Consider the following 115,343-nt stretch of genomic DNA (forward strand, 5'->3'; position numbering starts at 1 on the left):
TGAAATCCTATATGTGGGTTTATTGCTCTGGTGCGGATGGGCCGAGTATCGAACCTCGATATCAGGATTTAGACAGCATTGTTCTGTACGACTATCAAGACGGTAGCCGCGCGAGCACTTGCGTGAGTCATTTTCTTGCCACTGAACATACCGTGTTTAATGGTTATTTACAGGTCGATGGCTACGCGGCTTACCAACGGGCAAATGACAAACTAGTGGGCTGTTGGGCGCATGCGCGGCGTAAATTCAAAGAAGCGATAGTGGCACAAGGAAAAACAAAAACAGGCAAAGTTAGCAAGGCGGATATGGCACTGGGCATGATAGCTAAGCTGTACCGAATTGAAACGAAAATTCAATCACTCAGTCTTGAGGAGCGACTGTATTTTAGACGTACTCACTCAAGCGCACAGCTCGCCCTGTTTAAGCAGTGGCTAGATAAATCAGTTCAACAAGTGTCAAAGCAAAGTGCCCTCGGTCAAGCCATACATTACAGCCTCAACCAATGGTCAAAGCTGAGCCGTTACACTGACGACAGTGGACTCAATATCGACAACAACCGTGCTGAACGCGCCGTAAAACCGTTTGTGATAGGACGTAAAAACTGGCTGTTCAATCACAATCATCGCGGGGCTGAGGCCAGTGCCATTTTGTACAGCATCATAGAAACCGCCAAAGCGAATGGACTAACACCGTTCGATTACATCGAACACTGCTTAGAGCAGCTATCTTCACCTCACTGCGATCTCAGCAGGCTCTTACCCTGGCACGTCAATCTAAGCAAGGCGTAGTTCGTCGGACGCTCACGAGGTAATGAGGGAACATTAAGTTTAAAAGCTATGCTTAGTCTCCTGAAAGGCAAACAGCGCTTGATAATTGACGATGCCGTTATTGATATGGAAAGTTCTATATAAGGCATGAATCATGGTCGTCAGTGATACTAATGACACACTTCACTGCAGCGTATAACCCTATCTTAAACTGTCGGAACTATCAGGTAATTAATGCGCTTGTGATAAAGTAAAGCCACCATTGACGGTGGCTTTAAATAGATGAAGTGACCTTCTTCGATCATGACTCGTTGGTTAACTAGTCTACGCCCAAGAAACCACCCGTTTGATGAGCCCATAGCTGAGCGTAGATCCCATCGGAATGAATAAGCTCTTGATGGGTGCCTTGTTCAACTATTTTCCCTTTATCGATTACGATCAATCTATCCATTGCAGCAATAGTCGATAAGCGGTGTGCAATCGCAATAACCGTTTTACCTTCCATAAGTTGGTATAGGCTTTCTTGAATTGCAGCCTCTACTTCAGAATCTAACGCTGATGTCGCCTCATCGAGTAATAAAATCGGTGCATTTTTTAGCAGTACACGTGCAATTGCAACTCGCTGACGTTGACCACCAGACAGTTTTACGCCGCGTTCGCCGACTTGAGCGTCTAACCCTATGTTGCCTTCAGGATCGCTTAGGCCTTGAATAAACTCATATGCTTGCGAATGTTTGATTGCACTGGTTAATTCGTCTTCAGAGGCATCAGGGTTACCGTAGAGAATGTTTTCTCTAATGGATCGGTGGAGCAGGGAGGTATCTTGGGTGACCATACCAATATGTGCGCGTAGCGAATCTTGAGTCACTTGGGTTATATCTTGTTTATCAATAAGGATTTTTCCCGCTTCAACATCATGAAAACGCATTAACAAGTTAACTAAAGTTGACTTACCTGCACCAGAGCGACCAACTAAGCCGACCTTTTCTCCTGCTTTGATATTGAGATTTAAATTGTCTATAACACCGGTATTTTCACCGTAATGAAAACTCACGTCGTTAAAATCAATACAGCCTCTATCAACCGTTAGATCAGGCGCATTATCAATATCGGTGATTTCAGTCGGCTTAGATATTGTATTCATCCCGTCCGCTACGGTACCAATATTTTCAAATAGGGAGCTTATTTCCCACATTATCCATTGAGACATGCCGTTAAGACGCAATGATAAGCTAATGGCTATTGCAATGGACCCAACAGTAATAGCACTGTCACTCCATAGCCAAATTGATACCGCTGCAATACTAAACGCCAACATGTAATTAATGATTTGCACGCTAACATTTATCCAAGTCACTAGACGCATTTGACGATAAACGGTATGCAGGAAGGTCTTCATGCTGCCTTTTGCGTATTCAGCTTCTTTCTGGGTGTGAGAGAACAGTTTTACCGTGGTAATGTTGGTATAACTATCGACAATACGCCCCATCATGGTTGAGCGTGCATCTGCCTGTTCTGTCGATACTTTTTTAAGCTTAGGTAAGAACTTTACTTGTAAAGCAATGTAAACCAACAGCCACACAAGCATGGGTAGCATCAATCTTAAGTCGGCTTTTGCAATCATCACTACCATAGAAGTAAAATACACCAAGATATAAACCAATACATCGAGTAATTTAGTGACGGTTTCTCGTACTGCAAGTGAAGTTTGCATCACTTTAGTGGCAATACGACCGGCAAAATCATTTTGATAAAAAGACACACTTTGTTTGAGCAAGTAGCGATGAGCAAGCCAGCGAATGGACATGGGATAATTTCCCAGCAGCCCTTGGTAAACAATCAATGCGTGCAATAAGACCAGTGTTGGAATAACGACTAAGACAAGAATCGTCATCCCAAGTAACTTCATGCCCTCTTTTTCAAATAGAGTTTCAGGGTCATTATTGATTAGAAGATCGACCAGGTCGCCCATAAAACCGAATAAAGACACCTCTAAGATAGCTAGCAGCGCCGTTAAAATAGACATAATAACTAACGGTACTTCAAACCCTTTGGTGTAATGGCGACAAAAGGCATAGATCCCTTTAGGGGGTTGTTCTGGTTCTTCCGGGGGTAGAGCATTTACCCAAGATTCAAATCTCTTAAACATGTAATGTCTCAGTTGTTATTAATTGATTGTCAAAATGTTTCTTAATAGGGCTAGCATACTCGGAATTGAAGACCTAAGGGTAAGATTTTATCCAGTTCCGTTTTCCGCTAGTGGTAAAGACATTGATTGGGTAATATCCATTTAACGCTTCGACTCATACGGAAAAATAATGATCGATCATGATTGTACTATCGCCAGTGAGATTTGCCGAAAAGCGAGGCTTGCGCGAGATGCTAGGTTTGATGGTCAGTTTTTTACTGGTGTGATTACTACCGGAATTTATTGTCGCAGCATTTGCCCCGCAGTGAGTCCTAAAGAGGAGAACGTGCGTTACTTTGACTCTCCATTTAAAGCTGCCAATGCGGGCTTAAGGCCTTGTTTACGTTGTCGTCCCGACAGTGCGCCGGGTTCATTTGCGTGGAAAGGTGTGGCAACCACGTTAGAGAGGGCGGTCTCATTAATTGATATGGGGGTGCTTACCGGAGTTGACGCCATCAGTATCGAGCAACTATCAGCACGTTTGGGGGTAAGTAGTCGCTATCTGCGTAAACTCTTTACTGAAGGGGTTGGCACTTCGGTAAAACAATACGCGCAGTACCGACAGTTGATGCTTGCTAAACAGTTATTGCATCAAACAGAACTAAGCATCACTCAAGTTGGGCTTGCTGCTGGATTTAATAGCATCCGCCGTTTCAACGAGGTGTTTAAACAAATATTGAAATTAACCCCATCGAGCTTTAGGAAACAGGCTGTGCCTGTCAATACCAACACCCAAGTTAGTTGTCACTCAACAGTTATTGAGCCGGTGATCTGTGCTGCAGAACCGCTAAAACTGAGTGTCGAGTTGTTTTATCGTCCGCCATTTGCATGGCAACAACAACATGATTTTTATCAAATAAGGGCCGTCCATAATATGGAGTGGCTAGAGAGTGACAACAATTATGGTCGCAGTTTTACCACCAATGGCGTGAGTGGTTACTTCGATGCTAAGCATAATAAAATACGGAATAGTTTTAACATTGATATTGTATTAGAAAACGAGCAAGGTCTTGTAGAACTTAGCGCTATCATCGCCAATATTAAAAGGGTGTTAGATCTAGATGCCAATATGCAGGCGATAGAACAAGTGTTGCACTTGTTAGCGCCATTGCAGCAAAAAATCATCCCAGGGTTGAGATTACTTGGCACCTGGTCCTCTTTTGAAGCAGGATGCAGAGCAGTACTAGGCCAGCAAGTTAGTATCATTCAGGCTTCAAAATTGTTGAATCAGTTAGTACTTGCTTATGGTGAACGGCGTATCATTGCTAACAAGGAGGTCGTTTTATTTCCTACTGCAGAGGTTATAGCGAACGCCAGCCTAGAGGAATTGAAGATGCCGGGTGCCAGAAAATTAGCCCTTAATGCACTAGGCAAGTTTGTAACACAATACCCCGCTGCAGAACTTAATGATTGGCTATCAATTAAAGGCATTGGCCCTTGGACTATCGCTTACGCACAAATGCGGGGGGCGAGCAGCCCCGACGTGCTGTTGTGTGGAGATTTGGTTGTTAAAAAGCGAGTGCTAGCGCTTTATCAGCAGTACAGTGAAACCCCTAACCAGGCATTAGAAATAGATTACAGCGCTCTGACAAAAGATATCGCCACTACCGTCAGCCCTTGGGGAAGTTATTTAACCTTTCAGTTATGGAATTTGTCATGAAGCCGTTAATACCAATAGCAAAACTTAATTTTGATACTAGCGCAGGTGTTATCTCGCTTTGTGCCAACGCATTAGGGCTGTCTCATCTCAATTTCATCCCACAATCAACAGATGGTTGGCAGACGCGAGAATTGACCTTGGACAGCAGCGCAAACAGTGAGGCTATCTCGCTGGCTAATATGCACTTAAGCCAAGCAAAGAATGAACTGCTTGAGTATTTAGCGGGTGAACGACAACAATTTAATGTGTCTATTGCGCCGCAGGGGACCGAGTTTCAACAGCAAGTTTGGCAAGCGCTTAGCAAGTTAGGTTACGGTGAAACATGCAGTTATGCCGATATCGCAACCAAAATTGGTCGTCCTAAAGCGGTGAGGGCGGTAGGCACTGCTAATGGCGCTAATCCCATTGCCATTATTGTGCCTTGCCATAGAGTGATCGGTAAAAATGGCACGTTAACGGGCTATGCCTACGGTATTGCACTAAAGCAAAAGTTGTTAGAAATGGAAGGGATCTGTCTATTTAAGTAGTGGCTAACGCTCATGTTGGTTAAAACTCAGTGCTTGTTAACGGTATTTACCATCAAGTAAAAGCTTTTGGGGCTAGATTAGCGTAGAATAACGCCCTTATTTTTGATTAGGCAACGCCCGTAAATATGACTCAGCCAGACCTGACAACTAAAGCCACTCCAACCTCTGTGGATAATGCCGCTAATCACCGTTCATTTGCGGAGTTAGGCTTGATCCCCGAACTGTTAGCAACGCTTACAGCGTTGGATTATCAGTCTCCAACCGCGATTCAGCAAAGCACTATTCCAGCCGTTATTGCCGGTCAAGATGTGTTAGGTGGCGCGATCACGGGTTCTGGCAAAACAGCGGCTTTTGCACTGCCCATCATCCAGCTACTTGCTACATCGTCAAGGCAAAGTAAGCAGGGTAATGTTGTTTCTAGTTTAGTCCTGGTGCCAACACGAGAATTGGCGCAGCAAGTGGCAGATAGTTTTATGCGTTATGCACAAAACATTAAGCCTAATCTAAAAGTACTCGCCGTTTACGGTGGTGTGTCAACCAATACTCAAATGCTGAGTTTACGTGGCGGTGCAGACATTCTGGTGGCAACGCCTGGTCGACTACTCGACTTGATCGCAAGCAATGCCGTCAAGTTAAACAAGGTCAGCACTTTAGTGCTCGATGAAGCAGATCGTATGTTGAGCTTAGGCTTTACAGAAGAGATCACCGCATTACTAGCGCAAATGCCTGCTAAAAAGCAAACGTTGCTATTCTCAGCGACTTTCCCTGAAGAAGTGACGTCGCTAACTGAATCATTGCTTAACAAGCCAGTGGACGTTCAGCTGCAAAGCCAAGAAGAAAATACCTTGCTACAGCGGGTGATCACGGTTAATCGTAACCGTAAAACACCCTTGTTAGTACAGCTTATTAAAGAGAATGATTGGCAACAAATTTTGATCTTTGCCAGCGCAAAATATACCTGTAATCGTTTAGCCCATAAACTTGATAATGCTGGAATAACCGCCGAGATCTTCCACAGTGATAAAGCCCAAGGCGCAAGAACTCGCGTTCTAGATGGTTTTAAACGAGGCGAGATCCGAGTGCTTATTGCAACTGATATCGCCGCCCGCGGTATTGATATTGAAAAGCTGCCGATTGTGATTAACTATGAGTTACCACGCAGCCCTGCTGATTACATGCACCGTATTGGTCGAAGTGGCCGCGCTGGCGAGGCGGGTATAGCGCTATCATTGATTTCTCACGATGAATATCAGCATTTCGCCGTGATTGAGAAAAAGAACAAATTAAAGCTTGAACGTGAACAACATCCAGGTTTTGAAGCCGATAAAGAAGCGCCAGAAGACTGTCCATCACGGGTAGAAAAACCGATGGCAAAACCGGCGGGTAGCGGTAAGAAACACCGTAATAAAATGCCACAGGCAAACACTGACCTTTGGTCAAAAAAGTAACTCACCATTGTAAATTTTACTTCGTTTAACACTAAGGTTATTTAGGAATAAATATGCAGCACCTATTTTGGTTAGTAGAAGGACAAATTGCAGGACGCAGTGGCCCCAATAAAGACCCGTGGAATTTGTCTGAATTGAAAGAGGAGGGCATAGATGCCATTCTTTCTGTTAATAATGGCGAGTCCTGTGAGGGTGCTGATTTTTCATCAGCGGGTATTGAATACAAGTGCATCCCTTTTTCGCGTAATGCCCCACCGGAAACCGGAGATCTTGAGTATTGTGTCGAACAAGTTCCAAAAGCACTGGCTTATATTCGTGAGTGCGAAGCACAAGGCAAAACGGTGCTAATCCATTGCCGATCAGGTAAAGATAGAACAGGGCTGATTATGGCTTACTATTTAATGGACAACGGCGCCGCGCCATTGCATGCTGTAAGCCAAATAAGAGCGATACGTGATATTGCTTTTAGCGCTGATGGTTGGGATCAATTTGCATTTGATGTGCTTTATGCGTTACAAGAATAGGTATTAGTTAACAACTGAAGTTACCCAATGAAAGCAATCGGATTGCTGACAAGCTTATTCATTAAATCTATGTTTATCTGGGCAGCCATAACGCTATTGGTTGGCTGCCAGACTGCTCCCCAATACCCTGATAAAACATCTACATTCAAGCTCTCTAAACAAACACTATCAGTACTTTCTCAGTATGTGGCAGCTGATCTTCAAGCTAATCCTAGTTTAACGGGCGTAGTGCCATTGAGTGACGGGGTTGATGCTTTCATTGCCAGGTTGGCCTTAGTTAATGCAGCAACGACAAGTATTGATCTGCAATACTATATTTATCGTGCTGATGAGTCTGGCAGATTGCTGTTATGGCATTTATTAGATGCAGCTGATCGTGGAGTCAGAGTTAGAATACTGCTCGACGACATGGCAAGCAAGGATGCTGACAATACGTTATTGATGTTGGCAATGAACAAAAATATTGATGTTCGGTTATATAATCCATCATTTGAACGATATTTCAGAAATCTCGCCTTTATCAGTAGCTTTTCTCGTTTAAACCATCGTATGCACAATAAATCACTCACGGTAGATAACACCATTACCGTAGTTGGTGGTCGCAATATTGGTAATGAGTATTTCTCTAATAATACCGATGTCGATTTTGGTGATTTTGACTTGATGGCCATTGGTGAGGCCGTCGATGAGGTGTCGGATCAATTTGATCTGTATTGGAATGCGCCTTTAACCGTTGAAATCAATGCGCTTGCTGAGGTTGAAGTGACAGAGCAAGAGTTAACGCAAGCTCTGGAGTTAGTTGAGACCAGTAAAGCTAATTATCAAGATAACCCCTATATAAAGCGTTTGCTGAGCAGCCAGTTAATGCAGAGGATGGAAAGCCACTCATTATCTTGGTATTGGGGAGAGGCGAGACTTATTTATGACCAACCCGATAAACAGAACCATCAATCAGACTCAGACAGTATTTTGGCCAACTTGGGTAGATTTTTATCACAGGCTAAGCAAGAAGTGTTCATTGTATCGCCGTATTTCGTGCCCACCAGAGCAGGTGCGAACAGTTTAATCGATGCGGTTGAAAACGGTATTGAAGTTACAATAATCACCAACAGCCTTGCAGCAACCGATGTATTGGCGGTACATGCAGGATATCGAACGTATCGGCAACGCTTATTAGAGGCTGGGGTGAGAATATTTGAAGTTAAGGCCAGCCTCGATCAGAAACAAAGCAGTAGTTGGACAGGGAGTTCAAAGAGTAGCTTGCATGCTAAAACATTTATCATCGATAGATCGTCGATCTTTGTTGGCTCTTTTAATTTTGACCCTCGCTCTGCTTGGTTAAACACTGAAATGGGCCTCATTATTGACAACAGTGAGCTTGCCAGTGGCGTGGCTAATAGCATCGAGGGCAGCTTAGCTGAAAATAGCTATCGCTTATCAACGAGAGATGAGCAAATTGTCTGGCATGATGATTCAAAACAGCGAGAGATCTATACCGAGCCTGATGCAGGCCTTTGGATTAAGTTTTTAGTGGATTGCATCGCATTACTTCCCATTGAGTCACAGCTTTAATTGAGAGTTTGATGTGATTGGAGTAAAATTTGCTAGCGTTAGTCTGGGATCCGCCAACAAGATAAATTTAAAAAAAGAGACGGCAATATGATGAAAAGTAAGGCAAAGCAGTCCCAAGGATTATTACTATTTCAGCTGTCATATACTCAGTTGTTTGCGCTGGGAACATTGAAGGTACGTGAATTGGTGCCGTATAGCCCTTTAAGTGTTATACCTCATTCTCACCCGACTATATTAGGGGCCGCAACAATACGTGGCACGACTATTCCTGTTGTTGATATGGCCGCTGCCGTGGGTTACCGGCCTATATCGGCAGAGGAGCGTAAGGGTAGCTACATTATCATTACTGACTGTCAGCGGATGGTGATAGGTTTTCTAGTACGGGCTATCGATAAGATCATTGAATGTAATTGGCGAGATATAGAATCACCTCCCAATAACTTGGGCAAGAATGCTTTTCTGACGGGGGTGACTCGTATTGACGATAAGTTAGTGCAATTGCTAGACGTAGAGCTATTGCTGTCAAAAGTTTTTCCACCCAGTCCTGAAACAACACGAGCGATATTGACCGACGTACAGCGAGAACAGCTAAAGCCTCTGCACATTTTGCTTGTTGATGACTCAATGGTTGCACGTAAACAATTGTCTGATGCACTTGATAGTATCAACATCCCCTATCAGGTTACCGCTGATGGCCAGCATGCACTCGCTATTATGAAAGAAGCTGAAAAAAATGGTCAGGCGATTGATCTCTTAGTTAGCGATATTGAAATGCCAGGCTTAGATGGTTATGAATTGGCATTTGAAGTTAAGAATAATCCGGCAATTGCCGACGCCTATATCATCTTGCATACGTCGTTATCGAGTGAGATTAGTGTGAGTCAGGCGCATCAAGTTGGCGCCAACGAAGCGCTTACCAAATTTGATGCCCATGAGCTTATTGACGCTATGTTACGCGGCGCTAATAAAGTAAAAGCCATCGCTAATATTTAGGATCTTGTTAGTAAGATGCTACCTGAGGGTAATATCCAAGCCTAAATGCCTACCAAAGGTAGACAACAATGGTCACATCCGATACAAACAGTGTGGAAGGAAGATGAATTTTATTTAAGGTTTACTATTTTGCTGATAACCCTTAAATCAAATTGATACATACTAAAAATTATAATGACAGGTTAAGTAATGAATCAAAAAACATCACTGTTTGCCAAGTTAGTCCATGGCAGTCTCGTGCTACAAATTCTGGCCGGTATCATTGCCGGTGTCGTGTTAGCGACAGTATCAAAAAGTGGCGCAGAAAATGTCGCTTTTCTTGGTGAACTTTTCGTTGGTGCGCTGAAAGCTATCGCCCCTATTCTGGTGTTCGTTCTTGTTGCGGCTTCAATCGCGAATCAAAAAAAGAACGCCAAAACAAATATGCGTCCAATCGTGGTGCTCTACTTGTTTGGTACTTTTTGTGCGGCCTTAACGGCTGTTCTAATGAGTTTTGCGTTTCCTACAACATTGGTATTAGTGACCGGTGCTGAAGGTGCTACGCCGCCAGATGGGATTGGTGAAGTTATCAATACCTTGTTATTTAAATTGGTTGATAACCCAGTTAACGCATTAATGACCGGTAACTATATTGGTATTCTTGCTTGGGGTGTCGGACTTGGTTTAGCCTTGCATCACGCCAGTGATTCAACCAAGCAAGTATTTGCAGATGTAAGCCATGGTGTTTCACAAATGGTGCGCTTCATTATCCGCTTAGCCCCTATCGGGATCTTCGGTTTGGTATCAGCAACATTTGCAGCGACAGGCTTTGCAGCTATTGCCGGTTATGCACAACTACTTGCTGTATTACTCGGTTCAATGGCAATCATTGCATTAGTGGTTAACCCTGCGATTGTTTACTACAAAATCCGCCGTAATCCATATCCACTGGTCTTTACCTGTTTGCGTGAAAGTGGCGTTACTGCGTTCTTTACTCGCTCAAGCGCTGCGAATATTCCGGTTAACATGGCACTGTGTGAAAAGTTAAAGCTACATGAAGATACTTACTCGGTATCTATTCCTTTAGGGGCGACCATTAACATGGGCGGTGCGGCGATTACCATTACCATTTTAACGCTTGCAGCAGTGAATACTATGGGCGTTCAAGTTGATATCTTAACGGCCATATTGCTCAGTGTCGTTGCAGCAGTCTCTGCTTGCGGCGCATCAGGTGTTGCCGGTGGTTCACTGTTACTCATTCCATTAGCATGCAGCTTATTTGGGATCTCAAATGATGTTGCGATGCAGGTTGTGGCGGTAGGCTTTATTATTGGTGTGATTCAAGATTCTGCTGAAACAGGTTTGAACAGCTCAACTGATGTTATCTTTACTGCGGCGGCATGCGAAGCTGCTGAAAGAAAACAGAGCTAGCACATTGAGTATGACTTAGTCGTGATAAAACTAGACTTGGTATAAAGAAAGCCCCGCAGCATGACTGACGGGGCTTTTTTATTGTTCGAACGGGCTCTTGAGTCAGTTGTTGGCTAGCCTACTTGATAATTTTGCGAAGCAACTAGGCGCCGATAATCCCCAGTGGCTTTGCTGTTTTCCAAGCGCCGCGGGTAAAGTCGGGGAAGTTAACCGAGTTGCTACGGTTATTGACTGACTCTTCACTGAGGATACTGACCACCGACCATGCTGCACCGTCATAGACATCTTGATCTAGCGCTTCTCCATTTCTCAGACAATAAACCATTCTCCACAGCATCAAAAAATCCATACCACCATGGCCGCCATTTTTTTCGGCTTCTTGCCCCATTCGCTGCCAAAGAGGGTGATCGTATTTGGCATACCATTTAGTCATGTCCATATCCCATTGATGGAAGTTGCCATTACCGCCTTGTTCAATCGCAATGCGGTTTGGAAAGCCAGCGAAAACACCGTTAGTGCCTTGGATGAGATTATGGCGACTATAAGGCCTTGGTGTCGTCGTATCATGCTGGACCATAATGGTACGGCCTTTGGCTGTTTTAATTAGACTGGTGTTGATGTCGCCGTTGATAAAGTTGAGCTTGTTTCGTTCATGGTCTTCGGGAAACTCCCGTTGCGCATATAAGGCTCGACCTAGCGCTGGAGAACTCATTGAGGTTAAGTAATCGAAACGGTCACCACGGTTAATGTTCATATACTGCGATACAGGACCTAAGCCATGGGTTGGGTAGAGATTGCCGTTGCGTTTGGTGTGCCAGTAGGTGCGCCATGAACCTGTCTTATGGTTTATCTGTTTCATTTGCCAGCGCAGCTCATGGATATAAGCCGCTTCACCATGAAGCAGTTCGCCAAATACGCCCTGACGAACCATATTGAGTACCATTAGCTCATCACGACCATAGTTTACATTTTCCATCATCATGCAGTTCTTTTGGGTCTTCTCAGCAGTGTTGACGATTTGCCAGCACTCTTCGACGGTCAATGCTAATGGTACTTCGACGAAGGCATGTTTTCCGCTCTCCATCGTATTGATAGCCATGGGAGCATGCCATTCCCAAGGCGTTGATATAATAACAATGTCGATGTCTTTGCGGCTAAGTAGGTCGAGGTATGCTCGTTCACTGCCGGTATAGCGTGCGGGTACCTTAAGGCCTTGGCGTTTAACAAATTCGATTGATTTGTCCAGTACTTCGAGATCTGTATCGCAAATCGCTATTATTTCCACACCTTCAAGATGACAGAAATGTTTTACGTGTCCTGAACCGCGTTGCCCTACGCCAATAAACCCCACTCTTACCGTTTCCATTTTAGGAACCACCAACCCCATGACGCTTCGTCCTAGGGCCGGAGGCCTAGGTACAGTGCTTGCCGTGGCTGGAAAAGAAGATGTAGCCAGGCTAGCGGCAGCAAGGCTCGCTGTTTTCAAAAAATGTCTGCGATTGAGTTTCATTATCTGTCCTATATAGCCATCCCGCTGAATCCTGCGTCTTCAGGTAGGATAGGTATAAATAGAGTGGTGACCCGGAAGTCCATTTTTGTTTTTGTAATCAAACGAAGTTATATCAAATCTATTGGGATAACGACCAAAAAAGTTGTTTCGCTTTGTTGCACTTGTATTTTTATTCATGTTTACTAAAGTTATGCATATAAAGTGACTTATATCGCGTTTTTATTTCTATTGCTCGATACAATTTCATTGCAGAGATAATGGGCATTATTGTGGTACACATAATTTTAACAATTGATTCTAATAATATTATTTTTACAAGTTAACTATTTGGGGTAGTGAAGTCGATGGCTGTTGTGCGTAATGGGACAAAAGAAGTTATTCAAATTGAGAATAGAGCCAAACTCAAGGAGATTGAAATGTCGGTAGTCGAAAAGCGTAGACGTTTATGTTGGCAAGATACAGATCTTGAAACTAGAGAAGTGATTGGCCGCTGGGTTGATGAGAGACCGCTACTGGGTGATAACATCACCATTTACAAGCAAGCGGATACTTATTATCTAGAGACCTGGTACAACGATGGCTGTCACAGCTTAGATGAGATGATCTCAAATGAGTCTGCTGCAGGCGTAAAACTAGAAGATAAGGGCGGCAATATTTTCGGTGAGTATTTTATGCTGACGGCAAGTAATGATCTGATGTTCTGTAATTCTAGCTTATGTTATTACACGGCCACAAAGACTGAAGTGGCAGCAGCGTAATCTGTTGATTGTTGATTTTTAAAGGGGCTTTGCCCCTTTCTAGTCTGTGCTTTATCTTCTAAAAAGAACAATGGCTTTTAAACTGCATGTTTTTACCCGTATAGGGGTGAACAAAGCTGAGCTCTTGAGCATGTAGTTTTAGCCTTGGCGCAGCATCTATTACCTGCTTATCACCATAAAAATCATCACCCAGAATGGCGTTACCAATAGCAAGCATATGCACCCGAAGTTGATGGGTACGGCCTGTCACCGGTTTTAGCAATAACAGAGTACTACTCGCCCTAACTTCAATTGTTTGATAATGGGTTATTGCAACCTTGCCAATATCACTCACCTGTTGCATTGGCGGACTGGTTTTATCAGCTGCTAATGAGAGTTCGATGACGCCTTGAGCGTCTCTGAGATGTCCGCTCACTTCGGCAATATAGGTTTTCTTGGTTTTCCTGTCTTGAAATTGTGTTTTTAGGTTTGATTCTGCCTTTTTATTACGAGCAAACACCATGATGCCAGATGTTGCGCAATCTAAACGATGTACCAAAATCGCGTCTTTGAATCGTTGTTGAATGCGGCTGAGCGCACAGTCATGGGTATTGTTTGCGATCCCAGGATTAGACAGTAATCCTGATGGCTTATTAATGATAATAATGTCTCGATCGACATAACGAACATCTATCCAAGGAATACTAGGGGGTTGATAGGTAAATATTTGCATGAATTCTCCTGTTGCGAGGCAATTCTAGCAAAATAATCTCCGGCGACAAGTGGCAATTACCCTCTAGATGAATCTAAGTGGGAGAAGAGCCCTATTTTTGAGGATGAAATCGAGATTAGCATTCGGGTCAGCTCGATATATATCCCCATCCTACCTGAAGAAGCAGGATTCAGTGGGAGTTTAATGGGCTTTAATCAAGGCGGTAGTTAAGAATATAAAAGAGAGCGCTGTGTGCACTTCGAAAATGATGATGTTCACTCACTCATCATTTTCAACTGCGTGTTTGCTAACTTATAGGTATTCGGCAGGGGTATTACGAGTCCAAAGACGGCTGTATGCCATCAGCTGCGGATAAAAAGTGCGAAAAGCGATCTCTATTTCGATATCAAGTTTCTCTGCACAATCTTGAGCACCTTTAAATATTTCTGGTTTTGAAACCCGTTGTGCAACTGATGCGAGGGTTTGATTAAGACCCTTTCGGCTTCGATAACTGACTAACCAATTTTCTTGACGCATTCTAGGCGCAATACTTTTTAGCTGTTCAGGCAACTGCTCACAAGTATCGATTTCATTGTATGCATGACTGGCAAATTCACTCAAACTTTGATGATGATACTCATCCCAATACTTTGCTAGCATGTGGTCAAAGCAAATATCAACAATAATTGGGGCTGCGCGCGTCAACGACTTTGGAAATTTCGCGTGCAGTTCTTTGGTGAGTTCGTGGGTATCTGTCAGTTTATCTATTTGTCGGTGTAGCCAGATCCCTTGTTGTAGATGTTTTGGAAAACGTTCGATATTACCTTTTGCAAAGTCGCCAGCTAAGTTTGCGGCTAAAGAGGTGTGGCTAACATCTGCTAAATGTAAGTGAGCAAGAAAGTTCATATTTTATACTTGGTGATATGAGTACTTTCACGGTAACATGCAGTGCGATGCGAAGGAAATTCTTTATTTCAATTATTATGCTAAAGAGTTGGCTTCATGGATGTGCATCGTTTTATTGCAATTTCTCCCTTATATTAACGGTTTGAGGATCAAGGATGATGTGGAACTGGTTATCAAAAAAACTTGCTCGCACAGAGCAGCCCCAGCGCAGAAAAGTAGAAATCGATATTCCTTATGAGCAGCATAGTTATCGTATAGAAGATCTCGACATTGAAGCTGAAGTGCGCACAGAAGAAACTGAACATGAAAAAGCATAATTTCGCGTAAAATACCCGAGTTATATTTGATTAGTTTTATTTTAAAATGAATAAAGCGACTTAATTGTCCTACAATTGTTGATCTTATTTTGCTCTAGTCATAGACTAGCGGCCGATTTAAAGACAGTAGAGACTTTCCATGCGCGTTGCAGACTTTTCTTTTGAACTTCCTGATGAGCTTATAGCTCGTTATCCAACTCCTGAGCGCACTGCTTCTAGATTATTATCGTTAGACGGTAATAGCGGTGCATTGGCTGATCTGCAATTTACTGCCATTCTTGACAAAGTGCAGCCGGGTGATTTGATGGTATTTAACAATACCCGTGTCATACCAGCGCGCTTATTTGGCAAGAAACAGTCCGGTGGTAAGTTAGAACTCTTAGTCGAGCGTATGCTTGATGATAAGCGAATACTTGCTCATGTTCGTAGCTCAAAGTCCCCTAAAGTGGATGCTATTATCTGCTTGGATGGCGGTTATGAGATGAAAATGTGTGCTCGTCATGACGCACTATTTGAATTAGAACTGCAGTCTGATAAAACGATACTTGAGGTGTTAGAAGAGGTTGGACATATGCCGCTGCCACCGTATATCGACAGACCGGACGAAGATGCCGATAAAGAGCGTTATCAAACCGTTTATAACCAAACCCCTGGTGCTGTTGCAGCGCCCACTGCTGGTTTGCATTTTGATAATGCTATGTTGGCAGCACTCAAAGAAAAAGGGGTTAATACTGCATTTGTAACTCTGCATGTTGGTGCTGGCACATTCCAGCCAGTGCGTGTTGATAACATTCTAGAGCATAAAATGCATTCAGAGTGGGCTGAAGTGCCACAAAATGTGGTTGACTTAATTGCCACGACTAAAGCCAAAGGCCATCGGGTTATTGCCGTCGGAACCACCTCTGTACGATCTTTAGAGAGTGCCGCGAAAGCATCTTTAACTGAGCTCGAATCATTTTGTGGTGACACAGATATCTTTATTTACCCCGGATATCAATTCCAAGTTGTCGATGCAATGGTGACTAATTTTCATCTGCCAGAATCGACGTTAATTATGTTACTCAGTGCATTTGCAGGCTTTGATGAAGTAAAAAACGCCTATCAGCACGCGATTGCTCAAAAATACCGCTTCTTTAGCTATGGCGACGCCATGTTTGTGACTAAAAAAGCGAACTAATAGTAAAATATGCTTTAAAATACCCACCCACATAAAATGAGGTGGGTATTTTTTTGTCCTCATTTTAGTGCTTAATTTAATGCTAAGGGTTGATACTCAATTGTTTGCCCTTATCTCTAGTCTTAATCTACAACTCGATTGTCGAGTTAACTCAGGTCAGACTGTTTCTCTGGCGAGGTGAACAATGAAATTTGAATTAGATACAACCCAAGGTCGTGCACGTCGCGGTCGTTTAGTGTTTGAACGCGGTACGGTTGAAACGCCAGCGTTTATGCCAGTAGGTACCTACGGTACGGTAAAAGGTATGACACCTGAAGAGGTGCGTGAAACTGGTGCTGATATCTTGCTCGGTAACACTTTTCACTTGTGGCTGCGCCCAGGTGAAGAGATCATGCGTAAGCATGGTGACCTGCATGACTTTATGAACTGGCAGCGTCCAATTTTAACTGACTCAGGTGGATTCCAAGTCTTTAGCTTGGGCGACATCCGTAAGATCACTGAAGCGGGTGTGCATTTCCGCTCACCTATTAACGGTGAAAAGATTTTCTTGGATCCTGAAAAGTCGATGCAGATCCAAGACTCTTTGGGCAGCGATGTGGTGATGATTTTTGATGAGTGCACGCCATACCCAGCAACAGAGGACGAAGCGCGTAAATCGATGCAGATGTCTCTACGTTGGGCGCAGCGTTCACGTGATGAATTCGACAAGCTTGAAAATCCGAACTCGCTGTTCGGTATTATTCAAGGTGGTGTTTATGAAGACCTGCGCGATGAAAGCCTTAATGGTTTAGTTGACATAGGTTTTGATGGATATGCAGTCGGTGGCTTGGCTGTTGGTGAGCCGAAGGAAGACATGCACAGAATTCTTGAGCATGTATGCCCTAAAATCCCAGCGGATAAACCACGCTACTTGATGGGGGTCGGTAAACCAGAAGATTTAGTTGAAGGCGTACGTCGCGGCGTAGATATGTTTGATTGTGTTATGCCAACACGTAATGCTCGAAACGGTCATCTTTTTACCAGTGAAGGTGTTATCAAGATCCGTAATGCACGTCATCGCGATGATACTGCAACACTCGATGATAAGTGTGATTGTTATACCTGTAAGAACTATTCTCGGGCATACCTTTACCACTTAGATCGTTGTAACGAGATTCTAGGCGCTCGATTAAACACCATTCATAACCTTCGCTATTATCAAAGATTGATGGAAGGTTTGCGTGGTGCGATTGAGACAGGTACATTAGACGACTTTGTTACAGAATTCTATACTGGCCTAGGCCGGGAAGTACCAGAAGTTCCTGAATTAACCGATTAATTTTTACTCAGACAATAAGAAGAGACAACTATGTTTATATCAAATGCACATGCAGCAGATGCACCTATAGGCGGCGCTGGCGGCACTATGGAACTTATTTTCATGTTGGTCATTTTTGGCCTTATTTTCTACTTTATGATTTTCCGCCCACAATCTAAGCGCGTTAAAGAGCACAAAAACCTGATGGGTTCTTTGAGCAAAGGCGATGAAGTGCTTACCAGCGGTGGCATTTTGGGCAAGATTGCCAAGATAAGTGATGAGAATGACTATGTATTGTTGACTATCAACGAGACTAGCGAAATCACGATTAAAAAGGATTACATTGCGGCGGTATTGCCAAAAGGCTCTATTAAGTCACTTTAAGCCAAGAGGGCGATGGCGTGTTAAATAAATACCCAATGTGGAAAAACCTAATGGTGATGATTTTCATCGCCGTAGGTGCATTCTATGCGATACCAAACCTTTTCGGTGAGGACCACGCTGTACAGGTGGTTGCAACCCGCGGAGCTGAGGTGACAGCGTCGACTCAGTCGGCAGTAAATGATCTATTAGTAAACCAAGGCATCGCGGTTAAGCGCTCTGAGCTTGAAGACGGTCAATTATTAGTTCGTGTTAATAATGGTGAAGATCAGTTATTAGCTAAAGAGGTTATTGCTGATGCACTTGGCGATAAGTTCACCGTAGCGCTTAACTTAGCGCCGGCAACACCTGAGTGGCTCGAGTCTATGGGCGGTTCGCCTATGAAGCTGGGTCTGGATCTACGTGGTGGTGTTCACTTCTTAATGGAAGTTGACATGGGTGAAGCCGTTCGCAAGATGACCGAAGCCAAAGTTGCTGACTACAGAACTGATTTACGAGCTGAGAAAATTCGCTATGCGGGTATTCGTAATGGCGCCAAAGGTATCGAGATCAAGTTTCGTGATGCTGAGACCCTAGCGAATGCAGAACGCTTCCTTAAGTCTCGTAGTAACGACATGGTCTTTACTGACCGCTCAACTGGCAGTGATTATTTCCTTATCGCTAATCCAAGTGACGTTTATTTAAAACAGATCAAGGAAGATGCGTTACAGCAGAACATTACCACCTTGCGTAATCGTGTCAACGAGCTTGGTGTGGCTGAGCCTGTGGTACAACGCCAAGGCGCCGAGCGTATCATTGTTGAACTGCCCGGTGTTCAAGACACGGCTCGTGCAAAAGAGATTTTGAGTGCGACGGCGTCAATTGAATTCCACATGGTTGATCAAAATGCAGACGTTCAAGCGGCAGCAAGTGGTCGTGTACCAGCGGGTTCTAAGGTTTATCAGCGCCGTGAAGGCGGCCCTGTAGTCCTTAAAAAAGCGGTTATGCTCACGGGGACTCATATCCAGGGTGCACAACCAAGCTTTGATGAGTTCAGTCGTCCACAAGTATCGATTAACCTTGATTCAAAAGGTGGCTCTATATTCTCAAACGTGACTAAAGACAACATAGGCAAGCCTATGGCGACTTTATTCATTGAGTATAAAGATACTGGTGATAAGAACGATGATGGCAGCGTGAAGATGAAGAAGATTGAAGAAGTTATTTCAGTCGCCACGATTCAAGCTCGTCTTGGTCGTAACTTTGTCATCACCGGCCTCGGCCATGCTGAATCACAAAACTTAGCATTGTTATTGCGTGCTGGTGCGTTGATTGCGCCTGTCTATATCGTTGAAGAGCGTACCATTGGTCCGAGCCTTGGTCAGGAAAATATCGAAAACGGTATGCAAGCGATGATCTGGGGCATGGCGGTTGTCTTGCTCTTTATGTTGGTTTACTACCGTGGTTTTGGTCTTATCGCAAACCTTGCGTTAACGGCTAACCTAGTCATGGTTGTTGGTGTTATGTCGATGATCCCAGGCGCTGTGCTTACGCTTCCTGGTATTGCCGGTATGGTATTGACCGTGGGTATGGCGGTTGATGGTAACGTACTTATTTATGAACGTATTCGTGAAGAGCTACGTAACGGTCGTAGTGTTCAGCAAGCGATTCATGAAGGGTATGGCAATGCATTCTCAACCATTGCCGATGCAAACATTACTACCTTTATGACAGCGCTGATCCTATTTGCTGTTGGTACGGGTGCTGTCAAAGGCTTCGCGGTAACCTTAATGATTGGTATCGCTACTTCTATGTTTACCGCTATTGTCGGAACTCGTTCAATTGTGAACGCGATCTGGGGTGGTAAGCGCGTGAAGAAACTGTCTATCTAAGGGGAAGTTGAAATGTTTCAGATTTTAAATATCAAAGGCTCCGTCAACTTTCTGCGTCATGCTGTACCTATTAGTATCCTTTCTGCGATATTAGTGCTGGGCTCGTTAGGGTCTTTAGCAACAAAGGGTATTAATTGGGGGTTGGATTTTACCGGTGGTACTGTTGTTGAACTCGAGTTTTCGAATCCAGCAAATCTGTCCGCAATACGTGATGGGCTTACATTAGAAGCAACTGATGGTGCGATAGTACAAAACTTTGGCTCAAGCCGAGACATTCTTATTCGTCTTCCTGTTAAAGAAGAGTTTAAGAGTGATATTCAGGTTGCTCAAGTCATGGGCGCCGTGACTCAGCTAGATCCTGCTGTCATCCAAAAACGCGTTGAGTTTGTTGGACCACAGGTCGGTAAAGAGTTGGCTGAACAAGGTGGTTTAGCGGTATTGGTTGCCTTGATATGTATTCTTATATACGTATCTTTCCGTTTCGAATGGCGCTTAGCCATGGGGGCGGTTACGGCATTAGGCCATGACGTTATTATCACCTTAGGTGTCTTTTCTCTATTCCAAATAGAGTTTGACCTCACCGTATTAGCAGGTGTACTCACCGTTGTGGGTTACTCGCTAAACGATACGATTGTGGTATTTGACCGTATACGTGAGAATTTCCTTAAGTTGCGTAAAGGGACTCCTGTAGAAGTCGTCAATACATCGATTACTCAAACAATGAGTCGTACGATTATTACAACGGGCACTACGTTGGTCGTGGTTGTGGCCTTGTTCCTAAAAGGCGGCACCATGATCCATGGTTTTGCTACGGCTTTGCTAATGGGAATTTTCGTCGGTACATTCTCTTCAATCTACGTCGCTAGTTTCTTAGCGATTAAACTTGGGATCAATCGTGAACACATGATGCCAGTAGAGATTGAAAAAGAGGGTGCAGATCAAGATACATTAATGCATTAGTCATTATGTTGATGTTTAAAAGCCACCTTTAAGGTGGCTTTTTTGTTTTAATCACTATGCTATTACCCAACGGTAGGGTATCTGACTAAGATTCATTTCTCTATAGGGTATTTATATTGAACGATAAAACAGCGCTCGACAGTATAGATGCTTTAGCAGTAGCATATAGGCCTATTCCAATGCGAATTAATATAAACAAGACTGGTTAATAATGTCTTATCCACGTTTATTGTTAGTCGTATCGGCTTATAAAATATTGCCATTAGTGCAATTGCAGTAGGAAATAACATGGACGATAAAATGCGGTTACTTGCAGCTGGAAACTTGTTAGAAGCACATACTTGGAAAGGTATGCTTGAATCTAGCGGTATTTCCGTAGAACTCAAAGGTGAAGCGCTATTAGGAGGGGTGGGTGAGTTACCGACAGGGATACAAAATGTAGAGCTTTGGGTATATCAGAGTGATTACCAGAGCGCAAAAAAACAGATGGCCTCGTTAAATGCGGAACGTCCGCAATGGAAGTGTGTCAACTGCCATGAAGTTAATGAGTCAAGTTTTGAGCTGTGCTGGAATTGCAGCGCTGAAAGAAGTGAGCAATACAGCTGATGAAACATAATCCTGCATTTTTGGCCCTAGTAGAAACTATTCTTCCCCACATTACTGAAATCACCATTGAGCAATACCAGTCACAACAAGACTGGGTTTTACTTGATGTGAGAGAAGACCATGAGTGGAATATTAATCATCTGCCTGCAGCGCATCATTTAGGCAAAGGGATCATTGAACGAGATATCGAGACCCGCTTTCCTGATAAAACGACACCTTTAGCCTTGTATTGCGGTGGTGGTTACCGCTCGGCGATGGCCGCCTTTAACTTACAAGTTATGGGTTATTCTAAAGTTGTCTCACTCGCAGGTGGTTATAAAGCATGGCTTGAGAGACAATTGCCGCTTGTTGAAGGTTAGTTCTTTTTGTTAGCTGTAGAGGTCGATTCGCTTAATGCAATATTTTCCGTTGTTTGTAGATACCCAGTCTTTGAAAGTATTAGTCGTCGGCGCCGGCGATGTTGCCAGCCGTAAACTGGATCTGCTTTGCCGCACAGAAGCTGAGGTGCATGTTATTGCATTAGAGATAAGCGCTGAAGTCACGGCTTATCAGCAACAAGGACGCATTACACTTGAACAACGACCCGTAAGGGAACTCGATATTGAATCCTGGGATCTAGTCTATTTGGCAACAGCAGATAAATTGCTAAATGAGACGTTAGCGACTGTCGCCAAGCAGCGTAATATATGGGTTAATGTGGTGGATAATCCAAGCTTTTGTCGATTTATAACTCCCTCTATTGTAGACCGAGGTCGATTACAAATTGCAATAAGCACAGCGGGGGCTGCGCCTGTTTATGCACGGGAGCTTAGAGCAAGACTCGAATCATGGTTACCACAGTCGATTACGCCACTGTTTGATTTTATTGCAGAACGCCGACAAGATGTTCAAGTAAAACTGCCTATTTTTAAAGAAAGACGATTATTTTGGCAACGTTTCTTCAAGCTTAATCAATCTCGGTTTGACGAACAAACAATGTCTCACTATCAAGCGAGTTTTTCACAGCAAGATGGACAAGGGGAGCTGTTACTGCTTGATATAACCATTGATGCCGAACTTCTGCCAATCGCCGCGATGCCTTATCTGCAAAAGTTAGATATTGTCTTTAGTAAACAATCGATGCCACACTCTCTCAATGAATTACTGCGGCGAGACGCCGCGCGTGACAGCAATTGGAGTGATAGCAGCCTCAAGCAAGCACTGAAAGAGGGGGCGCACTGCTTAGTCTGTGCTGATGTTGACGAGATCATGCGACTAGCCACACTGTTTCCGCAAGCCAAGCGCTTCAAATTAGGGGCGATCTAACCTGAAAAATTCATACTTAATTTTGTTATCAATAACGATAGCAGCCTTATGCTTAGCCCTTTTTTGGGGGAATATAATACTTAATGCAACGGGTATAAGGTACACTTAGCCGCAAATCTCTTGTCGAAAAAACTCATGGCCTTAAAAGCAACAGTATATAAAGTATCTATCCAAATCGCCGATATGGACCGCGCTTACTACAATGATCATCAATTGATGTTAGCTCAACATCCTTCTGAAACCGATGAACGTATGATGGTAAGACTGCTCGCCTTCGCGATGAATGCCAGCGAATCTTTAGCGTTTAGCAAGGGCATGAACGTTGATGACGAACCCGAGCTGTGGGATAAAACCTTATCAGGTGAAATTGACCTCTGGATTGAGTTTGGTCAAAGTGATGAGAAATGGATCCGTAAAGCCTGTGGGCGAGCAAAGGCGGTGCAACTTATTACCTACGCTGGCCGTAGTGTACCTATTTGGTGGAAACAGAATGAAGCTGCGCTTGCACGTTACAAAAACCTGACGGTCATCAACATCCCTGAAGATGCGGTAAAAGCCATGGGGCAGCTGGTTGGCAAAAATATGGCTTTGCAAATTAACATTTGTGAAGGTCAGATCTGGATCTCAGATGAGAATGACAGTGTGTTAATTGAGCCAGAGTTATTAAAGGGCGAATAACAGACTCACTTCATGGGGATATACTCAGATTAAAAAGCCAGTCATATGACTGGCTTTTTTGTTTTACTGTATGCCAAAGTTAAAGATTGCCGCTTAGATCAAAGTTTAACAGCTGAACTTACAGTATAAAGTGTTTAATAAATACAGCTTTAATTTTGAGGGTATATGTCAGATTCAATCCACGGTCATCAAGTTATGGAACTCATGCTGCAGCATGGTCAGTCGTTGTCACAAGAGGCGCTTAAAGCGTTAATGCATAAGACGTTTGGCGCAGATGCTCATTATCATACTTGCTCTGCGCAAGAGATGAATGCAGAAGAACTGATTGCTTTTTTAGAGAAGAAAGGTAAGTTCATTCATTCAGAAGCTGGCATTGCGACTGCGGCAGATCGAATTTGTAATCATTAATCACTGTAAATTGTGTAAAACCATAAAAAATGCTCAAAGTGTTAGCTTTGAGCATTCTTGTTTTCAGCAATCTTAGATTGTGATCAATCAATGTCCTTCGGGCGAGGATAGGGCAATTTAAGCTGACCCCAGCGAATAACTATCACGGTAGCCGCTAAAATTAATGTGGACAATGAGATCGCCATAATACGCCAGTCGTCCATTGCTTTCATATCTAAAATTAGATAACGCGCTAACGCTACAATGGCAATGTAGAGTGGCATTCTAATCGGTAGTTTTCCAGATTCCGCATAATGCGAGACCATAGCTAATACTTCAAGATAAATAAATAGCAGTAGTAAGTCCGCTAAAGTAACCATTCCCGCGTTTAAAATATGCACTATCTCTTGCCCAATCGCAATAATAGTGGCGATAGCAATAATGATTAATACTAAATGCTCAACGGCTTTGATACTTGAAATACCGTATTTTCGAAACATTTTATCCATGTTACTCCCTAATGCAGTCGTTTCATAAAGAGTACCAGTAAATTGTATAAATGCGATGTCAGCTATGTGATGTTTTTCACAGTTGTGTGTTTTATATGGAGATATCAGTATTTTTAGCTGGTTTGGGTATAAGACAATAAGCCACAAAAAAACCGCCTAATTAGGCGGTTTTTAAAAATGTCCAAATAATTTATAACCAGCTTATCATTAACGCTTAAGCGCTTCGCTCAATAATGGGCGGAATGATTTAACAAGTGCAGTTGTTGTTTTTGGGTTACCTGCAACGATATTTCCTGATGTTAGGTAGTTATGGTTGCCAGTAAAGTCAGTGACTGTGCCGCCAGCTTCACGAACAATCAAATCACCTGCAGCGATATCCCAAGGCTTAAGGCCTATTTCAAAGAAACCATCAACACGGCCCGCAGCAAGGTAAGCTAAATCTAACGCAGCAGAACCTGCACGACGTAAATCAGCACATTCAGTGAATGTTAAAGCAAAAAGCTTCATGTACGTTTCAGTATGCTGTTTTGCTTTGAATGGAAAGCCAGTTGCAATGATATTGTCGCTGAGGTTATTTCTTGGCTTAACACGAATACGGAATTCATTTAGCTTGGCAAATTTCCCGCGTACAGCTGAGAAAAGCTCATCACGAATCGGGTCATAAATAACAGCAACTTCTGTTTTACCTTTGAACTGCATCGCAATTGATACAGCAAAGTGAGGAATACCTCTGACGAAATTATTAGTGCCATCCAGCGGGTCTACGATCCAAACGTAATCTTTATTAGCGCCTTTGTTCTCACCTGACTCTTCACCAATGATAGTGTGATCAGGGTAAGCCTTACGGATCTGGTAGGTAATTGCAGCTTCAGCTTCTTTATCTACGTTAGTTACGAAGTCATTAGCCCCTTTTGAAGTGACTTCTATACGGTCTAATTCCCCGTAAGCGCGAACGATTAATTGGCCGGCAGCGCGAGCAGCGCGCACAGCAATGGTATGCATTGGAAGCATTGCAAATCCCCTGGATGTAAAAGAACAGATATAAATTATCGGAGCCGAATTATACGTGTTTTTTCGATGATATCAAATGCTGATTTTTGTATAAGTAAAAATAGCAGGCTTGTGTTAACATATTTTCAAGTGTTCTCTCATTTAAATTAAGACATTTCATGCTCAGTAATATTCGCGTCGTTCTTGTCGGTACATCCCACCCTGGCAATATAGGTTCAACAGCCCGTGCTATGAAAACCATGGGGTTATCCACTTTATATCTAGCTGAACCTAGGGTTGCACCTGATGGTCATTCCGTGGCGTTAGCCGCCGGGGCTTCAGATATTTTAAAACATGCAATTACAGTAGCTTCTGTTGAAGAGGCTATTGCTGATTGTAGTTTAGTCATAGCGACCAGCGCGCGAAGCCGCACACTGGATTGGCCTATGCTAGAACCAAGAGAGGCTGGCGAAAAACTGGTTGCATCGGCACTTGCAGGCCCCGTTGCTATCGTATTCGGACGTGAAAATAACGGCCTTTCCAACGAAGAGTTGCAGCGCTGCGATTATCATGTCGCGATACCTGCTAATCCTGAATACACCTCGCTGAACTTAGCGCAAGCTGTTCAAATAATCTGTTATGAGGCGCGAGTAGCGCATCTTGCTCAGGTTCAGAAGGAGTTTGATAGCAATAAGCCTGACGGATTTGTTGAGCCTGAAATTGAATATCCATTTTCAAAAGAGCGCGAAAACTTTTTTGAACACATGGAAAACACGCTCTTATCGACCCAATTTATTGTGAAACAACATCCAGGTCAGGTGATGACAAAACTACGTAGGTTATTTAGCCGCGCTAGAATCGAACGTCAAGAGATGAATATCTTGCGCGGGATTTTGACGTCTGTAGATAAAATCGTCGCTAAGAAAGAAACCAACGATAAGTAAAAGGAATGAGTTAGCATGGGTGTTATCGCAAGACTTAAAGATGATATAGCGTCTATCTACCATAGAGACCCTGCTGCGAACGGGACAATTGAAATACTGTTCAACTACCCTGGCATGCAAGCAATATGGATCCATCGGATCAGTCATAAGCTATGGGTTCGAAAATGGCGTTTGCTAGCACGCTGTCTATCTACGTTTTCACGTTGGTTAACCGGTGTTGAGATCCACCCTGGTGCAACCATCGGCGACCGCTTCTTTATTGACCATGGCATGGGCGTTGTCATTGGTGAAACTGCTGAAATTGGTAATGATTGTACGCTTTATCACGGTGTTACACTCGGTGGAACAACTTGGCAATCTGGCAAGCGACATCCGACGCTTGGCAATAATGTGGTTATTGGTGCGGGGGCAAAAATCCTTGGACCTATAACCATGAATGACGGCGCTCGCGTTGGTTCCAATTCAGTTGTTGTCAAAGATGTCCCGATGGACACCACTGTCGTTGGCATTCCTGGTCGCGCGGTTGCTAGCCCTACTGAGCAGTCTAAAGAGCAATCAGACCGACGCACTGAAATGGCCAAAAAATATGGTTTCGATGCCTATGCCGTCGCGCCCGATAATCCAGATCCCGTTGCAAATGCCATCGGCCAAATGCTAGATCATATGCATTTGATGGATTCAAAAGTACAGGAAGTGTGCCAAGCCGTACAAACTTTGGGTGGTAGTGTGTGCACTGAGAAACTTCCTGAACTTGAAGTTGATGATTTTAGTGAAGCTGAATTAGCGGCTGCGCAAAAACGGCAGAAGTCATTAGATGAGTTTGATCCCATTATCTAGATTTATGTGCGCCATTTTTACTAAATGCCATTGAATCTTGCCTAATAAACAGGTTAAATACCCCAGTAAAATGACGGGGTATTTAGTCCCAGCCATGCTCTTTATAATACTTGACCAATTCACTAGGTTTTATACTTGACTAAATTACTCGGGTATGATGAAATTACCCTATGCTTTTTTGGGAGACGTAGTAGCAATGAAACTTACATCTAAAGGTCGATATGCTGTCACTGCAATGTTAGATGTTGCAATGCACTCTACCGATGGTCCAGTACCATTAGCGGACATTTCAGAGCGTCAAGGGATCTCTCTATCTTACCTAGAACAACTTTTCGCAAAACTAAGAAAAAATGGGCTTGTATCTAGCGTCCGTGGCCCTGGTGGCGGATATCGCTTAGGGACCGACGCCAGCGAAATTTCTGTGGGTATGGTGGTACGAGCGGTTGATGAATCTGTCGATGCCACTCGTTGTCAAGGGAAGGGTAACTGTCAAAGCGGAACCCAATGCTTAACTCACTCTTTATGGGGAGATTTAAGTTCACAGATTTCAGACTTTTTGAATGGCATTTCGCTTGCCGGATTAATGCAAAAAAGAGATGTGCAATTTATCTCGGTGAAACAGGATAATTTGCAGCAGGAGCAGAGAGTCAGCGTTTAGCGGTCTCTGTTATTAATATAAAAATAATTTTTGTACGTTGTAAGTGGTAGCACAATGGCTGCCACAAAGTACGGAGTGTGTGATGAAGCTACCTATCTATTTAGATTATGCTGCGACGACGCCGGTTGACCCTCGCGTTGCAGAGAAAATGATGCAATGTATGACTATGGACGGCATTTTTGGGAATCCAGCGTCTCGCTCTCACCGTTACGGTTGGCAAGCAGAAGAAGCTGTTGATATTGCTCGTAACCAGGTTGCTGACCTTATCAATGCCGATCCGCGTGAAATTGTATTTACCTCTGGTGCGACAGAGTCTGACAACCTAGCGATTAAAGGCGTTGCTCACTTCTACCAGAAGAAGGGCAAGCACATCATCACCAGTAAAACAGAACATAAAGCGGTGTTAGATACCTGTCGTCAGCTTGAGCGTGAAGGTTATGAGGTCACTTATCTTCAGCCTGAAGCGAGCGGTCTTATCCCTGTTGCTATGATTGAAGCGGCGATGCGTGACGACACGCTACTGGTTAGTATCATGCAAGTTAACAATGAGATTGGTGTCATTCAAGACATCGATGCTATCGGTGAACTTTGTCGTTCACGTAAAATTGTCTTCCATGTTGATGCTGCACAAAGTGTTGGCAAATTGCCAATTGATGTTCGAAAGACAAAAGTCGATCTGATGTCTATCTCTGCTCATAAGATGTATGGCCCAAAAGGTATCGGCGCATTGTATGTTAGCCGTAAGCCTCGCATTCGTTTAGAAGCGGCTATGCACGGTGGTGGGCATGAACGTGGTATGCGAAGTGGCACCTTAGCGACACACCAGATTGTGGGTTTCGGTGAAGCTGCTGCCATCGCAAAAACCGACATGGAGTCAGATAACCAGCGCATCCGTCGTCTACGTGACAAGTTATGGAATGGTATTAATCACATTGAAGAGACCTATATCAATGGCGATAAAGATCAAAGACATTGCGGTAGCTTAAATGTCAGCTTTAACTTCGTCGAAGGTGAGTCTTTGATGATGGCACTTAAAGATCTTGCTGTCTCGTCAGGTTCTGCGTGTACCTCCGCTAGCTTAGAGCCAAGCTACGTGCTTCGTGCTCTTGGTTTGAATGACGAAATGGCACATAGCTCAATTCGATTCTCACTGGGTCGCTTTACGACTGATGAAGAGATCGACCATGCAATAGAAACAATTAAAGAATCTATTGGTAACTTAAGGGAGATGTCTCCGCTTTGGGAAATGTTCAAAGACGGAATTGACCTGGACTCAGTCCAGTGGGCACACCACTAACCTTAACGATATTAACGAATAGATAAACTGGAGCAGTATCATGGCTTATAGCGAAAAAGTAATAGATCATTATGAGAATCCACGCAACGTTGGTTCGTTTGATAAAAACGATTCATCAGTTGTCACTGGAATGGTTGGCGCACCTGCCTGTGGTGATGTAATGAAGCTACAACTGCGCATTAATGATAAAGGTATTATCGAAGATGCTAAGTTTAAGACATACGGTTGCGGTAGCGCGATTGCGTCTAGCTCATTAGTCACAGAATGGGTCAAAGGTAAAACAGTAGCAGAAGCAGGTGCTATTAAGAACACCGACATTGCTGAAGAACTTGCATTACCCCCTGTTAAAATTCATTGTTCGATTTTGGCTGAAGATGCCATTAGAGCTGCTCTGGATGAGTATAAATCAAAGCAATCGAAGTAATACCTGGAGTTAAGATGGCAATTAGTATCACTCCCGCAGCGGCAGATCGAGTTAAAAGCTTTTTGGCTAGTCGCGGCAAAGGTCTAGGCTTACGTTTAGGGCTAAAAACATCAGGCTGTTCTGGTATGGCGTACATACTGGAGTTTGTTGATGACTTGAACGATGATGATGAGCTATATGATGTCGATGGTGTGAAAATCATTATCGATGCAAAAAGTTTTATCTATCTTCAAGGGATTGAGTTGGACTTCATTAAAGAAGGCCTTAACGAAGGTTTCCAATTTAACAACCCTAACGCTAAAGGTGAATGTGGTTGCGGTGAGAGTTTCACCGTATAAGCTTTAAAAGTTAAACTATGAATTATTTTGAGCTGTTTAGTTTATCTCCTTCCTTTGATGTCGACACCGCCATCCTTGCAGAGCGCTACCGCGATCTGCAAAGGGCGGTTCATCCCGACAAATTTGCTAACGCAAGTGAACAAGATAAACGCTTGTCAGTACAACGTACTGCACAAATCAATGATGCCTTTCAAACATTGAAAAATCCAATCCAACGCGCTGAGCACTTATTGGCCCTTAAAGGGCTAGAGTTAAGTCACGAGTCTACTACGCTTAAAGATACTCAATTTTTAATGCAGCAGATGGAGTGGCGAGAATCTCTTGAAGAGGTTAGCGATAGTGATGATCCTGAAGCCGAAATAGAAGCGCTTTATGCGTCTTTTGAAGCATTTGCAAAGCCGATCACAGCAGCACTAAAAGTGCTATTGTTGAGTGATTTAGTCGCTGAGCATTTGCAGGCAGCGGAGCAAATTCGTAAACTTAAGTTTATGGCAAAATTACAAGATGAGTTGGCAAGAGTGGAAGATGCGCTCTTTGATTAGTCAGCTGGTTTTAATTTTATAATTCTGTTGGCTCAATAATCTTGGGCCAACATTTTTTTAAGTTGGATATATATGGCACTTTTTCAGATCGCAGAGCCTGGACAGACTGCTGCTCCCCACCAACATCGTCTTGCCGTGGGCATCGATTTAGGTACAACCAACTCCTTAGTTGCCGCCGTTCGTAGCGGTGAAGCAAACACCTTAGCTGATGAGAGCAGTCTGCATTCATTGCCGTCAGTGGTTCGATATACCCAGGATGCAGTCTTTGTTGGACGTGAGGCTGAAGCCTTTTCAGCGCAAGATCCACAAAACACCATTGTGTCGGTTAAGCGCTTTATGGGCCGTAGCCTTGAAGATATTCAATCAGGTAGCCAAACATTTCCTTATGCTTTCGAAGCGAGTGAAAATGGACTGCCTATTTTTGTGACGCCTCAAGGTAGAGTTAATCCAGTACAAATCTCAGCAGAGATCTTAAAGCCGTTAGTACAACGTGCTGAAGCGACACTCGGCGGTACCTTAGAAGGCGTCGTTATCACTGTGCCAGCCTATTTTGATGACGCGCAGCGTCAAGGCACCAAAGATGCGGCAGCATTAATTGGCGTTAAAGTGCTGCGTTTACTTAATGAGCCGACAGCGGCAGCAATCGCTTATGGGTTAGACTCAGGTAAAGAAGGGGTCATTGCTGTTTATGATCTTGGCGGCGGGACGTTCGATATCTCTATTCTTCGCTTGAATAAAGGGGTATTTGAAGTCTTAGCAACCGGCGGCGACTCTGCTCTCGGTGGTGATGATTTCGACTATATGCTACAAGCTTATTTCCAACAAGAGTGGTCACTGCAACAGTTAAGCGCGAGTTTAAGTCGTAAGTTGCTTATAGAAGCTCGTCGCGTTAAAGAAGCATTGACCGACAATGAGAGCACGACAGCAAACGTTGTTGATGACAAGGGTACTGAGCTGTCGTTAGCCGTTTCTCGGGTAACTTTTGACAGCATGATCAGCAAATTAGTTAAGAAAACCGTTTCAAGCTGTCGCCGTGCGCTACGCGATGCAGGTGTGAGCACTGAAGAGATCCTTGAAATAGTCATGGTCGGTGGATCCACACGGGTACCATTGGTGCGAGAAAATGTGAGCCATTTCTTTGGTAAAACGCCTTTGACATCGATAGACCCTGATCGTGTCGTTGCAATTGGTGCTGGGATCCAAGCTGATATTCTAGTGGGTAACAAGCCTGAATCAGATCTGCTGTTATTAGACGTTATTCCGTTGTCATTAGGCGTTGAAACCATGGGCGGGCTGGTTGAGAAAGTGGTTTCACGTAATACCACTATCCCCGTTGCTCGTGCGCAAGAGTTTACAACGTTTAAAGATGGTCAAACAGCAATGGCATTTCATGTGGTTCAAGGCGAGCGTGAGCTCGTTGCTGATTGTCGCTCACTAGCTAAGTTTACGCTTAAAGGGATCCCGCCGTTAGCCGCAGGAGCCGCACATATACGAGTGACATTCCAAGTGGATGCTGATGGATTACTCAGCGTAACGGCAATGGAGAAGTCAACGGGGGTTAAAACCAGCATTCAAGTTAAACCATCATTCGGTTTATCAGATACTGAAATCGGCACCATGCTAAAAGATTCAATGGCCAATGCGAAAGAAGATATTACTCGTCGTATGCTCGCCGAAAAACAGGTCGAAGCTGCGAGAGTATTAGAGTCGCTTAATGCCGCTTTAAGTAAGGATAGTCAGCTGCTAACGGCAGAAGAGCTTTCTTCTATTCAGAGCTTTATGGCCTCACTAGCACAACTTGCTAGCGAACAAGACACCGATGCTATTGAAAAAGCAATCGAAGCATTAGATAGCGTAACGCAGGACTTTGCTGCTAAGCGTATGGATAATTCAATAAAACTGGCACTCAAAGGCCAGTCAGTTGACAATATATAGGTCCCAACATGCCACAAATAGTATTTTTACCACACGAAGAATTATGCCCAGAGGGTGCAGTTGTCGAAGCCAATGAAGGTGAAACCATATTAGACGTTGCTTTGCGTAACGGTATCCATATCGAGCATGCTTGTGAGAAGTCTTGTGCATGTACGACTTGTCACTGCATCGTGCGTGAAGGGTTTGATGAGCTGGAAGAGAGCGATGAGCTTGAAGATGATATGCTTGATAAAGCTTGGGGTTTAGAGCCCGAAAGCCGCCTTTCTTGCCAAGCAAAAGTACCCAGTAGTGATTTGGTCATTGAGATCCCTAAGTACACCATTAATATGGTCAGTGAAAGCCAGTAGTCTTGCACTACAATATCGAAACCAGTAGCTTGGCTACTGGTTTTTTTTGCCAAAAAACGCTATTCCAAGTACAACCACCTTCACCCTACCGAGATTGGTTTATACTCAAATCATGTAGATTCGATGGAGCTGGGTATGGAACTTAAATGGATTGACTCGCAAGATATTGCATTAGAACTTTTGGAAAATTATCCAGATGTTAACCCCGAGTCTATTCGGTTTACCGATCTGTGTGATTGGGTGATAAAGCTTGAAGCATTCGATGATGATCCCAACCATTGTAATGAGCGTATTCTGGAAGCAATCCAAGCTCACTGGATTGATGAGAAGTGAGACTAATTGTCATCACTTGCTTGAGCTGTTGTGATCTAAATCATGTAAGTCGATATCTAATATGTGAAAGAAACGTAGGATTGATCAACATCAAGTTCACCTTCAGTGTTTGATTTTAGGCTAGCGTCACGGTTATGACTTTACTATGCACAGTAGTAAAAGTGATAAGTTTCAGCCATTAATCAAAGGAACGTTAATATGAGCAAGTTTCTAATTCTAGCCTTAACATTACTCACTCCAACCTTAGCTTTTGCCCATGAAGGTCATGGTGGTCTTGGGCTATTTCATCACTTTATGGATCTCGCACCCGCACTGGCATTATTAGTGGTGATTGCAGCTGGCGTAATGTGGGTTAAAAACCGGAAGTAACTCAGTCAATAGCGGCAGAGTACATTCCCTTAGCGGTAAATCCAGAAGCCAAGTTTGGCCACATTCATTGTTGAACTGTGATCTGATTGGCTTTTATGCATTTCTAAATCCGACATATCTCTATTTGATAGCACTATAAGGGTAGGCAATTAGGCATTAATTTCGTATAATCCGCGCGAAATTAAAACCCGTTTATTTAAGAAGGAAGCTTTTCATGGCTATCGAACGTACTTTTTCTATCATTAAGCCTGATGCTGTTGCAAAAAACCACATTGGCGCTATCTACAACCGTTTTGAAACTGCTGGCCTGAAAATCATCGCTTCTAAAATGGTTCACCTAAGCCAAGAACAAGCTGAAGGCTTTTACGCTGAGCACAGCGAACGTCCTTTCTTTGGTGCACTAGTTGCATTTATGACATCTGGCCCTATCATGGTTCAGACGCTTGAAGGCGAAAATGCTGTTCTTGCACACCGTGAAATCTTAGGTGCTACTAACCCAGCTGATGCTGCGGAAGGTACTATCCGTGCAGATTTCGCTGAAAGCATCGATGAGAACGCTGCACACGGTTCTGATTCAGTTGCTTCTGCTGAGCGTGAAGTAGCATACTTCTTCAGCACTGAAGAGCTTTGCCCACGTACTCGTTAATTTGAGACGTCGCTAAGATTTAAGAAAAGGAGCCTCATGGCTCCTTTTTTATGCTTTTTTATTGATTATTTCCTAGAGGCATCGAAGCTTTACACTTAGGCACATTTCGAATTTTTCTTTAGTCACTACTCCTTATTCCCCCCTCTTTTATTGTGGCTGTCACAATGTTTGATTTCGGCCCTCCTAGCTAGATTAATGGCTCAATGCAAACTATGTAGCAGCAGTCAGCGTTATATTTTTAACACTGTTAATTAGATCTGAATACTAATTGACCGCTAATTTTTATTTAATAACGTGGTATTACAAATTTATTTGTTAACAGATAGGTTAGTTTGGTTATTGGTAATGTAGCATTGACTAATTACTAGGCTGTTATTAATTTATTTGCCGATAAGCATCACTATGGTTGTTGCAAATTTGTATCTTCTTATATAGCTATATAACCCATTATTAAGTGATATCTAAATTGTATTGCTCTTCCTTACTGCGTTGTATTTTAGATGCTATTCTCAATTATGGTATATTTTGCATTTTGCATTTTGTATTCTGTATTTATTATATGTATAAATGATGTATCGGTAATGTTGCAAAGGTTAACACTTGCAACTTGCGTGATTCATTTGTTATTTCGATACTAGCCCTTGGCGGGGTTTTACTATGTTGTTGTTAATTAAGAATTTTGTATTTATTTCGTTGGACTTGTAAATGTGACCTGTATCAATTTATGTCTTTTGGGTTATTTTAATGTAATTGCTATTGACACTTTTGGTTATATTTAACAGTATTAACCCCGAAGAATTAACTTCTATATGAATATTAAAAACAAAAATATAACAATTTCGACGTGTAACGTAGAAAATTGAAGGGGAAATATATGAGCTCGATGACCTTAACAGCAAGTGCAATTCGCAAAAGCTTTATTGCAGTTGCAGCGAGTAGTGTGGCTTTATCTGGATTTTCTTTTGCAGAAGATGCAGCAGAAGGAAATACGGCAGAAGAGAAAGTTGAACGCATTCAAGTTACCGGTTCACGTATTAAACGTGCCGATATGGAAACATCTAGCCCAGTAAGCATTATTGATGCATCTGCTATTATGGCAGGTGGCTCAACTTCTATTGACGACGTTTTGCAGAAAATGACGTCAACGGGTGGAGCAATGGTGAATGCGGCAGTCAACAACGGCTCTGGGGGTGATGCAAGTATCAACCTACGTGGTCTGGGTTCAAACCGAACGCTAGTATTGGTTAATGGTCGTCGTATGATCGCTTCAGGGACAGGAGCTGCATCTACTGTCGATTTAAACACTATCCCAGTTGCAATGATCCAACGTATTGAAGTGTTAAAAGATGGTGCTTCTGCCGTTTATGGTACCGATGCAATCGCTGGTGTGGTTAACATTATTTTGAAGCGTGATTTCGAAGGTTTCGAAATGAACGTTCAAACAGGTATCTCTGGCCAAGGCGATGCAGACGAGAGCAGTATTGACTTTGTCATGGGTAACTCATTCGATAAAGGTAATATTGTTATCGGTGGCCAGTACACAAAACGTGGCGAAGCGAGTCAGGCCGATCGTGATTTCTCTAATTGCCCAATATCTGAAGGGGCTGATGGTCTATATTGTGGCGGCAGCTCATATTCTCAAGGCGGTCATATCTGGGGTGATTCGCAGCATCTGATGACAATGAGTGGCGTCGATGAAGAGGGTAATGCAATTGTTATCAATGGTGACTCTGGTTACTACGGTAAATACGTTCAAAGACTTAATGATGATGGCACTGTTTGGTTAGATGATGACGGCATGTCAAATGATGCATTCTACAACAGTTGGACTGCAATAACGGATACAGCCTCAGTTTACTATGACGCAACCGTTGATCCTACATTTGGCGACAGAAGTGTTCCAGACATCAGTGGTCGTGGTGGTGAATACCATGATTTCACTAATGACGATAAATACAACTATTCAAAAGATAGCTATCTATCAACGCCAATGGAGCGTTTGAACCTATCTTTCTCTGGTACTTATGAGCTTTCAGATTCAATCACGTTCTTCACTGAAGCAATGTACTCTAAGCGTTGGTCTGAGCAGCAAATGGCACCACAGCCAATTTGGAACAGCGCAGCTTGGGCTTATGATTCATCTTGGATGAACAAAGAACTCGTGGGTTTGGTTCAAGAGGGTGAAAAGTTAGATTATGGTCGTCGAGTCGTTGAATCTGGCACTCGTGACTTCACTCAAGTTGTTGATACTGTGCGTATTGTTGTTGGCTTAGAAGGCGAGTTCGACAATGGTTGGACATGGGATGCATCATACAATAAGGGTAAGAACGATTCAGTTGACACTCTTGCTAACCTGCATAACATAGGTTCAATTAATGATGCTGTTTTAGACAAAACCTTTGATCCATTTACTCAGTCTTCTTGGGAAGGCGAAAGCATCGCTCCTTATATCTATACTGAAATAAATAGTGGTGGTAGTGAGTTAGATATTGTTGCAGCGACACTTTCTGGAGAGGTTTTTGAGTTACCTGCTGGTATCGTAGGTTTCGCTGCTGGTTATGAGTTCCGCAAAGAATCTGCACATTTCACGCCTGATTCTTTGACTGCACAAGGGCTAGCGAATGACCCTCGTGTTGAACCAACATCGGGTGAATTTGATGTTAATGAAATTTATGCCGAATTGGCAATTCCGTTATTAAGCGATTTACCATTAGCACAGCAAGTTGAATTGAGCGCTGCAATGCGTTATTTCGATTACAGTACATTTGGTTCAGACAACACGTGGAAACTTGGCTTAACTTGGCGCATGACTGATGACTTAATGGTTCGTGGTGGTCTGTCTACTGCATTCCGCGCTCCAACAGTTGATGAGTTATATGGTGGTAAATCACCCTCATTTGAACAAATTGTTCACCCAGCGTCAGAGCAATCTCAAGCGGAAGTCACGGTGGGCGGTAACCCACTACTAACACCTGAAGAAGCAGATATTACTACACTTGGTTTAGTTTATTCTCCGAGCTTTGTTGAAGGTTTATCGTTCACATTTGATTACTTTGATATCCAAATCAGTAATACCATCACATCAGTCGATAATAACTACATTGCTAATCAGTGTTTGGATGAGACTGGTAATCAGATTAACTCGGGCACCGCATTATGTCAGTCGGCTAACATCGCTATTGACGGTACAGGTAGAATCACTTTCGATAATGGTCTACAAAATATTGGTGAAACCAATACATCGGGTTTCGATATCAACGTAGCTTATGCGTTTGAAGGCTTCGGACTAGATTGGAAAGCCGGTCTTGATTCTTCAATTTTAAGTGATTATGAAGAGTTTGATCAAGACGGTAATGCGGTTGACTATCGTGGCTACATCACCGGTGGAGCAGGCGCATTTGCTGAGATCAAAACTAACTTCAACTTAAGAGCATCAGGTGATAACTGGAGTGCTACCTACGAAGCTCGTTACATTGACGGAATGGATTCATTTGCTTGTAAAGATGATCCAGCTGATTGTTATGCACCAAGTGTAGATAGTATTGTTTATCACGATCTATCAGCAACCTATGATGTGAATAATACACTTCGTCTATCGGGCGGTGTAAACAACATTCTTGATGAAGAGCCACCGTACTACTCAGGCAACAATGACTCAAACACAGATCCGTACACTTATGATGTACTAGGTCGCTACTTCTTCGTAAGAGCAAGTGTTAAGTTCTAAAATACTTTTTAGATAATAAAAAACCTCCTTGAACGGAGGTTTTTTTATGTTTGCTAGCATCAAAATAAAGTATAGAAACAACTTATCACTATTAGTGGTTTAATCTAAGTTCTTGACGATGTTCCCGTTTGAATTGGCTATTACAATTTAAACAGCGCTGTTCAAGTGGATCCGCTGCTAATAGTTCTGCTTCGATATCTGATTCACAATCAGAGCACACGCCATACAAACCAATGTCCAGTTGGCAACAAGCTGCATCGAGTTGCATTAACTTAATAAATAATGGGTTATCGCATAAATGTGCTTGGGTCATTATTTCAATGAGCTCACACAGGGAATAATTATGCTGGTCCTTTAGCTTGGCCCGGATCTCTGGGAGCGCACCAATCTTCTGTCTTAACTCCGATTCAATACCGGATAACATCTGTTTGATTTGGTTCGTACTCACGGTTTTGCCTACAATTATTGACTTTCGACTTATCAGTCTAAACATGTCACGGCAACGGGTAATGACGAAGATCAAATCAGCGAGCATTATTACTAATAATAACCAATTATTCTGTTAATTAGCCTTTTGCTGGTACAAATTGGTATTTGCCGCCTGCAGTGCATTGATAATCTCTGCTGCTGTTTTGTAGATCCTAAGCTCGCGAAATAAAGTATCGGCTTCGGGATATTGACGATTGAGATAATTAAACCATTGTTTAATTCTGGCAGGATAATAGGTGCTTTTACGGCCAGCAAGTTCTCGGTCGGTATACTCCAGCATCAGCGCCAGTGATTGTTGCCATGTATAGGGTGTCTCACCTTTAATACTGGCAGCAAGATTAGGTAACGAAATAGCGCCGCGTCCCACCATTATGCTGTCACACCCCGTCACTTGCATACAGCGCTGTGCATCTTGTTGGCTCCAAATCTCGCCGTTAGCAATAACAGGAATAGGCAGTTTGGCATTAATGTCGGTAATGTATTCCCAATATGCAGGTGGCTTGTAGCCATCAACTTTACTTCTGGCATGTACCGCAAGCTCACTGGCTCCCGCTTCGTAAATAGCCAGTGCATTCTCCATATAGAGAGACTTATCATTAAAACCGAGGCGAATTTTTGCGGTTACCGGTTGATCATCTGGCACTGCATCTCGCATGGCTTTGACGACATTATATAGCTGCTCAGGATATTGCAGCATCACTGCGCCGCCGTTACTGCGGTTAACCATTTTAGCAGGGCAACCAAAATTAACGTCGACTCCTTTGGAGCCTAGCTCGATTGCTCTCAGCGCATTTTCAGCCATCCAACCAGGCTCTTGTCCCAAAAGTTGCACCCTAACGGGTGTGCCTGAAGCTGTTTTCCCATCGGTTTTCAGTTCAGGACAGATACGGTAGAACACTTTTTCTGGTAATAACTGATCAACGACACGTACAAATTCCGTCACCATTAAATCATAGGGATTGATTGCCGAAAGAATTTCACGCATTAAATCATCAACAACACCTTCCATAGGCGCCAAAATTATTCGCACAGAACAGTCACTCATCAGTTTTAAAAGGCGCTGCATTCTACATCATGCACCGTGTGGCACCAAACGAAAGCGAGTAATAGAGTGATCTCGTGGCGGTAGCATTTAGTATTGTTACTGGGTTGTTGTTTTTTCAGTCAACCTCTATTGGGTGTTAGCTAAGTACTATTTTGTGGCAATTTTTTATGTCAAATATCGTGAAAACAGGTACTAAACAGTAGTGAATAGATATAAACAATGTTTGCACTATCAGCTTTTTTGCGCCATAAATGTGATGATTGTAGGATAAATGAAATTTATTTGTAGCTGCACAGGTCTCTTTAAGCAAGCCAGCAAAATACATTGTTGGTAACCGAAATACTGTAGATTAAATCAAGAAGGAAGATATTATGAAACTCGTTAATAAGACTGCTATTACTGTTGCCGTTGGCGCTGTTGTGCTTGGAAGCTCTTTGGCTGCATCTGTTCAAGCAAGCCCATTTGGTTATAGTGAAATGCAAGCCGGTTACCAGCTAGTCGAAGGCGAAGGCAAGTGTGGAGAAGGTAAATGCGGTGCAGATAAGAAAAAAGCCAAAGAAGGTAAGTGTGGTGAAGGTAAGTGCGGCGAAGACAAGATGAAAGCCAAAGAAGGTAAATGTGGCGAAGGTAAGTGCGGCGGCGACAAGATGAAAGCCAAAGAAGGTAAATGTGGCGAAGGCAAATGCGGCGGCGACAAGATGAAAGCCAAAGAAGGTAAGTGTGGCGGCGACAAGATGAAAGCTAAAGAAGGTAAATGTGGCGGCGACAAGATGAAAGCTAAAGAAGGTAAATGTGGCGGCGATAAGAAAGCTGAGGCAGAAGGTAAGTGCGGTGGTTCAAAATAAGCTTTCTGCTGAGTAAGACAGGGTCAGCGTTTGCTGGCCTTATTTGTTGATAAACCCCTAAATTGACGGACGTGCAGTATGACAAATAAAGGACAGGTGGGTCTTGGGCTAAGGCGTGAAATGTTGGCTGAGTTCTGCCAAGGAGTTCCGAAAGCTATCGGTTTTTTCGAAGTCGCCCCCGAAAATTGGATGACACTGGGTGGCAAGTTTGGCCGTCAGTTTAGGGAATTAACAGAAAAACATCAGTTTTATTGCCATGGTCTATCATTATCGATCGGTAGCCCCGCGCCACTGGATATTCAGTTTGTCAAAAACATCAAAGATTTTCTCAATCTACACCAGATAAAAAGCTATTCTGAGCATTTGAGCTATTGTTCTGGCTCTGGCCATATGTACGACTTGATGCCAATTCCTTTTACCGGTGAAGCCGTTCGTCATGTGGCTAAGCGGGTTAAACAAGTTGAAGATATTATTGAACGTCCATTAATATTAGAGAATGTGTCATTCTATGCCGCGCCTGGCGCTGAAATGTCTGAGCTGGAGTTTGTTACCGCCGTAATGGAAGAAGCAGATTGTAAGATGCTGCTTGACGTCAATAACATCTATGTGAACTCGATTAACCATCAATATGATGCGCTTGAATACCTAAAAGCGATGCCGACAGAAAGAATTGAATACTTACATATCGCGGGTCATTATGAAGAAGCTGAAGATTTAGTCGTTGATACCCACGGCGCTGATATTGTTGATCCTGTTTGGAAGCTCTTGGAGGCATGCCATCAGTATCATGGTGTTTTCCCGACATTGCTCGAGCGAGATTTTAATATTCCAGCAACCAGTGAACTGTTGTTAGAAATTAATCAGATCCATGACTATCAAAACCGTCATATCGCCAGCTTAAAAAGGAGCGCTTGATGAGTTTTATTGACACACAACAAAACTTCATGGAATACATTAAAGATCCATCTAAGCCGCTGCCTGAGGGGATTGAAGCTCGGCGGATGAATATTTACCGCGAACTTTTTTTCAACAATATTGATGGCTTTGTCTCTAATGCCTTTCCAGTATTAAAGACGTTATACAGCGAACAAGACTGGCAGCAACGTGTGCAGCAGTTTTTTGCTATTCATGACTGCCAAACGCCTATTTTTATTGAGATAGCACAAGAGTTTCTGTTGTTTTTGCAGACTGAATATACGGCAACAGAGATCGATCCTCCCTTTATGCTGGAACTGGCCCATTATGAATGGCTAGAGCTTGTGGTGGCAGTTGCACAAGAGAACCCAAAGCAAAGAGTTCTCGATATGGCGGCAATGGATGCCGACGTTATCTCAACAATGACCTTGAGTGTCTCTGCTACATCGCAAATAGCGCAATACACATTTGATGTACAGCATATTAGTGAAGATTATCGGCCACAACAACCCACAGTAAATCCACAGTTTTTTTGCATCTATTCTGACTTCGAAGATGAGGTAAGCTTTTTACAGCTAAATCCGCTCACTGCGCAGGTTTTGGCTTATATGTCGCAATTTGAATCTGTCCAATGTGTCGATCTGATTGATTGGTTATTAGCGACTTTTACTGATATTGAACCTGCAGTATTACAACAAGGCTGTGTTGAGCTATTACTGCAGTTGAGCGCTAAAGGGATAATTAGAGAATTTATTGCTTAATAGACTTTCTATCGCTGTGACGAAACCCTATAATGGCGGCAAAAATTGATCTAGATCAATAATTGCCGTTAACAACAGTCGTCGAGGAAGTCATGAGTCAGCCGTTTAAAGACCCATTTAACATTGTTTATTTTATTGGTTTTATCCTGGTAATGTTGTTGCCGACATTGCCAGCAAGCCTATCTTGGTTAAAGGTAATGGGGCTGATTTAAGCTGCCTTTAACTTTCGCTCAGGTATACCCATCCAACTTGAAAATGCTCGTTTCAGAGGCGTTGTGCCAGTTCAATTTTAGGCGCATTAACGTAGAAATGGTTATTCCCTTTTAAGTGAGTGCAACAACGAAGTGAGCTTGCACAACGCCTTCTACGATGGGTTTTAATGGGCTTTACTCTGTGTTATTGATTTTACCAAGGGAGCGACCATTAGTGGCAATCAATGCCTTGATTAAAGCCCATTAAATTCCCACTGAATCCTGCTTCTTCAGGTAGGATGGGTATATACTAGCCACTCTTTTGAGTGGCTTTTTGTTTTTTTAGGCGGTACTGATGGCGTTAAAACGTGGTTTCTTTCTTCTAGCAGGTCTTTGTAGCCTCGCATTAGGCTTATTGGGTATTTTATTGCCTATACTGCCAACGGTGCCGTTTATCTTATTGGCTGCTTATTGTTTTGCTCGTTCAAGTGACAGGCTATATCAATGGTTGATGTTGCACCCGTGGTTTGCTGATGCGCTGCAAAATTGGCAGGCAAAAGGCGCTATTCGTAAGGGGCTGAAGAGGAAGGCGTATATTGTCAGCAGCTTTAGTTTTATCGCCAGTATCACAATCGTGCCGCTAATTTGGGTCAAGGTGATGTTGGTCTGCACCGGAACAGCGCTAATAGTTTACCTGAGAAGCATTCCTGAAATTGATGAATAGCGATATCACTGTATTGTTGCATCATGCTGAATTAAAAACTTAAATTAAGCTGCCGCTAAAGGCTCTTTTTGCTGGTGAACAATAGTAACTATATTTAGCGTGATATGACGCAGCAGATCTTACTATCCAATGTTGCAACTGATCATAAAGCGGCTTAAGCTTTACGGCCATTTTTACACTTCGATGACATTTGCTTTGGCGATGTAGCCTGCAGGGTGTCAGAAAATTAAACTCAATAAAGTAAATAATTATGGTTATGAACACTGACAGCTTGGCACTAATAAAGAACAGCATTAAAACCATCCCTAACTACCCTAAAGAGGGGATTTTGTTTAGAGATGTGACTAGCTTATTAGAAGATCCACAAGCGTATAAACTTACAATTGATCTTTTAGTGGAACACTACAAGGAGCAAGGTTTTACCAAAGTTGTCGGCACTGAAGCTCGTGGTTTCCTATTTGGCGCACCTTTAGCATTAGAGCTGGGTATTGGTTTCGTACCAGTACGTAAGCCAGGTAAATTACCAAGAGAGACTATTTCCGAAAGCTACGAGCTTGAGTATGGTCATGACGCTCTTGAAATTCACGTTGATGCCATCACTAGCGAAGATAAAGTCTTAGTTGTTGATGACCTACTGGCGACTGGCGGTACCATTGAAGCAACGGTTAAGTTAATCCGTAATCTAGGCGGCCAAGTTAATCACGCTGCATTTGTTATCTCTCTGCCAGATCTAGGTGGTGAAAAGCGTCTAGGGACAATGGATCTCGAATTACTTAGCTTATGTGAATTCGAAGGCGAATAATCAGCCTAAAACATCTGTTTAAGGTGATTTAATCACCGCCAAACCGCTCCTTGAACGCTTGATATAGCATGTCAAACCTTGGCATGCTATTGTTCAAATAAGTCGAGGAGCGTGCTCCCGTAATCATATTCATGACACGTTGGGGAGTTCCATGTCATATCAGGTGTTAGCCAGAAAATGGCGCCCTGCCAAATTTGAGCAAATGGTTGGCCAGTCTCATGTTTTACATGCATTAACCAATGCGCTCACTCAGCAAAGATTGCATCATGCTTATCTGTTTTCCGGCACTCGAGGAGTGGGGAAAACCAGTCTTGCACGTCTTTTCGCTAAAGGCTTAAATTGTGAACAAGGGGTTACCGCCACGCCATGTGGTGAGTGTTCAGCTTGTGTTGAAATCGCAGAAGGGCGTTTTGTTGATCTCATCGAGGTCGATGCTGCTTCGCGCACAAAAGTTGATGATACCCGCGAACTACTCGATAACGTTCAATATCGCCCCAGTCGTGGTCGCTATAAAGTGTATCTTATCGATGAAGTGCATATGCTGTCTCGCAGTAGCTTCAATGCGTTACTCAAAACTCTTGAAGAGCCGCCAGAGCATGTAAAGTTTCTACTCGCTACGACGGATCCACAACGCTTACCTGTCACTGTATTATCACGCTGCTTACAGTTTAATCTCAAGAGCCTGACCCAAGATGAGATTGCTAATCAGCTAGCCAATGTCTTGACTCAAGAAACATTGCATTTTGAATCTTCAGCGTTAACCCTGCTTGCAAAAGCGGCTAACGGCAGTATGCGTGATGCGTTAAGCCTGACCGATCAAGCCATCGCTTTTGGTGCTGGACAAGTCAAACTTGAACTTGTGCAAACCATGCTGGGTAGCATTGATGACAAACAGGTCATTGCCTTATTGGAAGCATTAGCCAAAGCAGATGTGATGGCGTTGATGCAGGTCAGTGCCAGTGTATTGTCATTTGGCGCTGAGCCGGAAGAGGTACTGCGTAGTTTACTGGAACTATTGCACCAAATTACCTTAACTCAATTTGCTCCCGCTGCAGCGCAGATGTCGCTATACAGCGAGCAAATAAAAGCGTTTGCCGAGCAGTTATCGCCTGAGCAAGTACAGCTATATTACCAGCTGCTGTTGACCGGCCGTAAAGACTTACCTTATGCGCCTGATCCCAAATCGGGGCTTGAAATGGCACTCCTGCGTGCAGTGACCTTTGTGCCTGAACAACCCGTAACCAAATGGGTGACAGACACGCCAGCAAAGCTCGTAATACCTGAGTTAAAGACTGGATCACAATTGGCATCAGTCGATACAACAGCAGAAAAAAAAACGCTGATAGAGGCTAGCGACGGAGTTACCAGTCCACTTAGCGATAAAACGATAGAGCTTTCAGACTCAGACCTAGAGTCAAACCTAGACCTAGGTTCAGACGCTACAGCTAAGCCTCAAGATAATATTACTCAAGCTGCGCCGCCAGTATTGGATAATCTGGAGAGCATGAACAGTGAAATGGCCGTCATACTCAGTCAAGCTGAGAGCCAAGGGTATGCAAAGATTGATGAAACAGCTGCTAATAAGCCGTTAACTGCGTCAGTGCAGAGTACTTTAGTTGAAGAGGGCACAGATACAGTAGCCTCTAATAAACCGGCGACTGTCGAAGATGCAGTGGTTGTCGCTACAGCCGACATCAGTGCTGTAGCCCGCCCAAGTTCCAACACTCATATCACTACCGAAGCCACGCGGGATTCAACATCTAGCGCAAGTGATAACAATCGTGAAAATGTTGCTGAAACAGTCGGTGTTAAAACCAATGCTAGCACCGATACAGAAACCAACATGGGAGAGGTCACCTCCTCCGTCGTTACTGACTATGCCGCTGAAGACGACCTGTCTGCTTATTCGCAATATGCTGGCGCGCAGGATATCGATTTTGACGGCAACGATTTTGACTTTGATGCTCCCGACTCGGCGCCGTTACCACAAGACTCGTTATCTCCAGTTACGGTCGAACAAAATACTGTGGTTGCTAAAAGTGAAACTGAAAATTCAGCAAATACGATAACTAGCACGACAACAGAAGTCGACTTAAGTGACGATATTTTGGATGCTGTATTAGCCGCAAGGGATTCTCTACTGGATGGATTAGGCGAAGATGAGCCTAAGGAGAGTTCCACAAAAAAGTCCGTTAAGGAACGGAAGGCTTTTGCGCCGCCAGTACGTAAACCTAAGCCAGAGCCTGAAGCTGAAAAACCATCACAGCCAATCAATGCGTTCGAGCAAGCTGATAACAGTAGCGATATTATCGACAGACCGCCATGGGAAGAGCCACATGAGCAAGATCCCACCTCGCGATTTAAAGATGAAAGCGCCGCTCATGCAGCTGAGTCGCCAGCCAATGCTGCTGTTAAACCTGTTGCAGCACCAAGTCAACAGAAGAACAAAACCGCTAAGGCTAGTGATAAACCCACTGCTATGCAGCTTGATTCAACTTCAGTTCAGGATGTTGCGTTAAACTTACCCGCACTACCTAGCGGCGAGTTAAGCGGGAATGACATAGATTTAAAGTGGTACCGCTTTATGGCTGAACTTGAAGTCGGTGGGCGCGTTAGGCAACTCGCAGTCAATTCAGTGTGTCATCAGTTTGAACAACCGTTGTCGCTGTTATTGAAACCGGATCAAAAGCATCTTGCTGCTGATGTTGCGATTAAGCAGTTTGAAGAGGCCATGAGTGAAGCGCTTGGCGAGCCAAGTGAAGTGCGAGTTTCTGTCGGTGTCGACAGTACTCGGGAGACCCCTCTAGAAGTTAGGCGTCGTTTTCATAAAGAGATCCTCGTACAAGCGCATCATGGGTTGATGACTGACGACAATGTACGTTGGTTAGCGCAACACATGGGCGCACAGCTAACGCCTGATACACTCACTTATGCACCAGAATTGTTGGTTAATAAAGGTAAATTGATAGAATTGGTCGATATGTCGAACTTTAAGCGGTTACCTGAGTCATAATTTTACAATTGAAATTTCAGCTTTCATTGCTAATCAGTCTATATTTAGTAAGATTAGCCCACTTTATTTGTAGTGATAAATAATAGAAGAGAATTAGAGTATGTTTGGAAAAGGCGGTATGGGCAACTTGATGAAGCAAGCCCAACAGATGCAAGACAAAATGGCTAAAGTGCAGGAAGAGATTGCACGTATGGAAGTGACTGGCGAAGCCGGCGCTGGCCTTGTTAAAGTCACCATGACGGGCTCTCACAGTGTGCGCAAAGTCGACATTGACGCTAGCTTGCTTGAAGATGATAAAGAGATGCTAGAAGACCTGATTGCAGCAGCATGTAATGATGCCGCACGTCGAGTTGAAGAGAATCAAAAAGAGAGAATGGCTGAAGTCACCGGCGGCATGCAGTTGCCACCCGGCATGAAGATGCCTTTCTAAGACTGCAGATACCTGCTGTATTTGCGCCTAGCGTTTGCAGTATAATATTGCTGTTTATTGTTTTTAAGAGCCCAAGATGACTTGGGCTTTTTTGTGCTTTAAGCTTTGTACCGGATGACTCTATCGGGGTCGTATCGCGTTAATATTGCATTATCATCATGGTATTCTATGGTAATATCGGCGGTTCATTTGATTGGGGATGATGTGAGTTTATGACTTATATCAGCTCTTAAAATCAAAACTTATTATTCTTAGGCAGATTTTGCCTCGCTATGCGGAACGTTAAATGAAATTTAGTCCTCTTGTTGATGAGTTGATCCAGTCACTTAAATGCTTACCTGGCGTCGGACCAAAATCAGCGCAGCGCATGGCATTTCAGCTATTAGAGCGTGACCGCAAGGCGGGAAGTAAGCTTGCTGAATCACTCGGTAAAGCCATGTCCGATGTAGGTCATTGCCAGTCATGCCGTACCTTTACCGAAGAAACCTATTGCCCTATTTGCGTCAGTACTAAACGCGGCCATTCTAGTATTATTTGTGTGGTAGAAACCCCTGCCGACGCATTAGCAATCGAGGCGGGTGGCCATTTTAGTGGCCGTTATTTTGTCTTACTTGGGCACTTATCGCCGCTCGATGGCGTCGGGCCCGATGAGTTGGGGCTTGCACTGTTAGAAACCCATTTAGCCTCGGGCGAGATCAGTGAACTTATTTTGGCAACCAACCCAACCGTTGAAGGTGATGCCACCGCCCACTACATTGCAGATATGGCTAAAAACCATAAGTTAACAGTGAGCCGTATTGCCCACGGAGTGCCCGTTGGCGGTGAGCTTGAATACGTTGATAGCACCACCTTGGCGCTGTCTTTTAACGGTCGATTGCCTATTTAATACAGCAAGATTAATGGTTGATGTCATCACAAGGCCCAGTAAATGGTTATCCATTTACTGGGCTTTTTTTGTGCAATTGAAATCAATGGGACCTTTGCCCCTTGAAAAGCGATTTTATAACCCCATTTCTAGTAACAAGCAGTACTTATATCAAATTTTAAAGGGAACATTTCATGTCACAACAAGAAACTCATGGCTTTCAAACTGAAGTCAAACAACTACTACATTTGATGATCCACTCTTTGTACTCAAACAAAGAAATTTTCTTGCGCGAATTAGTTTCTAATGCAGCCGATGCGGCAGATAAGCTGCGCTATAAAGCCTTAACGAACAACGATCTTTACGAAGGTGAGGGCGAATTGCGCGTTCGCATCAGTACTGACAAAGAAAAAGGCACCATTACTATTGAAGACAATGGTATTGGTATGACCCGTGATGGTGTAATTGAACACCTAGGCACGATCGCTAAGTCAGGCACTGCTGATTTCTTTAAAAATCTATCTGGTGATGATTCAAAAGACTCGCAGTTGATTGGTCAGTTTGGTGTTGGTTTCTACTCTGCATTTATTGTGTCTGACAAAGTGACTGTGCGTACTCGCGCAGCGGGCCACAGCAGTGATGAAGGTGTGCTTTGGGAATCTGCCGGTGAAGGTGACTTCACCGTCAACACGATTACTAAGCAATCTCGCGGTACTGAAATCACCTTACATTTGAAAGATGATGAAAAAGAGTTTGCCGATGACTACCGTCTGCGCTCTATCGTGACGAAATACTCAGATCATATCTCTGTTGCCGTTGAAATGTTTGAAGAGGGCACGCCTGCAGTTGAAGCGACTGAAGCGGGCGCTGAAGCCGTCCCTGGGACAGAGGGGTGCTGGAAGCCAATGAACAAGGCGACTGCACTTTGGACACGTAACAAGAGTGACGTGACTAAAGAGGAGTACCAAGAATTTTACAAGCATATTTCTCATGACTACACAGATCCACTCGTTTGGAGCCATAACCGCGTTGAAGGTAAGCAGGAATACACCAGCTTGCTTTATATCCCGGCTAAAGCGCCTTTCGACATGTGGAACCGCGACCGTAAGCACGGTCTAAAACTGTTTGTACAACGCGTATTCGTTATGGACGATGCTGAGCAGTTTATGCCTAGCTACCTGCGTTTCGTGCAAGGCTTGATTGACTCAAACGATCTGCCACTAAACGTCTCCCGTGAAATTTTACAAGACAATAAAGTGACCACCTCACTGCGCACTGCTGTGACTAAGCGCGTATTGGGCATGCTTGAAAAGCTGGCTAAAAATGATGCAGAAAAATATCAATCTTTCTGGGCTGAGTTTGGTCAAATTCTAAAAGAGGGTCCTGCTGAAGATTTCGCTAACAAAGAACGTATTGCCGGTTTGTTACGTTTTGCTTCAACTCACACGGGTGAGGCTACGCCAAACGTATCTCTTGCTGAGTACGTTGAGCGCATGCAGGAAGGCCAAACGAAGATCTATTACATTGTTGCCGATAGCCATGAAGCGGCTGCCAATAGTCCGCATCTAGAATTGCTGCGCAAAAAAGGCATCGAAGTATTGCTAATGTCTGAGCGTATCGATGAGTGGTTAATTAACCACCTTACCGAGTTTAATGCTAAGCAGATGCACTCTGTGACTCGCGGCGACTTAGAATTAGGTGAGTTAGAAGATGCTGGCGAGAAAGAAGCACAGGAAAAGCTTGAAACTGAATCTGAAGGCCTAGTTAAGCGCGTTAAAGACAGCTTAGGCGATAAAGTATCTGCGGTTAAAGTCACCACACGTTTAACTGACACACCAGCGTGTGTTGTTGCGGGTGAAGGCGAAATGTCGACCCAAATGATTAAGCTGATGCAAGCTGCGGGTCAAGCCGTTCCTGAATCTAAACCAACATTTGAGCTTAACCCTGAGCATCCTCTCGTGGCCCGTCTTAACGATGAGCAAGACGAAGAGGCATTCGCACAGTGGTCAGATCTTTTATTACAGCAGGCATTATTGTCTGAAAAAGGCAGTTTAGCAGACCCATCAGCGTTCATTAAATTGATGAACCAGATGTTGTTAGCTAACGTTAAGTAGGAAACAACTATAATGAAAGAGGCAGTTAATCTGCCTCTTTTTTTTGGGTATTTTAAAGGTTAAAGGAAAGTGATGGAAAATATTCTAGAACTGACTAAAGACAACATTCAACAAGTCGTCGATGCTTCAATGGATCAGGTGATTGTATTAGCATTTTGGGCCAGTAAAAGCCCTGAAAGTCTAACCTTGATGCAAACGCTTGAGAGTCTCTCGCAGCAGCAAAACGGTCGTTTTGTGTTAGCCAAAGTAAACTGCGAAGCTGAAATGGAGATAGCCAACTATTTCCAGATCCAAAATTTGCCAACCACCTTAGTTTTACATGAAGGTAAACCTATTGATGGTTTTGCTGGTGTGCAAGATGCGCCGCAAATTACCGAAATGCTCGATAAGCATCTACCAGCCGTGTGGCAGTTGCAGCTTAAGCAAGCCAGAGTGTTTTTATCTGAGCAAAATGCCATAGGTGCACTGCCATTATTGAAAGAAGCTTACGCCGAGCAGCCCATTGCTGAAATTGCACTTGCGTTAGCGGATGTGTATCTGTCGCTGGATGCTTTAGAAGATGTTCAAACACTACTCGCTAGTGTGGGTCTTGCAGATCAAGACGGCTATTACCAGAGTCTAAAGGCCAAGTTTGCACTGGCACTTGATGCGGCTGATACGCCTGAAATCAGGCAGCTGCAAACAGACTTTGAGAAATCACCCAATGATTTCGACGCTTTACTCGCGCTGGCCAAAGCACTGCACCAGGCTAAACGTAATGACGAAGCATTGGCCTTGTTGTTTGCCCCTTTGCAGAAAGATCTTGCTGTGCAGGACGGTAAAGTAAAAGGATTGTTTTTAGAGATCTTAACCGCTTTAGGTCAAGCTAATAGCTTAGCGAAACAGTATCGCCGTAAGCTTTACACCTTACTTTATTGATAATGGTCAATATCTAGACTTATTTGCCATGAGTGAGGCTAAAGTCGAAGGGAAATCGCTTCAAAATGGCGGCAAATTATGCGAAAATCGCCGCCCTAAACATAATAATACCAATCGCGTGACCACACTTTAGACTTTTGTCTGCGTTAGAGGTTGGTATAACAATGCGAAATAAGAGGAAGATTGAGATGCGCATTATGCTATTAGGTGCCCCAGGTGCCGGTAAAGGTACCCAAGCCCAATTCATCATGGAAAAGTACGGTATTCCTCAAATTTCAACCGGTGACATGCTGCGCGCTGCAGTTAAAGCGGGCACTCCACTTGGCTTAGAAGCTAAAAAAGTGATGGATGCTGGTCAATTGGTATCTGACGAGTTAATTATTGGTCTTGTGAAAGAGCGTGTTGCACAAGATGATTGCGCAGATGGATTCCTATTAGATGGTTTTCCACGCACAATTCCTCAAGCTGATGCGATGGCGACTGGTGGCATTACTATCGATCACGTCGTTGAAATTGATGTGCCAGACGAAGAGATCGTTAAGCGCATGGGCGGCCGTCGTGTTCACCCAGGTTCTGGTCGTGTTTATCACATCGTCTTTAATCAGCCTAAGGTTGAAGGTAAAGATGATGTTACTGGCGAAGACTTAGCAATTCGTCCAGATGATGAAGAAACAACAGTGCGTAAACGTCTTGATATCTACCATGAGCAAACAAAGCCATTGGTTGAATATTACGGTGCGGTTGCAGCGAAAGGTGAAGCGACTTATAACAAGTTTGATGGCACTCAGTCTGTTGCTAAAGTTAGCCAAGAAATTGTTGCAGCACTTGGCTAAATTTGCACAAAATAATAGTGTGTTTATGAGCTAGTTCTCATATTTGAAAAAGCCCATGTAAGTGGGCTTTTTTTATGCTTTTTCCAATGATAGCCTGACGCTGAATATCTTGGTTAAAAGAGAGAAAACGTGAGCGACACAACCTCCCCATTTGGTGTTTTGTTAGTTAATCTAGGCACGCCAGATTCTCCAACAGCGCCAGACGTTAAAAAATTCCTCAAGCAGTTCCTTAGTGATCCACGTGTTGTAGATATCTCACCTTGGATCTGGAAGCCCATTCTTAATGGTATAATTTTAACCACCCGTCCAGCAAAAGTCGCTAAGCTCTATGAGTCTATTTGGTGGGAGCAAGGCTCTCCCTTAATGGTAATAAGCCAGCGACAACGCGATAAGCTAATGCAATCTCTGCACCACAGTTTTGGCTTTAAAGTGCCCGTCGAGTTAGGCATGAGTTACGGTAATCCCTCTTTAGAATCAGGTCTTAATAACTTAAAATCTCAAGGCGTTAACAAGATTTTTGTCTTGCCTCTTTACGCGCAATATTCATGCTCTACCGTTGCGCCAGTGTTCGATGCCATTAGCGATCTGCATCGAACTAAGCGTGATTTTCCAGAGCTTAGGATCAATAAAGACTATTTTGATCATCCAAGCTACATCGCCGCGCTTGCTGGATCCGTTAAGCAACACTGGCAGAGCAAGGGGCAGGGTGAGGTATTACTGATGTCGTTTCACGGCGTGCCCGTTCGCTATGTCACCGAAGGCGATCCTTATCAAATGCAGTGCCAAAAAACGGCTGAACTTGTGGCTGATGCACTCGGGTTAACGGCTAAGCAATGGCGGATCTGTTTTCAATCTCAGTTTGGAAAAGAGCAATGGTTAACGCCAGCCACTGACAAGCTGTTGGAAGCGCTCCCTGCAGAAGGGGTAAAATCAGTCGATATTATGTGTCCGGCTTTTTCTTCTGATTGCTTAGAAACACTGGAAGAGATCTCTGAAGAGGGCAAAGCGTCGTTTATAGCGGCAGGCGGCGAGCGCTATGAGTTTATTGCTTGTTTAAATGACTCAAATCCGCATATCAGCTTGCTCAGCCAAATTGTTGAACAACAAACCTTAGGTTGGTGCTAAATTTGGCTGCTTAGCAGTGATTTCAGCTAGCGAATGAGGCTGGGTATGGTAGAATTCCCCACTTTTTTGTATCCGCCTAACGTTAACGCTTTTTGTTTAATCGTTTTATGGCTGTTAGCTGCGTTAACACCACCGGCTGCTAGAATTGAAAGCCACGAGTCGTTTGTTGATGCCAAGCGTTATGACTTGTGATCCCTTAGCCGTTTTAATTATCTTTTGCATGGATGCCGAATGAAAGAGAGCTCAATATGAAGTTTCCAGGTCAGCGTAAGTCTAAACATTATTTTCCGGTCAAAAATCGTGATCCGTTATTAGCACAGTTGATCCAACAGCCTCAGCCTATCTCTACTTACGTGTCTGGTATAGACCAAACATTGGTAGATATTGAAGCGAAGGTGGAAGATGAGTTACTCAGTCGCTATGACTTACCTAAGGGTAATTCGACCTTGATAGACGATGACAAGGCACATGCTTTGTATACCGAGTTAAAAGAGCGTGAGCTGGTGAGTGACGAGTTTGCCGGTGGCACCATTGGTAACACAGTACACAATTACTCCATTCTTGCTGATGACCGCTCGGTGTTATTTGGCGTTATGAGTCAAAATATCGAGATTGGCAGTTACGCTTATCGATACCTCTGCAACACTTCATCAAAGGTTGATTTAAACCAGTTGCAGCCTGTAGCGGGTCCAATTGGCCGTTGTTTCACGTTGGTCTCAGAGTGCGGCGAAAGAACGTTTGCGATTAGCAAAGGATCAATGGATAAATTAACGCCTGAATTTATTGATAAAGATATTGTACAGGGCGGCTCTGCACTCATTTTGACAGCTTACCTTATGCGCGCAAGTGGTGAAGATAAGATCACCGATGCGGCGATGAAGGCTATAGAATACGCCAAAGCGGCTGAAGTTCCGGTGGTATTAACCTTGGGCACTCGCTTCCTAATTGAAGAAGATCCACAGTGGTGGCAGCGTTTTATTAAAGAGCATGTGACCATTTTGGCCATGAATGAGGATGAAGGCGAGGCACTCACTGGATTTAAAGACCCCTTACAAGCCAGTGAAGCAGCGTTAGAGTGGTGTGACATGGTGTTGACTACGGCAGGGCCTTTAGGGCTTTATACTGCGGGATATACCGAAGACTCTGAAAAGCGTGAAACGAGTCATACGTTACTCCCTGGTGCAATCCCTGAGTTTAACCGCTATGAGTTTTCTCGCCCTAAGCTGAAAGCAGATTGTGAGTCGCCGCTTAAAGTGTATGCACACATCTCACCGTATATGGGCGGCCCAGAAAAAATTCGCAATACTAATGGCGCTGGAGACGGTGCATTAGCCGCATTACTGCATGATCTAGCCTCTAATCGATTCCATAAGACCAACGTGCCGGGGTCAAGCAAGCATAATCGTGACGGTCTGTGTTATTCATCATTCTCGCAGATCTGTAAATATGCCAACCGTGTCGCTTATGAAGTATTAGCGCAACACAGTCCGCGATTATCTCGTGGTTTACCTGAACGTGAAGATAGTCTGGAAGAGTCATACTGGGAACGATAATCTATTTAACTTACTCCGATTTTTAACGAGTATGTTTTAGGGTCCAGCTCCTTGTCTCAGTGCGATTCTACATTTTGAGATAAACGACTCAGTTTGTATTAAACAAACGACAATATAATAAGCCACAGTTTAGTCACTCTAAACGGTGGCTTTTTTGCTTTGTGGGAATATGATAGGCAGATGACAGAATATGAAAAAATGCTTAACGGTGACGTTTTTGATGGTGCAGATCTCGAGATTTCAGCTCTGCGTGATAGGGCTTTCACGCTAACCAAACAAATTAATCATAGTCACAGTTTTGCTGACGCGCAGGACTTAATTAAGCAGCTGTTTAATAACGTCGGAGCAGGGACTTTGGTGAGTGTTCCGTTTAACTGTGAATTTGGAAAACAGATAAGTATTGGTGCGGGAAGTTTCCTCAACATGGGCGTGTTGATGTTAGATGGCGCTAAGATCACCATTGGTAATAATGTCATGATCGGTCCTAACAGCCAGTTTTATACTGCATCACACTCTACAGACCATTTGAGTCGCCGCCGTTGGGAAACCTATTGTCAACAAATAGTCATAGAAGACGATGTTTGGATTGGCGGGAATGTCGTGATTAATCAAGGAGTAACAATTGGTGCTCGCTCAATTGTTGCGGCTGGTGCCGTGGTCAATAAAAACGTACCAGTTGATTGTATGGTAGGTGGTACGCCAGCCCGTTTATTAAAGATGCTAAATTCCGCTTAGCTGATGTGTGGTTGATGGTTGTTTATATTTGAACTTAAAGATGGTCATTCATGAGCTAGATGACAAACAAAAAAGGCGCCTTAAAGGCGCCTTCTTTACACAGAACGTACGCTTGACTTACTTCTCTTCGGCGTGAACCTGAGCGTTAAAGCCTGGTGCCACTTTACCTGCTTGAGTGTCGTTGAAAATATCTTCATTAAACTCATTTTCAGATTTAGCAATAACAACGGTTGCCACAGTATCACCGGTGACGTTAACGGCAGTCCGGACCATATCAAGCAGTCTATCGACACCGATAATCAGTGCGATACCTTCTACAGGTAGACCCACTTGGTTTAGTACCATTGCCAGCATGATAAGTCCGACACCAGGTACGCCTGCCGTACCAATTGATGCCAGCGTTGCGGTTACCACCACCATCGCGTAATCAGAGATGGTTAAATCGATACCGTACACTTGCGCAATAAATACCGTTGCCACACCTTGCATTATCGCGGTGCCATCCATGTTGATGGTTGCACCAAGCGGTAGCGTGAATGAGGCGATTTTATTGTCAACGCCCATGCGATGTTCAGCGGTTTCAATCGTTACCGGAAGGGTCGCGTTAGAGCTTGCTGTGCTGAAGGCAAATAACTGCACATCGCGGATTTTGCGTATAAAGGTAAATGGGCTTAGACCCGAGAATACTTTCAGCAGCGTCGGATAAACAATAAACGCATGAATGAGTAACACACCCAGTACCACGAAGAAGTACTGCACTACACTGCCAAAGGTTTCCATACCGAGCGTTAATGCCAGTTTCGCCATTAATGCAAACACACCATAGGGTGCAAGCTGCATTATTAACGTAACCACACGCATGATGACTTCATTAAGGTCGGCAAACAGCGCTGCAACGCGTTTACCGCGTTCACCAATATGAGAGATAGCAAAACCAAAGATAACGGCAAAAATGATGATTTGAAGCATATTACCTTCGCTCATCGCCTGCAGTGGGTTAGTGGGTACGATATTAATGATCACTTCCGCTAAGCTTGGCGCCTGTTTGGCATCAAAATGCATGCTCTCAGTCACCAAGGTAGCGTTACCAGGATGTATAGCAATAGCAATCAGAATTGCCATCGAAAGTGCGATAGCGGTAGTGAATAGATAAAACGCGATGGTTTTGCCACCGAGTCGACCTAACTTAGAGGGTTCGCTTAAAGAACATGTTCCGCAGACCAGTGATACAAATACCAAGGGTACAACCAACATTTTCAAACTTGAAATGAATATAGTACCGATGACATTTAAAAAGCCTTCGGTAATGTATTCTTTGATGAAGTCACTTTCGGGAAAAAGGTTACGAAGGAGTAACCCCAGAATAATACCAGATGCCATTCCGAGTAGAATTTTACTCGTGAGGCCAAGCTTTTTTGATTTCGTAGCAGACATAGTGCTTCCTGTATAATTTTTATGCTTTCAATTTGCGCGTTAAAGACTAGCAAGAAAGAGCCACAGTTGAAATGGTGTAAAAGTTAAAGTTTCTGATGTTATTTATCTATTTGCCATCTTTAGTTGTAGATAAGTTGCAGTGAAATTGTGTAATGTTAGCTTCTAGGTAATCAGATAATTACCAGAAATCATAATCTGAGTAACAGGGAGTCTGACAATGAAGTCAGCGTATAGTGTTTTTATTGCGTTAATATGGTCGTTTTTTCTCGTTGGTTGTGGAGGGGGCGGAAGTATATCCGCTGAACCTGGTGACGGAGGGACGCCGAGTCCTGTCACAATATCAATTCAATTAAGTACTACAAATACACAAATCTCAGTTGCAGAAAACGCTGAGATAACAGCTAAGGTGATTGACTCGAATGGTGCTGCAGTTAGTACATTAGTTTCGTTTACTTTAAATAACGATACTTATGGCACTTTTGAGCCCGGTACTGGAGAAGTATCAACAGGCGCTGATGGTATCGCTACAATCAAATTGAATACAGCTTCAATTCCCACGGGTGCTGCAGTAACTGCAACAATATCTTCTGGTGAAAAAGCAACGATTAACGTAACGATGGTTGGTGATGGTGGTGAATCTACAGGAGGGCCGACAGTATCGTTGGTTTTAACTGATGAGAAAGGTGTGCCGATTAACGCCATAAGCACATTATCGCCGGGTAAGCTCACGGCAACGGTTACTGGCATGTCTAAAGCTACAATAGTGACCTTCGCTACTTCTCGTGGAGAAATCCCTATAGATACGGCTGTTACGGAGGAGGACAAAGCATATGTTCAAATTCTTGCAGGTTCAGAGCCCGGCGCAGCTATAGCGACAGCAACTCTTCTAACTGGTGAAACAGTTGAATTAGTCTTCAATGTAGGCGCTACAAATGTCTTTATGGGTAGTGGTGACCCATTTCAATCCGGTGTGGCATCAATTTCTCCAGCGATAGTCTCTGCTGGTGGGACAGCGAGTATCTCTGTCATTCTCCAAGATGATCAGGGTAATCCATTCATCGAACCTGCGGAAGTTCAGTTTTCTTCAACTTGCTTTGTTAAATCAACACCAGAAGCAGATTTAAGTACACCTGTTGTCGCTGTGAATGGAATGGCGACGAGTACCTACTTGTCTAAAGGTTGTGTGGGTGATGATACTATTAACATTAGTGCTAATGTTGGTGGAAAAGCACTTACTGCTACGGCTACACTAAACGTACTTCCTGCGAGCGTGGGCAGCATCTACTTTATAGAAGCTGCACCAGAGAATATTAGGCTCAAAGGTACAGGTGGTACAGAATCATCAATTGTTAAGTTTAAGGTACTAGATAAAAATGGTAATCCGGTTAAAAATCAATTAGTCAATTTTTCACTAAATACAGAAACTGGCGATATTGAACTAGAACCATCTAATGCCGTTACTGATAGTGAAGGGATAGCCCAAACAGTGGTTAACTCTGGAACTGTATCTACTTCCGTTAGAGTTACAGCTATAGTCGATGCAAGTTCTCCAGAAATATCAAGCCAGTCTAATTTGCTAGTTGTGTCAACGGGTTTACCCGATCAGGACAGTTTTTCGTTATCAGCAGATAACTTAAACCCAGAGGGCTGGGGCTATGATGGCGTTGAAGTTAATGTTGTCGCTAGATTAGCAGATACTTTTAACAACCCAGTTCCAGATGGTACGGCAGTTTCATTTACGACTGAAGGTGGTGTAATAGATCCATCATGTTTGACGGTAAGTGGTACTTGTTCAGTTAAATGGACGAGTCAAAATCCAAGACCAACAGGGAAGACATTAGATGGCGAACCATCAACAACTCCGGATTTAGGTCCAGATTTTGGCGGGCGGGTAACTATTTTAGCGACCGCAATAGGGGAGGAGTCATTCCCTGATTTGAACGGAAATGGTCGTTTCGATGCTTCAGAGCTAGCAACCTTTGAAGGTGAAGATGTATCAGGAAATAAATATGACTTGTCTGAAGCGTTTGTCGATCACAATGAAGACACTTTATATAATCCTGCAAAAGGAGATAACCAAGACGAAAGTGGTGACCTAGAGACATTTATTGATTTTAATAACAATGCTATTTTTGATGTTGCTGATGGCGTCTATAACGGAAGTCTATGTGCATTAGACGTGAATGGTAATACTCATTCTGGTTGCTCGACGATTAATAAATCACTAAATGTGAGAGCATCAGTGGTTCTTATTATGTCGGGAAGTGATGCATTTTCTTCAACTCCAACAATAATAGATAGTTGTGAGGACGATAGAGCAAAAGAAGATCCATGTGATGGTTTGAATGATAACAACGTGTTGGATATTCTTGGTAAATCAACGGGAGCAATATCAATAATAATTGGTGATCTACATAATCAATCATTACCTTCAGGTACCGAAATTATTTTTTCCCCATCAGCGGGTAGCCTTGCAAGCAAGGGTACATTTACGGTTTCTTCGACAAATAACAATGGTTCTAATCTCTATAGCGTGGTGCTGAAAGGCGCAGATGAACCTGATGCTGGATCTCTTGTGATTGAAGCTATTACACCCAAAGGAAATTTAACACAGATTGCTACTATACCTGTGGTGATCCACTAACGATTAAAAGTAGTCTTAGTAAAATAAAGCAATAAAAAACCCGCAATGCGGGTTTTTTTTATAATCAGAATAAATCTAATTTTGACGAAAGCTGCAGCAGCTAAAAGTGACTATCTCTGGAACTGATACACACTACCGAGCTTCATGATCTGAGTCAGTTCATCAAGTGCGGTACGAGATTCCATTAGCAGCTGCGGGTCGGCTAAGTCAGCAACACTCAAACGGTCACGGTAATGCTTATCAACCCAAAGGTTTAAGCGGGCAAACAATGCATCGTTCATCATGGTATTTTGATTGACCGCTGCCACTTCATCTTGATTCATCGCCACTCGCAGACGCAGACAAGCTGGGCCTCCGCCATTTTGCATGCTTTGTTTTACATCGAAATAGTGGACTTGCTTTATCGGCGTTCCCAAAGTGACAAGCTCACTTAAATAGGCATGCACCGCAGGATTTTCCTGACAGTTTATCGGCGCGATAATCGCCATCTCACCGGAGGGTAATGTGACGACTTGAGTATTGAATAGATAGCTTGTTACCGCATCTTGAATCGCGACTTTTGCCGTGGGTACTTCGACAAAATGTAATGGCGTTTCACCAAACTTTCGTTTTATCTCTGCAAATTTAGCTTGTGTATTTAAAAATGCTTGCTCATGATAAAAAAGAACGTTCTGGTTACCAACAGCGATAACATCGTTATGGAACACGCCTTGATCTATCACATCTGGATTTTGTTGCATGTATACTGTGCCGTCATCATCGAGTTGGTGTAGGCGAGCAATGGCTTGAGACGCTTCTAACGTTTGGCGTGCAGGATACTTTTTAGGTTTTGGCGCCGAAGGATTCGTCGCTTCTTGGCCGTAAACAAACAGTTCAATACCTGCATGGCCATATTCATTACACAGGCGAGTATGGTTGGCTGCACCTTCATCACCGAAGCTGGTGTGTTCAGGCAGATGTTGGTGGTGCTTGAAATAACGGCTATCGTTAAATGTGGCTTGAAGAATATTACCTGTTGTTACAGGTTCAATACTGCGATGAAGTTTGTCGACTAAGTTTGCCGGAGTGAAATGCAGTTTTCCGTCGTGGGTATCGGCACTTGGTGATACCGTCGCCGCGTTTGCCGTCCACATACTGGAGGCACTACAGCATGCACGTAACAACGCTGGTGCGTCTTTGGCGGCTTTATTTAACACTGCAGCGTCAGAGCCTGTAAAACCGATTCTACGCAGTGTGTGGAGGTCTGGACGCTCCTGAGGGGCAAACATGCCTTGTACTAAACCTAGGTCTGCAAGTGCTTTAGCTTTCTTGATCCCTTGTTTAGCAGCATCTTTAGGGCTAGATGTCGCGGCGGCGTTGTTTAAAGAGGCAACGTTTCCGAATGACAAACCCGCGTAATTATGTGTTGGGCCGACAAGTCCGTCGAAATTGGCTTCAAAATGCTTCATTCTTTATCCTTTAGGGTAGCTCAGGTGCAATTTCCATTCCTGAGTTATAATTATTGAGCTCAGTATACTTAAGCTCAAAGCCTAAACAAGGTGGCTATATTTTTAAAAAATGGTGAATATGCATCAAAATTCACATCTAATAGTTGCTTGACGACTAATAATGAAATATTAGTTTTTAAATAAGCACTAATTTTTTTCACATTTATTTCAAAAACGCTTAAAAATGGTACTCCAGTGCAAATAAAAGAGGGATTAGCTTGAAAGTCTTTACACAACCCTCTATATATGGAGAAAATTTTCAGAGTTTTGAAACTTGTTGGCGCAAATTAATTTATGGGTAAATCGCTAGTAATCGTCGAATCACCGGCCAAAGCCAAGACTATTAATAAATATCTAGGCAAAGATTTCATCGTTAAGTCGAGTGTGGGTCACATCCGTGATCTACCAACATCGTCGAGTCCAGACGCTAATGTGGTCAGTAAGACACCAGCTGAAGTCAAGAAGATGTCTCCAGAGGAGAAGGCTGAGTATAAAAGTCTAAAAGCAAAACAAGCGTTAGTTGCACGCATGGGAGTCGATCCCGAAAATGGTTGGAAAGCTAAATATCAAACGCTTCCCGGCAAAGAGAAAGTTGTCAAAGAGTTACAAACACTCGCTGAATCAGCTGACCACATCTATCTCGCAACCGATTTGGATAGAGAGGGTGAGGCAATTGCTTGGCATCTCCAGCAAGTCATTGGTGGAGACGAGTCACGCTACCAACGCGTCGTGTTTAATGAAATTACTAAATCAGCGATTCAAGACGCATTTAGTCAACCATCGGTGCTTGACACCAATATGGTTAATGCGCAGCAAGCACGTCGATTCTTAGATCGTGTTGTGGGCTTTATGGCATCCCCGTTACTTTGGAAAAAAGTGGCCCGTGGACTATCTGCTGGACGCGTTCAGTCAGTTGCTGTGCGTTTGGTTGTTGAACGTGAAAGTGAAATTAAAGCGTTTGTACCTGAAGAGTTTTGGGATGTCCACGCTGAGTTAAATACTTTAGCTGACGAGCTGCTAAAAATGCAGGTGGTTAAATACCAGAACAAAGCATTTAACCCGGTTACTCAGACAGAAGCCGCCGCCGCCGTAAGTGCATTGTCGCAATCAAGCTTTGTTGTCGCAGCGCGTGAAGATCGTGCAACACAAAGCAAACCGTCTGCACCCTATATCACCTCAACGCTGCAGCAAGCTGCCAGTACGCGTTTGGGTTTTGGTGTTAAAAAGACCATGATGATGGCGCAGCGCTTATATGAAGCGGGCCACATTACTTATATGCGTACCGATTCAACCAACTTAAGCCAAGAAGCACTCGATAATGTGCGCGAGATGATTGGTAAAGAGTTTGGTGATAAGTATCTACCTGAAGCTCCACTTCGTTACGGCAGCAAAGAGGGAGCGCAAGAGGCTCACGAAGCGATTCGTCCGTCGAATGTGAAAGTCACAGCGGCATCGTTAAGTGATATGGAGCGTGATGCTCAGCGTTTATATGAGCTGATCTGGCGTCAATTCGTGTCTTGTCAAATGACACCTGCAAAGTATGACGCGACCCGTCTTACCGTTAAAGCAGCTGACTACGAGCTAAAAGCCACCGGACGTACGTTACGTTTTGATGGTTGGACCCGAGTTCAAACCGCTGTTAAGAAAAAGAACGAAGAAGACAATACACTGCCTGTTGTCGCTAAAGGCGACAAGGTTAAGCTACAAGAGCTACTGCCTAAGCAGCACTTTACTAAACCTGCTGCACGTTACAGTGAAGCGTCTTTAGTCAAAGAGCTTGAAAAGCGAGGTATTGGCCGTCCGTCAACATACGCAACGATTATTTCGACCATTCAAGATCGAGGCTACGTTAAGGTTGATAATCGTCGCTTCTATGCTGAGAAAATGGGTGAAATCGTCAGTGATAGACTTGTCGGCAGTTTCCAAGATTTAATGAGCTATGATTTCACCGCAAGCATGGAGCAGACATTAGATGATGTTGCTCAAGGCAAGCTGGACTGGAAAAAAGTACTCGATGGTTTCTACAAGGACTTCACCAAACAGTTAGAGCAGGCTGAATTACCACCAGAAGAGGGCGGTATGCGTCCTAATGAGATGGTAATGACGGATATTAAGTGTCCTACCTGTGGTCGTCCAATGGGTATTCGTACTGGTACAACAGGTGTATTCCTCGGTTGTTCAGGTTATGCATTACCACCAAAAGAGCGTTGTAAGACGACCTTAAACTTAACGCCTGGCGAAGAAGCGGTAAGTGAAAGCGCTGAAGATGCAGAAACTGAAGCATTACGCGCGAAACATCGCTGCGGTATCTGTGGCACTGCAATGGATAGCTATCTCATCGATGAGAAACGTAAACTGCACATATGTGGTAATAACCCCACCTGTGAAGGTTTTGAAATCGAAGCGGGACAATTTAAGATTAAAGGCTATGAAGGACCCATTATTGAGTGCGATCGTTGTCAAAATGATATGGAACTTAAGAATGGTCGTTTTGGTAAGTATTTTGGTTGCACTAATTCTGAATGTAAGAATACGCGTAAACTGCTAAAAAGCGGTGAAGCTGCGCCACCAAAGGAAGACCCAATTCACCTGCCAGATCTTAAATGTACTAAATCTGATGCCTATTTTGTATTGCGAGATGGCGCAGCTGGGATATTTCTTGCCGCAAGTACCTTCCCTAAGTCCCGTGAAACACGTGGCCCATTAGTTGAAGAGCTGGTGAAGTACAGAGAGCTGTTATGGCCTAAATACGCTTTCCTCGCTGATGCACCGGTTGCAGATGACGATGGTAATTTAGCGTCAGTGCGCTTTAGCCGAAAGACAAAGGAGCAATACGTTGCAACTGATGTTGATGGTAAAGCGACAGGCTGGAATGCAAAGTTTATTGACGGTAAGTGGGTTGCTGAAGCCAAGGCAAAGGCAAAACCTAAAGCCAAAGCTAAGCCTAAAGCCAAGCCAAAGGCTAAAGCAAAACCGAAAGCTGAACCGAAAGATAAGTAAGTTGTTTGGTTTGTAAGCTTAATAAAAAGCCCCGAAGATATCGGGGCTTTTTAATGTGTGCTTTTAATGTTATTGCTTGTCAAATTATAGAGCTACGCTGTTTTTTTCTTATGGATTAACCGCTTACCACTTGCGTTTTGGCTGGAATAATACGTCAATATCATCCTCTTCGGCTCTCGTTTTTACAGCCTGCGGTTGCGCCAATTTTTGTGCGCCCATTATCTCGTCTAACATCGTCTTAGCTTCATCGACTTTTCTTGCAATGAAAGGATCATTAGGGGTTTGTGCTTTAATGGTATGCAAGGTCGCCAAAGCTTTAGTGACCATTTGCTTTGCTGAGCCGTATTGCTTCATAAAACAAGCTGCTCTGCCTCTTGCAAGCATTGAATCAACGTTAATTCTAAGCTGTAGACTGTCTATTCTTAACTCTTCTTGTCTGAAGATGCCAGGCTCGACTCGTCCCTTATTATGTTCAGATCTGAGTATGGCTTTCATTTTTTTAAGCGTCTGGACTAACGTAAGCACCTGTCTATCATTATCAGGCAGTCTAAACTGTTCAATGGCAGGTGCGGACTTAGGTGAATTATTAAGCACGTCAATTTGGCTACGCAGATCATATAGTCGGCGTTCATAATCATTTTTTTGTGCTGGTGATAATGAAGCGGCGATATTAAGGGCTTCTTCTATTCTTTTGTATAGCACGAGTATTATATTGCTGGAGCAGGGAATAAGCCCCGTGTTAGAAAGCACAGCTTCTGTCTCATCAATGATCGCCCTCTGTCGAGCAAGCTCTGTGCGCCTTTCAGCTTCTACACGTGCCTTTTGTTGTTGAATGATGCTAGTGCCGATAATAAGAAGAAGCAAAACACCGATCAAAACAAAGACTGAAACGATAATCATAGAGGGTCCAAATATTTTACAGTGCGTTTAATGCTACTATAAATCAACATTCTAGGATAGTCATCTTGATCATGGTTTGGTTATTATCAGTTCGCACGGATTAACAATTATGCTATATTCCATTTGATTTAATTATTTCATTATACTATAACGAATAAATATACTTAAATGTGTTATTGCTTATCTAATAATGGATCTGTAAGCCTACCAAAGAGAAGGACTAAAGATGAAGTTGCAGCAACTTAGATATATTGCAGAGGTGGTTAACCATAACCTCAATGTTTCTGCTACCGCGGAAAATCTCTATACTTCTCAACCTGGTATTAGTAAGCAAGTACGTATGCTTGAAGACGAACTTGGCATTCAAATATTTGGTCGTAGTGGTAAGCACTTAACCCATGTGACACCTGCTGGTCTTCAGGTTATTAGCATTGCGAATGATATTTTAGGCAAAGTAGAAAGTATTAAGAAAGTCGCTGAAGAATATACTAAACCTGATCAAGGTGAGCTTAATATTGCCACTACAGATACACAAGCGCGCTATGCTTTACCGCATATTATTCAGGGCTTTATTGACCGTTATCCTAAAGTTAATCTGCATATGCATCAAGGCACACCGTCACAGATCAGTGAGTTGGCAGCCCGTGGCGATGCAGACTTTGCAATAGCAACAGAAGCGATGCACCTTTATAGCGATCTTATTATGTTGCCGTGTTATCACTGGAATCGCTCAATAGTGGTCACCCGTGATCATCCGTTAGCCTCTAGAAGTCATATCAGTATCGAAGATCTGGGTCGCTTCCCCTTAGTCACTTATGTATTTGGTTTTGATCGCGCATCTGAGATTGAAAAGTCATTTAATCGTGCAGGTCTTGAGCCACGTGTCGTCTTTAGTGCGACCAGTGCCGATGTGTTAAAAACCTATGTCAGATTAGGATTAGGTGTTGGTGTTATTGCTTCAATGGCAATAGATGAGCATATGGATAAAGATTTAGTCGCGATCGATGCAAGTCATCTGTTTGCTCACAGTACCACCAAAATTGGTTTCAGAAAGGGTAACTTCTTAAGAACTTACATGTACGATTTTATCGAACATTTTGCGCCTCATTTAACGCGCACTGTTGTTGAAAAAGCGGTTGCTCTGAGAGATCCGCAGCAGATTGAAGCGATGTTCGCAGATATGCAACTGCCCGTTAGGTAGTAAATGGATATGATCGATAGCCAATAAAAAAACCTCGCAATGCGAGGTTTTTTATTGGACAGCATGAATTAGCACTCTACGATATTAACCGCCAATCCACCTTTTGCGGTTTCTTTATACTTGCTACGCATATCTTTACCCGTATCCATCATGGTCTTAATCACTTTATCTAAAGACACTTTGTGGTTACCGTCACCGCGCATTGCCATCCGCGAGGCGTTAATCGCTTTTACGGCGCCCATGGCATTACGTTCAATGCAGGGGACTTGCACCAAGCCGCCAACGGGATCGCAGGTTAAGCCTAAGTTATGCTCCATGCCGATTTCAGCCGCATTCTCAACATGCTCTATCGTACCGCCCATTATCTCGGTTAACGCAGCGGCAGCCATTGAGCAAGCCACTCCGACTTCGCCTTGACAGCCAACTTCAGCGCCAGAGATTGATGCATTCTTTTTGTAAAGAATACCAATAGCAGCTGCAGTGAGTAAATAACGACAACAAACGTCCATATCGACTTCTTGTACGAACATATCGTAATAACTGAGCACTGCTGGAATGATCCCCGCGGCGCCGTTGGTGGGTGCGGTAACGACGCGATCGCCTGCCGCATTTTGCTCGTTGACTGAAAGTGCAAATAGGTCGACCCAATCCATCGCAGTAAATGGATCTACTACACTTTTACCTTCCGCCTTTAATCTGCGGTAAAGCGCTGGTGCACGCCGTCTTAGCTTTAATCCACCGGGTAAAATACCCTCTTTTTGATAACCCCGTTCAACGCAGGCTTTCATGGTTTGCCAAATTGTCCACAGTTGTTCTTGTATGGCGTCAGAGTCTGCGATGCTGAGCTCATTAGCCATCATTAATGATGAAATACTAAAACCGTTTTCAGTGCAGAGTTCAAGCAGCTGTTGCGCCGAGTCAAAATCAAACGGGGCTGATTTTATTGGCGTAGCAGGAGAGGCATCTTGGGCTTTGATTTCATCTTCATCCAAAATAAAACCACCACCAACTGAGTAGTAGGTCCGCTCATAGATGCATTTACCGTTAGCATAAGCATATAAGGTCATGGCATTAGCATGAGCGGGTAAGCTTTTACGTCTATGGTAGGTAACGCCGTTTGCACGAGAAAACCTTACTTCTCGGCCATCACTGAGCAATAATTTTTCATTATTGCTGACACTTTCTAAAATGGCATCAATCTTATCGGTATCAACGGTATCAGGTGCTTCTCCCATCAAACCGAGTATCACGGCTTTACCTGTCCCATGACCCTTACCCGTTTGGCCTAATGAACCGAATAATTCCGATCGTAACTCATCAGTAGATTCAAACAGACCTTGCTCTGAGAGCTCATTAATAAATATGTTGCCCGCTTTCATCGGACCTACAGTGTGTGAACTTGATGGGCCAATGCCTATCTTGAACATGTCGAATACACTAATCATGCTAAACCTTTATTGTTCTAGTTATACCCAATATTACTAAGATCGTCTCCGCGTGGCTAATTGAGCATATAGTTGTATATGTCGATTAATCAGCGTAAAAAACTTAAGCTTAATGTTAATCTTAGTTGCTTGAATGAATTGGCGTAAAAAGTATCCCATACTTTCGCTTTATTTATAGCATTAGTTTTTTTGCATCGGCTGTAAAAGCATTAGATAAACTAATTTAAGTGTTAGCTGCGTAATTTCATAAGGCATGTTTTTAGTAGGTTTTATAATCGTTATAGAACAATGTATTAACTTGCCTTTATTAGGTTGTTGATGTTTAAGTCAGCCATTTTTTTAGTCGTTCTTTTGCCATATATTATTTTTTAGAGGTGATATGAGTTATTTGATGTTAGATGTTGATTCAACCGTTTTAAGTGATGATGAAGCAAAGCAGTTAACCCACCCAATGATTGGTGGCCTTATCTTGTTTAGCCGTAACTACGCCGATCGCAGTCAACTGATACAACTCATTCAGTCAATAAGGGCGGTTCGAGCTGATATTTTAATTGCGGTTGACCAAGAGGGCGGTCGGGTACAGCGCTTTAGAGACGACTTTACCACCTTACCTGCAATGGGGGATATATTGCCTGCGGCTAAGGGTGATATCAGGCTGGCAAGCTTCTGGGCCACTGAGATCGGTTTTTTAATGGCGATAGAGCTGCTCGCTATCGATATCGATTTGAGTTTTGCACCTGTGCTTGATCTCAATGGCGTTAGCCAAGTTATCGGCAAACGTAGTTTTAGTGAGAATAAGGCAGAGGTTGAAATACTTGCCAATGCATTTATTGCAGGAATGGAACAAGCTGGAATGGCCAGCGTGGGTAAACATTTCCCTGGGCACGGCAGTGTCGAGGCTGATTCGCATATCGCTAAACCTGTCGACTTAAGATCAAAAGAGTCAATTTTTGCTAATGATATGCAGCCGTTTAAGCAGCTTATAGCGAAGGAGCGACTGCAAGGGATCATGCCAGCACACGTTATTTATCCTAATGTGGATCCGCATCCAGCTGGATTCTCGACATTTTGGCTGCAAGATGTTCTGCGTAAAGAGCTTGGGTTTAACGGGGTCATCTTCTCCGATGACTTAGGGATGAAAGGTGCAGCGGTTGCTGGAGGTTATTGTGAGCGGGCCCAGGCTGCTATTGATGCCGGGTGTAACATGATTTTAGTCTGTAATGACAGTTTAGGCGCTACCGAAGTACTCCATGGCGTTAATTGGCCTAAGCAGGAGCAAACAGTTACTGCTAATTTGTTAAAACCTAATTTGGAGACGGTGGCAAAAGCACTGCAAGATAATGAACGATGGGAGAAAGCGGCTGCAATCGCAGCTGACATTTTAAAAAAATTGATTTAGCGCAACGAACTCTACGGCTTAGCTTGTTAGATTAGCCATTATCAACATTAGAGGAAGATTATATGATCCTGTATTTACATGGGTTTGATGCAACTAGTCCCGGTAACCACGACAAAATGCGTCAACTGCAATTTATTGACGAAGATGTCCGTTTGGTTAGTTATAGTACCCAGCATCCTAAAAATGATATGCAGTATTTATTGAATGAAGTCAGTAAACATATTATCGCATCAGAGGATAGATCACCGCTGATCATCGGTGTTGGTTTAGGGGCTTTTTGGGCAGAAAGAATTGGCTTCTTAAATAAGATTAAGTCGGTGTTAATCAATCCGAACCTCGCTCCGCAACATGATATGGTTAACAAAATTGACAGGCCCGAAGAGTACGCCGATATCATGAACAAATGCGTTACTGACTTTCGCTTACTTAACCGTGAAAAAGCACTGTGTATTTTGGCTCGAAATGATGAAGTTAATGATAACGATGCTATTGCTAACCAATTAAAGGATTATTACAGTATCGTATGGGATGAAGAGCAGAGCCACAAGTTTACTTCTCTTGCTACTCAGTTAAATGGCATTAAGGCCTTTAAAATAAGTTAAGCCATTTATTAACAAGTTGATAGTCGTCCACTAAAGACACTTGAATTGAGTGGACTTTAGTTTCAGGGTTACTTTGCTCATTGGTGAAGTTTAGGCTAAGTTGTTAAACATAGTCTAAGCCTAGTGCTTGGTAAAATAGTGTTTAGTCGTAAACACAGTTCTCTCTACACAGACTGATATCATGGAGTGGGTGTTAATTATGAAGCGTGTCATCATTAAGATCACAGGAAAAGTTCAAGGTGTCTCTTTTCGTCAAAACACATTGTTTCAAGCCACTATGCTTGGCCTTACTGGCTATGTTAGTAATATTGCCGATGGCTCAGTTCAAGTGCTTGCGCAAGGTAGTTACCCAGCCGTCGATAAGTTAATTGATTGGTGTCAAAGAGGCGCACCGATGGCCAAAGTTGATAAGGTTTATGTAGAGGATGACGAGGCAGATGATATCTACCTCGACTTTTCTATTGTGCAGTTGTAGAGAGCTGTATTAGTGTTAAAGGCTGTTTACGTCATTGGCGCTACTGATGTTATCCACCACATCAATCTCAGTTTGCACAGTCGGTTGCTCCATCTTTCTGATTTGAATGATCATCCCCATTTTAGGGTGATCAAAATAATGCACTTCGTCGCTTCTAACGCGTCTATTTTGTTTCATCGGAATCGAATACAAGAATGGGCTAGTGACTGACTCTAGCGCTGTTTCTTGACGCTCACTGCTAAAACTTGCTGTGTCATGATGAGTGAATGTGACCGTTTTCTCACCCTCCTCACGCAAATTAAACGCCGTTTCTATAAACAGATAATGCTCAAGGTAGATGTTAAGCGTGCCATCAAGCTTCCATACCGGTTTTTTGCTATCAGCTAAAAATCCACTGCTCATAAAATCAAACTGCGGTAGTTCTTCATTTAAATGACTAAGCTGCAAAGGCTGTCCATTTTGCTCATAGTCTTTGGAGTAATCTTGACCAGAATAGAGCTTAAGCGGAATCGCTTTGTTTCTTGGCAGCATGGATTGCTGCCATGTCATATGCAGCAGGCTCTTATTACCTTTCTCTCGCTTTAACGTCGCAATAATCTCTTTAAACTGACTTTGACTTTCAGCCAATAAAACTGCGCCATCACCCAAGTAAGCCGTGGCGGGTTTAGAGGCTGCTATCACCATCGGGATGTCCGTGACCGATTTAACTTGATTGCTTGAGTTAAGCTGCTCATTACAACTGAGACTATCCGTTGCCCAATCTACAGAGGTACAACCATTAAGTCCCATTTTGAGCGCAGTTAAATCAGTGCTCACCAAAGGGGTGATAAAATCGACGGTTTTGCGTTGTCGCGATTTAACGGCATTATCTGGCCATTGCTCACTCGTAGGCGCGTTGTGCTCATAGAGATAGATCTCGACTTCAAACCAACGCTCTTCTTGAGCGAAGGCTGCTGTCGACAGGCTTGATATAACACTCGCGCCTAGTGCGAGTATGAACTTATTTGTTGAAAGTCTAAACACGATTACTCTCCAATGCGATGTTGAGACAACTGTTCAATTAACAGTTTGATGAGCGCTAGCCTGTCTTTGGCTGATTCAGATGGCATGCTAAATTTTAGCTTATTGGGGCCATCCATTCGATAAATTTGCGGCTGGTTCTGTAACAAACCAATAATAAAGGTGGGCTCCACTTTATTATTTTCGCCAAATTCTATGCTACCACCTTTTGCGTGCATTTCGATTTTTCGAAGACCCAGCTGGGTGGCAAGGTGTTTATAGAGAGTGAGTGCCATTAAGTTTTTAGTGGGCTCAGGCAGCATACCGAAGCGGTCAATAAATTCCACTTTTAGCTCGTTGAGCGCTTTTTCTGTTTTACAGTTAGCGATGCGTTTATATAGCGAAAGTCGCATATTAACATCACTGACATAGTCTTCTGGCAACAGGGCAGGGATCCGCAAATCAATTTCACTTTGTTGACGTAGCATCTGATCGAGTGAAAGTTCTTTACCGTCTTTTAGTAATTTAACGGCCTCTTCAAGCATCTCCATATAAAGGGTAAAACCAATCTTGGAAATGTGACCACTTTGTTCGTCGCCAAGTAACTCTCCCGCGCCACGGATCTCTAAATCCTGAGTTGCCAACATAAAACCTGCGCCGAGATCCTCTAAAGCCCCAATGGCTTCTAATCGCTTGCGCGCATCTTTTGTCATGCTCTTTGGATGCGGGGTCATCATATATGCATAGGCTTGGTGATGAGAGCGGCCAACACGGCCTCGTAATTGATGCAGCTGCGCTAAACCAAACTTGTCAGCCCGTTCAATTACAATGGTGTTTGCTGAGGGCACATCAATACCGGTTTCAATAATGGTGGTACAGACTAATACATTAAAGCGCTGATGATAAAAGTCGGACATGACTCGTTCAAGTTCGCGTTCGCGCATCTGTCCATGGGCGGTAACAACCCGAGCTTCGGGGAGTAACTCGCGTATCTCTGCTGCTCTTTTTTCAATAGTTTCAACGTTATTATGTAAAAAATAGACTTGACCACCACGTAAAATCTCTCGCAGCAGTGCTTCTCTAATTAAGGCTTCATCATATTCACGGATAAAGGTTTTTACGGCCAAACGCTTAGCCGGTGGTGTGGCGATAATTGACAAGTCACGCATTCCGGACATGGCCATATTCAAGGTGCGCGGAATAGGGGTTGCGGTTAATGTCAGGATATCGACATTGGCACGCAGTGCCTTAATCTTTTCTTTTTGCCTAACCCCAAAACGGTGCTCTTCATCGATAACCAGTAAGCCTAAGTTTTCAAATTTTGCCTCAGACTGCAACAACTTATGGGTACCTATAACTATATCCACTTTGCCATTGGTTAAGTCTTTCATCACTTGGGTTTGTTCTTTGGCTGTTTTGAAGCGTGACATCACTTCTATTTTAAACGGCCAATCAGCAAAACGGTCTTGAAAATTCTCGAAATGTTGCTGTGCAAGTAGCGTTGTTGGCACTAAAATTGCCACTTGTTTGCCGTCATTAACGGCCACAAATGCAGCGCGCATGGCGACTTCCGTTTTACCAAAACCAACGTCACCACAGACTAATCTGTCCATTGCCCTGGGGGTGCGCATATCTTCTAGTACTGCTGCTATCGCCGTTTCTTGGTCAACGGTTTCTTCAAACGGGAAGCTGCCGACAAATTGTGCATACTCCTCTTGGTCAATATGACAAGCGTCACCCGGCCTTGATTGCCTACGTGCATATACATCTAACAGCTCAGCGGCAACGTCACGAATTTTCTCAATGGCTTTGCGTTTCGCTTTTGCCCAGCTTTCGTTGCCCAGCTTGTTAAGGTTTGCCTCTTCATCGGGCCCGACACTGTAGCGGCTAATGAGGTGTAAAGAGGACACTGGCACGTAGAGTTTGTCACCGCCGGAATACTCTAGGATCAAATATTCTGCCACAAGACCACCAGTATCAAGTGTTTCAAGGCCTTGATAACGCGCGATACCGTGTTCAAGATGGACTATCGGCTGGCCTACTTTTAGCTCGGCAAGGTTTTTAACCAATGCATCACTGCTGATCTGACGTTGTTTATCTCGGCGGCGGCGCTGTGAAATGCGTTGACCAAACAGTTCGGTTTCGCAAATCAGGCTGAACTTACCACCGGTTTTTTTCTCAATGACACACCCTTGAGACAGCGGCGAGACAATCAGTCCGAGTTTGGTTTTACTGGCTGCAAATTCGTTAAAGTGACTAAATAGCGTAGGCTTGAGCTTTATCTTACTGAGCAGTTCAACAAGTGCTTCACGGCGACCTTCAGATTCGGCGCTGAATAATAACCTGTCGCCTAGGCCTGCATACTCTTCTAGCAGCGTGAGTGGCTGTTTCAGTTTATGATTTGCGGCTAGATCAGGTAGTTTTAGCGCTTTTGCTTCGATTGCTGTGCCAGTATAGGGCGGCGTTTTTAATTGAAATCTTGGCAACACTTTAAAGGCGCTAAAGATCTGCTCCGTCAAAAGGTACAGCTCTTGCGGGCTCAATAAAGGTCGCAGTGGATCGACTCGTCTATCTTCATAGCGAGTTTCCACTTCATGTAGATGAGCTTGGGTCGCAGCCTCAATATCACCAACAGTGACTAATTGTGTTTTCTCAGGCAAATAATCAAACAGGGTGGCCGTGTCATCAAAAAACAGCGGCAGATAATTTTCTATTCCTGCGGGCATGGTTTTTTTACTGACCATCTGATAAATAGAGCCAGGTTCATTGACTAAAATCTCAAACCGGCGACGGTAACGCTGTCTAAAGCCTTCGATCGCGGCATCATCAGTGGGAAACTCTTTAGCCGGAAGCAGTCGAATCGAGGGGATCTCGTGGCTAGAGCGTTGAGTTTCTGGATCGAAATGTCGAATAGACTCCACTTCATCATCAAATAGCTCAATCCGAAATGGCTGGTTTGATCCCATTGGGAAGATGTCGATGATTGAACCGCGGACGGCAAACTCACCGTGTTCGTATACTTGCTCAACACTATGGTAGCCGGTATTGATCAATTGCTCTCTAACATCATGCAGCTGATAGTTATCACCTTTCTCCAAAATAAGCACATTACCACTTAAGAAGGATTTTGGAGGCAGTTTAACCATGAGTGTGGTGATCGGCACTATGACAACGCTTTGCTGCGCCTGAGGGATCCTCGACAGCGCTTCAAGACGTTGCGAGACTAAATCTTGATGAGGAGAGAAGCTGTCATAGGGAAGGGTTTCCCTGTCTGGAAATAGCCATATTGCTATCGATGCTTCACTAAGCAAATAGCCAAGCTCAGACTCTAGCGCTATGGCACTAGGAGTATCAGCAGTCACCACAAGTGTCACACCTGGATGTTGCTTAGCAATATTAGCGATAGTAAGCGCTTGGGCAGCGCCACCAAGAGTACACAGCGTTTGTGCTAATTTAGCACTCTTGACTGCTGGTGGAGTCAATACAGAAAAAGCATTCATTAAGGGCGAGGATACGAGTCCAATAACAGCAAAGTTGCTTGGCATTGTAGTGGCTTGGGCTCGCTCTGGCCAGTTAAAACTGGTTTTAGATTACGGGGCTAACTTTCGTAATTTTAGTTGTTTCTGCTGTAGGCTTAAGCTTGCTTTTACTAATTGCTCTACGTCAGCATCTTGAATGACACTAAACGCTAATTCAATGCTGAAGGCCTGGGGCGTATCATCAATTTCATTGGAGATTAACGAACAGCTTTGCACGGTCGCAAAACAGAGTAGCGCGACTAACTCCTCTTTAATATTGACGTTAACTTTAAACTGGCTACCCACAGTTATCGCTTCATTGGCCGTTAATCTTATGGAACTTCCGCCAAAATGGCTGCCGATATAATGATGACCTTCATACTCCTCTTTGGCGATGATGTGCTGCAACACCATGTCAATTTTACGAGATTGGAGTTTCAAAAATTCAACAACAGTTTTGGCGTCATCATCAAGGTGGCGCAGTTGCAACAGGCAATCTGATTCGAGCACTTTTATGTCACTAATAAGCTGCAAGCTCGGAGGTAACATAAAACTCAATTGCGCTACAGACGGGAGCGACTGGCCGTTGTCCCAAGCTTGTAGATAGACATCAAATGGATGATTAATACTAAAATAGGCGCTAGAGTCATTTAACAATGGTTTTGCCTCTTGTCTTTAGGGGGCTAATACCCCTATTATCGTGCGCATCTTTATGATTTAGCAAGGTTAGAGGCGTAAATGTCTTTGCTTTATTAATTAATAGAGTATTGCTGAGTAGTATTGGTTAGATTTAGTCGCGTTTACAGTGTCCTAAATTGTATCTTTATTAGCATCAGAATTGGTTTGACTTTATTTGGGCTTTTTAATGAATTTTTCATTATCTTTCTATATTGGTTACCGTTATTGGCGCGCAAGAAAAGCCAATGCGTTTGCATCTTTTATTACTATTTTTTCTGTGTCAGGTATTTTGCTCGGAGTGGCAGCTCTGATTGTTGTCAGCTCGGTGATGAATGGCCTTGAAGGGCAGCTTAAAGAGCGTATTTTGGGCGCTGTGCCACAGCTTACTATTCACTCTTCTGTGCCGTTAGAAAACTGGCAGCAAGATGTTACTCATTTGTCGGCCTTAAAAGGTGTGCAAGGGGTAACGCCGAGTGTGTCGACTCAAGCGATGTTACAATCGCCCTCGAATATCGGCGCTGCGCAAATTTATGGCGTATACCCAGAGCAAGAGAAAAGCCTGCTTAGCCTTACGCGCAATACTTATTCAGGTAATTTCGATGCGCTGAACCCTGGAAAGTATCAAATCATACTGGGCGCAGAGTTAGCGCGTAACCTTGATGTGGTTGTCGGTAACAAAATTCGCGTCCTTAGTGGCGATGGTGTGGTTTATACGCCATTTGGTCCGGTTCCAAGTCAACGTAAGTTCACCGTGGCTGGCGTGTTTGAAATGGGCTCACAAGTCGATGCTAGCGTCGCTTATATCCACCATGACGATGCGCAGCGCCTAATGCGGCAAAAAGCGGGTGAAGTGAAGCAACTGCGGGTTTATCTTGATGATCCCTTTAATGCAGCAACAATTGCGCCGAGCGTGGTGGATTATTTTCCGAACCAAGTGACCACCACGGATTGGCGTGACACTTATGGGCACCTTTTTGGCGCCGTTAAGATGGAAAAGAACATGATGTCATTAATGCTCAGCCTTATTATTGCGGTTGCCGCATTTAATATCGTATCGGCACTGGTGATGATGGTTGTCGATAAAACCACTGACGTTGCCGTGTTAAAAACCCAAGGCTTAACGACGGCAGATGTGATGGGGATCTTTATGATCCAAGGTTCGCTCAATGCTATTATTGGTTTGATATCGGGTGTTGCTACTGGGATATTATTGACCATAAATTTAAACGAGATCACTAATGTATTAGGGATCTCTATTCTTGGTGCAGGTCAAAACTTGCCGGTACAACTCGAATTTAACCAACTGAGCTGGATAGTTGTCGGCACGCTTGTCATCACTCTATTAGCCACCATTTACCCCGCTTTGAGAGCTGCAAATGTTCAGCCAGCGAGCACCCTTAGACATGAATAGTGAGTTAATAATGAATTCAGAACTATTGCTAAAAGTCAGCAATGTGAGTAAACGTTACAACGATGGTTCGGTTGAAACTCAGGTGCTGCATAGTGTCGATTTAGAAGTTTACAAGGGCGAGCAACTTGCCATTGTCGGTAGCTCTGGCTCAGGTAAAAGCACATTGCTGCATATTATGGGCACACTTGATAAGCCAACGAGTGGCAATGTGACCATGCTCGATGAAGATCTCTATCAATTGTCGAGTAAACGCCAAGCACAAGTGCGTAACCGTAATATTGGTTTTATCTACCAATTTCATCATCTTCTCCCTGAGTTTACTGCATTGGAAAATGTGTCTATGCCAGCCTTGATACAGGGTAAAAAACGCAAAGAGGTAGAAAGTAAGGCCACCGCTTTACTTGAGCGAGTCGGGTTAGGGCACCGTCTGGCACACACTCCCGCGGAGCTGTCGGGTGGAGAGCGCCAGCGTGTGGCTATCGCTAGAGCTTTGATTAACGATCCTAAATTGGTACTAGCTGATGAGCCAACGGGCAATCTTGACGCCAACAGTGGCGAGGCCGTTTACGAACTGATCACTGAACTCGCCGCGCAATTAGGTACAGCATTTGTTGTTGTGACCCATGATCAACAGCTTGCAGCAAGAATGGATCGGCAGCTACACATGAAAGATGGTTACTTGGTCAATGCTGAGGAGCTGGCTGGATGAAAAGTTTGTTAGCGATGCGGATTGGTTGGCGTTTTTATTTAGCCCGTCAGTCAAACCGTTTTATTAACTTTATTTCGTTTGCCTCTACTGCTGGTATTGCACTGGGTGTCGCGGTGCTGATTATCGTTTTATCAGCGATGAATGGCTTTGAAAAGGAGCTAGAACAGCGACTCTTAGGCGTGGTTTCTCACGGTGAATTAGTCGGCGTTAATGAGCCTATACATGATTGGCAGTTGATCGTCGCGGATGCTGATAAGGTCCCTGGTATTGTTGCTGCGGCGCCTTTTGTACGGATGCAAGGTCTGGTGCAAAAGCCGGGCGGCTTTCAAGGATTAACGGTGCTTGGCATTGATGTGGCGCAAGAGGCAAAAGTCTCAAATATCCGCGACTTTATGTCTGAGCAGAGCTGGCAAAGTTTGCAAGGTGCTGAACAGAATAATATTGTGCTCGGTAAGGGGTTGGCGAATAACCTAGGGGTTGAAGTTGGTCAATCAATTAGCCTGTATATGCCTAATAAGAATAGCCAGTCTAAAAATAAAATAGCTGCCGCTAAGAGTCACCGATTTGTAGTTTCCGGGATTTTTGAACTCGGGGGTGAGCTCGATACAACCACCGCCTATGTGCCTATGGCGTATGCGGCCAAACTGTTGAAATTAGAGCAAGGCGTTTCCGGCGTACGTATTAAGGTTAACAATGTTTTCGAGGCGCCAATGTTGATCCGTGATCTTGGCTTTAGCCAAAAACAATATGTTTATATATCTGACTGGACTCGCACTCAGGGTCATTTATACCAAGATATACAACTCGTCAGAATGGTGATGTATCTTGTATTGGCTTTAGTTATCGCAGTGGCTTGTTTTAATATTGTATCAACGTTGGTGATGGCGGTACGTGATAAACAGTCGGAAATCGCTATCTTGTTAACCATGGGCATGAAAAAGATGTCAGTGATGCTAATCTTTATTGTACAAGGCGCACTCAATGGCATTTTAGGCTGCTTCATCGGCTCTATTTTTGGAGTCACCATAGCGCTTAACTTAAGTGATATCGCCAAAGGAATTGAATCTATATTAGGTGTTCAACTGCTTTCAGCGGATGTCTATTTTATTGACTTTCTACCATCACAACTAGTGGCTAATGATGTCATTACTGTCGTTTCTCTCGCTTTTTTAATGAGCTTAATCGCTACCCTTTATCCAGCTTGGAAAGCAAGTCAAACTCCGCCAGCTAGTGCATTGGCAGGCCGTTAGAACCGCTATTTGTGATGACAAATATAAGCACTTTATAGGTCTTTGGTGTTAGAGTGATCGCCACTGCGATCACTGCCTCTCTTCAGTAAACCTTACCTAAACCTTACGTTAACCTTACCCTGCATATCGCACTGTTGTTATGTTCAGCTCACATGGCTGCTGCAACATAATTTTCGTGATCATTTATTTTGCCATTGATGTACTTGACTCGATTTTCATCGTGTTTTTTCACTCCTTTTTTATGGACTGATTATCCTCATAAAGTGCTATTTTTATGCTGGATCTGCTGTGTTAGCTTTTCAATACCCCCATTTCAATGGTGTTTGATGCCTTTATGGCTGGGCATGGAAGCCTTGATTTGGTCAATTGTAAAAGCATGGAGCAATGACAATGAACGCAAAACCAGATTTAGAACAGTTAGACATGAGTGTGCAGCAACTAACATCGGTAGTTGCCGAACTAGAGAAGCAATGCCCTGTTGCCGAGCAAGCTGTACCGGAGAGTGCACCGCTTGGTTGTCCTATTACTAGGTGCAATGATTCAAACCCTTCGACTCGTCTATGTGCTGTTAATACGCCAGTGCAGTCACCTTTTGTCCCCGATTATGATATTCCACTGCTTGCGCCTGGTGGTGGTGATACCAAGCCAGACATATTGGCTAAACTGGGCCCGTTGGCAGGCTTGATTGGTACGTGGGTTAGCCAACGCTTTAGCGGCTTTAATGTGATGCCTATCCCTCAGGTGACAGCTCCCAATGGTTTTATTTTAAAAAACCACAGTTATTATGAAGTTATTACCTTTAGCGCAATACAAGGTAAGGTGGCTAATCGAAGCGGAGAGTACGAACAAGATGCTTACACCCTGTTTTATGAGCAAAGAGTTTTTTTCGCCGATGGTCCTCAGGCTGATGAGTTAGTCCATGCAGAGAATGGGTCTTGGTTACATCAAGTCACCGCTCCTCAGGGACAAAACTCCCTTAATACTCGGCCCTTTATTCCCACTCCGCCGGCACCGAATCCTATCCCAGCCCAAAATCCACTCACCGCAATTGTTAAGCAAGTATCGGTGCCCCATGGTAACTCCATCTTGGCACTGGGAGGAGCGAGTAAAATATTTGGTGCGCCAAAGATCCCTGTGGCCAATTGTTTACCACTTGATGCACCAAAAGCTTTCAATGTTGCCTATGGTGTCGATGATGCAAAAAACCCTAATATCAACCCGAATGCCGTCTTGAATGTAGCACTGTTGGAACTGGCTGCTAAAGGCGTGCAAGTGAGCAATACCACAACACTCACGGTAGACAGCTGTAACAAAGGTGCCATCGCCAACACGCCATTTATGAAGAAGCATTCAGATGTCTCGGCGTTTAGTACTACCTACTGGCTAGAGCAGTTATCAACCGGTCAGCTGCAACTGCAATATACGCAAGATATCACCTTGGACCTGCCCATCGGCGGCAAAAAATATAAGTTCCCCCATATTACCGCAAACACATTAACCAAAGTTCAGTAGTACTTTGCAGAGCGATTTTTAATCCATTTACTGTCATTAAAGATCGAACACTAATTTGAGTTCGAGGAGGCTGTCTATCCTCGATTCAAACAGCGTTCTTGAGCCGTCACAGCTAGAGCTATGGAGGGCTTGAGGCGTTCAACTGTCTCGAAATATTTTTTGGGACCATCTGTTAGCAATTTCTACGCTATTGACTTAGCTTCAAGGAATGAAAAATGAGTGAGAAAACGATAAAGGAACTTCAGCTTCAGGTGACGGAATTAACGTCCAAAGTAAAAGAGTTGGAAGTTCAATGTAGTAACCAAGCCTCGGCAGATAAATGCTTAGTCTGCGCCGCAGCTGAATGTGTGGTGTGCGACAGTGGTCAATCTGTGCGTAAGTGTGATAATTGCCTACCCTGTATTATCAATTTTTGCGCACCCTGCAGCGTGAGCTTCTGTGCTCAATGCGATCAAAGTGCGGCTTATTGCTGCATCACCTGCCAACCTAGTGTTAAGTGCGTCACCTGTGCACCTGGGCCAGTTTATTATTGCCAGCCTTGTCAGCCGACAGTGCTATGTTCACCCTGTCAGCCCAATCTGCAATGTGTACCCTGTGTTCCTGGCCCGGTCTACTATTGTGCGCCTTGCCAGCCAACAGCACAGTGCGTGACCTGTTCCGCTGGGCCTGTTGAGCTATGTGCACCATGCCAGCCGAACCTGCAGTGTGCACCTTGCTACTATTGCGTACCCTGTCAGCCCACAGCACAGTGCGTGACCTGTTCCGCTGGGCCTGTTGAGCTATGCGCACCATGCCAGCCGAACGTGCAATGCGCACCTTGCTACTATTGCGTACCCTGTCAGCCGACAGTGCAATGTGTCACCTGCTCACCAAGCCCAGTTGCTTATTGCGCCCAGTGTCAGCCCACGCCGTGCGCAACAGGCCTGCAATGTTTGACCTGCCAACCCACGTTACAGTGCGTAACGTGTGCGCCGAGTCCAGTAAGTTACTGTGTACAGTGTCAGCCGACATCAAATCTGCAATGTGTCACCTGTAGTCCTTGTGACACTGGATATCAGTGTGCGAGTTCGCCGGTAACGTTTTGTTTATTGAGTGCGACTAGTTAACTTGGTTTAATTATGGAAAAGCAAACAATTCTAGCGAAGTGCTAGGGTTGTTTGGATTAAAGGAATATAAGATGAATACTCTTTTGCTATCACCAGCTGCCACCATTACACCAAATTTTCATGGTGTCTTATTGCAATCAGATCTAGGCGATTTTCAGCTGCATGGTAAAGGTGTCAGTGACTTTGTCATCACTGTTGTGCCGCTATTGCAGGGTGATAATACAGAGCAAGAAGTGTGTGAAAAACTGCCTGATTATAGCGAAAGCAGTGTGCGCGCCGTTATAGCTCTACTTAAGAAAAATGGGTTGTTGGAGGAGATGGAAGCCGATAACCGCTTTGCGCCACCATGGGCAATGCATCAGCGCTTTATGAATGCCTGGTCTAACAAAGCAACAGCTGAAAATGCATTAAACGATAAGAAAATATTAGTGATTGGGCTGGAGCCTTGGTCAGTGAAAATGGTTGATGAGTTAGCGTCTTCAGGGGTTGGCCATATTCATATTATCGATAATGATGTTGTCACCGCCGACGATATTCTTTGTCACCGGGCCTTTGGTCAGCAAAGTCTTGGACTGCCCCGCGCTGACGTTTTGAAAGAGGCCATTGCGCAGCAAAGCCCTTGGTGCAAAGTCACCACGCAATCACTCACCAAAGGGAGTCATGGAATCGATTTAGCCGATGAATTGGACTGGGAACTGGTGGTTGTTACGCTCAGTAAGGAGGCTAAACATTGGCTCTACCAAATATCTAAAACACTGCAGCACCATGATCTACCTGCGCTCTATGGCAGTTTAGACGGGTTAGAGTCTTGGATAGGCCCTGCGGTTAATCTAACCCATGCAACGAGTGCTATCGATGCATGTTGGAACTGCCTACGTTTACGCCGATTGGGCACAGAGCAAGTCCCTGATTTAGCGCACGAGTTAGACAAGAGTGCTAACAATAGCCAACAAACAAGTCGAGCGCGCAGCATGCTCACCTCGATGGCTGCACTTACGGGGCATCAACTTACGATGGAAGTGATAAAGCTATTATCTGGCTACATTCAAACCGATCTGGTGGGTAAGGTGAATGTGCAAAACCTGGTGACCAGTCAGGCTGAATCTCATAAAATTATCCCAGTGCCTTGGTGTAAGGTATGCGGTTATGATCATAACTTAGCTGCAGCCCATACGTCGCTCGTTAAAGAGCAGCAGTTACAACATGCAGCGATGCAAGTTGGCGCAATGAGCGCAGTCTCTGCACATCAAATTGAACTGACTAACCCGCTGAACCGAGCTAATACCATTGATGATGTCAACCAGCTATTCGAAGGTTGGGTCGATAGCAAAACCGGCATCATTCGCCAGTTAAGCGGCCATTCACCGCAGTTACCAGACTTTCCGGTTACCGCCTCAGCCAGCGTATCCAATTTTACCTCTGGGCAGTATGATCCTCGCGCAGTAGGGCAAGTAGGATCAGGTAAAGGTCTTGATGGTGTCTCTGCCCACATAAGCGCCATCGGTGAGGCCATTGAGCGCTACTCAGCGGCAAGATATCGCCTTGAAGATTGTCACTATGCATCGATTAGTCAGCTAACAGGAGATTACCTCGATCCCAATGACTTGGTGCTGTACTCAAAAAAGCAGTATCACTCGGCGCAATTTCCATTTTCGCGCTGGAATAAAAAACGCAAAATCCATTGGAGCAAAGGTGTCTATTTAGGTGGGCAAGAGCCGGTATGGGTTCCCTCTTTAGTCAGCTATTTCAACTTCAGCAGCCCCTATGAAGAGCAGTTCAGTCAAGTGTCTTCAAACGGATTAGCGGCAGGGCAAGATAACGACGACGCCGCCATCAGAGCGACTTACGAGCTTATTGAGCGTGATGCCATGATGTTAACTTGGTACGCCAAGCATCCATGCCAACGACTGAAGCTTGATGCCGTCAATAACGGCAAGATGCGAGTTATGCTCGATGAACTGTCAGCAACGGGCGTGACATTGGAGCTTTATCTGCTGGATGTGGGGGTTCATGTTCCTACGGTTGTTTGCTTAGCCTTTGGCGATGGACTGCGCACACCTGCGGTGTCGGTAGCCCTTGCTTGCCATGGCGATATTCAAGTGGCGATGAAAAAAGCACTGCTAGAGCAGGGACATGTGATGCCGTATCTATGTCACCTGATGAGAACTGGCGCCAAAGTGCCACAACATGTGACCGAGGTGCAAAGCCTTGAGGATCACGCGGCCTATTATTTTAAATTAGCAAAGCGCTCAGCTTTCGACTTTATGCGCCAACCTGCCGAGCAGGCAATTAATATAGAGCAGTGGGGCTATCCAGTGGTCAAAGACTCGGCCGATTTAAATCAACGGTTACTCGATGCCGATGTAAAGGTTGCCATTGTCGATGTGACCTCTCCAGATGTGGCTTTGAGCCCCTTTAGAGTCGCCAGAGCGGTGGGCAAGCATATGCAGCCGATCCATTTTGGCGAGCAATTTAAACGAATCGATAATCCGCGCTTGAAGCTGTTACTAGGGAGTAAAGTGGTCAATATGGATCCCCACCCGATCGCGTAGCGAGCAGCAACGATGTGCGAGTTTGTAATGAGAAGCTCGCAACGAAAACACTTTTTTACATCAAGGACGAACAGATGAATGTACTGGTATGTGGTACTAACTATGGCGCGACTTATATTCGCGCATTGGCAACACAGCCGCAAAACCTAAACTTAGCGGGCATATTGTCTACTGGAAGCAAACGCTCGATGGAATATGCGGCGCAGTTTCAGGTAGCACACTTTACTCAAATAGAGCAGATCCCAACAGGCAGTATTGATATCGCCTGTATTGCTGTGTCAGGTGAAGCGGGGCAAAACTTGACGATACATTGCCTCAATCAAGGCATTCATGTTTTGTGTGAGCACCCTGTAGGGGAAGAGTTTGTCCGATACGCCCTTAGTTTAGCTGCGCAAAAAGGTTGCCGGTTTCATGTTAATGCACATTTTGCAGATCTTAATGCGCCCCAAGCCTTTTACCAAGCTATCTCTGTTGCTACCCAGCAAGCCGCTTGTTTGCATTTTGACCTCAATGTCAATTTACGCACCTTATACTCAGGACTCGACTTGTTAGGCAGAGCCTTAGGCTCACTGTCGAATATTGAACTAGTCCCAGCGACTCAAGCCGCTAAGAGTCGGGGATTATTTGAAACACTGCAGTTAACGGGACCTGAATTTTCAGTGTCTATCTTATGCCAGAACTTTGCATCGGAACATGATGATGGTAGTGCAACACTGCTCAATCATCGTTTCAGCGCCACATTCCCCCATGGTAACTTGTTGCTCTGTGAAACTGCAGGTCCCGTCTACTGGTTTCCATCACCTGTTTCTATGCCTGCGGAAACATGGCAAAGCTATCTGCCTGTGCAAGTAGAGCCGAGCAATCAATATCAGTTAATGCAGCAGCGAGATAATGCCAATATCATTGCGTTAAATAAGTTAATGGTTAGCATTACAGATCCCGGCGCAATCATTGAGCAGCAGCCAGAGTACCTGTTGGGATTATCAAGATTATGGGAAAGAGCATTAGCTGTTTTACAGTGCGGTTAGCCGTTGTTTTTTGTAGCGCCTAAAAGGTTATTAACGTTCAGCAAAGTGAGCCAAATAGTAGCTCACTTAAATCAGTGTCAATTGAACGAAAACAGGTTGGTTAAACTAAGCAGTTACTTTATCTAGCACCACATCATCACCAATGGCATACAACGCTTCGGTCAATTTATCCTCATGGCTGGCATCTTTAAGGCCCAAATCAAACTCTGCTCTAAACAGTGCTATACCGCTATGACTTGCACTTTCATATCGAGTGCTCATATGCTCAATGTTGATCCCTAGCGCACTAATTTTGTTCGATATTTCGTGGACTAATCCAGGTCTGTCGTAAGCAACCAGTGAATAACTAAGGTGGATATCTTTGTTGGCTACTTTTTTTGTTTTGGCGTAGGTTAGCGCAACACCTTCTAGACACTCTAAGGTTTCAATAAGTGCGTCCCATTGAGCTGAAGGCACCTCTAATAGTAAGATCGCAGCAAATATACCATCGATATGGCGCAGCTCAGAATCTAACCAATTTCCGCCGTGATGGCTTACTGCTTGGGCTATTTGCTCTACTAAACCTTCGCGGTCCATCGCTTGTAACGTAACTAAGTATCTCAACATATTGATATAGCTCCATTAATTATTAAGTTAACCGCTGTAACACTAGTGTCATTTTTGCGTCATATAATGCATCACATTAGAATATGTCAACGTAGTGCTTATTTGGTAACACTACAGTTAACATAGTCGTTGATGCAATCCCAGTTTATTTTACTGGCTTTTTAATAATCGAGGTTCTTAATGGAAACTCAGGTATCTCAGCCTGGACCTGCTGCAAAAAACCTATTGATAAACAATGGTACATCGCGCAGAGCAATCATGGACAAAGCAGCCCAAATAGGTGTCACCATTGGTGGAACCATGGTATTTGTGGCGTTGCTACTGATCTTCTTTTATCTACTTTATGTCATTAAGCCTCTATTTGATAGCGTGGAGGTAACGGCTGTTTCGAGTGCCCAATATCATGATACTCAGCCCGCGTTAATGGTCGGCAGTGATGAGCAAAATGAGATCATGTATCGAGTATCACAGCTAGGTAAAGTGGATTTTTTTGATACGCAAACATCACAACTTTTAAGAACGGAGCAGATTAATACGCCAGCAGGCGCAAATATTGTCAGTAGCTCGGCTGCAATACCAAATGAGCAACGCTTTGCATTAGGATTAAGTAATGGTCAAGTGATTATTGCCGCTGTGGAGTTCGTGGTTACCTACCCAGATAACAAACGCCTTATCACGCCTAAGCTTGGATTCTTGAATGGCAATGCGCCACTGACTGTGGATGCTGACGGTCATGCACTTAACCATTTAGCATTTGATGTCAGCAGTGACAAAATGAGCTTTGTTTATCAGGGTGATGACAAAATATGGCGTATCTCTCGTCAGGAAGGCGAAGAGAACATGATGACCGAGGAGGTTGAGTGGGTGTCGTATAAAGGCACTATTCCTGATGCGCCAGTCAACGTTCAACAACAAATAATGACGCCGGATCACCGTCAATTGATTTTGAGTTCAGATAACAAACTGTTTGTTTATGATATTCGTGACGCTGAAGCCGTGAGTTTACGACAAGTGCTTGAACTTGGGCGTGCTAAAGCCAAGGTAACCAATGTGAGTTTGTTAGCCGGTGCTAGCTCTTTGTTGGTCAGCTACGACAGTGGCTTAGTTCAGCAATACTTTCAGGTAAACGGTGAGCAAGGACGTCAATATCAAGAGATCCGCGACTTTGAAAACAAAGCGGGTATTAAGAGTGTCGCCTCTGAGTTTTATCGTAAGAGCTTTGTTACCATTACCGACAAGGGCAACCTAAGCCTGCTCTATACCACCAGTCAGCGTGAGCTTTTCTCCGAAAAATTTGACCTTAAAAACCCCGGTACTGTCGGCTTTAGTCCACGTTCTAACGCGTTGATTGTTGAGGCTGGCGGTAAGCTAAACCTGTTTAGTGTATCCAATACTCACCCTGAAATATCCTGGAGTGCGATGTGGAGTAAGGTGTGGTACGAAGGCTACCCAGAACCTAAATATGTGTGGCAGTCAACGTCAGGTTCAGATGACTTTGAAGCAAAACTAAGCCTAATGCCATTGGCGTTTGGTACCATGAAAGCGGCTTTTTACGCGATGCTATTTGCCACTCCATTGGCTATTGCGGGGGCGATATACACGGCGTATTTCATGTCACCAAAAGTACGCGCAGTGGTTAAGCCAACGATTGAGATAATGGAAGCCTTACCGACGGTTATTCTGGGTTTCTTAGCGGGTCTTTGGCTCGCGCCGCTGATTGAAGAGAATCTGCCTGGCATTATTACCCTGCTCATATTGCTACCCACCTCGATACTGTCTAGCGCATTTGCATGGCATAAACTGCCCGCTAAGTGGAAGCAACGCCTGCCCGATACCTACCAAGAGATTATGTTAATCCCGGTGATCCTCTTTATCGGTTGGTTCTCTTTTGCGATTAGCCCAGGTTTAGAAACAGCGTTCTTTGGTGGTGATACTCGTATGTTTATTACTAATGAGTTAGGCATCACCTTTGACCAACGTAATGCGTTAGTTGTGGGGATAGCCATGGGCTTTGCGGTTATTCCGACTATCTTCTCCATTGCTGAAGATGCGGTGTTCTCGGTACCACGTCATCTGTCAAACGGCAGTTTGGCACTGGGTGCAACCACATGGCAGACCTTAACACGAGTGGTTTTGTTAACAGCAAGTCCAGGGATCTTCTCTGCCGTAATGATGGGGTTAGGTCGCGCTGTAGGCGAAACCATGATTGTGTTAATGGCAACCGGTAACACGGCGATTATGGAGTGGAGTGTTTTCGAAGGGATGAGAACGCTGGCAGCCAACATTGCTGTTGAGATGCCGGAATCTGCCATTGGTAGCTCCCATTACAGGGTGCTGTTCCTTGCTGCTTTTGTACTGTTTATCTTTACGTTCTTCTTCAACACCATTGCAGAAGTTGTTAGACAACGCCTACGTGAACGCTATAGCTCACTGTAATGTTAAAAGTAGAGATATATATGGATATTAAGATGATTAATAATATTTCGCCTGTCGCCGTAAGAGGTATAGCAAATGGGTAAGTGGTTTAAATCTGGCTCTCCGTGGATTTGGATGACCAGTGGCGCTGTGAGCGTGTGTTTAATTGCGGTACTTGGATTACTTTTGCTTATCGCATGGCGTGGTTTAAGTTACTTCTGGCCGGCTGATATCTATCAGTGGCAGATAACGGATCACAATAACCAACGTTCTACCATAATCGGTGAAATATACGATAGAGAAGAGGTGCCCATTGAGCGTCTATTGTCTGCAGGTCATACCTTCGATGCAGACGTTGGCGACACTGTGACACGTTACCTGATTAAAACCGGTAACCGTGAGTTTGTTGACTTAGATTTTCGCTGGGTGATGGAGACCAACATTATTTCGCGCTCTAAGCCCAATGATATTGCGGTCATTGAGCGTAGCAAAAACGGTGATTTTTACGGATATCCAGTCGGGATCATCGAGGATGGTAAGCGCTTAACGCCAGATAACATTGAAACTGCTTTTGCTGAACATATCGAACGAGCGGTGGCGTTAAATGACCGCGCACTCGAGATTCAAAAAGGTGATATCGGTACTATCAACTATGAGCTAGAGAACCTGCGTTTAGAGGCTCGCCGATATGAGTTGGATAATGCACTGACCCAGACTCGAAAAGCTGACATTGAAGCGCAACGCCTGACATTAGATGCTGAGTATCAAGTTGTTGAGAAAGAGTTCTTTGCCCTTAAAACAGAAGCTGGCCGAGACTTTGTTATCATTCGCGACATGCGCGGTGAAGAGGTTACGCTTAAACTCGATACGATTTTAGATGTCACCTACGCTAACCGTCTCACCACGTTAGGCAGGATAGGGCATTGGTTTATCGGTATTGGTAAGTTTGTCAGTGATGATCCACGAGAAGCGAATACCGAAGGCGGGGTATTTCCGGCGATTTTTGGTACCGTGTTTATGGTGATGCTGATGGCGGTGATTGTGACGCCATTTGGGGTGGTCGCGGCCATTTACCTACACGAGTACGCCAAGAAAGGTCCGGTGACTAAGATGATCCGCATCGCGGTGATTAACTTAGCGGGTGTGCCATCAATCGTCTACGGTGTGTTTGGTTTAGGGTTCTTTGTTTACATGTTTGGTGGCTCTATTGACCAACTGTTTTACCCAGAAGCCCTACCTGCGCCCACCTTTGGTTCGCCAGGCGTTCTCTGGTCAGCATTAACCTTAGCCATCTTAACGTTGCCTGTCGTGATTGTATCGACAGAGGAAGGCTTGAGCCGGATCCCTAGTTCGGTGCGTCAAGGTAGTTTGGCGCTGGGCGCGACGAAGGCGGAAACCTTGTGGCGCATTGTTGTTCCAATGGCCAGTCCTGCCATTATGACGGGATTGATTTTGGCGGTGGCACGCGCCGCAGGTGAGGTTGCTCCCTTGATGTTGGTGGGGGTGGTAAAACTTGCGCCAACACTGCCTGTCGACTTGAATTTCCCATTTGTGCATTTAGAACGAAAGTTCATGCACCTAGGTTTCCACATCTATGATGTTGGTTTCCAAAGCCCTAACGTAGAAGCTGCGCGCCCCTTGGTATACGCGACTTCCTTCCTTTTGGTCTCGGTGATCGTGGCATTAAATTTAACCGCCATTGGTGTACGAAACCACTTACGCGAAAAATATCGTTCGCTTGAGCATTAATTGACGATTATCCTAAGTGATAGGAAATAACATGATTTCAATAGATCAATCGGTAATGAAGACTGAAATGCTAGACCTAGAGAACTTAAGTAAAGAAGACACGGCGCTAGAGATCCGTAACCTAAACCTTAAATATGGCAATAAACAGGCACTGTTTGATGTGTCTATGCATATCCCTAAGAAAAAGGTCACGGCTTTTATTGGCCCAAGTGGTTGCGGTAAATCAACCCTATTGCGTTGCATCAACCGCATGAATGACTTAATTGATAACTGCCATACCAGTGGCGAAATATTGCTGCACGGGCAGAACATCTACGACAAAAAAGTCGATGTCGCCGCATTGCGTCGTAATGTGGGTATGGTATTCCAACGTCCAAACCCATTCCCTAAATCAATTTATGAGAATGTGGTGTATGGATTACGCCTTCAAGGCGTTAACAATCGTCGCGATCTTGATGATGCCGCTGAGAGCTCGTTGCGCGGCGCTGCGATTTGGGACGAAGTTAAAGACAGATTGCATGACAATGCCTTTGGCCTCTCTGGCGGACAGCAACAGCGTTTAGTTATCGCTCGTGCTATCGCTATTGAGCCTGAAGTGTTACTGCTTGATGAACCCACATCGGCACTGGACCCAATCTCAACCTTGACGATTGAAGAGTTAATTAATGAGCTTAAATCCAAATATACCGTGGTGATTGTGACGCATAACATGCAGCAGGCTGCGCGAGTGTCAGATCAAACCGCCTTCATGTATATGGGTGAGCTGGTTGAATATGCTGACACCAACACCATATTTACCACGCCGCGTAAGAAAAAGACCGAAGATTACATTACCGGTCGTTACGGCTAAATTGAACTGATAGAGGTTTATTGCAATGGAAAACATGAACTTAAATAAACATATCTCAGGTCAGTTTAACGCTGAACTGGATGATATTCGTAACCGTGTATTGATCATGGGCGGCCTGGTTGAGCGTCAACTAGAGCAGTCTCTTGATGCATTAGCGGCCCTTGATTCCGAGCTGGCTCAAAAAGTGATTGAAGGCGACCATAAAGTGAATGGCATGGAAGTGGCCATTGACGAAGAGTGCACCCGTATCATTGCTAAGCGTCAACCCGCTGCCAGTGATTTACGTCTTGTATTGGCGATATCAAAAACCATTACCGATTTAGAGCGAATTGGCGATGCTTGCGTAAAGATCGCCAAAGCAGCTTTGGATAAACGCTCTAAGAATCAACAGCCATTACTGGTGAGCATCGAAAATATGGGCCGTCATGCGACCCGCACCCTACATGCCACGCTCGACGCACTAGCCCGTATGGACGCCGACGTGGCGCTAGAATTGCACAAAGAAGATGCCAAGCTAGACCAAGAGTACGAAGGTATTATCCGTCAGTTGATGACCTATATGATGGCTGATCCGCGCTCTATTCCTGAAGTGTTAGACGTACTTTGGGCGGCGCGCGCAGTAGAGCGTGTCGGCGATCGTTGTCAGAACATCTGTGAATACATTATCTATTACGTCAAAGGTAAAGATGTGCGCCATGTCTCCTATGAAGAGATGGAGAGAGATCTGGACTTCTAATTTTGCAGTTTTTATTGCATTTTGCTGTAACGAGCTTGACTGCGAAGCCAGTATCGGCCGAATGCACATCTAACTCAGTTACAGCGGATCTATTTCAGTGTTAGTATTGAGCCTAATTGAGTCATTAAACCGAAACGAGATCTACCAACATGGCAACACCAGGGCAAAGTAAATTAGATAAAGTGTTAGCAGAAGCTCGGAACTACAAGGCTAAACGCGAAACCGGTTACCGAGAACAAGCGCTAAAGCTATACCCTTGGGTTTGTGGTCGTTGTACCCGTGAGTTCAATAATGCCAATCTACGTGAGCTAACAGTGCATCACTGTGATCATAATCATGACAACAATCCATCCGATGGCTCAAATTGGGAATTACTCTGTCTGTATTGCCATGACAATGAACATTCAAAGTTTGAAGAGTTGATTCAATACGGCGCAACCACTGAAACTAAAGTCGATGCCGCAACCTACAATCCATTCGCTGATCTCAAAAGCATGTTAAAAAAATAATCGACGTTATTCAAAATCGATACAATATGAAAAGCCGCTATTAGCGGTTTTTATACTTTATGCTGAACTGCTATCAGTGCCTGCTAATCTCGCTTCCGCTTCTAACCATTTTGCTCGGCTTAAAATGGCACTATTCTCACCATCGACCATTTCAGTTTTGCGTTGTTCGAGCTTGGCCCAAACCTGTGCTTTTCTATCCTCACTAGCGTTAGCCCAACCGACTATCTCGTCAATATGGCGATAGCACCCCATACAGTAATCGTCTTCATTTAGCCCACAGCGAGCCACGCAGGGTGATTGCATTTTATTGTGCACCTGTTTGAATTTGCGTCGAAGTGTAATACCAATGGCACGAAAAATATACCCACCCCATTCAGTTAGCTACAGTGACTCTCATTTCCATTGAATGAACAACTATTTAATGGAATGGGCATAAGTTAGCTAGAATTTAGTGACAAGGTTATCGGTTACTGGTTGTTTTTACTTATCCTGATAATTTGGCTCTGACGGGATAGAGTCATCTATCGCGGTGAACAAAAATGTAATGATTTTTAGTTGTAGGAGTCGCTGGTAACGAATGCTAAAATTCGAGTTTAATTACATTTTTAGTTGATATTATTCAGTATGTTGCATTTTAATGGAGGCTTTATGAGAGCGATGTTTCGCTTTAGCTTTGTCGTTGTTGCTAGTGTGTTGCTTGCAGGGTGCTCCCTGGTAGAGATCAAGCTAGAAAGCGGCATTGAACCCTTGCCTAAAGATCAGCTGAATATGCGTGTTTTTAGCCGCGATTTTAGTACGGTTTTTTATAGCCAGGTGGAAAGTACCGCCGATTTGATAGAGCGAAACAGCGATAGCGTGCCGATTAAGTCGAACTCTTTGATGTGGAAAATTAACGCCGAGCAGAATCTGCAACACACCATATTCCAAGCGTCCCCCACTGCTGCCATGGTTGATACCTGGGTATTTACCGCACAGATGGCGCAGTTCTTTGAATTTGGCGCAGGGAAAAATGTGTTTGGTGAGCAGCAGCAAACCGCTATTGATGTCAGTAATCATCTGAGAACTCAGTTTGAACGCACCATTAAAAACTTTGGCGTTGCAAGTTTCCAAAAGAACCAGGGTTTCGTTACGCAGTATGTCGCCAAGCACCCCATTAAAGATATGTCATTTGCCCGCCAATCGGCCTTTACTGATTGGCTTGAGTACAATGAACTGAGTGAGTTTGATGCGGTAACGACCTTTGGTACCGTGCCTGAGGTGATGAGTGATATCTCTGACCGAATGGCGATGATCGCCGAGCAGATGCCAAAAATATTGGGCTGGAAAGCCGAGCTTTATGCGCTGCATTCCAATATTAACGCCGACGAAGTACAAGCCACCTTGGTGAGTATTAGTGATACTTCTGCCAAATTTCAACAGCTGATGGCACAAAGCCCTGAGATGATGCAGGCATTGGCCATAGATATGCGCAGAGAGTTAACGCCATTGTTGACGCAATTAAGTGCAGCAACCGATGACAAACTGAGCCAACTTTCAGTTGAGCGACAAGCGCTGGAGCTGATGGTTAAAAATGAGCGTATTGCATTAGAAGCCATGGTGAGCAGAGAGCGTGCTGCAGCGGCGGTTGATTTAGAGCAAATCTCTGAGCAAACCGTTAAAGTTGTTTTTGAAGAGATCACTAAAACACTCAAGAGTCTCATACTCTATTTTGTGTTGTTCTTGTTGGTGGTCTTTTTTGCGCCGCTGGGACTAGGTGTATGGCTGGGGAAGAGAATGCAGAGATCTGCAGGCAATAAAGTCTAATGGTATTGATTTGTTTAGTTTAGTTAACTTTTATTGGTTTGAATTAGCGTTACGAGTGTTTAGGTTCATGAGTGGTGTTTAATGTTGGATAAGCGAAAGAGGGAGCTCGCTGGGTCAGAGTGAAATTCAATAAATGGGAACTTTGGTGTTAGTGATACCGCTTTTCAAACCCAGTGTAGATATGGCTGAGGCCGTCGAAAACAGGGCCAATTATATTCCCGACATAATTTGGCATTCCCTCCTTCCTTGGAGATCAGATATTTTAGTTGAACTCACAAGGCCAATTCTATTCCAGACAGAATTTGGCATTTCCACCATCCGTGGCGATCAGATGTGCTTGCAGTGAGTCTCAGGCATGTCTGCACATACGCTGGCCGCAGGCCATTGGAACCACTGATGCATCGTTTGAAGTTTAAGATAAAATCAATATCAATATCAACGTCGTGGTGCTTCGCCCATTCTTGTCATTACAGAGTCGAGCCAAGGGTAAAGCGCAAGTCCCCGCTGTTGATTTCATAAGAGTCAATCCTTCAGCGCCCCGGCGAAATTTAAACAGCGAAATTTCCAACGGGGGAGGTTGATTCTTCAAACTAGGTCGTTTATGGGTACTTATTTGGCAAAATAAACCGTTTACAACAACAGCTTACTGATGCTAGCTTAAACCCAGATAGGCGGGCAACTAAGAACGTTATTAAGTTGCTAATACTTAGGCTTAATAACGAAATGAGATCTCAATGTTCAGTAAAACTCTAATAAATAATGCTGAATGGCTTTTAACTGTGAATTTATTAGGCTCACATAAAGCATTTTTTAGAACCATCAATGTTACGAGAAAAGCAACTCGTTATGAAAGGCATCACTTTGTTCGTATTTTAGAATGCATGCAAGATTTAGGTATTAGCATTTCACCTGACTCAAATGAATTCAACGAGGTTGCTGTATTATTTTGTGAATCATTGTTTGGTAACGGTGACGCTCGTTGGCAAGCATTTTTCACTGTTCAACCACATGTACTTGCTGGTCAGTTTATAGAGTTTAACAAATCGTTATAACAAGACACTATTGTTCAGAACTTAGAAAAGTATTTATAAGGCCAAAATTAATTCCCCGCTTTTAAAGACCAAGCTTGTGGTAAACTATTTGCCTAAACCCAAAAGGAGACTCTATCTCCTTTTTTTGATCTAGTCGTTAAAGGTTGCCGCCTTCAACGGAACAAATAGCTAAAACAGAACTTATCAACCCATCATGCCAAAGCACACTTTTTCCATATACCGATCTCCAGTTAAGGCTTTTCCTGCGAACAGTGGAGAGGGCTTTTGAATGTCTGATTTTTCTGTTGAACTGAGTCGGATAGATAAGTTACTGCAGCAAAGCCGAAGCCTGTGGCAGAACCGCAGTTTTGCATGCACAGATCTGCCTTGGAAGGATGATTTTCCGCAATTGGCAAACATTGTGTGGCAACTTAATGATAATGATCTCGATATTATCGATGCGTCACAATCTCATCTTGTGGATACTTTATTACCCGCTCTTAAAAATGATTTGGCGAATAACCATCAAGACTGGGAGCTTAGTTTGTTGGCGCCTAATGGTGGCAACCCAGCCAATGACAAGCAGCAAACACTTGCTGCCGCAGAAGCATCTTTGAGCCTAGCAGGGGGCATAACTGCTGCTGAACAGCCGCACTTTAGTGCGCATATAAAAGGGCGTAAGTGGCAACAGATCACGGATTTTGTTGAACATTTGCCGGATACTAGCCTACCTGTTCTAGAGTGGTGTGCTGGCAAAGGGCATCTAGGGCGCTTGATCGCAAAAGCGACCGGGCGCAGCGTGGTGAGCTTAGAGTGGCAGCAGAGCCTGTGTACTGCGGGTCAGCAGTTTGCTGATAAATGGCAATTACCACAGCGTTTTGTCTGTGGAGATGCGTTTGCGGGGCAGGACGAGCTGTTAACGCAGCAACAGTTAGCCGTCGCGCTGCATGCCTGCGGTGATCTCCATGTCACCTTGTTAAAGCATGCTGCAGACGCAGGAACCCAGCAGGTGTTGATTTCGCCGTGCTGTTATCACCTTATTCAGGCTCAACATTACCAGCCACTGTCAATGGCGGCTAAGACAAGTGACTTGCTACTGAGCCGAGCAGATCTGCAATTGCCTTTGCAACAAAGCATGGTAGCCGGTGCTAAACAGGGGCAATATCGTTTGCAAGAGATGGCTTGGCGTTTAGGGTTTGATTCTTTGCAGCGAGAGATGCGCCAAGTGGATGAGTATTTACCGATCCCATCGATTAAGCAAAGTCAGCTGAATGGCGAGTTCAACACTTTCTGTCACTGGGCGGCTGACAGCAAAAAAGTGCCCTTGATAGACTCGATAGACTGGGCCCATTATCGAGCCATTGGAGGTGAGCGACAACGACTGACTCGACGTATCGATTTAGTGGCACATCTTTTTAGGGCGCTATTAGAAAAATGGCTGTTACTTGACCGAGTTTGCTTTTTAGAAGAGCGTGGCTATCAAGTAAGGTTGAGTGAATTTTGTGCAAACAGTATCACGCCTCGAAATGCACTCATTAGCGCATTTAAATAGAAAAATTACAGATTAATAATCTAATACGTGCGTAACAATTTGTTTATTAAGTTGTAATTAAGTCAGCTATGATTGAATCTGACGTTAAAGAAGTGCCATTTTAATAGCAAAGCCGATGATCGAGTGGATTAAAAAGTCTCAGTTATGAGTTTTTTTATTGAATCATCAGCTTTTTCTTGCTCAAATGGCTGGTTAATAATAAATAATTATCTACATTGGTCGAAAATTGACCCATTTAGTGAGCGATTAAATACAGTTTCATGAAATATTCCCGCGTTTTTATCAATAGCATGGCCTACGAATTAGCGCCTGAAGTTGTTTCGACTTCGGAGCTTGAATCTCGTTTAGCGCCGTTATACAAAAAGTTTCGTATTCCGATGGGGCAACTTGCTGCATTGACTGGGATCCATGAAAGACGTTGGTGGCCAAAAGGGCACAGGTTGTCTGACGGAGCATTAGCTGCGGCGCGCAAGGCAATTGATGAAACCGATGTCCAGATCAGCGATTTAGGCGCAGTGGTATACACTGGCGTTTGTCGTGATCAACATGAACCTGCAACAGCATGTCGTATAGCCGCTGAGCTTGGCGTCTCTAAAGATACGGCAATTTACGATATCAGTAATGCGTGTTTAGGCGTGTTGTCCGGTATTTTAGATATCGCTAACCGTATCGAATTAGGTCAAATCAAAGCGGGTCTGGTGGTTTCTTGTGAATCTGCTCGCCATATTGTTGATATTACCATCGACAAAATGCTTGCCGAACCGACAATGCAAAATTTTGCGCAGTCGCTGGCAACATTAACGGGTGGCTCAGGCGCGGTAGCGGTTTTACTGACCGACGGTAGCTTAAATCTAAAAGGTGCGCGTCAGCATCAGTTGTTAGGAGCCAGTCATCTGTCTGCGCCACAACATTATGATTTATGTCAATGGGGACTAGAAGAAGCAGGTCCTCAGTTATACCGAGAGTTTATGCGCACCAATGGTGTGGCTTTACTCAAAGAGGGAGTTGAACTTGCGCGTCATACCTGGAGCCATTTCTTAGAACAACGCTGCTGGTTAGTTGAGCAAGTCGATAAAGTCATTTGTCATCAAGTGGGCTCGTCAAATCGGCGCAATGTGCTTCAAGCACTGAATATTCCTGAAGAAAAAGAGTTTCCAACCTATAAATTACTGGGCAACATGGGCACCGTTTCATTGCCTGTTACTGCCGCTATGGCCCACGATCAAGGCTTCTTGAAAAGCGGCGATCAAGTGAGCTTCTTAGGTATTGGCAGTGGCTTAAACTGCATGATGTTAGGCCTTAAGTGGTAAATCTACCGGCCAGTAGCGCTTGTTGCTGGCTGCGCCTGACGCATTTGTACACGTCATAGCTCATACATAGCTCAGTATAAAATTATAGGAAGCGTCATGTTAGACACTCTGCACCCCTTTAAACGTAACTTTTTAGATCGAAACGGCAATAAACTTCAGTACGTGAATGAAGGTTCTGGCGAACCTGTGGTTATGGTTCACGGTAATCCGAGTTGGTCGTTTTACTATCGCAATCTGATTAGCGCGTTAAGCGGTAAGCATCAATGTATTGTACCGGACCATATTGGTTGCGGTCTTTCAGATAAGCCTGATGATAGCGGTTACGATTACACCTTAAAAAGCCGTATCGATGATCTAGAAGCCCTGCTTGAGCATTTAGACGTTAAAGAGAATATCACTCTAGTCGTCCACGATTGGGGCGGCATGATAGGGATGGGCTATGCTGCTCGTTATCCAGAGCGTATTAAGCGTTTAGTTATTCTCAACACGGGCGCGTTTCATCTTCCTAAGACAAAACCTTTTCCGTGGGCACTGTCGATTTGCCGCAATACCTTTATTGGTACCTGTTTGGTGCGCGGTTTTAATGCATTTTCATCGGCAGCGTCTTATGTAGGTGTCAAGCGTAAACCCATGCATAAAGATATTCGTGCGGCCTACGTTGCGCCCTTTAACTCTTGGGCGAACCGTATCTCTACCTTACGTTTTGTGCAGGATATTCCGTTAAAGCCAGGCGATCGTAATTACGACATGGTGTCAGATATTGCAGCTAGCCTAGATAAGTTTGCCAAAGTCCCCACCGTCATTTGCTGGGGATTGCAAGATTTTGTATTTGATAAGCACTTCTTAGCGGAATGGAAACAAAGAATGCCCCATGCCCAAGTGCATGAGTTTGCTGATTGTGGCCACTATATTCTGGAAGATGCGTCTGATGAAGTGATTGCTCATATCAGTACTTTTATCGATGAAAATAGCATTGAAGTAGTACAAGACTCGGTGGCGTAGATATCATGACGAGTCCGTTTGAGCGTCAGCACTGTGGTGCCAATCTTTGTCGTCATCTTGTCGACGCTGCCAACAACATTCCTGACTCTCTCGCGGTTGCCGTACAACACTCAAGCGGGCAAGCAATTGACCGCTTAAGCTATGAAGAGATGGATTTTCAAACGCTTAATGCAAAAAGCGACCACATCGCTGCCGCACTGATCCAATTTGGCCTCAGCCCCGGCATGAAAGCGGTGCTGATGGTAACCCCCAGTATCGACTTCTTCTGTTTGACCTTTGCCCTGTTTAAAGCGGGCATTATTCCTATCTTGGTCGATCCTGGCATGGGGGTTAAAAATCTCAAGCAGTGTTTTATAGAGGCCAAACCCGATGTGTTTATTGGGATCCCTAAAGCGCATATTGCCAGACGATTATTTGGTTGGGGTAAGCATAGCGTTAAACACCTGATCACTGTCGGTGGCGGCAAACTGGTAAACAGATTCACCGGGGCGATGAACCTCGAGCAAATCGTCAGTAAGGTCAGTGATACTCAAGCCTTTAAACTGCATTGGCTAGCGGATGATGCCATGGCGGCCATTTTGTTTACCAGTGGCAGTACCGGCACACCGAAAGGGGTGGTCTATTCCCATAAAATGTTTGAAGCGCAAATTAGCGCCCTTAGACATGACTACGCCATTAAGCCGGGTGAGCGTGACCTAGCCACTTTTCCGCTATTTTCATTATTTGGTCCCGCACTGGGTATGGCGTCTATTGTGCCAGACATGGATGCCAGCAAACCCATCACTGCTAATCCCGATTTTATCTTTGCTGCGATTGAAAAATACCAATGTAGCAATATGTTTGTTAACCCGGCATTGATAGAGCGTTTGGGTCAAGCGGGCAGTCAGGGCAAGCATCGCTTAAACAGTATCAAGCGCGTGATCTCGGCGGGTGCGCCTGCCACCATCTCATCGATTAAGCGCTTTAGCAGCATGCTCAATAGTGATGTTGAGGTACTTAACTCCTACGGTGCGACAGAGTCTTTACCGTTAAGTAAAATCGGTAGCCAAGCACTGTTTAATACCACAGATGTGACAGATAACGGCGGCGGTATTTGTGTTGGACAAGCCATTACTGACGTTGATATTAGCATTATCGATATTGATGAGAACCCGATTGCAAACTGGAGCGATGCGCTAAGACTGCCAGCTAACCAGATTGGCGAAATTGTGGTTAAAGGCCCGATGGTGAGCCGTGCTTACTATCACAGAGAAAGCGCGACTGTTGCGGCCAAAATTAATGATGGCACTGCAATTCGCCACCGGATGGGCGATTTGGGCTATCTTGATGATAACCGCTTATTGTGGATGTGCGGCCGTAAGGCTCACCGAGTAGATGCGATAACGGCCGATAACACAATACAGCGCTATTACTCTATACCAACTGAGCGAATTTTTAATACCCATGCTGAGATAAAACGCAGTGCGCTGGTGGGTGTGGTGATAGCGGGCAAGCTAACTCCGCTAGTCTGTATCGAGCTTAATCAAGCGGTGGCTTGTTCAAAGTCGAGTTTGTTGTATGGGCAGCTGCGAGAGCTTGCTGAGCAACATAGCCACACACAGGGGATTGAGCGCTTCTTAATTCATGCTGATTTTCCTGTTGATATTCGTCACAACGCCAAAATATTTAGAGAGAAATTGGCCGTTTGGGCCCAGAAACAGATCAAGGAATAGTTGATTGTGTTTGACAATAATTCGTTAGTCCCCGCTTTAACTGACTTTGCCGCTTTAGAACAAGCTGCACTGCTCAATTTGAAATCCCATGCATCACACGCATTTGTCACCGGCGCAGGTGGATTTCTAGGTAAAGCCATTTGTGAGCGCTTGCTGGCCGTGGGCATCGAAGTAACAGGTTTTGCCCGTGGTGATTACCCCTCGCTTTCAGCGATGGGCGTCAACATGATAAAGGGCGACCTTGCTGATGAGGCTGCAGTGTGTGCGGCCATGCAAGGCTGCGATATTGTATTCCATGTCGCCTCTAAAGCGGGGGTGTGGGGCAGTAAGCAGAGCTATTTTTCGCCCAACGTGGATGGTGCTCGCTATATCATCAACGCCTGTAAACAAGCTAATATCAGCAAACTTATCTATACCAGTACGCCTAGCGTGACATTTGCAGGTCTTGATGAGAATGGCTGTGATGAATCGGCGCCGTATGCAGAGCATTATCTGAACTTTTACGGTGAATCAAAAGCGGTTGCCGAAAAGATGATGATAAGCGCTAGCGGTGAGCAAACCGCAGCAGGGCAATTGCTGCAAACCGTGTCATTACGACCGCACCTTATTTGGGGACCAGGCGATCCACATCTTGTGCCACGGGTACTGGAGCGTGCTACAGCAGGGCGCTTAAAATTGGTGGGTAAACAAGACAAACTGGTCGATACCATTTATGTTGGTAACGCCGCTTTTGCGCATATATTGGCAGCCGAGCGATTATGCGCCGCCAGTGCGCAAGGCTTGCAGGCTCCGTGTGCAGGTAAAGCTTATTACCTCAGTAATGACGAGCCCATTACCATGGCTGAGATGCTCAATAAAATCCTCGATTGTAAAGGGTTACCGAATGTGAGTAAGCGGGTACCCACCTCTATAGCCTATGGTGTTGGCGCGGTACTGGAAACCATTTACCATTTATTGGGTAAATCGGCAGAACCGATAATGACCCGCTTTGTGGCAAGACAGCTCTCGACCAGTCACTATTTTAATATCGATGCCGCTAAACGCGATCTTGGTTACAGTGCTGTTGTCAGTATTGATGAAGGTATGCAACGACTTAAAAAGTCGCTAGATTAGTGTGAGTGTGCTCGCCTAGCCACTCGCTGTATATGCTCAATCAATAGAATTATTTATCAAAGCAACTATTGATACAGCTATTAATACAGCTATTAAAGAAACCCAAGGAGTGGTGTTATGCACAAAGCCAGCTGTAACTGCGGTCAATTGTCTTTATCGGTGACAGGTGAACCCGTTCGAGTTTCAGTGTGTCACTGTAACGCCTGTCAAAAACGCACCGGCAGCGCCTTTGGTGTTCAAGCTCGTTATCAACTAAGCCAAGTCACCTATACTGGTGTTAGCCATCACTATCAACGTGTTGGCGATGAAGGCGCAGTGATCACTTTTCAATTTTGTCCCAATTGCGGCGGTAACCTGTGGTTCACCATGGATCTCATGCCAGATGTGGTGGCTATTCCACTGGGTAACTTTGCCGATGACGGCATATCAAAAGAGCAGCTAGCCGCTCCTACTGTCGCAGTGTACCAAACTCGCTGTCTCGACTGGGTCAAACTCGCAGGTATTGACGAGGTATATGACTAATCTATTTGTGATATATGAGTCAGTTTTTAATTTCACGGAATCGAAATGGAACGATTTGAAAGCAAGTTGATGTTGTTTCTCTCAGCATTACTACCGATGAATCGTGTGCTTTTACCTATAAGATCACCGACCGCTAAAGAGTGGCACACTAAATGGATTGTAAATGGCGAGCAGAGCCTACGGCTAAAGCTCGACTAATGTTGTCATAGTATGGTTCGAGTTATATACATCATTAAAAGTATACCAATGCACAGGGAGTATCTAAATGACAAAAAAAGCACAGCGAGATATCGAGAAAGGCTACACCAATGCAGAATTTGCCGCAAAATTGCGGCGCTTGGCTGATTCGTTAGAGTCCGGTGAAAAGTTTGAGATACAGATTGCAGGCGAGCGAGTCTATGTTCCTGTTCGCGCCGAGTATACCGTCGAACACGAACGCAGTGATGACGAAGAGGAGATCGAGTTTCAAATAAAGTGGTCGCTAAAATAGCGTTATACCGTTTTTACAGTCTCGATAATATAGGGCTCGGTATTGAGGGGATCTCTTCGATAGCGTTCCTTTTAGTTTATCTAGTTACTGAATATACGGTTGTAGCTGCCTCGCTATTTTTGTGTGAGTGGCTAAATATCTATCCGCCAAAATTTTCCTAATTAATATCCCTTCAATTTGGACTTCTGAGCAAATGCATTTAGCAATCTGGCTAGGTATTTTTATCAGTAATTTCTAAACTAAAGCCTGGAAGGTGACATGAAACGTGAATGCTTTATGCATTAGGCTGCAAGTTGCCGTCAAATAACGTAAAATGAAAGGTACATTATTCGAATGAAAGTTGTTCTAAATGAGGACCAATGAATACTAACAAAGATAAATACAGTATTGATAATACTGACTATACAGTCGGACAAGATAACATTCAAAAATGGGGTTTTGATGTTCACAACCCTGTTTTTGGGATCAGCGCAGCCTTAATCGGACTCTTCTTAATCGCCATATTGCTGGTCGACCCAGAAACATCAAAATCCGTATTAGATGGCATAAAATGGCAGATCATTGGGGCATTTGATGGTTTGTTTATGTGGTCTGCCAATATTTTTGTGCTGTTTTGTTTAGCAATGATTGTCTCTCCCTATGGAAAAATCCGTTTAGGGGGTGATGAAGCAAAAACCGATTACTCGATGATGTCATGGATAGCAATGTTATTCGCTGCTGGCATGGGTATTGGATTAATGTTTTGGGGAGTGGCAGAACCTGTTGCCTACTTTACTGGTTGGTACGAAACACCACTTAATGTTACTCCAAACACACCAGAAGCCGCTAAGCTGGCGCTTGGCGCCACCATGTTCCATTGGGGACTTCACCCATGGGCAATTTATGGTGTGGTGTCACTGTCGTTAGCATTTTTCGCTTACAATAAAGGCTTACCGCTTTCCATGCGTTCAGTCTTTTATCCAATTCTAGGCGACCGTACCTGGGGCTGGCCTGGGCATGTTGTAGATATTCTCGCGGTACTTGCGACGCTGTTTGGTCTTGCGACTTCTCTTGGATTGGGTGCGCAACAAGCTGCCAGTGGTTTTCACCATGTGTTCGGCATTGAAAACGGTTTAATGCTGCAAATAGCCATCATATTTATAGTGACTTTACTGGCCATTGTGTCGGTAGTCCGTGGTATAGATGGTGGTGTAAAGATCATCAGTAATGTCAATATGCTGCTGGCGCTGGCGTTAGTGTTGTTTGTTATTTTGGTTACTTTTGCCGTATCCATGGGGACCATTCCAATAACCGTCATGGGATACATTGAAAATATAATTCCATTAAGCAATCCAATTGGCCGAGAAGATGAGGCTTGGATGCATGGTTGGACTGTTTTCTATTGGGCTTGGTGGATTTCATGGTCTCCTTTTGTCGGCATGTTTATTGCTCGTATTTCACGTGGACGTACCATTCGTGAGTTCATGACGGCAGTACTGATTGTGCCTACGGTGGTAACTACACTGTGGATGTCAGTATTTGGTGGCGTTGCAATTGATCAAATCGTTAATAAAGTCGGAACGCTCGGTGAAAAAGGGTTAACCGAAGTGCCACTTGCAATGTTCCAGATGTTTGATGTATTGCCGATGGGCAACATCTTGTCTCTACTTGCTATTGTATTGGTGCTGGTCTTCTTTGTGACTTCATCAGACTCAGGCTCACTGGTTATCGATAGCATCACCTCTGGTGGTAAAGTCGATGCACCTATACCTCAGCGTGTATTCTGGGCATTTATCGAAGGCGCGATTGCTGCAGGTCTTGTTTGGGTGGGTGGCTCTGAAGCCATTGAAGCCTTGCAAGCGGGTGCTATTTCAACTGCCCTGCCATTCACCATTATTCTATTGGTGATGTGCGTCAGTTTGATAATGGGGCTACGAACAGAAAAGCGTCCTGGTTAATCTGCTGCACCGTTAGCTAAAAATAGGGCCGAGTGACGTAGTATTTATAGACTGCGTCACTCGGCCTTTTTTATAGCCAAAGCTTCTTGATGGGCGTTTCTGGGCCAAAGTGATGATGAATTTGCGCTTGCAATAACTCAGCGGTAGCAATGGCGTCGGTCAAGGCATCGTGTGGCGGATAGGTTGGCAGGTTATAACGGCTACGACTATTGGCAAGTCGAATCGATTCTGTACGAGGAGTTCTAAACCAGTCGATAAATTTTTTCGGACGCGCCTGCTGAATATCAGCTTCAATCTGCATGGTATCGATAACGGGGAAAACAATCCCTTCATTGATTAAGCTTCTAAGCGCCGCATCAAAGAAGTCACGTTCAATTCTGCGGTAATGCACTACCACAATTTTACCTGCCAGTTCATCCAATAACTGCTCTAAGATCCGCAGTAGATCCGGCGCACCTTTCAGATCCGAGTGGGTAATACCGTGGATAATGATTGAGTCTTCTTGGAGTTTATCTTCTGGAGTGATAAACCAGTGTCTCGCCTGCCTACAAGCTATTCTTTGCAGGGTAAATGGAACTAAACCAATGCTTATAATGCTGTTTTGATTTGCATCTAGACCGGTAGTTTCAAAGTCTAAGGCGACAAAATCAATATCTTTAAGTTTAATTTCTTCATGGTAAGTACTGGCATTATAAAAGTGAGTGAGGCGGCTATCTTTACTTTCTTGCGCTTTAATTTGCAAAAAGGCTTGCCAATTTAACACCTCTTGATTACTGAAATCACGCATTGTTTACCCCTGCATACTGTTGGCACTGTAGCGAAATTTTAAAAAGTTTTGCGCACTGCTTAAGACTAAGAAGGCATCTTTTAGATTGCGCCTTTCAAAATCGGACATGTTTTCCGGTTCAATATTATTATCTGGCTCTTGCTCTGACTCGATGTCTAACGCTTGATGGCGAATACGCACCAAAGAGATGAACTCCATTGCATGTTGCAGATCTTTACCTTTTGACGGCGGCAAAATACCCGCTTCAATAATGTCTTCTAAGCGATCAAATGAGTTCTGCGACTGGGAGCCGATAGCAAGAGCGTGCACACGAATAAGATCCGCTAGCGGCGCCGTGCCGCGCCTTTTCAAGTTAATAGAGTTGTTGTGCCGGCCATCTTTTTCCATCACAAAGTCTTTAAAGAAGCCCAGCGGTGGGGTACGGTTGAGTGCGTTTCTAGCAAGACAAGCTAAGAAGCGGTTGTTCTTTTTGGCTTTTCTAAGAATAAAGGCATTCAGTTGTTCAGCCCATTTTTGTCTGCCATAGACACCATAGAGATCGAAAAATATTGAGCTGTTTAGCAGAGCTTGTGGGTTGGGGTTTTCAATCCAATCTGCGAAACACGCTTCCCATTGGGATTGTGTTTTTCGATACTCAGGGTTAGTCGCCATGATATCACCGGTACAATAGGTGTAACCACATGCGGCTAAGCCGTCGCAAACAAAGGTCGAAAGCTCGCTAAAATAGTCACCATGCAACGACTCTTGGTAGTTATTATCTAAAATGATCGCATTGTCTTGGTCGGTAACAATCAGTTGTTCATCGCGCGCCATAGAGCCTAATGCTAAGAAGCAGTATGGCACCGGTGGTGGACCGAATTTTTCTTCGGCGAGCTCCAATAAGCGTTGCTTGAAGCTGCGACCGATTTCCGACATCGCGCGACCCACCATGTGTGAGTTGGCATCTTCGTTGATCATGCGCACAAAACAGTCTTTGAGTTGATGGGATAGCATAATCAAATCATCAACGCTGTTTTGCTGAAAAATACTGCTAACAATGAGCAGGCTATTTTGAGATTCGTAACGGATGATATCGGTGACTTCAATTAAACCAATGGGTTGTTTATTTTTTAATATAGGTAGGTGATGTACGTTATAGCGCAGCATTAACAGCATGGCTTCAAAAATATAGGCATTGTGATCCAGCGAGATAAGCTCAGTCGACATTACCTCGACTACTTGAGTATCAAAATCCAATCTTTGCGCGATAACTTTTGCACACAGATCGCGCTCTGTAATAATGCCAACAAAGCTATTGCCGCCTTCATCGGCTAGATTCGGATCATTGATGATTGCCGCCGAGACATTCTCTTCAGACATGATCTTGGCCACGTTCTGAATCGTGGTGGTCGTCGGTAGCATTACAGGCGCGCCACTAAGCAAGGTCTTTACTTTTGACGTGGTTAGAGAGTTGGCATCATCGCTATTATCTTCTACCGCTTGCTGTAATCGAATACTGCCTTCGACTTCAACAAAGTCGGCAAAGGCGTCATAGCGTTCACAAAAATCTTCAAAGATAGTTGCTGGAATGCAGTATAAAAGGGTGTCTTTAAGTGATTTTGCTGGGAAGCGCACCTTATTATTAGTCAGTAGCCCCATCTGCCCAAATAAGCCCCCTTGGTCAAGGCGGTTATAGAGCTCACCAGTACGGCGATATATTTCAACGGCACCACTGCGGATCATAAACAGATCGTGTATTTTATCGGTAAAGCTGATGATCATATTGTCAGCTCGGTAGTATGAGATCTCGACACTTTTTGATATTTCGATTAACGCTTCTTCAGGCAGTTGATCAAAAGGGGGATATTGGCGGATGAAGTTACGAATTTCAAGTAGCTCGACTTCCATTGTTCGCTCGATATAAGTGATGATTTGAATATATAACAGTAGTATATACTCACCTTACCTGAAGATGGAGGATTCAGTGGGGATTTAATTGGCTTTAATCTAGGTCAATTATTGCTGCTTAACGAACACTCAAATCCTCCTTGGTGCTTGCATTAGCTTAAAAGTGAATAACCCTGTCTACGTTAATGCGCTTAGAATTGAACTGGCACTTTATTTATATGAATAAATATTGAATTAACTAAATGGTGATTGAAATTCGCCAGGGTGATGTTTATGCTTCAGCAGCACTGAAGACCCTATAAAGATCTTAAAAGAATTAGTAAATAGTCACGTAAATAAAAGGAAAATCGATGAACTCTCCACAACGTTACCCTATAGGTTCAACTGGACAGAAATGGAGCGATGCTGACAAGTCTGCTTGGCTTGCTATGCAGTCTGTTAAGCGCTCATATCAAGAGCAGGTACTCAGTAAAGTGCTAGCGTTAGGTGGGCAATTTACCTTGGAGCAATATGGGGCGCTGTCGTGTGATGAGGCTCGTTATCCTTTATATGCACTAAAGAGCCGTGATTGGCAGTCGACAAAACCGATAATATTAGTCACCGGCGGCGTACATGGCTACGAGACGAGCGGTGTACAGGGGGCTATTCGTTTTATGGAGACAAAAGCACTGGCTTACGCTGAACATTTTAATATCGTGCTTATCCCCTGTGTTAGTCCTTGGGGTTACGAGACCATTAACCGCTGGAACCCAAGTGCTATTGATCCCAATCGCTCATTCTATCAAGACAGCCCAGCAGAAGAATCTGCCGCTTTACTGGCGTACCTAGCCCCGATTAATGCTGATATTTTTGCGCATATCGATCTACATGAAACCACTGATAGCGACAATAGCGAATTCAGACCCGCGTTAGCGGCAAGAGATGCTGTGGTGCATGATAACTGGAATATCCCTGATGGATTTTATCTCGTAGGCGACACCATTAACCCGCAAACCGCATTTCAAAAGGCCATGATTACGGAAGTGGAGCAAGTGACACATATTGCCCCTGCTGATGACGGTGGCAAGTTGATCGGTGTTGAATTGGCGCAGTTTGGGGTGATTAATTACGCCACTAAGGCATTGGGGTTGTGTGCAGGGTTAAGTGGCGCAAAATATGTCTCGACGACTGAAGTATACCCAGACAGTCCGCTGGTGGACGGTGAGAACTGCATTATCGCTCAAGTCGCTGCCATCAGCGGTGGTTTGGATTACTTATTGAGTTTATAGAGACGTAAAATGGAACATCAACTGATAGAGGCAGTGGTGAGTGCTGCAGATTTTGTGCGCTTAAGGGACATTGCTGGCTTATCACCGCGCACTTATGCGGCGGCAAAGCAGGGCTTACCCAATAGCTTGTTTGGCGTAAAAATCTGTATCGCGGGGCAAACAATAGCCATGGGACGGGTGGTCGGTGACGGCGCTCTGAACTTTGAGATTGTTGATATCGCGGTTGATCCTGCCTACCAAGGTCAAGGATTTGGACGACTCATCATGCAGAGTATTATGAATTACTTGGATAGAGCTGCTTTCAAAGGAGCTTACATTACCTTGATGGCTGATGTGCCAGAGCTTTACAGCAAGTTTGGTTTCAAATTAAGCCGCCCGGCGAGTGAAGGGATGTTTATCATTAAATAAGGCTGAGCTAACTGGAAACAATAAGGCTAGTTTTGCAGTATAGACGATAGGCATTGAAGGTAAAAACAGCAACTTAATGGGTTGCTGTTTGTCTATCTAAACTTCCGATGCGATGACGGCTTTAATACCGAGGGGGTGAACTTTAACGCACAGCCCCTTTTTCTTAAATGCGATGGTTGGGTTAGCGAGTCGTTCTTTATCGCCCTTTGGTGAACTTTGCTTTACCTTAATATCGGTTTCGCCAGCGATGATAGCTGCTAATGCAGGCACTGCATTAATAAGTTGCTGGCTCAATGATCCACAATCGATAGCATCGCACTTAAAGACCAGTTCAACATGTTCCCAGCCCTCTTGTGGGTATGTTTTCTCACCAGGATAGGGCAGTTCAACACAATCAATAGCGCTGTTATTTAACATTAGTGGCGAATCAAGCTCAATAATCAGTATGGGTCTGCCATTGATCATGTTGTCAGAGATAATGTTACCGTGTTTTGCAAATTGATAGCGGAGCTCATCTGCAGCTTGCGGCGTATTGACACGTAAAGCGCAGTGGTCGCATTCCAAATTCAGTTTGTCTAAACCCAGTTCAGTGATGAAGGCAGCAATTGACTGACTGAAACTCGGCCAGCTTTGGTTTAATTGTTCGTATGTCATAAGGGGTCCTGATAAAAGCCCGACAGAGTCGATAAGAGTATCGACGTTTAAGGCCAGATCTCGATGGGAGTACCAGCGTCAATGGCACGCCATAATTCATCCATTTCAGTATTGGTCACAGCGATACAACCATCGGTCCAATTGTAATTTTGCGCCTCTTTTGGACTAAGGTTGGAGTTGGGGTTCTCACCATGGATCATGATTTGTCCTCCCGGCGAAATACCTAAGGCATCCGCGCGTAAGCTGTCTTCATCATTAGGATAGGAGATATGAATTGAGCGATAGTAGGCACTGTCTAACTTTTTGTAATCCAGTAGGTAGCGGCCTTCTGGAGTGCGTTGGTCGCCCTCTGTTAGTTTGTGCCCTACGGGGTTATCGCCCATCGCTATTCGATAGGTTTTAAATATTTCACCTTGGCTTAATAAGGATAAACTCGCTGTTGATTTGGTGACTATGACCAAATCGGCTTTGTTGCTAGCCAGTGCTAGGCTCGAAATTAGGCTACACAGCAGCAGTGTTACTTTTAACATCGAGAAACAGAAAAAACGCATGTACAACCCTGAGCGTAACGCCCTTAGCTGGTGAATAATTTAGCTTATGTTACCTGAAAAACAGCTGATTGTTGATGGATCCGCTTAAGATTATTTTTGAGCTCTGCTTGTTTGCGTGTCACACTATACCCATCCAACCTGTAGATGCAGGATTCAGTGGGAATTTACAGCACTTTATGGCAAGGAACAGCGGTCAAAATGGTAAAAGAAACGGACACGGAAAGTTTATTTAAGCTTAAGCTTCGTCGAATAATTTTTGGCACTGATACCCCCGCGGGTCGCTTCTTCGATATCAGTTTGATTGTCTGTATTGTGATTAGCGTTGTGCTGGTTTTTCTTGATACCGTTGCCCATATCCATGAAAAATATGGTGATATTATCATTATATTGGAGTGGTGCTTTACCGTTATCTTTACCGTGGAATATCTACTGCGTTTATATTGCTCTGCCAGTCCTTTGAGCTACGCTAAAAGCTTTTATGGGGTAGTGGACCTATTATCGGTGCTTCCCACCTACTTGGCCTTAGTTTTTCCTGGTGCAAATTTCACCATGGTGATCCGGGTGCTAAGACTGTTTAGAATTTTTAGAGTGTTCAAATTATTACGCTACTTAAGTGAAGGTAATATATTGCTGCGAGCCATGCGGCAATCGAGTCGTAAAGTGTTTATCTTTTTCTTTTCGGTCAGTTTAATCGTCGTAGTGCTAGGCTCAATCATGTATGTTGTTGAAGGTCCAAACAATGGCTTCAGTTCCATACCTAAATCCATTTACTGGACCATAGTGACGATTACCACAGTGGGCTATGGCGATATTACCCCCGCGACGAGCTTAGGCCAGGCCATTGCTGCATTTACCATGTTATTGGGCTACTCCATTATTGCCATCCCAACCGGTATTTTAACCGCCGAAATATCCCAAGAGATTAGTAAGCATAGAGATCTACGCCGTTGCAGTAATTGTTTGAAAGTAGGTCACGAAAGCGGCGCACTGTATTGTGATAAATGTGGTAGTGAACTTGAAGCGGACATTTAGTGTTGCTTGAGTTAAGCGGATTTCGCCGATGACATTCAAAATAAAGTTACCCTAGATTAGAATCATAACGCATCAAAATTAACCACAGACTAAGAGGTTTTATGGCTGTAGCCAAGTTTGTACAAGGATCTATTCTGCGTCATATATTAGTGATGAGCTCAACGGCCGCCGTTGGTATATCAGCGCTGTTTGTGGTCGATTTAATGGATATCTTTTTCCTGAGTTTATTAGGTGAACAAGAGCTTGCCGCAGCCGTGGGTTATGCCGGCACGATCTCATTTTTTACCACCTCTATTGGTATTGGATTATCCATTGCTTTAGGCGCATTAGTGTCCCGCGCTATTGGCGCAAAAGAAATAGAAAAAGCCAAACGGTTATTGCTTAATAGCGCCGTGGTGACGCTAGTCATCAGCGTGGTTGTTGCTATTTGTGTGTTCATTTTTATTCCTGAGCTACTGGCTCTGGTGGGTGCCACAGGAAAAACGGCTGAGTTAGCCGCGAGTTACCTCTATATTTTAGTGCCTTCCATGCCGTTAATTTGCTTAGCAATGGCCCTTGGTAGTGCGTTAAGAGCCGTTGGCGATGCAAAACTGTCGATGATCTCAACCTTGGTTGGTGGCGGCGTTAACGCCGTTTTCGACCCTATTTTTATCTTTATGTTTGCCATGGGCATAGAAGGCGCCGCCGTTGCTTCAGTTTTAGCGCGTTTAGCGGTATTGGTCGTGGCTGCGAGAGGGGTTATTGTTAAGCACAATCTATTTGGCCGCTTTAATAAAGAGCATTTTATTGCCGACTTGACGCCAATTTTTGCGATAGCTGGGCCTGCAATGCTAACCAATGTTGCTACCCCTATTGGTAATGCGGTTGTCACCCGTGCCATTGCAGATTTTGGTGACAGTTATGTGGCGGGGTGGGCCGTTTTAGGACGCTTAATCCCTGTTTCATTTGGTATGATTTTCGCGCTCTCTGGTGCAGTGGGCCCGATTGTTGGACAAAATTATGGTGCGATGGAGTTTGGCCGGGTGAAGGAGTCATTAACCCGTGCTATCCAGTTCTGTTGCGCCTATGTATTAGTGGTTTCGGTACTATTGTTTTTCAGCCGCAACCAGATCATTAGTGTGTTTGACATGAAGGGTGATGCAGCAGAGTTGATACTATTTTTCTGCAGTTATATAGCGGTCTTTTTCATCTTCTCAGGGGTATTATTTGTTGCCAATGCGTCGTTTAATAACTTAGGCAAGGCCAAGTATTCAACGCTGTTCAACGTGGGAAAAGCAACGATAGGCACTATCCCGTTTGTGTATTTCGGAGCTCTGTGGGGCGGCGTTCATGGGGTACTTGTAGGCCAAGCTATTGGTTCAATCATCTTTGGTGTGCTTGGTGTATTAATGGCTTATCGCTTAGTGGATAAAGTAAGAGGTGTTGCTGAAAGACAGACTGAAACCACTGGCGCGTTTCAAACGACAGTCGCTGAGGTAACAAGTGAGTTTGATGAGGAACTCAGTTTAAGCAGTCAAAGCCCATTGTCTTCTTCATGTACAAATATGGCCATGGTGACAGAGGAGCAAGATTGCGAAGCAAGTAATGAAATCGCTGAGCTTATTGGTGTAAAAGGAGAAGGGTCTTCAACCAAGTAAGCTCAATAGCTTAAAACAGCTGGCTAATTAGCCAGCTGGAGTGGTGTCTACATCGTTAGCATCGATAGATACTTCAGCCTCGGTAGTGCTCTGTGCCGCTAATTCTTCAGCTTCGAGTTTCGCTAAATTCTCAGCACGTTCAGCCTTGGATACGTATTTTTTGATCGTAGGTGGAGTGTGCTTATTAAGGCGAGCCTTAGCACGCTTAGCCGTCATTTTGATCATTTTCTGTTTTTTGTTCATGTGTTCTCTACGATGCGTCAGTCTAAGACAATTTTAGCGCATAATACGCCAAGCTTGAAATCGGAAACGGATTTTACCTTAAACCACACATCTTGGCTACTGCACCTCATAAGTTACTCCATTGAAGCATAGCCAGCCTTTACTTTGACAAGGCTGTAGCGCTGTTACTTTTTGCATGATTAAAGTCACGGTTCAAGAGCTAGGTGCCAGCGATTGAATGTTGAGTCTGCTAAAATGAGCCATTACTCAGGCGCTACCTAGGTCAATGGTTTTCTGTAACTGAGCATCGTGATTTGATATTCGCCCCCCCTAAAGGACTCTAATGGAAACACTGACTTTTTTTCAGCGATTTGAAACTGATATTTTGGCTGGCCGCAAAACAATTACCTTAAGGGATCAGGCCGAGTCTCATTATCAGGCGGGTCAACAGGTTAAACTGGCGAATTTGGAAAGTGGTCGTTGTTATGGCCAAGCATTGATTTTATCGGTTGAATGGGTTGATTTCGACCAGCTTAATCAACAGCATGCAGTGCAAGAAAACATGTCTCTAAATGAACTTAAAAGCTTGATTAGAGAGATCTACCCAGCAATCACTCAACTGTATCAAATCGAATTTAAGCTTATTTAACCATAGGCTTAATCCAGCTTCATTTATTCAAAAGTATGACTTTTGAATAACGATAAATCATGCAATAGCGTACAGCAGCAAGTAGACTTAGCATTATTCGAGTGAATAACGCTAAGTTGAACCTTCATGACAGATCAAAAAAGTGAATCTGCCACCCAAGTACGCGACAGTCTTATCCGCGCAGCACGTATCTGCTTTATCGCTTCAGATTACGACAAGGTGAGCATTCGCCAAATCGCAGAGGTAGCCGGGGTTAATATGGCGATGATCCGCTACTATTTCGGTAATAAACTTGGTCTTTTTGAAGCTATGGTCGCCGAGTTCATTTTACCGGTTCTACAGCGTAAAAAGACGATGCAGAAAAACGGCGAGCCGTTTAGCCCAGCGGACCTTATGGCTGACTTTTACCAGAGAACGATTGCAACGCCTGATTTTCCACGTTTTCTATTTCGGCTAATGAGTACAGAGCATTCAAATGAGGCTAAAGAAGTTATTTTGAAGCTGTTTAGCCCACTAACCGAATTGACGCCAATGCCTGAGTCACTATTAGACAAATGCTCTGATATTGATCCCTTGTTGGTTAAAATGTCGATGATGAGCCTAATGATCTTTCCGTTTGTGATCCCCAAAGCGATGGCCGAGCTACATGGGTTTGAGTTAGATGGCGATTTTTATCAAAGACTAGCAAAACATAATATTAAGTTACTCGAGCATGGTTTATTTGGAGAGCAAGACTGATGGATGTAATTAAAGGTAAACGTTGGTATTTTTTCCCTGCTGTCGGCATCGGTGTAGTAACGCTATTGATGGTCATCATGTTTAAAGGACATCCGCCTTTAGAGGAGCAGTCAGAGCCAAGTAAACTGGTAGAAGTAGTACAACTTCACAAAAGTTCGCTGGTTGCCCAAGTCGATGCATTTGGCCGTGTTTCACCTAAAGTAAAGTGGCAACTGTTACCTGAGGTGGGTGGGAAAGTTGTTTATAAGCATCCTGATTTAGCGGTGGGAAAAATGTTGCCTGAAGGCACATTATTGTTATCGATAGACCCTTTAGATTACCAAATTCGTTTAGCACAGGCACAAGCCGATAGAAAAGCGCTTCAAGGCCAACTGGCAGGCAAAGCGCTGCAACTAGAAAACCTGCAGCTGTCTTTAGATATTGAAACTAACCGTTATGAATTAGTGCAGTCAGATCTAAAACGTAAACAAACGCTGCGTAAAAAGAACCTCATCTCGCAATCTGAACTCGACGGTGAACGGCAGAACTTACTCGCGCAAAAGCAAAAAATTCAAGACTTGAATAACAGTTTGAACCTGATGCCTAATGAAACTGAGATCCTGCAAGCGCAGCTATTACAAGCGGCTGCAGGTGAAGATGAAGCCCAAAGCCAGCTGGATAAGACTCAAATCCGTCAGCCTTTCGAAGGGCGAGTAGCAGAAGTCAACGTCGAGAACAACCAAGTGGTGTCGCCTCAGCAAGTGCTAGCGAGGATCAATGGCACTGAGATAATGGAAGTTGAAGCGCAACTATCACTGGCTGATTTGATGACGCTGATGAAAACAGTCGATAATCCCAACGGACTCAACAACCAATTGCCTAGAGCCGAAGCGTTGGGGCTTAGCGGGGAAATTACCCTGAAAAGTTCGGCGTATAGCTTTAGCTGGCCGGCAAAAATAAGTCGTATCGGTGAGACCGTTGATCCCACTTTGGCAACCGTCAGCGTGGTGCTGCAAGTAGAGCAGCAATATCGGCAACTCAAAATTGGTCAGTCGCCACCATTAGTCAATGGCATGTTTGTTAGCGCGCGGATTAAAGGTCTTGTTAAAGACTATTGGATGGTGCCAGAACGTGCTCTACATGGTAATAAGATGTACTTAATGGATAGCGATAATAGGTTGCAGCTTATTGACGTGCAAGTACTGTTTCGTCAAGAAGGACAGGCAGCAGTGCAAGGAAAGTTCAATGACAACATGCGCCTAGTGTTAACTGATATTATTCCGGCGGTCAGCGGAATGGCACTACGAGTTGAATCTGCTGTCACCGAAGCTGGCAGCGAAGATAGCGAGGCAGCACAGTGATTGGATTTTTTGTACGTCACCGTACAGCAACCCATTTGCTGATGTTGGCGCTAATTATTCTCGGCATTAAGGCGCTACCAGAACTTAAACGGGAAACTTTCCCGGAGTTTTCACCCAGCTATATTATTGCACAAGTGGTGTTGCCAGGCGCCTCGCCGCAAGATGTGGAAGAGAACCTTTGTCTGCGTATGGAAGATGCTGTGGACAGCTTAGGGAGTATTATTGAAACCAAGTGTGACGCGTTAGAAGGCGTCGCTCGAATGACGCTAAAACTAGATGATAAAGCCGATCTTGGT

Annotated in this window: 106 protein-coding genes (1 of these 106 running past the window's edge); 84 read left to right on the plus strand and 22 right to left on the minus strand. The window is 44.1% G+C overall.

Annotated features, from left to right (window positions below; all coding sequences use genetic code 11):
- Nucleotides 1-788: IS66 family transposase (gene tnpC / locus L2755_RS01475; protein ID WP_248978981.1), on the plus strand; the 788-nt coding region annotated here is incomplete at its 5' end.
- 298 nt (nt 789-1,086) lie between these two features.
- On the opposite strand, the gene L2755_RS01480 is transcribed toward tnpC, so the two are convergent.
- Nucleotides 1,087-2,916 carry an ABC transporter ATP-binding protein gene (locus L2755_RS01480; protein ID WP_248978982.1) on the minus strand — a complete coding sequence of 610 codons (1,830 nt, stop codon included), beginning with the start codon at nt 2,914-2,916 and terminating at the stop codon, nt 1,087-1,089.
- Between the two features lie 169 nt (nt 2,917-3,085).
- On the opposite strand from L2755_RS01480, the gene L2755_RS01485 reads away from it, so the two are divergent.
- From L2755_RS01485 to sstT, 7 genes are all read left to right on the plus strand, one after another.
- Entirely contained in the window at nt 3,086-4,615 is a 1,530-nt protein-coding gene (locus L2755_RS01485) for an Ada metal-binding domain-containing protein (protein WP_248978983.1), read from the plus strand.
- Nucleotides 4,612-5,142, plus strand: coding sequence for a methylated-DNA--[protein]-cysteine S-methyltransferase (locus L2755_RS22115; protein WP_283102691.1), 531 nt, complete (start codon nt 4,612-4,614; stop codon nt 5,140-5,142). The genes L2755_RS01485 and L2755_RS22115 overlap by 4 nt, the downstream gene beginning before the upstream one ends.
- A gap of 125 nt (nt 5,143-5,267) precedes the next feature.
- Nucleotides 5,268-6,590: a DEAD/DEAH box helicase gene (locus tag L2755_RS01495; RefSeq protein ID WP_248978984.1), complete on the plus strand. Its 1,323-nt coding sequence runs from the start codon at nt 5,268-5,270 to the stop codon at nt 6,588-6,590.
- Nucleotides 6,591-6,643: 53 nt separating this feature from the next.
- Entirely contained in the window at nt 6,644-7,114 is a 471-nt protein-coding gene (locus L2755_RS01500) for a dual specificity protein phosphatase family protein (RefSeq protein WP_248978985.1), read from the plus strand.
- 27 nt (nt 7,115-7,141) lie between these two features.
- Nucleotides 7,142-8,686, plus strand: coding sequence for a phospholipase D-like domain-containing protein (locus L2755_RS01505; protein ID WP_248978986.1), 1,545 nt, complete (start codon nt 7,142-7,144; stop codon nt 8,684-8,686).
- A gap of 90 nt (nt 8,687-8,776) precedes the next feature.
- Entirely contained in the window at nt 8,777-9,679 is a 903-nt protein-coding gene (locus tag L2755_RS01510) for a chemotaxis protein (RefSeq protein WP_248979140.1), read from the plus strand.
- Between the two features lie 189 nt (nt 9,680-9,868).
- The gene (gene sstT, locus L2755_RS01515) at nt 9,869-11,089 is read left to right on the plus strand and encodes a serine/threonine transporter SstT (RefSeq protein ID WP_248978987.1); all 1,221 of its coding nucleotides are present in this window, start codon (nt 9,869-9,871) and stop codon (nt 11,087-11,089) included.
- Between the two features lie 142 nt (nt 11,090-11,231).
- Here the strand turns inward: sstT and L2755_RS01520 are convergent, their stop codons facing one another.
- Nucleotides 11,232-12,599, minus strand: coding sequence for a Gfo/Idh/MocA family protein (locus L2755_RS01520; protein WP_283102692.1), 1,368 nt, complete (start codon nt 12,597-12,599; stop codon nt 11,232-11,234).
- A gap of 416 nt (nt 12,600-13,015) precedes the next feature.
- Between L2755_RS01520 and L2755_RS01525 the strand changes: the two genes are divergently transcribed.
- A complete protein-coding gene (locus L2755_RS01525; RefSeq protein ID WP_428847767.1) occupies nt 13,016-13,357 on the plus strand; it encodes a hypothetical protein in 342 nt (113 codons plus the stop codon).
- A gap of 58 nt (nt 13,358-13,415) precedes the next feature.
- On the opposite strand, the gene L2755_RS01530 is transcribed toward L2755_RS01525, so the two are convergent.
- The gene (locus L2755_RS01530; RefSeq protein ID WP_248978989.1) at nt 13,416-14,069 is read right to left on the minus strand and encodes a pseudouridine synthase; all 654 of its coding nucleotides are present in this window, start codon (nt 14,067-14,069) and stop codon (nt 13,416-13,418) included.
- Between the two features lie 291 nt (nt 14,070-14,360).
- Nucleotides 14,361-14,954, minus strand: a complete 594-nt coding sequence (locus L2755_RS01535) for an acyl carrier protein phosphodiesterase (protein WP_248978990.1) — start codon at nt 14,952-14,954, stop codon at nt 14,361-14,363.
- A gap of 155 nt (nt 14,955-15,109) precedes the next feature.
- Between L2755_RS01535 and L2755_RS01540 the strand changes: the two genes are divergently transcribed.
- The 11 genes from L2755_RS01540 (at nt 15,110) to L2755_RS01590 (ending at nt 23,954) form a co-directional block, all read left to right on the plus strand.
- A complete protein-coding gene (locus L2755_RS01540; RefSeq protein ID WP_248978991.1) occupies nt 15,110-15,271 on the plus strand; it encodes a hypothetical protein in 162 nt (53 codons plus the stop codon).
- A 139-nt stretch (nt 15,272-15,410) separates the two neighbouring features.
- Nucleotides 15,411-16,448, plus strand: a complete 1,038-nt coding sequence (gene queA, locus L2755_RS01545; protein ID WP_248978992.1) for a tRNA preQ1(34) S-adenosylmethionine ribosyltransferase-isomerase QueA — start codon at nt 15,411-15,413, stop codon at nt 16,446-16,448.
- A gap of 184 nt (nt 16,449-16,632) precedes the next feature.
- Nucleotides 16,633-17,766, plus strand: a complete 1,134-nt coding sequence (gene tgt / locus L2755_RS01550; protein ID WP_248978993.1) for a tRNA guanosine(34) transglycosylase Tgt — start codon at nt 16,633-16,635, stop codon at nt 17,764-17,766.
- A gap of 30 nt (nt 17,767-17,796) precedes the next feature.
- A complete protein-coding gene (yajC, locus tag L2755_RS01555) occupies nt 17,797-18,129 on the plus strand; it encodes a preprotein translocase subunit YajC (RefSeq protein ID WP_248978994.1) in 333 nt (110 codons plus the stop codon).
- Nucleotides 18,130-18,146: 17 nt separating this feature from the next.
- Nucleotides 18,147-19,997: a protein translocase subunit SecD gene (secD, locus tag L2755_RS01560; RefSeq protein ID WP_248978995.1), complete on the plus strand. Its 1,851-nt coding sequence runs from the start codon at nt 18,147-18,149 to the stop codon at nt 19,995-19,997.
- A gap of 12 nt (nt 19,998-20,009) precedes the next feature.
- A complete protein-coding gene (secF, locus tag L2755_RS01565) occupies nt 20,010-20,957 on the plus strand; it encodes a protein translocase subunit SecF (RefSeq protein ID WP_248978996.1) in 948 nt (315 codons plus the stop codon).
- Between the two features lie 288 nt (nt 20,958-21,245).
- Entirely contained in the window at nt 21,246-21,563 is a 318-nt protein-coding gene (locus tag L2755_RS01570) for a putative signal transducing protein (protein ID WP_248978997.1), read from the plus strand.
- Nucleotides 21,563-21,922, plus strand: a complete 360-nt coding sequence (locus tag L2755_RS01575; protein WP_248978998.1) for a rhodanese-like domain-containing protein — start codon at nt 21,563-21,565, stop codon at nt 21,920-21,922. Before L2755_RS01570 ends, L2755_RS01575 begins: the two co-directional genes overlap by 1 nt.
- Nucleotides 21,923-21,956: 34 nt before the next feature.
- Entirely contained in the window at nt 21,957-22,868 is a 912-nt protein-coding gene (locus L2755_RS01580; RefSeq protein ID WP_248978999.1) for a precorrin-2 dehydrogenase/sirohydrochlorin ferrochelatase family protein, read from the plus strand.
- A gap of 135 nt (nt 22,869-23,003) precedes the next feature.
- Nucleotides 23,004-23,546 (plus strand): YaeQ family protein, encoded by a 543-nt coding sequence (locus L2755_RS01585; protein WP_248979000.1) that lies wholly within the window; start codon nt 23,004-23,006, stop codon nt 23,544-23,546.
- 165 nt (nt 23,547-23,711) lie between these two features.
- Nucleotides 23,712-23,954: a YecH family metal-binding protein gene (locus L2755_RS01590; protein WP_248979001.1), complete on the plus strand. Its 243-nt coding sequence runs from the start codon at nt 23,712-23,714 to the stop codon at nt 23,952-23,954.
- Nucleotides 23,955-24,037: 83 nt separating this feature from the next.
- Here the strand turns inward: L2755_RS01590 and L2755_RS01595 are convergent, their stop codons facing one another.
- Nucleotides 24,038-24,442, minus strand: coding sequence for a phosphate-starvation-inducible protein PsiE (locus L2755_RS01595; RefSeq protein ID WP_248979002.1), 405 nt, complete (start codon nt 24,440-24,442; stop codon nt 24,038-24,040).
- A 207-nt stretch (nt 24,443-24,649) separates the two neighbouring features.
- Entirely contained in the window at nt 24,650-25,453 is an 804-nt protein-coding gene (suhB, locus tag L2755_RS01600) for an inositol-1-monophosphatase (protein WP_248979003.1), read from the minus strand.
- A 158-nt stretch (nt 25,454-25,611) separates the two neighbouring features.
- Here suhB and trmJ point away from each other — a divergent pair, with 158 nt between their 5' ends.
- The 13 genes from trmJ to L2755_RS01665 all read left to right on the plus strand — a co-directional run bounded on the left by trmJ (nt 25,612) and on the right by L2755_RS01665 (nt 37,829).
- Entirely contained in the window at nt 25,612-26,376 is a 765-nt protein-coding gene (gene trmJ / locus L2755_RS01605) for a tRNA (cytosine(32)/uridine(32)-2'-O)-methyltransferase TrmJ (protein ID WP_248979004.1), read from the plus strand.
- 15 nt (nt 26,377-26,391) lie between these two features.
- On the plus strand, nt 26,392-27,213 hold the full coding sequence (cysE, locus tag L2755_RS01610) for a serine O-acetyltransferase (RefSeq protein ID WP_248979005.1): 822 nt from the start codon (nt 26,392-26,394) through the stop codon (nt 27,211-27,213).
- 196 nt (nt 27,214-27,409) lie between these two features.
- Nucleotides 27,410-27,871 (plus strand): Fe-S cluster assembly transcriptional regulator IscR, encoded by a 462-nt coding sequence (gene iscR, locus L2755_RS01615; protein ID WP_248979006.1) that lies wholly within the window; start codon nt 27,410-27,412, stop codon nt 27,869-27,871.
- A gap of 82 nt (nt 27,872-27,953) precedes the next feature.
- Nucleotides 27,954-29,168 (plus strand): IscS subfamily cysteine desulfurase, encoded by a 1,215-nt coding sequence (locus L2755_RS01620; RefSeq protein ID WP_248979007.1) that lies wholly within the window; start codon nt 27,954-27,956, stop codon nt 29,166-29,168.
- 40 nt (nt 29,169-29,208) lie between these two features.
- Complete coding sequence (iscU, locus tag L2755_RS01625; protein ID WP_248979008.1) at nt 29,209-29,592, plus strand: Fe-S cluster assembly scaffold IscU; 384 nt, start codon at nt 29,209-29,211, stop codon at nt 29,590-29,592.
- Between the two features lie 14 nt (nt 29,593-29,606).
- On the plus strand, nt 29,607-29,930 hold the full coding sequence (iscA, locus tag L2755_RS01630) for an iron-sulfur cluster assembly protein IscA (protein ID WP_202289119.1): 324 nt from the start codon (nt 29,607-29,609) through the stop codon (nt 29,928-29,930).
- Nucleotides 29,931-29,947: 17 nt separating this feature from the next.
- On the plus strand, nt 29,948-30,472 hold the full coding sequence (gene hscB / locus L2755_RS01635; RefSeq protein ID WP_248979009.1) for a co-chaperone HscB: 525 nt from the start codon (nt 29,948-29,950) through the stop codon (nt 30,470-30,472).
- Nucleotides 30,473-30,544: 72 nt separating this feature from the next.
- Nucleotides 30,545-32,407, plus strand: a complete 1,863-nt coding sequence (gene hscA / locus L2755_RS01640) for a Fe-S protein assembly chaperone HscA (RefSeq protein WP_248979010.1) — start codon at nt 30,545-30,547, stop codon at nt 32,405-32,407.
- Nucleotides 32,408-32,415: 8 nt separating this feature from the next.
- Nucleotides 32,416-32,754 (plus strand): ISC system 2Fe-2S type ferredoxin, encoded by a 339-nt coding sequence (gene fdx, locus L2755_RS01645; RefSeq protein ID WP_248979011.1) that lies wholly within the window; start codon nt 32,416-32,418, stop codon nt 32,752-32,754.
- A gap of 135 nt (nt 32,755-32,889) precedes the next feature.
- A complete protein-coding gene (iscX, locus tag L2755_RS01650) occupies nt 32,890-33,087 on the plus strand; it encodes a Fe-S cluster assembly protein IscX (protein WP_248979012.1) in 198 nt (65 codons plus the stop codon).
- Nucleotides 33,088-33,285: 198 nt separating this feature from the next.
- A complete protein-coding gene (locus L2755_RS01655; RefSeq protein ID WP_248979013.1) occupies nt 33,286-33,456 on the plus strand; it encodes a hypothetical protein in 171 nt (56 codons plus the stop codon).
- 214 nt (nt 33,457-33,670) lie between these two features.
- Complete coding sequence (ndk, locus tag L2755_RS01660; RefSeq protein ID WP_101089040.1) at nt 33,671-34,102, plus strand: nucleoside-diphosphate kinase; 432 nt, start codon at nt 33,671-33,673, stop codon at nt 34,100-34,102.
- Nucleotides 34,103-34,976: 874 nt separating this feature from the next.
- A complete protein-coding gene (locus tag L2755_RS01665) occupies nt 34,977-37,829 on the plus strand; it encodes a TonB-dependent receptor plug domain-containing protein (RefSeq protein ID WP_248979014.1) in 2,853 nt (950 codons plus the stop codon).
- 91 nt (nt 37,830-37,920) lie between these two features.
- On the opposite strand, the gene L2755_RS01670 is transcribed toward L2755_RS01665, so the two are convergent.
- Together L2755_RS01670 and dusC are read right to left on the minus strand one after the other, a co-directional pair.
- Nucleotides 37,921-38,277 (minus strand): TraR/DksA C4-type zinc finger protein, encoded by a 357-nt coding sequence (locus tag L2755_RS01670; RefSeq protein ID WP_248979015.1) that lies wholly within the window; start codon nt 38,275-38,277, stop codon nt 37,921-37,923.
- A gap of 114 nt (nt 38,278-38,391) precedes the next feature.
- Complete coding sequence (gene dusC / locus L2755_RS01675) at nt 38,392-39,348, minus strand: tRNA dihydrouridine(16) synthase DusC (RefSeq protein ID WP_248979016.1); 957 nt, start codon at nt 39,346-39,348, stop codon at nt 38,392-38,394.
- Between the two features lie 386 nt (nt 39,349-39,734).
- Between dusC and L2755_RS01680 the strand changes: the two genes are divergently transcribed.
- The 14 genes from L2755_RS01680 (at nt 39,735) to L2755_RS01745 (ending at nt 55,187) form a co-directional block, all read left to right on the plus strand.
- On the plus strand, nt 39,735-40,208 hold the full coding sequence (locus L2755_RS01680) for an HvfA family oxazolone/thioamide-modified RiPP metallophore (RefSeq protein ID WP_248979017.1): 474 nt from the start codon (nt 39,735-39,737) through the stop codon (nt 40,206-40,208).
- A gap of 78 nt (nt 40,209-40,286) precedes the next feature.
- Nucleotides 40,287-41,123: an HvfB family MNIO-type RiPP peptide maturase gene (locus tag L2755_RS01685; protein ID WP_248979018.1), complete on the plus strand. Its 837-nt coding sequence runs from the start codon at nt 40,287-40,289 to the stop codon at nt 41,121-41,123.
- The gene (locus tag L2755_RS01690) at nt 41,123-41,884 is read left to right on the plus strand and encodes an HvfC family RiPP maturation protein (RefSeq protein WP_248979019.1); all 762 of its coding nucleotides are present in this window, start codon (nt 41,123-41,125) and stop codon (nt 41,882-41,884) included. The genes L2755_RS01685 and L2755_RS01690 overlap by 1 nt, the downstream gene beginning before the upstream one ends.
- Nucleotides 41,885-42,430: 546 nt before the next feature.
- Nucleotides 42,431-42,799, plus strand: coding sequence for a YbaN family protein (locus L2755_RS01695; RefSeq protein ID WP_248979020.1), 369 nt, complete (start codon nt 42,431-42,433; stop codon nt 42,797-42,799).
- Nucleotides 42,800-43,049: 250 nt separating this feature from the next.
- Nucleotides 43,050-43,601, plus strand: a complete 552-nt coding sequence (gene apt / locus L2755_RS01700; RefSeq protein WP_248979021.1) for an adenine phosphoribosyltransferase — start codon at nt 43,050-43,052, stop codon at nt 43,599-43,601.
- 151 nt (nt 43,602-43,752) lie between these two features.
- Nucleotides 43,753-46,614 (plus strand): DNA polymerase III subunit gamma/tau, encoded by a 2,862-nt coding sequence (gene dnaX / locus L2755_RS01705; protein ID WP_248979022.1) that lies wholly within the window; start codon nt 43,753-43,755, stop codon nt 46,612-46,614.
- A gap of 100 nt (nt 46,615-46,714) precedes the next feature.
- Nucleotides 46,715-47,044, plus strand: coding sequence for a YbaB/EbfC family nucleoid-associated protein (locus tag L2755_RS01710; protein WP_248979023.1), 330 nt, complete (start codon nt 46,715-46,717; stop codon nt 47,042-47,044).
- A gap of 286 nt (nt 47,045-47,330) precedes the next feature.
- The gene (recR, locus tag L2755_RS01715) at nt 47,331-47,930 is read left to right on the plus strand and encodes a recombination mediator RecR (protein WP_248979024.1); all 600 of its coding nucleotides are present in this window, start codon (nt 47,331-47,333) and stop codon (nt 47,928-47,930) included.
- 173 nt (nt 47,931-48,103) lie between these two features.
- Entirely contained in the window at nt 48,104-50,023 is a 1,920-nt protein-coding gene (gene htpG / locus L2755_RS01720; protein WP_248979025.1) for a molecular chaperone HtpG, read from the plus strand.
- A gap of 72 nt (nt 50,024-50,095) precedes the next feature.
- The gene (locus tag L2755_RS01725) at nt 50,096-50,941 is read left to right on the plus strand and encodes a co-chaperone YbbN (RefSeq protein ID WP_248979026.1); all 846 of its coding nucleotides are present in this window, start codon (nt 50,096-50,098) and stop codon (nt 50,939-50,941) included.
- 188 nt (nt 50,942-51,129) lie between these two features.
- Nucleotides 51,130-51,774, plus strand: coding sequence for an adenylate kinase (gene adk, locus L2755_RS01730; protein WP_248979027.1), 645 nt, complete (start codon nt 51,130-51,132; stop codon nt 51,772-51,774).
- A 129-nt stretch (nt 51,775-51,903) separates the two neighbouring features.
- Nucleotides 51,904-52,899: a ferrochelatase gene (gene hemH / locus L2755_RS01735; RefSeq protein WP_248979028.1), complete on the plus strand. Its 996-nt coding sequence runs from the start codon at nt 51,904-51,906 to the stop codon at nt 52,897-52,899.
- A gap of 248 nt (nt 52,900-53,147) precedes the next feature.
- Complete coding sequence (locus L2755_RS01740) at nt 53,148-54,452, plus strand: inosine/guanosine kinase (RefSeq protein WP_248979029.1); 1,305 nt, start codon at nt 53,148-53,150, stop codon at nt 54,450-54,452.
- A gap of 180 nt (nt 54,453-54,632) precedes the next feature.
- Nucleotides 54,633-55,187, plus strand: coding sequence for a sugar O-acetyltransferase (locus L2755_RS01745; RefSeq protein ID WP_248979030.1), 555 nt, complete (start codon nt 54,633-54,635; stop codon nt 55,185-55,187).
- A 117-nt stretch (nt 55,188-55,304) separates the two neighbouring features.
- On the opposite strand, the gene L2755_RS01750 is transcribed toward L2755_RS01745, so the two are convergent.
- Entirely contained in the window at nt 55,305-56,621 is a 1,317-nt protein-coding gene (locus tag L2755_RS01750; protein ID WP_248979031.1) for a dicarboxylate/amino acid:cation symporter, read from the minus strand.
- 217 nt (nt 56,622-56,838) lie between these two features.
- Here L2755_RS01750 and L2755_RS01755 point away from each other — a divergent pair, with 217 nt between their 5' ends.
- Nucleotides 56,839-59,265 carry an Ig-like domain-containing protein gene (locus tag L2755_RS01755; protein WP_248979032.1) on the plus strand — a complete coding sequence of 809 codons (2,427 nt, stop codon included), beginning with the start codon at nt 56,839-56,841 and terminating at the stop codon, nt 59,263-59,265.
- Nucleotides 59,266-59,375: 110 nt separating this feature from the next.
- On the opposite strand, the gene astB is transcribed toward L2755_RS01755, so the two are convergent.
- Nucleotides 59,376-60,713 carry an N-succinylarginine dihydrolase gene (gene astB / locus L2755_RS01760; RefSeq protein ID WP_248979033.1) on the minus strand — a complete coding sequence of 446 codons (1,338 nt, stop codon included), beginning with the start codon at nt 60,711-60,713 and terminating at the stop codon, nt 59,376-59,378.
- A 333-nt stretch (nt 60,714-61,046) separates the two neighbouring features.
- Here astB and topA point away from each other — a divergent pair, with 333 nt between their 5' ends.
- A complete protein-coding gene (gene topA, locus L2755_RS01765) occupies nt 61,047-63,752 on the plus strand; it encodes a type I DNA topoisomerase (protein WP_248979034.1) in 2,706 nt (901 codons plus the stop codon).
- A 123-nt stretch (nt 63,753-63,875) separates the two neighbouring features.
- On the opposite strand, the gene L2755_RS01770 is transcribed toward topA, so the two are convergent.
- Complete coding sequence (locus L2755_RS01770; protein ID WP_248979035.1) at nt 63,876-64,652, minus strand: hypothetical protein; 777 nt, start codon at nt 64,650-64,652, stop codon at nt 63,876-63,878.
- A gap of 226 nt (nt 64,653-64,878) precedes the next feature.
- Between L2755_RS01770 and cysB the strand changes: the two genes are divergently transcribed.
- On the plus strand, nt 64,879-65,853 hold the full coding sequence (gene cysB / locus L2755_RS01775; protein WP_202289157.1) for an HTH-type transcriptional regulator CysB: 975 nt from the start codon (nt 64,879-64,881) through the stop codon (nt 65,851-65,853).
- 68 nt (nt 65,854-65,921) lie between these two features.
- Here the strand turns inward: cysB and L2755_RS01780 are convergent, their stop codons facing one another.
- Nucleotides 65,922-67,298, minus strand: a complete 1,377-nt coding sequence (locus L2755_RS01780) for an L-serine ammonia-lyase (RefSeq protein ID WP_248979036.1) — start codon at nt 67,296-67,298, stop codon at nt 65,922-65,924.
- Between the two features lie 379 nt (nt 67,299-67,677).
- On the opposite strand from L2755_RS01780, the gene nagZ reads away from it, so the two are divergent.
- From nagZ to L2755_RS01795, 3 genes are all read left to right on the plus strand, one after another.
- A complete protein-coding gene (nagZ, locus tag L2755_RS01785; protein WP_248979037.1) occupies nt 67,678-68,697 on the plus strand; it encodes a beta-N-acetylhexosaminidase in 1,020 nt (339 codons plus the stop codon).
- 62 nt (nt 68,698-68,759) lie between these two features.
- Entirely contained in the window at nt 68,760-69,299 is a 540-nt protein-coding gene (gene ycfP / locus L2755_RS01790; protein ID WP_248979038.1) for an alpha/beta hydrolase YcfP, read from the plus strand.
- A 199-nt stretch (nt 69,300-69,498) separates the two neighbouring features.
- Complete coding sequence (locus tag L2755_RS01795) at nt 69,499-69,774, plus strand: acylphosphatase (RefSeq protein ID WP_248979039.1); 276 nt, start codon at nt 69,499-69,501, stop codon at nt 69,772-69,774.
- A gap of 15 nt (nt 69,775-69,789) precedes the next feature.
- Here the strand turns inward: L2755_RS01795 and L2755_RS01800 are convergent, their stop codons facing one another.
- From L2755_RS01800 to L2755_RS01810, 3 genes are all read right to left on the minus strand, one after another.
- Nucleotides 69,790-70,797, minus strand: coding sequence for a peptidoglycan binding protein CsiV (locus tag L2755_RS01800; RefSeq protein WP_248979040.1), 1,008 nt, complete (start codon nt 70,795-70,797; stop codon nt 69,790-69,792).
- A gap of 2 nt (nt 70,798-70,799) precedes the next feature.
- Nucleotides 70,800-74,273: a transcription-repair coupling factor gene (mfd, locus tag L2755_RS01805; protein ID WP_248979142.1), complete on the minus strand. Its 3,474-nt coding sequence runs from the start codon at nt 74,271-74,273 to the stop codon at nt 70,800-70,802.
- Between the two features lie 90 nt (nt 74,274-74,363).
- On the minus strand, nt 74,364-74,948 hold the full coding sequence (locus tag L2755_RS01810) for a hypothetical protein (protein WP_248979041.1): 585 nt from the start codon (nt 74,946-74,948) through the stop codon (nt 74,364-74,366).
- Nucleotides 74,949-75,156: 208 nt separating this feature from the next.
- Between L2755_RS01810 and L2755_RS01815 the strand changes: the two genes are divergently transcribed.
- From L2755_RS01815 to L2755_RS01845, 7 genes are all read left to right on the plus strand, one after another.
- Nucleotides 75,157-76,380: a lipoprotein-releasing ABC transporter permease subunit gene (locus L2755_RS01815; RefSeq protein ID WP_248979042.1), complete on the plus strand. Its 1,224-nt coding sequence runs from the start codon at nt 75,157-75,159 to the stop codon at nt 76,378-76,380.
- A gap of 10 nt (nt 76,381-76,390) precedes the next feature.
- Nucleotides 76,391-77,089: a lipoprotein-releasing ABC transporter ATP-binding protein LolD gene (gene lolD, locus L2755_RS01820; protein WP_248979043.1), complete on the plus strand. Its 699-nt coding sequence runs from the start codon at nt 76,391-76,393 to the stop codon at nt 77,087-77,089.
- The gene (gene lolE, locus L2755_RS01825; protein WP_248979044.1) at nt 77,086-78,339 is read left to right on the plus strand and encodes a lipoprotein-releasing ABC transporter permease subunit LolE; all 1,254 of its coding nucleotides are present in this window, start codon (nt 77,086-77,088) and stop codon (nt 78,337-78,339) included. Before lolD ends, lolE begins: the two co-directional genes overlap by 4 nt.
- A 390-nt stretch (nt 78,340-78,729) precedes the next feature.
- Nucleotides 78,730-79,851, plus strand: a complete 1,122-nt coding sequence (locus tag L2755_RS01830) for a heme-binding protein (RefSeq protein WP_248979045.1) — start codon at nt 78,730-78,732, stop codon at nt 79,849-79,851.
- Between the two features lie 781 nt (nt 79,852-80,632).
- Nucleotides 80,633-80,887 carry a hypothetical protein gene (locus L2755_RS01835; RefSeq protein WP_248979046.1) on the plus strand — a complete coding sequence of 85 codons (255 nt, stop codon included), beginning with the start codon at nt 80,633-80,635 and terminating at the stop codon, nt 80,885-80,887.
- A 141-nt stretch (nt 80,888-81,028) separates the two neighbouring features.
- Nucleotides 81,029-83,509 (plus strand): TOMM precursor leader peptide-binding protein, encoded by a 2,481-nt coding sequence (locus tag L2755_RS01840; RefSeq protein ID WP_248979047.1) that lies wholly within the window; start codon nt 81,029-81,031, stop codon nt 83,507-83,509.
- Nucleotides 83,510-83,583: 74 nt separating this feature from the next.
- Complete coding sequence (locus L2755_RS01845) at nt 83,584-84,537, plus strand: Gfo/Idh/MocA family oxidoreductase (RefSeq protein ID WP_248979048.1); 954 nt, start codon at nt 83,584-83,586, stop codon at nt 84,535-84,537.
- Between the two features lie 105 nt (nt 84,538-84,642).
- Here L2755_RS01845 and L2755_RS01850 read toward each other — a convergent pair whose 3' ends face one another.
- On the minus strand, nt 84,643-85,143 hold the full coding sequence (locus L2755_RS01850) for a glycine cleavage system transcriptional repressor (protein ID WP_248979049.1): 501 nt from the start codon (nt 85,141-85,143) through the stop codon (nt 84,643-84,645).
- A gap of 180 nt (nt 85,144-85,323) precedes the next feature.
- Here L2755_RS01850 and L2755_RS01855 point away from each other — a divergent pair, with 180 nt between their 5' ends.
- The 5 genes from L2755_RS01855 (at nt 85,324) to L2755_RS01875 (ending at nt 91,402) form a co-directional block, all read left to right on the plus strand.
- Entirely contained in the window at nt 85,324-87,579 is a 2,256-nt protein-coding gene (locus L2755_RS01855) for an ABC transporter permease subunit (protein ID WP_248979050.1), read from the plus strand.
- A 75-nt stretch (nt 87,580-87,654) separates the two neighbouring features.
- Nucleotides 87,655-89,307 carry a phosphate ABC transporter permease PstA gene (pstA, locus tag L2755_RS01860; RefSeq protein ID WP_248979051.1) on the plus strand — a complete coding sequence of 551 codons (1,653 nt, stop codon included), beginning with the start codon at nt 87,655-87,657 and terminating at the stop codon, nt 89,305-89,307.
- Nucleotides 89,308-89,338: 31 nt separating this feature from the next.
- On the plus strand, nt 89,339-90,157 hold the full coding sequence (pstB, locus tag L2755_RS01865; RefSeq protein WP_248979052.1) for a phosphate ABC transporter ATP-binding protein PstB: 819 nt from the start codon (nt 89,339-89,341) through the stop codon (nt 90,155-90,157).
- A 25-nt stretch (nt 90,158-90,182) separates the two neighbouring features.
- On the plus strand, nt 90,183-90,893 hold the full coding sequence (gene phoU / locus L2755_RS01870; protein ID WP_248979053.1) for a phosphate signaling complex protein PhoU: 711 nt from the start codon (nt 90,183-90,185) through the stop codon (nt 90,891-90,893).
- 149 nt (nt 90,894-91,042) lie between these two features.
- On the plus strand, nt 91,043-91,402 hold the full coding sequence (locus tag L2755_RS01875) for a YajD family HNH nuclease (protein ID WP_248979054.1): 360 nt from the start codon (nt 91,043-91,045) through the stop codon (nt 91,400-91,402).
- 57 nt (nt 91,403-91,459) lie between these two features.
- Here L2755_RS01875 and L2755_RS01880 read toward each other — a convergent pair whose 3' ends face one another.
- Entirely contained in the window at nt 91,460-91,705 is a 246-nt protein-coding gene (locus tag L2755_RS01880; protein ID WP_248979055.1) for a DUF1289 domain-containing protein, read from the minus strand.
- 345 nt (nt 91,706-92,050) lie between these two features.
- Between L2755_RS01880 and L2755_RS01885 the strand changes: the two genes are divergently transcribed.
- The 11 genes from L2755_RS01885 (at nt 92,051) to L2755_RS01935 (ending at nt 103,874) form a co-directional block, all read left to right on the plus strand.
- Nucleotides 92,051-93,205, plus strand: coding sequence for a chemotaxis protein (locus L2755_RS01885; RefSeq protein WP_248979056.1), 1,155 nt, complete (start codon nt 92,051-92,053; stop codon nt 93,203-93,205).
- 734 nt (nt 93,206-93,939) lie between these two features.
- On the plus strand, nt 93,940-94,257 hold the full coding sequence (locus tag L2755_RS01890) for a hypothetical protein (RefSeq protein ID WP_248979057.1): 318 nt from the start codon (nt 93,940-93,942) through the stop codon (nt 94,255-94,257).
- A 268-nt stretch (nt 94,258-94,525) separates the two neighbouring features.
- Nucleotides 94,526-95,788 (plus strand): methyltransferase, encoded by a 1,263-nt coding sequence (locus L2755_RS01895; RefSeq protein WP_248979058.1) that lies wholly within the window; start codon nt 94,526-94,528, stop codon nt 95,786-95,788.
- Between the two features lie 260 nt (nt 95,789-96,048).
- Entirely contained in the window at nt 96,049-97,098 is a 1,050-nt protein-coding gene (locus L2755_RS01900) for a 3-oxoacyl-ACP synthase III (protein ID WP_248979059.1), read from the plus strand.
- Nucleotides 97,099-97,194: 96 nt separating this feature from the next.
- Nucleotides 97,195-98,100 (plus strand): alpha/beta fold hydrolase, encoded by a 906-nt coding sequence (locus L2755_RS01905; RefSeq protein WP_248979060.1) that lies wholly within the window; start codon nt 97,195-97,197, stop codon nt 98,098-98,100.
- 5 nt (nt 98,101-98,105) lie between these two features.
- Nucleotides 98,106-99,812, plus strand: coding sequence for an olefin beta-lactone synthetase (gene oleC, locus L2755_RS01910; protein ID WP_248979061.1), 1,707 nt, complete (start codon nt 98,106-98,108; stop codon nt 99,810-99,812).
- A gap of 6 nt (nt 99,813-99,818) precedes the next feature.
- Nucleotides 99,819-100,925, plus strand: coding sequence for a 2-alkyl-3-oxoalkanoate reductase (oleD, locus tag L2755_RS01915; protein ID WP_248979062.1), 1,107 nt, complete (start codon nt 99,819-99,821; stop codon nt 100,923-100,925).
- Between the two features lie 117 nt (nt 100,926-101,042).
- Complete coding sequence (locus tag L2755_RS01920) at nt 101,043-101,447, plus strand: GFA family protein (protein ID WP_248979063.1); 405 nt, start codon at nt 101,043-101,045, stop codon at nt 101,445-101,447.
- A 45-nt stretch (nt 101,448-101,492) separates the two neighbouring features.
- The gene (locus L2755_RS01925) at nt 101,493-101,645 is read left to right on the plus strand and encodes a hypothetical protein (protein WP_248979064.1); all 153 of its coding nucleotides are present in this window, start codon (nt 101,493-101,495) and stop codon (nt 101,643-101,645) included.
- A gap of 67 nt (nt 101,646-101,712) precedes the next feature.
- A complete protein-coding gene (locus L2755_RS01930) occupies nt 101,713-101,937 on the plus strand; it encodes an amphi-Trp domain-containing protein (protein ID WP_248979065.1) in 225 nt (74 codons plus the stop codon).
- A gap of 359 nt (nt 101,938-102,296) precedes the next feature.
- Entirely contained in the window at nt 102,297-103,874 is a 1,578-nt protein-coding gene (locus L2755_RS01935) for a BCCT family transporter (protein ID WP_248979066.1), read from the plus strand.
- A 70-nt stretch (nt 103,875-103,944) separates the two neighbouring features.
- Here the strand turns inward: L2755_RS01935 and L2755_RS01940 are convergent, their stop codons facing one another.
- Nucleotides 103,945-104,661, minus strand: coding sequence for a 3'-5' exonuclease (locus tag L2755_RS01940; RefSeq protein WP_248979067.1), 717 nt, complete (start codon nt 104,659-104,661; stop codon nt 103,945-103,947).
- A gap of 3 nt (nt 104,662-104,664) precedes the next feature.
- Nucleotides 104,665-106,548: a DUF294 nucleotidyltransferase-like domain-containing protein gene (locus tag L2755_RS01945; RefSeq protein ID WP_248979068.1), complete on the minus strand. Its 1,884-nt coding sequence runs from the start codon at nt 106,546-106,548 to the stop codon at nt 104,665-104,667.
- Between the two features lie 350 nt (nt 106,549-106,898).
- On the opposite strand from L2755_RS01945, the gene L2755_RS01950 reads away from it, so the two are divergent.
- Nucleotides 106,899-107,816 carry a M14 family metallopeptidase gene (locus L2755_RS01950; RefSeq protein WP_248979069.1) on the plus strand — a complete coding sequence of 306 codons (918 nt, stop codon included), beginning with the start codon at nt 106,899-106,901 and terminating at the stop codon, nt 107,814-107,816.
- Between the two features lie 9 nt (nt 107,817-107,825).
- The gene (locus L2755_RS01955; RefSeq protein ID WP_248979070.1) at nt 107,826-108,224 is read left to right on the plus strand and encodes a GNAT family N-acetyltransferase; all 399 of its coding nucleotides are present in this window, start codon (nt 107,826-107,828) and stop codon (nt 108,222-108,224) included.
- 96 nt (nt 108,225-108,320) lie between these two features.
- On the opposite strand, the gene L2755_RS01960 is transcribed toward L2755_RS01955, so the two are convergent.
- Both L2755_RS01960 and L2755_RS01965 read right to left on the minus strand, forming a co-directional pair.
- On the minus strand, nt 108,321-108,878 hold the full coding sequence (locus L2755_RS01960) for a VOC family protein (RefSeq protein WP_248979071.1): 558 nt from the start codon (nt 108,876-108,878) through the stop codon (nt 108,321-108,323).
- 47 nt (nt 108,879-108,925) lie between these two features.
- Entirely contained in the window at nt 108,926-109,429 is a 504-nt protein-coding gene (locus tag L2755_RS01965; protein ID WP_248979072.1) for a L,D-transpeptidase family protein, read from the minus strand.
- A 198-nt stretch (nt 109,430-109,627) separates the two neighbouring features.
- On the opposite strand from L2755_RS01965, the gene L2755_RS01970 reads away from it, so the two are divergent.
- Entirely contained in the window at nt 109,628-110,461 is an 834-nt protein-coding gene (locus tag L2755_RS01970; protein ID WP_248979073.1) for an ion transporter, read from the plus strand.
- 101 nt (nt 110,462-110,562) lie between these two features.
- Nucleotides 110,563-112,098, plus strand: coding sequence for an MATE family efflux transporter (locus tag L2755_RS01975; protein ID WP_248979074.1), 1,536 nt, complete (start codon nt 110,563-110,565; stop codon nt 112,096-112,098).
- A 27-nt stretch (nt 112,099-112,125) separates the two neighbouring features.
- On the opposite strand, the gene L2755_RS01980 is transcribed toward L2755_RS01975, so the two are convergent.
- Nucleotides 112,126-112,341, minus strand: a complete 216-nt coding sequence (locus L2755_RS01980) for a DUF2986 domain-containing protein (protein WP_248979075.1) — start codon at nt 112,339-112,341, stop codon at nt 112,126-112,128.
- A gap of 322 nt (nt 112,342-112,663) precedes the next feature.
- On the opposite strand from L2755_RS01980, the gene yqfB reads away from it, so the two are divergent.
- The 4 genes from yqfB to L2755_RS02000 form a co-directional block, all read left to right on the plus strand.
- Nucleotides 112,664-112,969, plus strand: a complete 306-nt coding sequence (gene yqfB, locus L2755_RS01985) for a N(4)-acetylcytidine aminohydrolase (protein ID WP_248979076.1) — start codon at nt 112,664-112,666, stop codon at nt 112,967-112,969.
- Between the two features lie 126 nt (nt 112,970-113,095).
- On the plus strand, nt 113,096-113,707 hold the full coding sequence (locus tag L2755_RS01990; protein ID WP_248979077.1) for a TetR/AcrR family transcriptional regulator: 612 nt from the start codon (nt 113,096-113,098) through the stop codon (nt 113,705-113,707).
- Entirely contained in the window at nt 113,707-115,047 is a 1,341-nt protein-coding gene (locus tag L2755_RS01995; RefSeq protein WP_248979078.1) for an efflux RND transporter periplasmic adaptor subunit, read from the plus strand. The genes L2755_RS01990 and L2755_RS01995 overlap by 1 nt, the downstream gene beginning before the upstream one ends.
- Nucleotides 115,044-115,343, plus strand: partial view of an efflux RND transporter permease subunit gene (locus L2755_RS02000; protein ID WP_248979079.1) — the beginning only. Its footprint extends 2,811 nt past the window's final position; 300 of the gene's 3,111 nt are visible here — the first part of the coding sequence; it begins with the start codon at nt 115,044-115,046; its stop codon lies off the right edge, out of view. Before L2755_RS01995 ends, L2755_RS02000 begins: the two co-directional genes overlap by 4 nt.

The organism is Shewanella abyssi, assembly GCF_023284025.1.
Taxonomy (GTDB): Bacteria; Pseudomonadota; Gammaproteobacteria; order Enterobacterales; family Shewanellaceae; genus Shewanella; species Shewanella abyssi.

Bases quoted from the DNA above. Each gene is read 5' to 3' on its own strand.
- L2755_RS01680 (WP_248979017.1), top strand. From the start codon at position 39,735: ATGAAACTCGTTAATAAGACTGCTATTACTGTTGCCGTTGGCGCTGTT.
- L2755_RS01585 (WP_248979000.1), top strand. From the start codon at position 23,004: ATGGCCTTAAAAGCAACAGTATATAAAGTATCTATCCAAATCGCCGAT.
- L2755_RS01620 (WP_248979007.1), top strand. From the start codon at position 27,954: ATGAAGCTACCTATCTATTTAGATTATGCTGCGACGACGCCGGTTGAC.
- L2755_RS01845 (WP_248979048.1), top strand. From the start codon at position 83,584: ATGAATGTACTGGTATGTGGTACTAACTATGGCGCGACTTATATTCGC.
- L2755_RS01595 (WP_248979002.1), bottom strand. From the start codon at position 24,442: ATGGATAAAATGTTTCGAAAATACGGTATTTCAAGTATCAAAGCCGTT.
- mfd (WP_248979142.1), bottom strand. From the start codon at position 74,273: ATGAATGCTTTTTCTGTATTGACTCCACCAGCAGTCAAGAGTGCTAAA.
- secF (WP_248978996.1), top strand. From the start codon at position 20,010: ATGTTTCAGATTTTAAATATCAAAGGCTCCGTCAACTTTCTGCGTCAT.
- oleC (WP_248979061.1), top strand. From the start codon at position 98,106: ATGACGAGTCCGTTTGAGCGTCAGCACTGTGGTGCCAATCTTTGTCGT.
- ndk (WP_101089040.1), top strand. From the start codon at position 33,671: ATGGCTATCGAACGTACTTTTTCTATCATTAAGCCTGATGCTGTTGCA.
- L2755_RS01965 (WP_248979072.1), bottom strand. From the start codon at position 109,429: ATGCGTTTTTTCTGTTTCTCGATGTTAAAAGTAACACTGCTGCTGTGT.
- apt (WP_248979021.1), top strand. From the start codon at position 43,050: ATGGTTATGAACACTGACAGCTTGGCACTAATAAAGAACAGCATTAAA.
- L2755_RS01780 (WP_248979036.1), bottom strand. From the start codon at position 67,298: ATGATTAGTGTATTCGACATGTTCAAGATAGGCATTGGCCCATCAAGT.
- L2755_RS01840 (WP_248979047.1), top strand. From the start codon at position 81,029: ATGAATACTCTTTTGCTATCACCAGCTGCCACCATTACACCAAATTTT.
- fdx (WP_248979011.1), top strand. From the start codon at position 32,416: ATGCCACAAATAGTATTTTTACCACACGAAGAATTATGCCCAGAGGGT.
- L2755_RS01835 (WP_248979046.1), top strand. From the start codon at position 80,633: ATGCGCACCATGCCAGCCGAACGTGCAATGCGCACCTTGCTACTATTG.
- L2755_RS01520 (WP_283102692.1), bottom strand. From the start codon at position 12,599: ATGAAACTCAATCGCAGACATTTTTTGAAAACAGCGAGCCTTGCTGCC.
- suhB (WP_248979003.1), bottom strand. From the start codon at position 25,453: ATGCTTCCAATGCATACCATTGCTGTGCGCGCTGCTCGCGCTGCCGGC.
- L2755_RS01905 (WP_248979060.1), top strand. From the start codon at position 97,195: ATGTTAGACACTCTGCACCCCTTTAAACGTAACTTTTTAGATCGAAAC.
- L2755_RS01685 (WP_248979018.1), top strand. From the start codon at position 40,287: ATGACAAATAAAGGACAGGTGGGTCTTGGGCTAAGGCGTGAAATGTTG.
- L2755_RS01875 (WP_248979054.1), top strand. From the start codon at position 91,043: ATGGCAACACCAGGGCAAAGTAAATTAGATAAAGTGTTAGCAGAAGCT.
- L2755_RS01925 (WP_248979064.1), top strand. From the start codon at position 101,493: ATGGAACGATTTGAAAGCAAGTTGATGTTGTTTCTCTCAGCATTACTA.
- L2755_RS01655 (WP_248979013.1), top strand. From the start codon at position 33,286: ATGAGCAAGTTTCTAATTCTAGCCTTAACATTACTCACTCCAACCTTA.
- L2755_RS01525 (WP_428847767.1), top strand. From the start codon at position 13,016: ATGTCGGTAGTCGAAAAGCGTAGACGTTTATGTTGGCAAGATACAGAT.
- yqfB (WP_248979076.1), top strand. From the start codon at position 112,664: ATGGAAACACTGACTTTTTTTCAGCGATTTGAAACTGATATTTTGGCT.
- pstB (WP_248979052.1), top strand. From the start codon at position 89,339: ATGATTTCAATAGATCAATCGGTAATGAAGACTGAAATGCTAGACCTA.
- L2755_RS01580 (WP_248978999.1), top strand. From the start codon at position 21,957: ATGCAATATTTTCCGTTGTTTGTAGATACCCAGTCTTTGAAAGTATTA.
- L2755_RS01795 (WP_248979039.1), top strand. From the start codon at position 69,499: ATGAAGCGTGTCATCATTAAGATCACAGGAAAAGTTCAAGGTGTCTCT.
- L2755_RS01510 (WP_248979140.1), top strand. From the start codon at position 8,777: ATGAAAAGTAAGGCAAAGCAGTCCCAAGGATTATTACTATTTCAGCTG.
- phoU (WP_248979053.1), top strand. From the start codon at position 90,183: ATGGAAAACATGAACTTAAATAAACATATCTCAGGTCAGTTTAACGCT.
- L2755_RS01855 (WP_248979050.1), top strand. From the start codon at position 85,324: ATGGAAACTCAGGTATCTCAGCCTGGACCTGCTGCAAAAAACCTATTG.
- L2755_RS01990 (WP_248979077.1), top strand. From the start codon at position 113,096: ATGACAGATCAAAAAAGTGAATCTGCCACCCAAGTACGCGACAGTCTT.
- L2755_RS01530 (WP_248978989.1), bottom strand. From the start codon at position 14,069: ATGCAAATATTTACCTATCAACCCCCTAGTATTCCTTGGATAGATGTT.
- L2755_RS01710 (WP_248979023.1), top strand. From the start codon at position 46,715: ATGTTTGGAAAAGGCGGTATGGGCAACTTGATGAAGCAAGCCCAACAG.
- L2755_RS01960 (WP_248979071.1), bottom strand. From the start codon at position 108,878: ATGACATACGAACAATTAAACCAAAGCTGGCCGAGTTTCAGTCAGTCA.
- L2755_RS01535 (WP_248978990.1), bottom strand. From the start codon at position 14,954: ATGAACTTTCTTGCTCACTTACATTTAGCAGATGTTAGCCACACCTCT.
- L2755_RS01750 (WP_248979031.1), bottom strand. From the start codon at position 56,621: ATGTCTGCTACGAAATCAAAAAAGCTTGGCCTCACGAGTAAAATTCTA.
- L2755_RS01570 (WP_248978997.1), top strand. From the start codon at position 21,246: ATGGACGATAAAATGCGGTTACTTGCAGCTGGAAACTTGTTAGAAGCA.
- L2755_RS01970 (WP_248979073.1), top strand. From the start codon at position 109,628: ATGGTAAAAGAAACGGACACGGAAAGTTTATTTAAGCTTAAGCTTCGT.
- pstA (WP_248979051.1), top strand. From the start codon at position 87,655: ATGGGTAAGTGGTTTAAATCTGGCTCTCCGTGGATTTGGATGACCAGT.
- L2755_RS01980 (WP_248979075.1), bottom strand. From the start codon at position 112,341: ATGAACAAAAAACAGAAAATGATCAAAATGACGGCTAAGCGTGCTAAG.
- L2755_RS01995 (WP_248979078.1), top strand. From the start codon at position 113,707: ATGGATGTAATTAAAGGTAAACGTTGGTATTTTTTCCCTGCTGTCGGC.
- L2755_RS01850 (WP_248979049.1), bottom strand. From the start codon at position 85,143: ATGTTGAGATACTTAGTTACGTTACAAGCGATGGACCGCGAAGGTTTA.
- L2755_RS01815 (WP_248979042.1), top strand. From the start codon at position 75,157: ATGAATTTTTCATTATCTTTCTATATTGGTTACCGTTATTGGCGCGCA.
- adk (WP_248979027.1), top strand. From the start codon at position 51,130: ATGCGCATTATGCTATTAGGTGCCCCAGGTGCCGGTAAAGGTACCCAA.
- L2755_RS01725 (WP_248979026.1), top strand. From the start codon at position 50,096: ATGGAAAATATTCTAGAACTGACTAAAGACAACATTCAACAAGTCGTC.
- ycfP (WP_248979038.1), top strand. From the start codon at position 68,760: ATGATCCTGTATTTACATGGGTTTGATGCAACTAGTCCCGGTAACCAC.
- L2755_RS01935 (WP_248979066.1), top strand. From the start codon at position 102,297: ATGAATACTAACAAAGATAAATACAGTATTGATAATACTGACTATACA.
- trmJ (WP_248979004.1), top strand. From the start codon at position 25,612: ATGCTCAGTAATATTCGCGTCGTTCTTGTCGGTACATCCCACCCTGGC.
- iscR (WP_248979006.1), top strand. From the start codon at position 27,410: ATGAAACTTACATCTAAAGGTCGATATGCTGTCACTGCAATGTTAGAT.
- L2755_RS01755 (WP_248979032.1), top strand. From the start codon at position 56,839: ATGAAGTCAGCGTATAGTGTTTTTATTGCGTTAATATGGTCGTTTTTT.
- yajC (WP_248978994.1), top strand. From the start codon at position 17,797: ATGTTTATATCAAATGCACATGCAGCAGATGCACCTATAGGCGGCGCT.
- L2755_RS01485 (WP_248978983.1), top strand. From the start codon at position 3,086: ATGATCGATCATGATTGTACTATCGCCAGTGAGATTTGCCGAAAAGCG.
- hscA (WP_248979010.1), top strand. From the start codon at position 30,545: ATGGCACTTTTTCAGATCGCAGAGCCTGGACAGACTGCTGCTCCCCAC.
- iscU (WP_248979008.1), top strand. From the start codon at position 29,209: ATGGCTTATAGCGAAAAAGTAATAGATCATTATGAGAATCCACGCAAC.
- lolD (WP_248979043.1), top strand. From the start codon at position 76,391: ATGAATTCAGAACTATTGCTAAAAGTCAGCAATGTGAGTAAACGTTAC.
- nagZ (WP_248979037.1), top strand. From the start codon at position 67,678: ATGAGTTATTTGATGTTAGATGTTGATTCAACCGTTTTAAGTGATGAT.
- L2755_RS01885 (WP_248979056.1), top strand. From the start codon at position 92,051: ATGAGAGCGATGTTTCGCTTTAGCTTTGTCGTTGTTGCTAGTGTGTTG.
- L2755_RS01830 (WP_248979045.1), top strand. From the start codon at position 78,730: ATGAACGCAAAACCAGATTTAGAACAGTTAGACATGAGTGTGCAGCAA.
- iscX (WP_248979012.1), top strand. From the start codon at position 32,890: ATGGAACTTAAATGGATTGACTCGCAAGATATTGCATTAGAACTTTTG.
- L2755_RS01665 (WP_248979014.1), top strand. From the start codon at position 34,977: ATGAGCTCGATGACCTTAACAGCAAGTGCAATTCGCAAAAGCTTTATT.
- L2755_RS01900 (WP_248979059.1), top strand. From the start codon at position 96,049: ATGAAATATTCCCGCGTTTTTATCAATAGCATGGCCTACGAATTAGCG.
- L2755_RS01500 (WP_248978985.1), top strand. From the start codon at position 6,644: ATGCAGCACCTATTTTGGTTAGTAGAAGGACAAATTGCAGGACGCAGT.
- L2755_RS01745 (WP_248979030.1), top strand. From the start codon at position 54,633: ATGACAGAATATGAAAAAATGCTTAACGGTGACGTTTTTGATGGTGCA.
- hscB (WP_248979009.1), top strand. From the start codon at position 29,948: ATGAATTATTTTGAGCTGTTTAGTTTATCTCCTTCCTTTGATGTCGAC.
- lolE (WP_248979044.1), top strand. From the start codon at position 77,086: ATGAAAAGTTTGTTAGCGATGCGGATTGGTTGGCGTTTTTATTTAGCC.
- tgt (WP_248978993.1), top strand. From the start codon at position 16,633: ATGAAATTTGAATTAGATACAACCCAAGGTCGTGCACGTCGCGGTCGT.
- L2755_RS01495 (WP_248978984.1), top strand. From the start codon at position 5,268: ATGACTCAGCCAGACCTGACAACTAAAGCCACTCCAACCTCTGTGGAT.
- L2755_RS01945 (WP_248979068.1), bottom strand. From the start codon at position 106,548: ATGGAAGTCGAGCTACTTGAAATTCGTAACTTCATCCGCCAATATCCC.
- L2755_RS01695 (WP_248979020.1), top strand. From the start codon at position 42,431: ATGGCGTTAAAACGTGGTTTCTTTCTTCTAGCAGGTCTTTGTAGCCTC.
- L2755_RS22115 (WP_283102691.1), top strand. From the start codon at position 4,612: ATGAAGCCGTTAATACCAATAGCAAAACTTAATTTTGATACTAGCGCA.
- L2755_RS01975 (WP_248979074.1), top strand. From the start codon at position 110,563: ATGGCTGTAGCCAAGTTTGTACAAGGATCTATTCTGCGTCATATATTA.
- L2755_RS01540 (WP_248978991.1), top strand. From the start codon at position 15,110: ATGATGTGGAACTGGTTATCAAAAAAACTTGCTCGCACAGAGCAGCCC.
- iscA (WP_202289119.1), top strand. From the start codon at position 29,607: ATGGCAATTAGTATCACTCCCGCAGCGGCAGATCGAGTTAAAAGCTTT.
- L2755_RS01480 (WP_248978982.1), bottom strand. From the start codon at position 2,916: ATGTTTAAGAGATTTGAATCTTGGGTAAATGCTCTACCCCCGGAAGAA.
- sstT (WP_248978987.1), top strand. From the start codon at position 9,869: ATGAATCAAAAAACATCACTGTTTGCCAAGTTAGTCCATGGCAGTCTC.
- cysB (WP_202289157.1), top strand. From the start codon at position 64,879: ATGAAGTTGCAGCAACTTAGATATATTGCAGAGGTGGTTAACCATAAC.
- L2755_RS01505 (WP_248978986.1), top strand. From the start codon at position 7,142: ATGAAAGCAATCGGATTGCTGACAAGCTTATTCATTAAATCTATGTTT.
- recR (WP_248979024.1), top strand. From the start codon at position 47,331: ATGAAATTTAGTCCTCTTGTTGATGAGTTGATCCAGTCACTTAAATGC.
- L2755_RS01770 (WP_248979035.1), bottom strand. From the start codon at position 64,652: ATGATTATCGTTTCAGTCTTTGTTTTGATCGGTGTTTTGCTTCTTCTT.
- cysE (WP_248979005.1), top strand. From the start codon at position 26,392: ATGGGTGTTATCGCAAGACTTAAAGATGATATAGCGTCTATCTACCAT.
- L2755_RS01940 (WP_248979067.1), bottom strand. From the start codon at position 104,661: ATGCGTGATTTCAGTAATCAAGAGGTGTTAAATTGGCAAGCCTTTTTG.
- L2755_RS01955 (WP_248979070.1), top strand. From the start codon at position 107,826: ATGGAACATCAACTGATAGAGGCAGTGGTGAGTGCTGCAGATTTTGTG.
- L2755_RS01690 (WP_248979019.1), top strand. From the start codon at position 41,123: ATGAGTTTTATTGACACACAACAAAACTTCATGGAATACATTAAAGAT.
- L2755_RS01930 (WP_248979065.1), top strand. From the start codon at position 101,713: ATGACAAAAAAAGCACAGCGAGATATCGAGAAAGGCTACACCAATGCA.
- L2755_RS01890 (WP_248979057.1), top strand. From the start codon at position 93,940: ATGTTCAGTAAAACTCTAATAAATAATGCTGAATGGCTTTTAACTGTG.
- L2755_RS01740 (WP_248979029.1), top strand. From the start codon at position 53,148: ATGAAGTTTCCAGGTCAGCGTAAGTCTAAACATTATTTTCCGGTCAAA.
- L2755_RS01920 (WP_248979063.1), top strand. From the start codon at position 101,043: ATGCACAAAGCCAGCTGTAACTGCGGTCAATTGTCTTTATCGGTGACA.
- htpG (WP_248979025.1), top strand. From the start codon at position 48,104: ATGTCACAACAAGAAACTCATGGCTTTCAAACTGAAGTCAAACAACTA.
- L2755_RS01590 (WP_248979001.1), top strand. From the start codon at position 23,712: ATGTCAGATTCAATCCACGGTCATCAAGTTATGGAACTCATGCTGCAG.
- astB (WP_248979033.1), bottom strand. From the start codon at position 60,713: ATGAAGCATTTTGAAGCCAATTTCGACGGACTTGTCGGCCCAACACAT.
- L2755_RS01950 (WP_248979069.1), top strand. From the start codon at position 106,899: ATGAACTCTCCACAACGTTACCCTATAGGTTCAACTGGACAGAAATGG.
- L2755_RS01895 (WP_248979058.1), top strand. From the start codon at position 94,526: ATGTCTGATTTTTCTGTTGAACTGAGTCGGATAGATAAGTTACTGCAG.
- topA (WP_248979034.1), top strand. From the start codon at position 61,047: ATGGGTAAATCGCTAGTAATCGTCGAATCACCGGCCAAAGCCAAGACT.
- dnaX (WP_248979022.1), top strand. From the start codon at position 43,753: ATGTCATATCAGGTGTTAGCCAGAAAATGGCGCCCTGCCAAATTTGAG.
- L2755_RS01880 (WP_248979055.1), bottom strand. From the start codon at position 91,705: ATGCAATCACCCTGCGTGGCTCGCTGTGGGCTAAATGAAGACGATTAC.
- queA (WP_248978992.1), top strand. From the start codon at position 15,411: ATGCGCGTTGCAGACTTTTCTTTTGAACTTCCTGATGAGCTTATAGCT.
- L2755_RS01575 (WP_248978998.1), top strand. From the start codon at position 21,563: ATGAAACATAATCCTGCATTTTTGGCCCTAGTAGAAACTATTCTTCCC.